We start from the raw sequence: 81,098 nt of genomic DNA, 5'->3' as shown, positions 1-81,098 counted from the left end.
GCTGGAATATGGGCTGGGGATATCCTTGGGGCGGCTGGTACGGCGCTTATAACCCATACTGGGGCTGGGGTTCTCCATACGGATGGGGTTATGGCGGCGGATACTGGGGCGGTGGCTACTATGCACCCAACTACAGAAGAAGCGGCGTCAACGGAAGAGGATTCAACAGCTACAACGGAAGTTTTGGCAATAAATATGGCGTAACATCCGGAGCAATGAGAAGAAGCAATACCAATACGGGAGGTTTCAGAAATTCAGGTTCCAATATGAATTACGGAGGATACCGGAGCAACAGCGGCGGTTTCAGACAAGGAAATACGGGTGGTGGTTTCAGAAACAGCCAGAACGGGATGAGACCGCAGGGTGGTTTCCGTAATCAGGGACAGCCAAGACCAAACTACAATTACCAGCAGCAATCCCAGCCGAGATATGAAGGCGGATTCAGAAATAACGGCGGCGGGTTCAATAATTCCAACAGCGGCGGCGGCTTCAGATCAGGAGGCGGTGGCTTCGGTGGAGGAAGCGGTGGCGGTGGCGGCTTCAGATCCGGCGGCGGCGGAGGCGGAGGCTTCCGAGGTGGCAGATAATTAAAAAGTAATAACTATTCAAAAAAATAATGTTAAAAAAATCTTTAGCAATAATGAGCATCTCTGCCGCATTTTTTGCGCAGGCTCAGGATGTTTCCATAATCAGGAATACTGCAGATGTTTATTCTAACACACCGAATATAGGTTCTGCTAAGTTTAATGCAATGGGCGGTTCCAACGGAGCCTTAGGAGGAGATGCCAATTCACTGCTTACTAACCCGGCAGGATTGGGAGTAGCTATTTCAGGAGAAATTTCAGGAACATTATCGGTTACCAATAACAAGAATACTTCCTCTTATGCAGGTTCCTCTTACGGATACAGCATCAACAAAGGTGATCTTGGGAATCTTGGAGCGGTAATGACTTTCCAGCTGATGACTGAAAGTGCATGGAAATTTATCAACATCGGGGTTAACTATTCCAACCAATCGGTTGAGAATTATGTAGAAACGCCGGGCAATAGCAATCTGGTATATGATTTTCCTGCCGGTGGCAGTTCATCATTAGGAAGGCATGCTTATGACCGTTACGGTTATCTATCTAAAACAAGCTTTGGGGTAGGAGCGAACTACAACAACAGCTTGTATCTGGGAGCCGGATTGAATTTCCTGAATTCTTCCATTGACCAGTCGGATACGGCAATTTTTAATTCCCTGGCAGACGGAAGTTCGGAATACTTCAGCAAGCAGAATACACCTTTTACTGAAAAAGCGAACGGTTTTTCCGCTTCATTAGGGGTAATCGGTAAACTTAACCCGAACTTTAGATTGGGAGCATCTTTGGAAACACCGACGTTCTGGAATATGGACCGGGGATATAATTATTACAACGATCCCATTACAGGAGACGATTTTGCCACTGAAAACAGAAAGCTCACTACTCCGATGAAAGCAACGGTAAGTGCTGCATTTATTGCGAATAAAAGTTTCGCCTTAAACGTTGATTATACATTAGGTCTGACAAAGCCTAAATATAAAGTGTATGGAGATGCCGAAACCGAAATGAACGATTTCTTTAAGGATAATTATAAAAATTTATCTGAATTGAAGATCGGTGCGGAATACAGGATTAAGCAATTCAGACTAAGGGGAGGGTATTCGTATGCTTCCAGTCCGTTTGATGCACTTACGGTCAGCAGATATAACAATGACGGAAGCATTACCGATAACCAATCGTACAACAATCTGATCTTAAATGACCGGAATGCTTTGTCATTCGGCTTAGGCTATGATTTCAGGTCTTTCTATATCGATGCATCGTTCCAGAACATCTCTTCAAAGTACAACAACCCGTTTTTATACGGGGTGGTGGACAGCAATTACGAGGCAGGGTATTATTCCCCGACCCGTCTGATTTCCAGTGATGCCTATGCGGTATCAGATGTAAAAAATATCAGAAATAACTTCTTCCTTACCTTCGGATGGAAATTCTGATCCAGAGATGTCATTAAAAAGTAAAATAAAAGGCTGTGAGCAATTTGCTTACAGCCTTTTTTATATTTTATAATTTACTCAATTAATAATACTTGATTATTCTCAATGATTTATCAAAGTAAAAAATTAGTCTGATATGCCAGACCCCTGATGATATAAACAATGAAAATATGCATTATCCAGCTTTCCCATTCCAGCGTTATCAAATTAAATTAATGATGATGTCCGGATGGATGACTGTGAAACAGATGCATCACCAATGCCAGGGAAACCCCTAAAATAACAAGTCCGATTTTCATCCAGTCAATATTGTGGTTTTTATTGCTTTCAAAAATAATTACTGACGAAATATGAAGGAAAATACCGCCGACAATCGCCAGGAAATAAGGCTGCAGGTCGGGATTGAAATAGTTTCCCAACAGCATTCCCATTGGTGAAGCCAACGCAAATAAGGCAACAATCAGCATTGAAGGATAAGAAGGAGCTGATTTTGCTTCGTGTTTTCTGTTAAATAAAAAAGCACCCAGAATAAATGAAATCGGAAGGTTATGAAAAACAATTCCCAAAAGATAAGGTGAAAAATCATGCTCTTCGTTTGCCAAAGGGATCCCTTCAATAAAAGCATGGACGAAAAGTCCTACCATTAAAGCAACCGGCAGAATATTATGTTCGCTGTGATGATGAAAGTGGCCGTGCTCAAAACCTTTGGTCAGCGCCTCAAGAACCATCTGCAACAGGACACCACCAATTACAAAAATTCCGAGGCTTCGGCCTGCTTCGGCAGTGTAGACCTGGGGAAAGACTTCGTTCAGGCAGATCGTAATCAGAAAGCCGGCACTCAGGATGAGTAAATTTTTTGCCAGTTTTTCTTTTTTACCGAAATGCTTTCCCAAAAATACCCCTGCCATTACACTGGCGATCAGTAAAGTTACGGTAATCATGATTTTTTTCTGAATAGATTAATGCAACGGGTTGATGTTTCTTTATTAAATTCATTGAGCTGATAATCGCCCCAGATTTTTATTCTCTCAAAACCGCATTCCGTAGCATAAGAGTTAATGGCTTCCAGCGTATGCAGCTTTACCTTTTCAAAAAAATGGAAAGGCTTTCCGTCCGCTTCGAACCGGATATCCTTTACAATATGCCGTCCTTCGATCTTTTTCAGGATCTTAAATTCGATATCGCTGCGGGTAACGGTAGATTCCGGGATCATGCTTTTCCGTACATACTCTTCATTCAGATAATCGAGTACAAAGTAACCGCCGGGCTTCAGTACATTGTATACCGACCGGAAAACTTTTTTATCGTCGTTTTCATTATCAAAATATCCGAAACTGGTGAAAAGATTGAAGACCGCATCCATCGGATCGGCATTGATTGGGTTCCTCATGTCATGAACATCAAACAGCAGCGTCTGGTTTTCAAACTGCTTGTCGAATTCAATGCTTTGCCTTGAAAGATCAAGTCCCAAAACATCATAGCCGAGCTTATTAAGGAAAACGGAATGCCGCCCTTTACCGCATGCCAGATCGATAATCCTGGAATCCGGGGGAAGCTGAAGATCTTCCGTAAGTTTCGTAATGAAGTTTTCCGCTTCCGTATAGTCTCTGTTGCTGTACAGCAAATGATAATAAGGGGTATCAAACCAAGATTCAAACCATTCCATGCTGCAAAAATAGTGTTTTTTGGCCGACTGTCCATAGCGGTTAACCTATGGTTTTTACAGCCTGCAGTGATTTCTCTTACCGGTAAGCTGATAACCAACAACTAAAATCGTATTTTTGCATCATGAATACAGAAAATATACAGATCCAGATAAAAACATTCTTCGGATTGGAACAGATTCTTGCGGAAGAGATTAAAAAACTGGGCGGGCGAAAGGTTGAGGTGAAAAACCGTGCCGTGAACTGTGAGGGCGATTTAGGCTTTTTATATAAAATCAATTATTCTGCCCGTACGGCACTGAAAATCCTGGTGCCTATCCATGAGTTTAAAGCTTTCAATCAGCATCAGTTTTACGACCGTCTTTTCAAATTCAACTGGGAAGAATTTATGGATGTGGACCAGTCGTTTGCCATTGATTCGACGGTGAATTCCGAAACGTTCAATCACTCGCAATTTGTGACCTTAAAGATGAAAGATGCGATTGTGGATTATTTTCAGGACAAATTCAAAAGACGCCCGAATGTAGAAACCCGGAACCCGGATATTAAGTTCCACCTTCACATCGATCGTGAACTGGTTACCATTTCCCTGGATTCCTCTGGTGATCCTTTGTTTAAAAGGGGATACCGAAGGGAGCAGGGTGAGGCACCGATCAACGAAGTACTGGCAAGCGGAATGCTGCAGCTCGCCGGTTGGGACGGGAAAGGAAACTTCCTGGACCCGATGTGCGGCTCCGGAACCCTTCTTATCGAAGCGGCGATGATTGCCCTGGACCTGCCGTCACAGATTTTCAGAACAGGGTTTGCGTTCCAGAACTGGAAAAATTATGATGCCGACCTTTTTAAAAAAATTAAGGAATTCAGGATCAACCGGGTGAAAGAATTTACCGGAAAGATCGTCGGTTATGATATCGACGCCAGAATGCTGAATGCCGCAAGAATAAATATTGAAGCCGCTGAAATGGAAGATGTGATCGAAGTGAAAAAGCAAAACTTCTTCGATTCCAAAAAAGAACTCTTTCCTCTGCTGATGGTCTTCAATCCGCCTTACGACGAGCGGATTTCCATTAATGACGATGATTTCTACAAAAAAATAGGGGATACCTTCAAAACCCATTATCCGAATACTTTGGCCTGGCTGATTTCTTCCGATCTGGAAGCCGTCAAAAAGATCGGTCTCCGCCCGTCAAGAAAGATTAAGCTTTTCAACGGGAAGCTGGAAACCCGGTTTTTACAGTATGAAATGTATGAAGGCACGAAGAAAGTGCATAAGCTTGAAAATTAATTGATATATAACCTTTCGCATTGCGGAAGGTTTTTTATTTTTGTGAAAACTTACATCATGAATTGGAATTTTCTTGATATTTTTGATATTCTTATAGATCTTTTGGACCTGCTGGGAAATGCATCAGCCTCTTCAAAGAAAAAAGACCATCCCAAAACATCGGTAAAAGAAAAAACAAAATATCCTATTGAAAAATAATTGTCGTGTTGTTACTTTCTTCGTTTTTGGAGTTCCCATTGACTGCTGGATTATAATATTAATGCTATGTCATCCTGAAGCTCTCGAAGGATTTTGATACGTCGCCAGTAAAGGCTTCGAAAGCTTCAGCCTGACAGTACTCATGTACATTTTGATTGAATTAAAATGGTTGTTTTTGTTCATTCAACAGAACATATTTCAAGTTAGTATTAACGTTGTGTCATCCTGAGGCTCTCGAAGGATTTTTTCAGACCCTATCATTATGTATTTGGTTTTCTTCTTTTTGATAAGTTAGGAAGTTTTTCCCATTCCTCATTTATGATGGCCTCTTTCTTCTTTCTGCTCCATCCTTTTACCTGCTTTTAAAAGGCAATGGCCTGGTTTACGTCATTAAATTCTGTATGAAAACCAATTCAACAGGTCTTTTTGAATAAGTGTATGAATCAGGATTGATACTTTCTGTATGATATTGCATTCTCTTTTCAAATCATTGGTAACACCGGTATAATAGGAATTATCAGAACATTTGAGAATGTAGACAAAGTATTTTTTCATATTGTATTTTAGTTAAAGATATAAATTTTGCTTAAAGGCTTCGAGAACTTCAGCCTGACAGTACGTATGTGTATTCTTGTTTGAGTTGAAATGATAGTTTCTTTCAACAGATATAATTCGGATAGTATTAGCGTTGTGTCATCCTGAGGGTTCTCGAAGGATTTTCATACACCGTTAGTAAAGGCTTCTAGAGCCTCAGCCTGACAGTGCGCATATTCATTTGGTTTGAAGTATGTTTAGCCTAAATCAGGATAACAGGTATTAGTTCACAATTTGATTAACAGCTGTGGCATAAATTTCACTAATTTACGTGCTGAATACGATCTGAAGAAATTTTCAGTTTATAAATTATCATAAATGCTTTGCGCATTCCTCCGTGAATAAGTAATTTTGAAAAATTTTCAGATTTGAATCCTACCATTTCCATCGTTGTTGCTATTTTTAACCGCCGAGACGAACTTTTTGAACTCCTGAATTCCCTTACAGCACAGACTGATAAAGCCTTTGAAATCATTATTGTAGACGATGGTTCGATGATTGATCTGAAACCGACAATTGAAAATTTTGCAGGTTTTTTAAAAATTAAATATTTTAGGAAAGACAATTCCGGACCGGGATTGTCAAGGAATTACGGTGCCCGGAGAGCCGAAAACGAATGGCTGGTTTTTGTGGACAGCGATGTGATCGTGGAAAAGGATTATGTTGAAAATATTAAAAAGGATATTCTGGAAATTCCCTGTGATGCCTTTGGCGGTGCCGATAAAGCACATAAGGGATTCAACCTGATGCAGAAAGCGATTTCCTATTCCATGACCTCAGTTTTTACAACCGGCGGAATCCGTGGCAGTAAAAAAGCCGTTTCAAAATTTCAGCCGAGAAGCTTCAATATGGGTGTGAATAAGGAAGTATTTGAAAAAGTAGGCGGCTTTTCGGAAATGCGCATCGGCGAGGATCCGGATTTATCCATGACGCTTTGGGAAAACGGTTTTAAGACGGCATTCTTCGATAATATTGCTGTGTATCACAAACGCAGGGTAGATTTCGGAAAATTTTCAAAGCAGGTGTATCAGTTCGGCTGTGCCCGGCCGATCCTCAACCAGCGCCATCCGGATTATGTGAAAATTTCTTTTGCCTTTCCTACTTTGTTTCTGATTGGCTACATCATGGGGTTTATGGAGTATTTCATTCTGGGAAAAGGCGTTATCCTGGCTTTTTACGGATTATATACTTTTATGGTGCTGTTCCATGCTTTATGGGTTACCAAAAACATTAGCATTACTGGCATGGCTGTCATTGCTACTTACATTCAGATGTTTTCCTACGGTTACGGCTTTCTTAAATCCTGGGTATTGTTAAATATTTTCAGGATGAAACCCGAAGAAGCCTTCCCCAGCCACTTTCATAAAAATTAACTGGTCATTTCTTAGATAAACTTAATAGGCTTCTATGAGTGAATGGCTGTGTGATCCTCAAAGGCTTTTAATAGTAAAAAAAATTTAGTGCTATACGTGTTCAAAAAGTAAAAGCTGTTGGATTAACAACAGCTTTCTACAATAATTAGGATATGGAGATGGTCTCATGGTTGAGAACGCCTGTTTTCAGCATGCATTCCCTCATCTTTTCGTAAGTTCGTTCGATGTCATGATCCAGCCCGATTGAAAACCGGATCAGCCCATCGGAAATTCCCATCGCTGCCCGTTCTTCTTCAGGGATTTCTGAAGAAGTAGAGCTTCCGGAGCAGGAGAATAAAGTTTTATAAAAGCCCAGGCTTACAGCAAGGTAGCCCAGGTTTTCCTGCTGCATCAGTTCCATCAGTTCGTTGGCCTTATCAGTGGTTCCTGCATCTAAAGTGAGTAAACCGCCGAATCCGTACTCTTCGTGCATCATACTTTTCATCAGTTCATGGTTTTTATGGGATTTCAGGCCTGGATAAACCACCCGTAAACCATCTTCTTCAAATCTTTTGGCCAGGTACATCGCATTGTAGCTGTGTTGCTTCATCCTGATATGAAGCGTTCTAAGGTTTTTCAGGATGCTTGCTGAGCGGAAACTGTCCATCGTAGGCCCCAGCAGCATACAGGCACCGCTGTTAACGTTTTTGGTATCATTAATAAATTCCTGGGTCCCGCAATAAACACCGCCGACTGTATCGCTGCTGCCGTTAATGAATTTTGTGAGTGAATGAATAACGATATCTGCACCCAATAGGGTAGGAGAAACCGAAAGCGGTGAGAACGTATTGTCTACAATCAGCTTCAAACCGTACTTTTTACAGATCTCGGAAAGCCTTTTCAGGTCAGCAACTTCCAGAAGTGGATTGCTTACGCTTTCGCAATATATAATTTTTGTCTTTTCGTTGATGGAATTTTCGACAGATTCAAAATTGCTGATGTCTACAAAGGTTGTGCTGATATTGAAAGATGGCAGAAAATTTTTCAGGAACGCGTAGGTTCCACCGTAAATTGTCCTGCTCGAAATAATATGATCGCCGCTTTTGCAGACCTGCATCAGTACGGAGGTGATGGCGCCCATCCCTGAAGCCGTTACATTGGCTGCTTCGGTATTTTCAAGCTTTGCCAATGCCTGGGAAAGGTACAGGTTCATCGGAGACGAATGCCGGGAGTACAGATAACATCCTTCTGCATTTCCTTCAAACGTGTCAAACATGGTTTTGGCAGACAGGAAAGTATACGTTGAGCTATCTGAAATCGAAGGATTTACTCCTCCGAACTCACCAAAATACTGTAAATCCTGAATTTCGTTAGCCGCATTAAAGTCTTTCATATCGTCCTATATTTTATGCTGTAAATATGATCAACCTCGCTACGAATTACAACATAATTTTAAAATAATGGAATATAAATCTATTAATATTTAAATTAGCAGACAAAAAGTTTGTTATATTTGAATAAAGTAAACTTTTAACAAAAATTTATCTATGAATTTTGACGAGACGGATAAAAAACTGATGCTTTTTTTACAGGAAGATGCCAAGCAGACCACTAAAGAACTGGCTTACAAGCTTGGATTATCGGTTACGGCAGTTTATGAACGCATCCGGAAAATGGAAAACACCGGGGTAATTTCCAAATATGTAGCGCTGCTGAGCCGTCAGAAGATTAACCGGAATTTTATTGTCCTCTGCCACATTAAACTGGCACAGCATAAAAAAGAATATGTTCTCCAGTTTGAAAAGGAAGTCATGAACCTGCAGGAAGTCACCGAATGTTTCCACGTAAGCGGAGACTATGATTACATTTTGAAAATAGGGGTGAAAGATATGGAAGATTACCGGAATTTCATGCTCTCAAAACTTACGGCGTTACAGCATATTGCGAGTACCCACAGTTCATTTATGATTTCTGAAATAAAAAATACAACGGCAATTGTCCTGTGATTTTAATTTTCCAGGGATTTACACAGATTTTTACGGATGTTTGCTCATATTCTGTATGGGCTAAAACTTTTATTTAATTAAACTTCATTTGTCCATGCCTTAGGCATCCAAACACAGTATTGGAGAATTGTCTGAAGATTTACATCAGATTCTTTAGTTTTAAACCAAGACCCCATTCTTGGACGCAATGGGATCCGGCAGGTCGGTTTCCCCGGTCATTTGCAGAAGGTCGATCTCAATGGTCCGGCAGATCGAAAGCATCGGAATATCGAACATCAGTCCTTCAAAGGGGTTTTCGGAATAATCACCCACCAATTCCATAATGATATAGATCCAGCCGATGGTAATACAAAATGGGATGGATACCCAGATTCCCCAATCTCCCAACTTGGCAAATTCACTTACCAGACCTAAAGGAAGCAGCATGATGAAAATGATATTAAAGACAAAAGCCGTACTGGCAAACTGTCTTGGTAAAGGAAATTTTTTAATTCTTTCGGCCTGTCCCTGCAGGGTGTAAAATTCATTAAGACAATCCTGAAGCTGCTTCTGATTGAAATCTGAAATAACGTTCATATTTTTAAGTTCATTCACATCTTTAGACTGCTGCGCAATCAGGTAAGTCGCAAAATTCTTGTAATGGGACTGTAGGTTTACTTCTTCTTCAGATAAATATTTGTTAAGAAAAATGGGGGTTCTGCCGTAATCAGGAAATCCTGCTTTAATAAGCCTGTTTCGTTTGTGGTCGATATTTTTAAACTGATCCTCTTCTACTTTAATATGTTCCCACTCGGTAGGAATAAGAAGCTGTTCGCGCAGTTGATATAACCATGCGATATGTCGGCAGATAATTTTTTTCCTTCGGTCTTCCAGATCAAATTTCCCTATTTCTTCATTATCGGTATGAAATGCATAGACCATTGATCCGAGCATTCTGCTGGAATTAACAATTCCGCCCCATATTTTTCTTGCTTCCCACAATCGGTCATAGGCCTGGTTGTTTTTAAAACCTACTAAAAAAGCTTCCGCTGTACCGATCAGTGCTACGGGAACCCACGGGATGATCATCCAGTCCCAATGGAAAAAGTGGAAAAGGACAGCAATCAATGTACACCAAATGGAAATCAGAATGACATGAAATCCGGATAAATTGAAAATCTGCTTGTAGTTGACGTATTTGGTTGTAATCATAAGCGGTGCAAACTAATTGAAGTCAGCGAAACAATAAGCAAAATAGATACCATATTTTTGTGGTAGATGCAAAGTTATAGATTGATTTTGTATCTAATGTGAACCCGAAATGGAAATCGGATTAATAGGCTGGAAGAAGGAAGCTGGAAGCTGGAAGTTTTTTGCAGCAGTACTATCTAAAGTATTAATTAACTCATTTGTTGCTTATACGTTATATTACTGATCCCAAAATAGAAATCATATCAACGGGCCGGAAGTTTTCCTGTGAACATTGTGACCAAGGATCCTTTTAAATATAATTAAGCAGGATACAAAAAAACCTCCGGATTTCCGGAGGTTGATTATTTTTGATCTGAATTAATAGTTCAGCATTTCTTCTATTTTTGCGCTTAGTTTTTCTGCATTCGGCAGCATTTCCTTTTCCAGCACCAGGTTGATAGGTACTGCCGGAACATCCAGCGATCCCATAGTTTCCACCGGAGCGTCCAGGTAGCGGAAGCAGTTCTTTGAAATCCGGTGTGCAAAAGCTTCCGCAAAGGAATTGTTCAGCTGTTCTTCCGTTAGGACGATGCATTTCCCGTGAGCTTTTACTCTTTCAAAAACCAGCTCTTCATCAAGAGGAATTAAAGTTCTCAGGTCAATTACCTCAACTCTTCCATTGAAGTTTTTCACCGCTTCTTTTGCCCAGTATACTCCCATTCCGTATGTTACGACCAATAAAGTTCTTCCTTTTTCGGTTTCATCTTTATCTGCTTCGACGATTACTTTTCCTTTTCCGAAAGGCAAAATATAATCTTCTGCCGGCTCAATGGTTTTGGCATCTTCAGTTCCCGGAACTTTGCTCCAATATAAGCCTTTATGTTCCAGCATAATCACCGGGTTCGGGTCATAATAAGCCGCTTTCAGTAAGCCCTTGAAATCTGCTGCATTGCTCGGATAGGCAATTTTAATCCCTTTGATGTTGGCTAAGATACTTTCCACACTTCCGCTGTGGTAAGGTCCGCCGCCGCCGTAAGCTCCAATCGGAACACGGATGATATTGCTCACCGGGAATTTCCCCTGACTTAAATAACTTGATTTTGAAATTTCCGTAATCAGCTGGTTGATGCCCGGATAAATATAATCGGCAAACTGTACTTCTACGATAGGTTTTAATCCAACGGCACTCATTCCCGTAGTTGAACCAATGATATAAGCTTCCTGGATCGCGGTATTGAATACCCTCTTGCTTCCGAATTTCTTTCCTAAGGTTACCGTTTCCCGGAAAACCCCGCCGATTCTTTCTCCGACATCCTGTCCGTACAGCAACGCTTCCGGATGCTTCCACATCAGTTCCTGGATAGCATGAATGGCTGCATCCACCATTACGATCTTTTCTCCGCCTTGAGGTTCGCGGGTACCTGTTTCTTCAGTAACCGGTGTCGGTGCGAAAACGTGCTGCATTACCGTTTCAGGCTTCGGATCTTCTGCTCTTTGTGCCCTTTCAAAAGCTTCTTCCGCTTGCAGGCGGGCTTTTTTCGTAATCTGCTTTAATAATTCTTCGTCAACACCCGATTCAATCAGGTGGTTTCTGAGGATTTCTCCCGGATCTTTCGCCCTGTGTTTGGTCAGGTCTTCTTCATCCCTATAGAACTCCCGTCTTACCCCTGAAGTATGGTGACCGATCAATACGGTCTTGGCACATACGACCAGTGGTTTTCTTTCAGTCCGTACAAAATCCACCGCTTTTTTCATCACCTCGAAACTTTCAATAAAGTCGGTTCCATCCACTCTCATTCTGCTTAATCCCGTAAAGCCGGCTACAAATTCATAGGCGTCGCAGGTTCTCGCCTCATCTTTGGTTACGGAAATTCCCCATTCATTATCCTGTACCAGGAAAATAATCGGAAGCTGGTGCAGAGCCGAAAACTGAAGTGCTTCACTCACTTCGCCTTCCGTTACCGAATTATCACCCAGGCTGCAGACCACTACCGGATTGTTCTCAAACTGTTGCAGATTGAAATCCTGGATATATTTGATTCCCTGGGCAACACCCGCAGTAGGAATCGTCTGCATTCCCGTTGCGGAACTCTGATGGATGATTTTCGGCTTATCTTCATCCCGGCTGGATGGGTGGGAATAATACGATCTCCCTCCCGAAAAAGGGTCATCCGCTTTGGCCAATAGCTGCAGCATCAGTTGGTAAGGCTCAAAACCGATTCCCAAAAGAATGCTTTCGTCTCTGTAATAAGGAGATACCCAGTCTTCTTTTTTCAATTGGTAGGCGGTTGCCAACTGAATGGCTTCATGCCCCCTTGAGGTACTGTGCACATATTTGGTAACATTTCTGTTTTCTTCATAAATGTCTGCCATGGCCCTGGCAAGCATCATGTGGTTGTAAGCCTTTAGCAGAATATCCTGAGAAACTTTTTCGTGAAGTGTATTTTCCATAGAAGGCAAAGATAAACAAAAAAATAAAACACTAACAACTGTTAGTGTTTTATGAATTATAATACTGTAAAAGCTTAATTTTCTACTCTTTAATCACTTTTTTAGAAATGATATCGTTGCCGGTTCTTACTTCGACAATGTATACTCCTTTAACGTAAGAAGACAAATCAATGCTTTCTTCATTTCCTTTTACCGTACCGGCCTGAAGCTTTTTACCGGACAGGTCATAAACACTAAATGCAGATCGGGCAGGAGCCTTCAATACCTTTACATAATCTTTGGTAACGGTCGGGGCAATGATCATTCCGTTGTCTTTCACTACATCGCCGGTTCCTAAAACTGATTGCTGCGTTAAGCCCGTTACCATGATCGAATAATTCTGAGGCGCAGGGTTTCCTGAGTCATCCACCAGGGTTCCTTTATTGCCGATTTCAATCCGGTATACTCTTCCCGCCACTGGAGTATCAAGCACCACCTGCTCTACATTATCTACGGTATTGTCGGCTTTTGTCGCTGGAGTCATCGGGCTTGTCGCATTAAGCTTCCATGGATAGTATATCGTATTATTGGTGGTATCGATAATCCTTACATCCAGATCGTTGATTAGTTTTGATGTTCTGTTGTTATAAACATCAGAAACAAACTGGTAATTAGGCGTGTATTGAGGATCGGTCCAGCTTACGGTCACCTTTAAAGGCTCACTTCCGGTAGCGGTAATGATTTTGTTGTTTTTAACTCCACTGATGAGTGTATCATTGATATTAAAAAGCACGGTATTATTCGCTTTACCAACCAATAATTCCGCTCCTTTTTTCGCATTGATGAATCCCCATCCGAACCATGGATCCGGACCTACATTCCCTGCTTCGGATGCCGAATGAACGGTGAGTACTTTTGCAGAAGCGGCATTGAGTAAAGCGTTATTAAAGAGTTGCTTGTAAATCTGAGTCCAAAGTCCGATGATTCCTGTAACTACCGGTGCTGAAAAGGAAGTTCCGCTTCCCTGTGCCCAGGCATTGCTTCCCGTAGCGGAACTGGCAGCATAAAGGACATTGGTTCCTACCGTAGAGATATCAGGTTTTATACCGCCGTCATCTCTTGGTCCCGCACTGCTGTAATCTGAATGTACGGCATCAGCAGCATTTGTATAGCGAAAATTATTTGAAGTAATGATATCGGTAGCTCCTACTACAATAATGTTTTTTGCCAAAGATCCGGGGCCGATACAGTCGTAGCCAAGTGAGCAGTTATTGGCCGGAAGCGTATCGCTGGAGCTGAATGGTACCTGTCCGCTTGAAGTCTTATAATATTTGGGAACCGTGGAACTGCTTCCATTAGGACCCATTCCGAAAGAATTCCCGGCAGATTTTACAATAATGAAAGAAGGATTGGTGTAGACCAACGCATCGTAATTGTAGTCATTGGCATCATAGGTTCCCTGAAAATCATAAAATGAGCCGCCGCTTTTGGAACCGTTGTAGGTATAGGAGGAAATATTTCCGCCAGTATCGTAATTTTCATCCCATCCCGCATTAATTCCGTAAGAATGGTTTGAAATATTGGGCTGGGCCGCCTGTATTTTCTGATAAACATTACTGGCAGAATTATCTCCCGGTAGGGTAGTGGTATCGAACATATAACTGTCCATCGTAGCATTTATGGTAACACCTTTAGCATTTCCTACTGAAGCACCGCTGCCATTGGATAAAGTGACACTTTTGCCCCCGACAAAACTTCCGACTCCCGTGGAGTGATCGGAATAGCTTTGCGAACTGTCTTCCTTGTTCGTAACCCTTCCTGGGGTGTTGCTGAATGCCGTATGGGATTCGTAGATCCGCCCGCCGTCAAAGATAGTAAACTTAATGTTTTCTCCGTTGAATGACCCTGCAAGACCCGAAACATTGCCTGCCGTATTCAGCTGGTCCGAGTTGGAATTCATCAGCTGGCGGGTATCCTGTTCCTGAAGGAAATAAGGAACATCGAAATGAAAGCCGCCCAGTCTTGATTTTAATGAATCTATTTTTTGCTTTGTTGTACTATCCGGATTTTTACCGTACACCCTTTCAGCATAAGCGTCAAACTTTTTTTCATTTTCTACTTTCTGCTTTTCAAATTCCCTTTTTAGGTAATCATTGCCTTTTTGTGCATAGATGGAGAGGCAGAACAAAGTACCTGCCAGGATTAGATGTTTTTTCATACCGTTAGCGATTTTGTAAATATCTGATAACAAATTTAGGTAAGAATCAGAATTATCGATAATAAATGGGGTTTTTGACCACTGATCTTAATTAAATTTTAATTAATCTTAATAATTTCTTTATTAGTTTAAACGCAATTTTCCAACACGTTCTGATTATTTTAACTTATCCTTAAAATGAAGATAATGAGACTTCTAAAAACAAATGAATTTTTGGCTAACCTCAAAAAATGAAGTAACTTTACATTCTCTTTTTAAATAAAAGCTGAAATAGTACATGTATTTAGTTTTTGACACAGAAACCACAGGGTTACCAAAGAATTTCAACGCTCCGCTTTCAGATTCAGACAACTGGCCAAGAATGGTCCAGATCGCTTGGCAGTTGCATGATGATAACGGAACATTAATTGAGAATCAGGATTATATTATAAAACCGGAAGGGTATGATATTCCCTTTAACGCGGCAAGAATCCACGGGATCACAACCAAAATTGCCAACGAAGAAGGACGTGACCTGGAAGAAATCCTGCACGAGTTTTCCAAAGTGCTGGAAAGGGTAAGGGTCGTTTCCGGACACAATGTCGAGTTTGATTACAACATCGTTGGTGCTGAATTTTACAGGAAAAATATAAAAGACAACCTTCAGGAAAAAGCCAAGGCTGACACGATGGTTTTGGGAACTGATTTCTGCCAGTTGGGCGGCGGAAGAGGTGGAAGATATAAATCTCCGAAATTGGAGGAGCTTTATGAAAAGCTGTACGGGCATAAATTTGATGAAGCCCATAACGCGGCAGCCGATGTAAATGCTACGGCGCAGGTCTTCTTTGAAATGATGAGGATCGGGATTATTCCTGCTGAAGTCCTTAAGGTTTCCGAAGACCAGCTTGCCTATTTCAAAACGCTGCATCCGGATCCGATTAAGCCGTTCAATATCGTTATCAGAAGGCAGGTTGCGGATTTCAACAATAAGAAGAAACAGCAGGATTTCGGAAATATTGATGAGATTGATCTCGGAAAATATTTCAATTTCAACAACCACAGCGTTTTTTCTACGCTTACAGCCACGTCGAGCATTAATGATTTAATTAAAAAAGCAACAGAAGACAATTTCCCGGCCGTCGGTATGGTGGACCTGGGAAATATGATGGGGGCTTTCAAATTTGTTTCGGCGGTGGAAGGTGCAAACAGTGACCGTTCAAAAAAACATAAGGAATATTTAGCCAAAAAGCAGGAAGCGGAAGAAAGCGGAACAGAATTCAACGAGCCGGAGCCGGTTTTGGAACCACTGATTCCTGTCGTTGGCTGTGAATTCTATATTTCAGACCGGTACGAGCAGAAGCAGTTTACCAAAGATGATCCCGACCGAAGGACCCAGGTTGTCCTGCTGGCAAAGGATTTTAACGGATATAAAAATTTAGCGAAGCTTTCCAGTATCGGTTTCCTGAAAGGATTCTACTTTGGTGTGCCGAGGATAAGCCGTGACCTGATCGCGCAATATAAGGAAGGGGTGATTGCCCTGACTTCCGGGATTCACGGGGATATTCCTGATGCTATTCTGAATACCGGTGAGCAGAAAGGGGAGGAACTTTTCAGGTGGTGGAAAGATACCTTCGGGGATGATTTCTACGTGCAGCTCCAAAACCACAAACTTCCCGAGGAAGAGCATTTGAATGATGTATTGCTGCATTTTGCCGATAAATACAACGTAAAGATTTTAGCCCAGAACGAAACATTTTATACCAATAAAGACGATTCGAATATTCAGGACATCGTCAGTTGCATTAAAGACGGTGAAAAGCTGTCGACTCCTGTGGGTAAAGGCTTCGGGAAGAGAAGAGGTCTTGCGACGGAAGAATATTACATTAAAAATTCGGATGAGATCAAGGAAGCTTTTCTTGCTTATCCCGATGCCTTCGATACATACGAAGAATTTTTTGCAAAGTTCAAGCCTTATACCTTAAAGCGTGACGTTCTGCTTCCGAAATTCGATATTCCGCAGGAATTTATTCATCCCGAAGATGATGTTGACGGTGGGAAACGCGGAGAGATGGCATATCTTACGTACCTGACATACGAAGGGGCAAAGCGAAGATATGAAAATACAGGAGGAATTACCGATGAAATCAGGGAGCGTCTCGACTTTGAGCTGGAAGTTATTGCCAACACGGGATATCCCGGCTACTTCCTGATCGTACAGGATTTCTGTAACGAAGCCCGGAAGATGGGGGTTTGGGTAGGACCCGGACGTGGTTCCGCAGCAGGTTCTGCCGTAGCTTACTGCATCGGGATTACCAATGTAGATCCGATTAAATACGATCTCCTTTTTGAGCGATTCCTGAACCCGGAAAGGGTTTCCATGCCGGATATCGATATCGATTTCGATGATGAAGGACGTGATAAGATTATCAAATGGGTAATCGACAAATACGGACAGAATCAGGTAGCGCAGATCATTACCTATTCTGTTCTCGGTGGTAAATCGGCCATTAAGGATGCCGGAAGGGTATTGGACCTTCCGATTCCCGATACCAACAATATTGCCAAGCTGATTCCTTCCGTTCCCGGGATGAATATTGCAAAGGCTTTGTCCAAATACGATAAATTAAGACCGGAGGACCAGATGCTCGTGGATGAGATGCGGCTGGTACTGGACAGTTCTTCAGATCCGCGGCACAGTGTGCTTGCCAGCGCGAAAAAGATGGAAGGGTGTATCCGGAATACCGGGATCCACGCCTGCGGGGTAATCATCACGCCTGAAGATGTGAGTAATCTGGTACCGGTAACCATTGCGGCGAAAGACGCCGATATTTTGGTTTCACAGTTCGACAACTCGGTAGCGGAAAGTGCCGGGCTCCTGAAAATGGACTTTCTGGGGCTGAGGACACTTACGATTATTAAAGATGCTTTGAAGCTGGTAAAAGAAAGGCACGGCGTAGATATCGATCCGGATGAAATTCCTCTGGATGATACCAGAACCTATCAGCTGTTTAAGGAAGGAAGAACCATCGGAATTTTCCAATATGAAAGTCCGGGAATGCAAAAATACATGAGGGAGCTGAAGCCTACGGTTTTTGCCGACCTTATTGCCATGAACGCTTTGTACCGTCCGGGTCCGATTAAATACATTCCGAATTTCATCAACAGGAAACACGGCATTGAAGAAATTGTCTACGATTTACCGGAAACCGAAGAATATTTAAAAGAAACTTACGGAATTACAGTATACCAGGAGCAGGTAATGCTGCTTTCCCAGAAACTGGCCAACTTTACAAAGGGTGAAGCCGATACGCTGAGAAAAGCGATGGGTAAAAAACAGATCGACGTTCTGAATAAAATGTATCCCAAATTTATAGAGGGCGGAAGAAAGAACAATCTGGATGAAACGCGTTTGGAAAAAATCTGGAATGACTGGAAAGCCTTTGCCGAATATGCGTTCAATAAATCCCACTCGACCTGTTATGCGTTCGTTGCTTATCAGACGGCTTTCCTGAAAGCCAATTACCCGGCAGAATACATGGCCAGTGTGATGAGCAATAACATCAACAATACCGAATCGATTACCATGTTCATGGAAGACTGTAAAAGTATGGGGGTGGATGTTTTGGGACCCGATGTGAACGAATCGCAGTATAAATTTTCGGTAAACGAAAAAGGGCAGATCCGTTTTGGGCTCGGGGCTATCAAAGGAATCGGGGAGGGGCCGAGTGAAGCCATTACGAGGGAAAGAAAGAATGGGAGATTCAAAAATATTTATGATTTCTTCGAAAGGATTTTACCTTCGCAGATGAACAAGAGGGTAGCGGAAAGTTTGGTACTGGCCGGCGCTTTTGATGAACTGGATGTTTTCCACCGCGGTCAGTATTTTGATATTGATATGGCCGGAAAGACTAATCTGGAACGTCTGATCCGTTACGGGCAGAGTTTTCAGGAAAGCAAAAACGAAATGGAATTTTCCCTTTTTGCCGATTTTGCTGATGAAGTCCAGATCGAACAGCCTAAACTTGCGCCATGTCCGGAATGGCCGAATATGCACAAGCTGAACAAAGAAAAAGAAACCATTGGCTTCTACCTGTCTGCGCATCCGCTGGATGAATTTAAATTTCAGTTCCAGTTTATGCAGGGGCAGCTTTCCAAAAAGGCAGTCCTGGAAAAAGAGGAAGAGGTAAAGCTGGTGGTGGATGAGGTGCCGGTTCTTGAACAGGAAGCTCCTGAAAACGTTGCCGATCTGGTCGAGATCGTTTCCGATGAGCTGCTTACGGGCGAGGAGGAAATCATAGAAGAAGTGACCAAAAAAGCTGAACCGAAAGGGGTTTTCCATTTCCTGAATCTTGACGAGGTAGATGCCTATAAAGAGCAGGCTTTCGCCAACAAGCAGGAAGAGCTGTTTGAGGAAAAGAAAAAAGACTGGAAAACTTTACAGAAGGAAAGGGAAAACGGCGGTGCCGGAAAAGAATATACAGTGGCCGGACTTATTACAGAATATCGCGTGCAGGACGGTTTCAGGAGCGGTGAAAAAGTCGCTTTTGTAACGCTGGAAGATTATTCGGGATCCTATTCTTTCCGTTTGGGCGACCGTGATTATATGAAGCTGAAAGAAAAGCTGGAAGTTCAGCGCTTTGTGATCTTTAAGATCAAATTTGCCCAGGTGAAGGATGGCCGGGTTTTCGTGAATGTAAATGAAGTCATCGAGCTTCAGGAAGCTTTTGAGCGTTTTGCAAAAAGTATCTCGCTCGTAATGGATGTGATGGATTTCCGTCCGGAAGACCTCCAGTTTTTCAGAAAGGTGCTGGAAAAAAACCAGGGAAGCCAGAAGCTGAAATTTTACATTAAAAACGTAGAGGAAGATTCTGCGGCTGAGCATCTCGAAGTGCAGTCGATGAAACACTCGGTCAATCTGAGCGGTGAACTGATTAAGGAAATTCAGCTGCTGAATAAGTACGAATTTTATCTGAACTAAAATTGATCAATACTTTTTAAAAAGCTGTCTCAACCCTGAGGCAGCTTTTTTAATTCGTTTACTTAAAAAATTGCAGATATAATTTTGCTGTAGGTTTTCACACTAGTTCTTCTGTTTCATTTAAAATTTAACGAATTTATTATAAAAACATTATTATGTTAAACTTATAGCATTATTTATTTCATTAAAAATGTAATTTTTTATAAAATATTAATAATGAATAATTTATGTATTCGTTTTCAATTGAAGCTTACATAATAGAAATAAATATTTGTTTGATTTTATTAATTTTTTTAACGTATTATTTGATAATGTAATATTTTTTTATAATATTTTAACTTTAATCGTAAGTTTATTTATATATTAGCAACCCTAATTTAATTTGCTTATTAATGAAAAAACTTTTACTGGCGTGCGTGCTTGCCTTCGGTGTGTCGACATCCGCTCAGGTAGGGCCACCACAAGCTACAAATCCCAATACCAATAACGGGTACGGATTTACACAGACAAGCGGAACCTATATGCCGCTGTCCTCCAACAGAACGGTCTGGCAGGCCGGAGCAACTCTTGGAACCGATGCGGTTTCCGCAGCTATTAATTTACCGTCGGTTTTTAAATTCAACGGCAGATCGTATAACAGTGTATATCTCAGCAACAATGGTTTTGTAACGTTTGGATCTCCGCCACTGGCGGCTACATACACTGGGCTTTCCACGGATACCACAGCGCCTTACGAAGGAGCATTTGCCGGTTTTGCCGCGAATTTGAAAAATGCAAATACAACGACTTCGGAGATTGCTTATGAGACGATAGGTTCCAAGTTTATTGTACAGTTTACGGATCTGCAGGGAAGTTCTGCATCCGCTGCACAACTTCTTAATTTCCAGATTCAGTTTGATATGGTTTCCAACAGCGTTAGTATCGTCTATGGAAACTGTGTTTCCGGTTCGGCCACACTGGACGGACAGGTAGGAATCAGGGGAGCTGAAAGTTCCGATACCAACAACAGGACAGGTATTGACTGGACAGCTACGGCTATAGGAACAGGTTCATCATCTGCCGTTACATTGGGAATTACCAATGCGGCTACGGTTCCGGCGTCCGGCCTTACTTTTAATTATTTTCCAGGCACCTGGATCACGCCGCCTACGAGTTATGCATCTCTTCCTTTTACGGAAACTTTCAGCAGCTGGGTAAACGGAAATTCAACAGGTGACCTTCCGGGTATAGCCTACTGGAGAACCTGGCCTTCAAGAGGAGATAACTCATGGAGGGCGAGTGATATCAATGCTGGTGGTTTTTCAAGTTCGTCAGGATGGACCGGTGTACTTGGAACTGCTACTGTTGCTGCGCCGGGTATAGCACCTACTGCAAGATTCCATTCCTATAATACAATTAATGCTTCCGGATATATGGACCTATATATCAATCTTTCTACAGGTACGGGAACGAGGCAGCTAAGCTATGATTACCAGAATACATCAGGAACAGATGTCCTTAAAATCATGGTTTCTACCGATGGTGGAATTACTTTTAATCAGGTAGGAACCACTCAGGGGATTTCTGCATCATGGACTACAAAATATGTTGATCTTAATGCCAGCAGTCCGACAGCTATCGTAAGATTTATGGCAACAGGGGATAACGGGAGTAATGATATTTATGTAGATAACGTAAATATTACAAATGTAAGCTGTATGCTTCCGGATACCGTGACTGCCGGAACAACCACGGCTACAACTGTGCCTGTCAGCTGGACAATGACCAATCCTGCTCCGGCATTCGATATTTATTACAGCACAACCAATACTGCTCCTACAGGTACAACAATACCAAATGTGATAGGTACAACAGGTTTAAGCTATACCTTAACGAATCTGACGCCGAACACCACTTATTATCTTTGGGTGAGATCGCGTTGTTCGTCTTCCGATCAGAGTCTGTGGGTTCCAGGATCTTCTTTTGTGACAAAGACATTCTGCCCGACGGTCTCTGCTCCTGCTTCTTCGGCTACAGGAGTTTCCTTGACACCTACCTTTACCTGGGCTGCCAATTCTGATGCTACAGGTTACAGAGTGACAGTCGGTACTACCAGCGGAGGAACGGATGTTCTAAATAGTTTTGATGTAGGTAATGTACTTACTTATACATTGCCGAATGCGCTGGCTTATAATACAAAATACTATTATACCGTAAATTCCTATAATGCTACTCAGGCTTCTACAGGATGTTCGGAAAGAACTTTTACAACACTTTCCATCTGCCCTGTTTTATCTGCGCCGGCCGCATCTGCTGTAGAAGTATCCTTAAACCCAACCTTTACATGGACGGCTTCTGCATCTACTGCCGTTACCGGCTACAAACTGAGAATAGGAACAACTCCCGGTGGAAATGATGTACTGAACAATATTGATGTGGGTAACGTTACTACATATACTTTACCTGTTGCTCTTACAAATAGTACTCTGTATTATTGGTCAGTAGGTGCTTATACGGCTACCCAAAATTCTTTAAACTGTACCGAGAGAAGCTTTACAACAGTTTGTTCGGCAATATCTGCATTCTCAGAAAATTTCGACGGTGTTGCTACAAGCAGCTGGCCGCCTTGTTGGGGGAAAGTAGGAACAGCCGGTACAGTAAGTATAATGGCAAGTACAGCAATATCCGGCCCGAACGCATTAAGTATGCTTTCTTCATCCGCTACCTCTCTTGCAGTTGTGAAAATGCGTCCGGTAAGTACGCTCTCTACAGGAAACTACAGATTAAGATTCAAAGCAAGATCATCCTCTACGGTTGGTGGAAAAATTGAAGTAGGATATCTTACCGACCCTGCAACGGCTTCCACTTTTGTGAGTCTTGCCACTTATACTACAACAAGTATTACGGTTCCGGATACCTTTATTCTGAGTAATATAAATGTCCCTGCAGGAAATCAGGTATTGGCCTTCAGACATACCGGTTCTCCTTCAAATGCTGTATTGATTGATGACGTAAATTATGAAGTAATACCAACCTGTCTTGAGGCCAGTGGCTTAACGGCTTCATCACCTACGCCTTCAGGAGCCAGTCTTGCATGGACTGCTCCATCATCTGCTCCGGCAAATGGATATGAGATTTATTACAGTACATCAAGTACCGATCCTGCTGCAAACGTTGTTCTGAACTCAACCAATTCCACTACTTCTGCTGCGACATCAAAAGTTTTAGCGGGTCTGTTACCCTCAACGACTTATTATGTATGGGTAAGATCCGTATGTATTGGTACGGACAGAAGTTTATGGTCAGCCAGCGCTTCATTTGCGACACTTTGTCAGCCACCTGCAATTCTTTCAACAAACGGAGCTACCGTTTGTCCGGGAAGCACGGCTACCCTTAATGCTACAGCTTCTTCCGGAGCTGCCATCAACTGGTACGACAGCGCGACAGGTGGAAATCTTCTGGCAACAGGAGGTTCTTATACCACTCCGGCTCTTACAGCAACAACCACTTATTATGTTGGTGCAAGAACAGATGCGGATTCTAGTGTCGGTCCTGTTTCTCCTGCTGCTCATGGAGGAACTATCGGAGCTCAGACTATTGCGTGGGGAGTGTATTATACCACTACGGCAACTGCTACATTAAAGTCGGTAGATATCTTCCCTGTTACAAGCGGCCAGACCGGTTCCATTAAAATTGTAAGCGGATCTCAGTCGGGCGGTGCGGGTACTGCAATAGCCACTATCCCGTTCACAACCAATGTAAGTGGCGGCGCAACCGCACAAACCATTGCTATTGATGTGGAATTGCCTGCGGGAAGCTATACCTTATATCCTACACTTCCTTCTTCAGGCTTGTCCAGAAATATTTCAGGAGCAACGTATCCTTATATTTCTTCGGTTGCCAATATTACAGGTAATGGGTTTGATCCTGCTTATTATATGTGCTTTTACAACTTTAAATTCAATACAGGTTGTCAATCAGCAAGGCAGGCAGTTGTGGCCACGGCAGATGGGTCAGCTTGTCTGGGAACTTCCGATGTTACCAAAAGCAGCGAGAATATTAAGGTGTATCCAAACCCATTCTCCGACATTCTGAACATTTCCGATATTATCAACGTGAAAAATGTCCTGGTAACGGATGTTGCGGGAAGACTGGTAAAAACCATAGCCAATCCTTCTTCAGTGCTTCATCTGGGAGAATTGAAACAGGGAATGTATCTGATAACCCTGGAAATGAAAGACGGTTCCAAACAAACGATTAAAACCATCAAAAAATAATTTTCCAATAGATTATTTTAATAATCGAAATAGCGGCAATTTTGCCGCTATTTTTTTTGACTTAATTTTTCACCATATAGTTATTATACTCTGTAAATCAATAATTTGTGACAAATATATAACTGTTTAATTCACAATATATTACAATATAAATTTAATTATTATATATTCATTAATATGTGACAAATATTGAATTATATTTAAAATAAAAGCTTAATAAATAATTAAAATTCACTTTTATATATTTATTTATGATTTTTGTTTAAAAAATTATTACTAGCTTTATCTTACTAATTTAATTTACTCAGAATGAAAAAAATTTTACTAACGTGTTTGATGGCTTTGGGAACAGGGCTGTCCGCGCAAACCAACATTGCCGGCTATTCTTTTACTAAGAGTACAGGTACTGCGTATACCCCTCTAACGGGGGGGAGTGTTTTTGCTTCAGGAAGTTATGATGATTCCGTTTCTTCCGCAATTACCCTGAGTTCGCCTTTTCCGTTTGGCGGAACTACAGTTACAACATGCTACATTAGTACCAATGGATTTATAACTTTTGGTGCAGCACCTTTAACTTATACCTATACACCATTGTCAACTCTGGATACGGGTACTTTAGGTGCGGTTTCTGCTTTTGCGCAAGATGCAGGGCCGGATACGGCATCAAATGCAACGGCTGCGCCTGAAATCCGCTATCAGGATCTGGGAACAGAGTTTGTGGTGCAGTATAAAGATCATGCTAATTATTATAACAGATCTTCTGAAAAATTAAATTTTCAGATTCACTTGGTATATGCAACGGGTGAGATCAATGTTGTTTACGGTAACAATACCAATCCCGGCACTACATCCACTTCCGGAACAATACCCCAGGTAGGGATCAGAGGAAATTCTGTTACTTATGCTTCCAATGTTAACAACCTGATGATTAGTAATGTACCCGCCGGAACCACATGTGATTGGTCGAAAGCGGTAACAGGTACTGCCTCTGGTACCATGCTTTTTTCCGGGACTACAAATGTTAATGTTAAAATCCCTACAGGATTAAAGTATACCTGGATGCCGGGAACCCAGCTGCCGGTAAGAACTTTTACTGCTACGACAGGGGTTACAAACAGTGGGGCAACACTTACCTGGGCAGCCCCTGCCGGCGCTGCTGCTTATAATGTACAGTACAGGGTTTTGGGAAGTTGTGACTGGACAAACTTCAGCGGGAATCCTGTTTCAGCGCCTACGGTTACACTTGCGGGGCTGACGCAAAATACAACCTATCAGGTTCAGGTACAGGCTCTGAACGGTACTGTCCAGTCCATATATTCTCATATTCCTAATGCAGCAGGTACAGGAAACGGATATACAACAAGCGGGTCTTTTACAACATTAGCCAACTGTGCCAGTACAGTTACCGGACTTACATCATCTGCAGTTACTCCGGAAACAGCAACGATCAGCTGGACTGCTTCAACAACGCCTCCGGGCAGCGGATACGAGTACTACTACAGTACCTCTTCCGCTGCCCCTGCCAGTAACGCTACCCCTTCAGGTTCAACAGCTGCCGGTATCGTTACAGCTAATATAGCCGGACTTACTCCGGGTACTACTTATTATTACTGGATAAGAGGTAATTGTAATGCCACGGACAAGGGCGTGTGGTCCGGTTCCGCTAATTTTGCTACGCTTTCGTTATGCCCTACGGTGTCGGTTCCTGCAGCAGGTGCTCTGGATGTAAGTGTTACCCCTACAATAACCTGGACAGCAGTTAATGGTGCAACCAGTTATAAATTGCGGGTAGGTACTACTGCAGGAGGAACGGATGTTTTTAACAACATAGACCTTGGAAATGTTACTTCCTATACTTTTTCTTCTCCTCTGAATTTATCAACCAAATATTATTATTCGGTTAGCGGCTATACCGCAACGACGCCTTCAGTAACTTGCAGTGAGAGGGCTTTCACCACTGTATGTGGTGCAGAAAATGCGCCGACAGCTAATCAGGCTTTCTCTTCTTTTGTACCTTCATGCTGGAACTTGGCTAAAGGAGATGTGGCGGCAAATTCTACGCTGACTTATGTTACCAATAAATGGCTCTCTGAGGCAGGTTTCGGAAACACAGGGAGCAACACCGCGGTTAGAATTAATCTATACGGGACCAATACAGGTGACTGGCTGATTTCCCAACCGATCAATTTAGGCACCACCGCAGGTGCTTACAGAGTGAAATACAAAATGGCTGTTACCAATTATCTGGGCACAACTTCACAGACTACCCTTGGAACACATCTGGTACGGGTGATTATTTCTACTGATGGTGGAGCCACATGGAGCAACGCCAATGTTTTAAAAACATATACCGGTGCAGGATCTTATTCAAGCGCGGGCCAGACTGAAACAGTAAATCTTACCGGCTATAGCGGAACGGTTAAAATTGCCTTCGTAGCAAGTACGAGTTCCACTTCACCGGATATCGATTTCCATATTGATGATTTTGTGGTGGAAGCAGTTCCTGCTTGTGCGGAACCTACATCATTGATGGCGAACAGTATTACTTCCAGCGGAGCTACAATCTCTTGGACTGCTCCGGCAAATGCACCCGGCAATGGATATCAGTTGTACTACAGCACTTCAAGTACAGCACTCACAAGTACAGCTACTCCGAATATATCGGGTATCACGGGGAATTCACAGGCGATAAGCGGACTGGCTCCTGCTACGATGTATTATGCTTGGGTAAGGTCTAACTGCGGTGCGTCAACAACAAGTCCGTGGTCAAGTGCTGTTAGTTTCACTACATCATGCATTGCCACAACTACATTAAATGAGAACTTCGATACTGCCGCTACGGGAAGCCTTCCTGTATGTTGGACCAGTATAGGATCCACTGCAAGCTATGCTGCCGTTACTGCCAGCAGTGCAGTAAGTGCTCCGAACGCCTTATATATTTATACCACAGGAACTTCCACCGGTATGGCTGCTACCCCTGAGCTTTCCAATTTACAATCGGGTAACTATACGCTTAAATTTAAAGGAAGGGCTAACCTTACTGCCGGAGGAATCGTCCAGATCGGGTATTTAACAAATCCTGCCGATACTTCTACTTTTGTAATGTTGGGAAGTTATACTGCCAGCAGTACTGCCGTTGTAGACAATTATTCACTGGATATTACAGGAGTGCCTGCAGGTGTTAACAGACTTGTATTCAAGCATACAGGAGTACCTTCAAATAGTGTGCTTATAGATGATATTACCTATCAGCTGAATCCCAATCTGGCAACTTCCGAAACTTCTGTAAAAAGCAACAGCATCAAAGCATATCCAAATCCATTCTCGGATGTGCTGAATATCTCAGATATTTCCAATGTGAAAAACATTCTGGTAACGGATGTTGCGGGAAGGCTGGTAAAAACCATAGCCAATCCTTCTTCCGAGCTTCATCTGGGAGAATTGAAACAGGGAATGTATCTGGTGATTCTTGAAATGAAAGACGGCTCCAAGCAAACCATAAAAACCATTAAAAGATAAATTTTAAGACAGACCAATTAAATATATAGCGGCTAGAAATTAGCCGCTTTTTTTTATATAATAAAATGAAAATTCGTTTTCATATTGATTTATTATTGCTAAATTAGTATCCATCACACATATACTATATAATTTATGACAAAATTTCTACTTTCATGCTTATTATTTTTAAGTATGAGTCTTCCGGCACAGATCAGTCTTGGGGCAGGAAGCACCGATGTCGGAGTTGCTCCGATAAGTACTTATTACGGCTATTCTTACGTGCAGCAGATCTTTACCAGGCAGGAAATCAATGCCAATGCGGCGGGGAATATTACCGGGCTTAAGTTTTATCTTAGTCCGTCAGCCGTTATTACGAATTCTTCGCAATGGGTAGTCTATCTGGGCACGACAACGAAATCTTCTTTCACAACAGATTCGGATTGGATTCCGTCTTCCCAGCTTACTCAGGTATTTTCAGGGGCTGTAACGAATGTAAACGGGGTGATCAGCATTACTTTGCCGACACCATTTGCGTATAACAATACTTCCAATCTTGTGGTAGCGGCAAAAGAAAATTCGCCGGGATTTAATTCGAATAACAGCCAGGAGGCGATGTATGTATATCCGGGTTATCCGGATTCAACGCTTTTGTACAGGAATGATTATACAAACCCGGATCCTGCTTCTCCGCCGGCGACGGCTTCAAGAGCAGATTATAAGTCCGTTATTACTCTTGAGGGATTATCTGTAAATTCTGTTCCAGTATGTCCTTTTGTAATCTATCCTGCTGCCGATGCCAACTACATTCCTGTGAGTTCAACAATAACATGGGTTAATGTGTCGGGGGCTACCGGTTATAAAGTTTCCATCGGAACAACACCCGGAGGAACCAATATAGCCAATCAGTTACCGGTAACCACCAACAGTTACACACCTTCTGCAGCATTGGCATTATCCACCAATTATTACCTTAAAGTAACGGCAGTAGGCTCAGGAGGAGAATCTTTGGGATGCAGTGAGAGAATGTTTACCACAGTACCGCCGGCACCGGCTAATGACGAATGTGCTGCAGCCACTACGCTTACGGTAAACCCGGATCTCAATTGCGGAACGGTAACGGCCGGTTATACGCTGGGCGCAACGGATTCCAATGTTGATCCGGCTCCTTGTTACGGTACGGCGGATGATGACGTATGGTACAAATTTACAGCAACTGATACCCGACATAAAATATCCCTTCTTAATATTGTTTCCGCCGGAACCATTAATGATACGGATACGTACTTCCAGGTATTTAGCGGAGGATGCGGGGCATTGTCGAATGTGTTTTGTTCCGATCCGGCTTCGGGCATGGTGACAGGCCTTACCGTCGGGCAGACGTATTGGGTAAGGGTGTATAGCTATTCAGGGGCAGGCACCAACCAGGGCTTCAACATCTGTGTGGGCACTTTTCCTCCTCCTCCGGCAAATGATAACTGCTCAGGAGCCATTACAGCCACAGCTTTGCCTTATACCTATGTGCAGAATGACGGGGCAGGGGCTACCAATAACGGAGGCTTTGTTGCAGCATGCACCTATCCGATGAATGACGGAACATGGTTTAAGTTCACAGGAGACGGAGATACATTCAATATTGCCGTGACGATGCCTGCCGGAAGCGAGTTTGATGCTGCACTAGGCGTATTCAGCGGAAGCTGCTCATCGCTGGTCTGCGAAGGCTATGTGGATAATGGCGGATCAGGGGGAACTGAAATCATTTCCGTTCCTACATTATCAGGAAATACCTATTATGTAAATGTCGGGAATTACAACAATTCTGAAGATGAGGCTGAAGGTCCTTTTACCATTAGCATAACCAAAGGAACATTGGGGGCGTCGGACGTAAAATCCAGTCCTAAAAATACGGTGAAGCTGTATCCGAATCCTTTCAGCAAAGTCCTGAACATCTCGGATATTTCCAATGTAAAGTCAGTATGGGTTTCTGATCTTTCGGGAAGATTGCTGAAGACCATCGATAATCCTTCTTCGGAGCTTCATCTTGGGGAACTGAAACAGGGCGTATATTTGGTAACGCTTTCAATGAAGGGCGGTTCCAGACAAACCATTAAAGCGATTAAGAAATAAAATTGATTTTATCATAAGTAAGGCGGCCTCTGTCAGGGGCCGCCTTTTTTATGTTTAATGTATTCTGATTGAAAAAAAAATTAACCCGGTTTTAGTTTGCATGAATACAAAAGTTCCGGTTCGGTTTTTTCAAAATTAAGTCTTATCCTTAAATCTGAAATTTCGTTCAGATTCAGAAAAAATCACTCTGTGATCAGCCGATGGGTTTACTTATCATTAACAGGCTGGATATCACCGGTACTGAGCCCCGAGAAAACAGCAGGGAAGAAGGTGACAAGGATAAAGTAGATAACGACCATTAATACAATTGCCGAAAACAGTACAACGACCAGCATATTCGGCTTATTTTTCTTTTTAGGTTCCATGATTCCGTAGTATTTTAATTAATAGATTACTGATGTTTTGTACTAAGCTAATTTCTTGCCACACTGCTTGCAATACCGCGCATCATCATCAATATCTTCATTTCCGCACCGTTCGCATACTTTTTCAAGATTCTGTCTCTTATTCCGCATTTCTGCCGTTACGATTCCCGTAGGTACGGCAATGATCGAATAACCGGCCAGCATCAGGACTACGGCAAAGAATTTTCCCAATGGTGTAATGGGAGAGACGTCACCGTATCCTACCGTTGTTACCGTAACCACAGCCCAGTAAATCGATTGCGGAATAGTTTCAAAACCCGGTCTTCCGCCCTCTACCATAAACATCAGCGAACCCACAATTACTGAGAAGATGATCAGAAACAGGAGAAAGATGTATATTTTCCTGGAACTGTTTTTTAAAGCCCTTACAATAACGGATCCGTCGTTCATGAAATCCAGGAGGTTGAAAACCCGGAATACCCTCAGCATTCTCAGCATTCTGAAAATCAGGAAATATTTGGTTACCGGAAACAGGAAGCTAAGGTAAAAGGGCACTAAAGCCAGAAAATCGATAATTCCGAAAAAACTGAAAATATAACAGTTTTTATTTTTGACGACGGCAATCCGAGAAAAATATTCCGCCGAGAAAAATATGGAAATAATCCATTCCAGGATAATAAAAGTATAATGAAATCTTTTATCCAGCTTCGGAATGCTTTCCATCATAATGATGAATGTGCTGATAAGGATCAGTATAAGCAGTGTGATATCAAAAAGTTTCCCGAGCTTCGTGTCGGATCTGTAGATAATCCTGTACAGGTGTCTTTTCCAGAGCTGATCTCCGGGAATCAGCTGATGTTCCCTTTCCATTTAATTATTGTTTATCATAACGAAGTTAATCATTTTTCATGTGGAACTTTATGAACCTGCCGGTATTAATTTTTAAAGCCGGTCCCTGTGGTGTTTACAAACTTTTTCTTCATATATAAATCAGTTATCTTTATCTTTCCCGATCTGAAATAACCGCTATAAGGATTATTTCTCCCATAAAAATTTAATATCTTCGCCTTACTACAAATTTTAAATCATGAAACTGAAAACGGTAATTTCAAAAATTGAGGAACGGATTAAAATAAGCCAGGCGGAAGATTTCGATAACGTAGGATTGCTGTGCGGATCCTGGGACCGTGATGTAAGCGGAATCCTGGTCTGCCACGATGCACTGGAACAGGTGGTGGAAGAGGCTCTCCTAAAGAACTGTAACCTGATCGTATGTTTTCACCCGATTATTTTTTCGGGACTGAAATCGCTTACCGGAAAAAATTATGTGGAAAGAGCTGTTATTAAGGCTATTGAAAATAAAATCGCTATTTACGCGGTACACACGGCTTTTGATAATGATTTCTTCGGCGTCAACCGGGGGATCTGTGATCAGCTGGGATTAAAAAACCTGAAAATCTTACAGCCTAAAAAAAATAACCTCAGACAGCTTACGGTTTTCGTTCCGAAGGAATATTCGGATAAAGTAAGAGAAGCACTTTTCAACGCCGGAGCAGGAAGCATAGGCTTCTATGACGAATGCAGTTTTACCATTAACGGAAACGGTACTTTCAGGCCTGTGGAAGGCTCAAATCCTTTTTCGGGACAGCAAAATGTAAGGGAAAACGCTGATGAAGACATGGTTTCCGTTATTTTTGAAGATTATAAACAAGGGCAGATTGTCAATGCCATGAAAACCGCTCATCCTTATGAAGAAGTAGCACATCAGATCTACAGCCTGGACAATACCAATCAGTATTCCGGACTTGGGATGTACGGCGATTTTGAAGAACCGATGGAAGAGAAGGATTTCCTGAAATTCGTTAAAGAAAAATTCGGATTGGAAATGATCCGGCATTCCGATTTCAATCACAAGAAAATAAAGCGGGTCGGCGTATTGGGCGGCTCGGGGGCTAGCGGCATCCGCTCTGCAATTTCCAAAAAATGTGATGCTTATCTTACAGGGGATGTCAAATACCATGATTTTTTCCTTGCAGAATCTAAAATGCTGATCTGCGATATCGGGCATTTTGAATCAGAACAATTTGTAACTCAACAATTATTTGAAATTTTATCACAAAAATTTAGTACATTTGCAATCTCAAAATCTATTGAGAGAACAAACCCGGTAAATTATTTCATTTAGAATATGGCAAAAACCAACGATATTTCAGTTGAAGAGAAATTAAGAGCTTTATACGATTTGCAGATCATTGATTCCAGATTGGACGAAATCCGAAATACCAGAGGAGAATTGCCAATCGAAGTAGAGGATCTTGAGATTGAAATCGAAGGTCTTGAAAAAAGAGCTGAAAAGTTTCATGCAGATATTAAAGATCAGGACGACCAGATCAAGACGAAGCATGAAGTGATCAACCATGCAAAGACTTTAATTGAAAAATACAAATCTCAGCAGGACAGCGTAAGAAACAATAAAGAATTTGAAGCTTTAAGCAAAGAGATGGAATATCAGGAACTTGAGATCCAGCTTGCTGAAAAAAGAATCAAAGAATTCGGGGCTAAAATTGCTCACAAAAACGAAACTTTGGATGAATTGAATTCCAAGATCGATGATCTGAAGAATCACCTGAAGTTCAAAAAAGAAGAGCTTGAAGGCCTTATCGCTGAAACCCAGAAAGAAGAAGAATACCTGATCGAGCAGTCTAAAGAATACGCTGGTAAAATCGACGAAAGATTACTGGCTTCTTACAACAGAATCAGAACCAACTCTCCAAACGGTCTTGCCGTGGTAGGTCTTGAAAGGGGGGCTCCGAAAGGGTCTTTCTTCACCATTCCGCCTCAGAAGCAGATGGAAATTGCACAGAGAAAGAAAATCATTATCGATGAACATTCCGGTAAAATCCTTGTGGACGATGAACTTGTAATGGAAGAAAACGAAAGAATGAATGCTGTAATTAAGTTCTAATTTAATTACGATTTAAAAATACAAAGCTGCTTCAATTGAAGCAGCTTTTTGTTTTTAGGATATATTCTTATTGTCATTCCGTAAGAATCTAGGCCTGAATCTTTCTATAAGATATTCCGATACTACGGTTGGATCCCTACAGGATAGCAACCCGGATGTTATCATAATATTACAAAGCTTAGCATAAAAAAAGCTTAAGGTATAAATATTCTTCAATCACAAGAAAACCGCTTCAAAAGAAGCGGCTGTATCTTATTCGTGATGTTCGTACATCTTATTGTAAAGACTCATGAATCTTTCTTTGATGGCTTTTCTCTTCAGCTTCAGCGTAGGCGTTAAGAGTCCGGTATCAACTGCCCAGATTTCCGGGGTCAGCTCGATTTTTTTAATCTGCTCCCAGTTTCCGAGGTGCTCATTGATGCCGTCGATCTCTTTCTTGATCCGGTTTTTCAGTTCGGCACTTTTTGCAATTTCCTGCGGGGTAGTACCGATGTTCAGGTTGTTTCTTGAAGCCCAGCTCTTGGCAAACTCAAAATCGGGCTGGATAAGTGCGCAGGGCATTTTCTCGCCGTCACCCACCACCATGATCTGTTCGATAAATTTGGAAGCTTTTGCCTGGTTTTCAATGGTCTGCGGAGCGATATATTTTCCTCCTGATGTTTTGAACATTTCCTTTTTACGGTCGGTAATCTGTAAAAAACCGTCGCTGTCGAGGTGTCCGATGTCTCCGGTCCTGAAATAGCCTTCTTCGGTAAATGCTTCTTTGGACATTTCTTCATTTTTAAAATACCCTTTGAAAACAGAAGGGCCCTTTACCGTAATTTCACCGTCTGCCTGAATCTTAACGTCAAGATTATCAAGTGGTAAACCTACCGTTCCGATTTTTATTTTTTCAAAGCTGTTCACAGAGATTACCGGTGAAGTTTCCGTAAGCCCGTAACCTTCAAGAATCGGAATCCCGGCGTTCTGGAACATCAGGTTTAGTCTTGTCGATAAGGCTGCTGATCCTGAAACCAGGGTAACGATTTCACCGCCAAGGCCTTCTCTCCATTTTTTAAATACCAGTTTATCGGCAATAATTTCCTTCAATCCCGATGGCTTGGAAATGGTTTTCTTTTTGGAAATCAGATCCAGTGCCCAGAAGAATATTTTCTGCTTCAGACCTCCGGCAGAAGAACCGGTAGCATAGATCTTATCATACACTTTTTCCACCAGCCTCGGTACGACACTCATATAGTGAGGTTTTACTTCTTTTACATTTTCACCCATCTTTTCAATACTTTCTGCGAAATAGATCGAAAAACCGTTGTACTGGAAAAGATAGAAAAGCATTCTCTCGAAAATATGGCAGATCGGCAGAAAACTCAGTACCCTTGTATCTTTATAGTCCAGGCTTTTTTTCTTCGGAATTCTCGGTACGGAACCCAGCACGTTGGAAACGATATTGTGATGGGTAAGCATTACCCCTTTCGGTTTTCCGGTAGTTCCGGATGTATAGATGATGGTGGCCAGATCTTCGGAATTGATGGCTTTGGCCAGATCTTCCACTTCAATCTGGGTAGAATCGTCTTCACCAAGGTCTACAATTTCTTTCCAGTTAGCTGCTCCGGTAATGCTGTCGAAGGTAAAAATTCCCTGTAATGATGGAATATTGTGCTTTACTTTCACCACTTTACTCAGAAGTTCCTTATCGGAAACGAAGCAGTATTTTATTTCTGCATTATTAAAGATAAATTCATAATCTTCAGGCGAAATATTCGGATATACAGGAACCGAAACCACGCCGATCTGTGATAATCCCAAATCCATGATTGCCCATTCGGTACGCGAATTCGTAGTAATTAAAGCGATTTTATCACCGGGTTTTATCCCAAGCTTCAAAAGTCCTCTTGAAATTTTGTTGGCCTGATTAATGAATTCCTGCGTAGACGTTTTTTTCCACTCTCCATGATCCTTCGTCACAAACATATCCTGCTTGGGATATTTCTCTAAAGCATAGTGTGGTATATCGAATAATCTTTTGATTGCCATGACTCTTATTATATAATTTTAATAATTTTAATAATTTTAAATATAAGAATTTTTTTTAATTGAGGAAATTATAAATGTTAATTAGAAATTAATAAAATGTATGTCGTAATATATTTAATAATTCAAACTTAACTTATATATGATGAATATTTAAAAATGAATGTTTTTAATTGCCATACTCTAATTTATCATTCTGTTTTCAGATTTGGCCAAAAAGTGTAAATTAGCGACCATCTAATTATTATTTTTTTATGGACTTTAATTTATCAGAAGAACAGCTGATGATTCAGCAGGCAGCAAGGGATTTTGCTCAGAACGAACTATTACCGGAGGTAATCGAGAGAGACCGCGACCAGAAGTTTCCTGCCGAACAGGTAAAGAAAATGGGGGAAATGGGTCTTTTGGGAATGATGGTGGATCCTAAATACGGAGGTGCCGGAATGGACAGTGTTTCTTACGTTTTGGCCATGGAGGAGATCGCTAAGATCGATGCTTCTGCCGCTGTGGTAATGTCCGTAAATAATTCATTGGTTTGTGCTGGTCTTGAAAAATTTGCTTCCGAAGAGCAGAAGGTGAAATACCTTACGCCACTGGCAAGCGGACAGGTAATCGGAGCATTTGCATTATCGGAGCCTGAAGCGGGTTCGGATGCAACTTCACAGAAAACAACCGCTGAAGACAGAGGAGATTATTATTTGTTAAACGGAATCAAGAACTGGATCACGAATGGTGGAACGGCTACGTACTATATCGTGATCGCCCAGACGGATCCTGAGAAAAAGCATAAAGGAATCAACGCGTTTATCGTGGAAAGAGGCTGGGAAGGTTTTGAGATCGGACTCAAAGAAGACAAACTGGGAATCAGAGGAAGCGATACGCATTCTTTGATCTTCAATAACGTAAAGGTACCGAAAGAAAACAGAATCGGGGAAGACGGGTTCGGATTCAATTTTGCCATGGCCGTATTGAACGGCGGAAGAATCGGGATTGCCTCCCAGGCATTGGGAATTGCTTCAGGAGCATACGAGCTGGCATTGAAATATGCAAAAACGAGAAAAGCCTTCAGAACGGAAATCATCAACCACCAGGCAATTGCTTTCAAGCTGGCAGATATGGCAACCCAGATTACGGCGGCAAGAATGCTTTGCTACAAAGCGGCCGTAGAAAAAGATGCCGGAAAAGATATTTCTGAAAGCGGTGCGATGGCTAAGCTTTACGCTTCTCAGGTAGCTATGGATACCACAATTGAAGCTGTACAGATCCACGGAGGATACGGGTATGTGAAAGAATACCATGTGGAAAGAATGATGAGGGATGCGAAAATCACCCAGATCTATGAAGGAACTTCCGAGATCCAGAAGATCGTTATCTCAAGAAGCATTGCAAAGTAATTGCTTAATTATACAAAAATAGTAAAAGGCTCTCAGATTTGAGAGCCTTTTTACATTCACACGAACCACAAAATATTAATAATATATATCTTTTATTTTAAAATCAAATTTGATCAGCTTTATCTATTGGATAGTCATTTTCACCGAAGGTTAAATTTTATTTAAAATTATTTTCAGTTTCTATTTCTGATAACGAAGTAAAATTAAGCATAAGAATTTTTCAGAAAACGGATTTTCAATTAAAATATTATTAAAATAATATAAGTTTGATTTAAAAATTAGTATAATATTAATACAAAGGGACACTGTAGTTCTGAACCGGCCGGGAAAACTTATCTGTTTAAGTAAATTCGATAGGCTGTAATGCTAATAAAAACTTCCAGCCTCAGCTTCCCTCTTCCAGCGGATTGACCTGATTTTTTCTTCAGGGTTTAGCCTGATAATCATAAAAAATCCATCACAGGGATGGACTTTCGCAGTTAATGAGAATCATGATGATTTGTGTTTTTAGGTCTCTTTTTATAAAAATAATACCCGATTCCTCCCAGTACGAACAAAGGCCAGAGCGGAAGGATGAACAGGAAGATCGAAGTGATGATATTCCAGCCTGAAAATACGGCGGCGAAAGATTTTTCACCGAAAGTTTCCGGCTCTTTATTCTCCGTATAACTTCCTTCTTTACCATAAAGGGTAATTTCCAGGTCGCACATCGTATTTTCTACGACTTCCTGTCCGGTAACATCAATGCTTTTATTTTCTACATCGCCCAGATTATAGCTCAGGTCATTCATCAGGTAATCAAACTTCTGAAGCGGAACCTTTACTTTCAGATAAGCCGTCTTTTTATCATCATTGCCTACCGAAATATTTTCACTCCGGATGAACCCGTCATATTTGGCAACTTCTTCCTTTACAACCTCTTTCGCTGTTTCAGCATCATTTACATTAATTTCTAATATTCCTGTTTTTACCAGTTTGTTTTTCGAAACATTCAGTTCAGTATTTACCTTTTTAGGCTGGTCTTTATAAACTATTTTTGTTTCCCGGATCACTTTCGGAGCCGGAACATTCACGACGATCTTCTGATCTTTTTTCGTTGAATCTTTCTTTTCGGTTTTGGATTCCAGTGCAACATGGGAAATTTTTTCCGAAAGGGAATCTACCATGTTTGAAGTGTTCTCGATTTTATCCTTCACTTCATTTTTGGTGTTTTCAAAATCTTTGATTCTTACACTGGCAGAATCCAAAGCCGCATCAGCTTTTTCGCTTACCCTGTTTAGTTCTTCAGATGCCTCAGAAACCGTGCTGTCTGCCGAATGAATCGTATGTTCCAGATCTGAAGCTGCAGCTTCTCCTTTTTTACACATAATGAACGTGCCTGATACCGCAACGAGTAAAATGAATTTTTTCATAACATTAATTTTTTCGATGAGGTAAAATTAGGAGCAGAACTGTTGTAAAGATTGTAAAGGAAATGTATTTCGATCGTAAAATTTTATTTAATTAAAAATCAAATCATTGTAAATGTTTTACAAAGTGTTTTACAAGAATTTTTAGGTGCAAATAAAATTTATCTGAAGCTAATGTACTTAAATTCATGTTTTGTAAACTGATAAAATGATTCTTGAAACATAGAGTTAATAAGCTGAATATAGAATGGAAAAATTTTGCGTTTTTACACATACCATTTTATAAGTTGTTGGAAAATTTAAAGACGCAAGATGATCTTTGATGAAATAACCGAGTTCAGTTTACTTGAATTTGTTACCATTATTTTCTGAAAAGCTCCTGCACAGAAATCTGGTTAATCTGCAAAATCTGCGGGATATTTTTGATGCAGAGTTTTAATTCTAATCTTCTTGTTTCAAGAAAGCAAAGAAGGAATCAACAAGCTGATTTGAAGAAGCGTACGTTTTATTCACATTGTTTAAAAACTCGTACGCTAGCTTCGCGCAGCAAATTTATTTGCCTTTGCCTCCTTAAAATAAAACGGCATCCTAAGTAATTCTTTGCGTTAATTTTAAAACGCAGCTGTTTAACAGCACAAAATTTAACGCAGCCAAATTTTCATACTGTTATTTTATTGAAATAAAATAAGCGATGTAGAACTTTATCAGGGATAAGATCCTTACGTCTTTTGCAATAGGAATACAAAAGTTCTCTTGTGGCTTTGTGTATTGCCGAAAACAAAAAATCCGCAGAAGAATTTCCGCGGATCATATTATTTAAAAAAAACTTTTAATTAAGCATTCTGAAACTCACTGATGAAATGCAGTTTCACGTTCGGGAACTTCTCCTGCGTCATGTGAATCGTGAATGAAGAGTCGGCCAGGAAAACCAGTTGGTTGTATTTGTCTCTTGCCAGAAATCTCTGCTTTAATCTCGCAAATTCCTTAAACTCATCAGACTTTTCATCGGCTTCCACCCAGCAGGCTTTGTGCATCGAAAGCGGTTCATACGTACATTTAGCTCCGTATTCATGCTCCAGACGGTACTGGATTACTTCATACTGAAGCGCACCTACTGTCCCGATGATTTTACGGCCGTTCATTTCCAGTGTAAACAACTGGGCCACCCCTTCATCCATCAGCTGGTCAATCCCTTTTGCCAATTGTTTCGCCTTAAGCGGATCATTGTTATTAATATATCTGAAATGTTCCGGAGAGAAGCTTGGAATTCCTTTGAAGCTCAGTTTTTCACCACCGGTTAAGGTATCACCGATCCTGAAGCTTCCGGTATCGTGAAGGCCTACGATATCTCCAGGGAAACTTTCGTCTACCACTTCTTTTTTATCGGCAAAGAAAGCATTCGGCGAAGAAAACTTCATCTTTTTGCCTTCTCTTACCAATAGGTAATTTTCATTTCTTTTAAAAGTTCCTGAAACAATCTTTACGAAAGCCAGGCGGTCCCTGTGCTTCGGATCCATATTCGCATGGATTTTAAAAACAAATCCCGTAAAAGTATCTTCTTCAGGCTTTACCAGGCGGGTGTCGCTTTCTTTAGGCTGTGGCATAGGAGCAATATCGATAAAGGCATCCAGCAATTCGCGCACTCCGAAATTATTCAAAGCCGAACCGAAGAAAACCGGCTGCAGATCCCCTTTCATATAATCTTCCCGGTTGAATTCAGGGTAAACCGATTGTACCAGATCCAGTTCTTCCCTCAGGGTATTGGCCGCCTTTTCCCCGATCACCTCGTCGATTGAAGAATCATTGATGTCGTCAAACTTAATCGCTTCACCTACTTTCTGCTTTTTTTCTTCCAGAAACAATTGGATGTTGTTTTCCCAGATGTTATAAATTCCCTGGAAGTCGCTTCCCATCCCGATCGGTAAAGATAGCGGACAAACCGTCAGTCCCAGTTTCTGTTCCACCTCATCCAGCAAATCGAAGGCATCTTTACCTTCACGGTCCAGCTTATTGATGAAAACCAGCATCGGAATATTCCGCATCCGGCATACCTTCACCAGCTTTTCCGTCTGTTCCTCGACCCCTTTTGCCACATCGATCACCACGATCACGGAATCAACTGCCGTTAACGTCCGGTAAGTATCTTCTGCGAAATCCTTGTGCCCCGGTGTATCCAGGATATTGATCTTATGGTCTCTGTATTCAAAAGCCAGTACGGAAGTCGCTACCGAGATCCCTCTTTGTCTTTCGATTTCCATAAAGTCGGAGGTAGCTCCTTTTTTTATCTTGTTGGATTTTACCGCACCTGCTTCCTGAATCGCGCCCCCGAAAAGCAGCAGCTTCTCCGTAAGCGTGGTCTTCCCGGCATCAGGGTGGGAAATAATCCCGAAGGTTTTCCTTTTCTCTATTTCTTTGATTAAGTCTGACATATCGTATTTTGAAGTTGCAAAAATCGTGAATTTTGTCGAATCCTGAAAATCGATTTTCGTTTAACCGCAAAAGTCGCAAAGAATTAGGTAGATCTAATACAAGTTGATGATCAAGCTTAATAAGGTATGTATAAGATTAAAATCTTTAATTTATTATGGGCTCTAAGATTTTCAGCTCCAAGGGTCAAATCACAACAGGAAAAACTTCCAGCCTCCAGTTTCCCTCTTCCAATTAAACCTGACTTCTGATTAGGATTCACGTTAAATGTGCAAATCCGATTTTCTTTTCAGCAGATACGCCAGTCCCAGCCCGATGAAAACCATCCCGGCACTGAACGGGAAAATATACACCATCCCGTAAATATCCGCCACGCCGCCGATAAGAGGTCCGGCAACGCCCAGCGAAAGATCGATGAAAAGCCCGTATCCTGCTAATGCCGAACCCTGGTTGGAAGCCGGGACGCTGTTAATGGCCACCACACCCAATGCCGGAAAGATCAGTGAAAAGCCAAGGCCTGTAACGCCGGCCCCGACCAACGCAACTTCAGGATTTGTTCCGAAAGCAATAATCAGAAGACCGATGGTTTCAACCAGCAGGCATACAATTGCTACCCTGATTCCACCGTAATTTTTAATTACATTGCTGAATATCAGTCTTCCGATAACAAAAAGCCCACCGAAAACACTCAGGCACAGAGCACCATTATTCCAGTGGAAGTAATTGTAATACAGCGTAATGAAAGTGGATATGCTGGCAAAACCCAGACCGCCTAAAGCAAGGCAGGCACCGAAAGGAGCGACTTTTCTCAATACCTGCCAGAAAGATTGGGATTCCTGTGTATTTGTATTGGTTTCGTTCTTTTTGGTCCGTGCATACAAAAATCCTGCAATTCCCATAATAATGGAAAGGATACCGATACCATACAGGCTGAAATCATGTTCGATGATGATGCCTAAAGAAGCGCCGATAGCCAGCGCCCCGTAAGAAGCCACGCCGTTGTAGGAAATGATTTTTGCCGTATGCTCTTCCCCGACCGCCATAATGGCCCAGTTGATGGGGCTTGCACCGACCAGTCCCTCCGCACAACCGGTAAGCAGGCGGGTAATAATCAGAAATATCAAACTGAGATAAGGTGAAGCTTTAAAGTAATATGCCATGATCAGGAAAATTCCGGTCAGGGAAAACCCCAGCATGCTGTATAGAACAGCCGGCTTCGGGCCCTTTCCATCGATGAGTTTTCCGGAGTATGCCCTCAGAAAAAAAGTTGAAACATACTGCAGGCTGATTACCAGTCCCGCAATTACCAGGCTGTACCCCAGGCTTTTATTGATGAAAATCGGAAGAACAGACAGTGATAATCCTATGGTGAAATATCCCAGGAAAGTAAAACAGACATACGTAAGCAAGGATAGGTTAACATTCTCCGGCCGCTTCATTACTTTATCCATATTGAAAAATTAGAAGGCAAAGTTACTTGATACAAAACAGATCCCGTGAAAAGGGATTATAAAATATATCAGGTTTTACAGGCAATTCCTTTGCCGGAATTCTCTTTTCCCATAATTTGATTTATCTTTGTTTGAATTTAAAATCATCGATACTCTATGGAAAATAAATATCCGAAGTATACTTTTACATGGATCGGAGGCCTGGTATTGTTAGCGGGATTATTTGCAGGAACCATGGCTACTTCTTTCTTTAATGTCTTCTGGATGTTTACTTTCAAAGAAAACCTTCAGTATAAAGACTGGTTTTTCATGCTGGCCAATGCGGCAGGATTCGTAACCGCCATTGCATTCTTTGATTTTTTTATCGTACGCAGAACAACGGGAAAAAAGCTGAACTTTAACTTTTCGCCAACCAACTTTTATACCTACCTACTGATCTTTCCGATGATGACCGGGATGATGTTCATTGCGGAATTCATTACTTCGCAGATCCCAACCTCGGGACCGTTTTTCGGAAAATATTATGAATTTTTCACCCGTCTGATGGAACAGCTTACCGATGATCCGGTAGTTATGATCATTACAGCGGTAATCTGCGCCCCGATTTTTGAAGAAATTATTTTTCGGGGAATTATTCAGAAAGGATTGATGAACAAAGGGGTAGAACCCTGGAAAGCCATTGGAACTGCTTCGGTGATTTTCGGGCTTGTACACGGGAATCCGTGGCAGCTTGTAGGAGCAGTACTGCTGGGCTGTATTCTGGGACTGGTTTATTACAAAACAAAATCCCTGTTGCTGCCGATTCTGCTGCATGGCTTCAACAATTTATGTTCGACTTTACTGATTACGTTTACTAAAAATGAAAGCTTCGCAGATGCTTTTAAAATACCGGAATGGATGATACTGGGAATAGGAGTTATTCTTTTTTCTTTATTCTTTTATCTTTTTATGAAAAAATATAAAGTTCATTATTCCGAAATTTAAATCTGGTACTGTTAAATTTTTGCCGCATATTTCACCAATAACATTTGTGTTATTTGTAAAAATTATTTGTGCATTTTGTGTTTAAATAAAATATAAATTAAAATGAAAACGGAGATGGAATTACTGGTTGCCACACACAACATCCATAAAAAAGAAGAGATTCAGCAGATCTTGGGCGATAAATTTGTCGTTAAAAGTCTTACGGATTATGATATACATGAGGAAATTGTAGAAGACGGCGATTCCTTCAATGCCAATGCACTGATTAAAGCCAGATACTGTTTCGAAAAAACAGGCATTCCTAGCCTTGGAGACGACAGCGGCCTGGTGGTTGAATCGCTGGACGGAAGACCCGGAATCTTTTCTGCGCGGTATGCCGGCGATCACGATTTTGCGAAAAATATCGAAAAAGTATTAAATGAAATGGAAGGGATCGAAAACAGGAAAGCTTATTTCATTACCGTTTTATGCTACTATGATGAAAACGGGGCACAATATTTCGACGGAAGGGTTCACGGTAATCTGCTGGAAGAAAACAAGGGGTTCAAAGGTTTCGGCTACGACCCGATTTTCGTTCCTGATAGATATGATATGACGTTCGCTGAAATGGATCCCCAGGATAAAAATAAGATCAGCCACAGAAAACAGGCACTGGATTTGTTTCTAGAGTTCCTGAAGAATAAAGGTCTGGCTAAGTTTAAGGAGAAAGAATGAAAAACCAACCATAGTCTGTCTCAGCCTTTACCTCAACCTTAATCCGTACCTTTGTGTATATAATAAACTATCGATTTGAGTACTTATTTAACCATATTAGGCTTTAATTCGGCAATTCCTACCGTCAATTCTTCCCCGACCGCCCAGTTCCTGGAAATGGAGGAGCGGTCTTTCCTGATCGATTGCGGGGAAGGAACGCAGGTTCAGCTGAGAAAAGCGAAGGCAAAATTTTCAAAAATCAACCATATTTTCATTTCCCATCTTCACGGAGACCATTGTTTCGGCCTGCCGGGGCTTATTGCGTCTTTCAGATTGTTGGGAAGAGAAACGCCGCTGCATGTGTATGGCCCGAAAGGAATTAAGAATATGCTGGAAACCATTTTTACGATTACGGAAACCCACCGTGGTTTTGAAGTGGTCTACCATGAGCTGGATAAGAATTATTCAGAGAAAATTTATGAAGACAACAGGGTAGAGGTCTATACCATCCCTCTGGACCACAGGATCTACTGCAACGGCTATCTTTTTAGGGAAAAGCCGAAAGACAGGCACCTGAACATGAAGGAGATTGCCAAGTATAGCGAAATAGAAACCTGCGACTATCATAACATTAAGGCAGGAAAAGATTTTGTTCTGAGCGACGGTTATGTCCTTAAAAATGAAATCCTGACTGTTGATCCGGCACCGCCGGTTTCCTACGCCTTCTGCAGTGATACGAGGTATCTGGAAAGCGTAATCCCGATTATCAAAAATGTTACCGTATTATACCACGAATCCACCTTTCTGCATGATCTGAAAGAAATGGCCGATTACACCGGACATACAACCGCTCAGGAAGCTGCAGTTATCGCTCAAAAAGCAGGGGTAGGAAAATTGATATTGGGGCATTTTTCCAACCGGTACGGGGATCTCACGGTGTTTACGGATGAGGCCAGAACAATTTTCCCGAATACTTTTTTACCCAAAGCACTGGAGCCTGTAAAAATTTAGAGATTTGATGATGAAGTTTGAAGAATTAAAAATCTTCCTGGACGAAAAAGCGGACCGGTACAACCAGCCGGAATTTATAGAATATGATCCGATCCAGATTCCGCACCGTTTTTCCTTGCAGCAGGATATCGAAATTGCAGGATTCCTGGCAGCGACTATTTCATGGGGAAACCGGAAAGCAATCATTAAATCTGCTGACAAGATGCTGGATATCATGGGGAATTCACCGTATGATTTTGTACTGAACCATTCTGAAAAAGATTTAAAGGATATTCAGGATAAAAGCATTCACCGGACCTTTAACGGGGAAGATTTTATCTATTTCATCAGGCAGTTCAACCGGATTTATACCGATAATGAAAGCCTGGAAGACCTATTTGCAGTCTATGATACGGAAACCAATTTCGGCCATGCGATCGAACGATTCAGGGCACGTTTTCTCGGAACCGAAAAACACAGAAGCCACAAGCATGTAAGTTCGCCCTATAAAAATTCTTCCACGAAAAGAATCATCATGTTTCTTCGCTGGATGGTCCGTAAGGATAAACGCGGCGTTGATTTCGGGATCTGGGAAAATATTGATCCAAAACGCCTCTCGATTCCGCTGGATGTCCATACAGGAAATATTTCACGGAAGCTTGGGCTGATTTCCAGAAAGCAGAACGATTGGAAAACTGTGGAAGAACTGGATCTGGTGATCAGGACATTTGATGATAAAGATCCTGCAAAATACGATTTTGCCCTTTTCGGCTTGGGAGTGACCAAAGAATTGCTATAAAAAACAAAACACAATGAAAAAGTACGAAGAAAAAACAGAGGCTTTAGAAAAAATTGCAAACGGTATTACCTGGTGGATCGGTTCGATACCTTCCCTGATCGCTCATACCTTGTTTTTTATTATTTCTTTTCTTTTGCCGGTGCTGCATCTGGTGGAGTTTGACAAGATGCTGCTGATCCTTACAACGGTGGTTTCACTGGAAGCCATTTACTTAGCGATCTTTATCCAGATGTCGGTTAACAAGAGTCATGAAAAGATTGAGGACATCCAGGAAGATATCGAGGACATCCAGGAAGACATCGAGGAAATCAGTGAAGATATCGAAGAGATCAGCGAGGACATCGAAGAAATTAATGAGGACATCGAAGACATCCAGGAAGATATTGAAGAGATTAATGAGGAAGAAGACGATGAAGATCACAGTGAAAGGGCTAAAAATGTGATGCTGAAAAGCAACGTAAGCTCTAATAAGAACGAAATAAAAGCATTGAAGGACAAAATTGAGGAACTTCAGAATATGATCGATGAGCTGAAAAAGGAATAAAGCATTCCTTTAAACAAAATAATATAAAAGGCTGATAAAAATTATCAGCCTTTTTCGTTTATACAGATATATTATCTTTTTTCTCCCGAATTTTTAAAGAGATTTACATTTTCAATAAAAATGAGTAGCTTTTTGGGGAAATTTTAATTAAAAAATCATTATTTTTGGACAAACAACATCAAAATGTTAAATTATAGACTAAAGAATTACTATTTTATCTTAGCATTCCTCACTTTTTCAGCACCGTTGCTGGGGCAGCGTAAAGCACCTAAGAATATTGTGACTTCGGTCAACAACAAAGCAGGTGTTTTCATAGATGTAAATGCAGCCGGTTATACACCGTCGACCTTTACTGCGGAGCAGCTGGTAAAAAATATCCTGATCAACGGCGGATCTACCTGCTCGGTTCCCAATGTATCCAATGTGACGGTAACGCCAAATCAGCCGGCTACGGACAATGACCGGTTTTGGGGATATTTTCACAAAGGAACCACTAATTTTCCTTTTACTGATGGAATTGTTTTAACTACCGGTTATGCAAGGCAGGCCGGGAACGTGGCTTCTACTGTAAGCACGGCAGTAACAGGCGCGGGTCAGGATGATCCTGATCTTTTGGCAGCAGTGCCCAATCCAAATCCCAATGATCATTATCGTGACAACGTGATGCTGGAGTTTGATTTTGTGCCGAATTCCAGCCAGGTTAAATTCAATTATATTTTCGCTTCCGAGGAATATACGGGTTCTTTTCCGTGCCAGTATTCAGATGCTTTTGCTTTGCTGATCAAACCTACAGCAGGAGGGCCATACGTAAACGTAGCCGTATTGCCGGGAGGTGCCGGACCGGTATCGATGACGAATATCCACCCGCTTATTTCTGGATCCGGAGGATGCCCTGCTATTAATGAAACGTATTTTGCAGGATATAATTCTGCTTCTAATATTGTAACCAACTACGAAGGGCGGACCATTCCTTTAACGGCTACTGCCACAGTAACCCCAGGAGTATCCTATCATTTCAAAATGATTCTTTCCGATTATAGAGATACCGCATACGATTCTGCCGTGTTTATCGAAGGAGGTTCTTTTGATATAGGAATACAGCTTGTGGATGGAAGCGGAGCGGTTTTGCCAAATTCGCTGAACGTTTGCGACAACGCTCCTCAGACTTTGGTTGCTCAGGTTTCGAATGTTACAGGCCTTACGTACCAATGGTTTAAAGACGGAGTAGCTATCCCCGGCGCTACAAGCGGTACTTACATTGCCACGGCACCGGGAGTGTATGAAGTAAAGGTAATGGTTCCGGGAAATACATGTCCTGCCTCTGCCACAGTCACCATCGTAGGAGGTACGACACCACCGGCACAGGATGCTACCCTGAAACTTTGTACGACACCTACAACACCGAATTTTGATCTTAATAACGCAACGCCTTTAATCACGACTTCTACAACGGCTGTTGTCCGTTATTATGTAAACCAGGCGGATGCTACGGCGGGGAACTCCAATTACCTTTCCGCAGCAGCCATGGGCAGCTACAACGGTACTGACGGGCAGGTACTTTATGTCGTGGTTTCCAACGGGGCATTCTGTAAAAAAATGGTTACCTTAACCTTAAGAAAAGAAGCTACTCCGGTAGCCGAGCTTACGGCGACCAGAACAAAAATTTGTCTGGGAGAATCTACAACCCTGACCGCTGCAAACGGAGCAACCTACCAGTGGACAGGTCTTACCGGAACCGGTTCTACGTATACCGTTTCCCCGACACAGACCACCACGTATACGGTATATCCGATTGGCGCACAGGGATGTAAACCGCAGCAGCCGGCTACGGTCACTGTAGAAGTAGTCCCTGCCATCAAATCCAATCTTTCGGGCGGAATGATTTGCCAGGGAGATGCGATTACCTTAGATGCAGGCGCAGGACCGAATTACGTTTACCTGTGGAATACGGGAGCTACAACACAGACCATCTCTGCCAATACACCGGGAACTTATAAAGTTACCATTACCAACGGGGTCTGTTCAAAAGATTTTACAACGCAGGTCATCCAGGCGATTATTCCGGAAATCATTAACGTAAATTATAATGAAAACGGGACAATGATTATCACGGCAAGCAATCCGAGCAACGGAGCACTGGAATATTCCATCGATAACGGCCTGACCTGGCAGAATTCAAATACCTTTACCAATGTTCCGAGAAATAAAGTGGTTTCCATCAGGGTACGGGTAAAGAAAACAAGCTGTGTAGGCTTCCTGGAATATTTTACTTTCGTGATGCAGAACGTCATTACGCCGAACGGTGATAACATTAATGATATTATCGATTTCAGGGGCGTGAATGATAATAAAGATTTTAAAGCTTCCATCTTCGACCGTTATGGAAAAGAAGTATACCGCGAAAGCAAGCTGCAGCCTTATTGGGACGGATATTTCCAGGGCAAACGCCTTAATACCGCTTCATACTGGTATCAGGTAAGTTTCGAAGATCCTGCCAGTAAAAAGCCGGTGGTGAAAACCGGATGGATTCTGCTGAAGAATTTTGAATAATATTTTAATGATATCTGGAAAAGGCCGACAATTTGTCGGCCTTTTTCTCGTTTTAAAAGAATGAAAATTAATCTTTTTACGATAAATTTAATTGTATTAGTGATAATGCAATTTACCCCGAATTACAATTCAATTAAAAAAAATAGTATTTTTGTTTAAAATAATATAAAATGTTAGATAGGAGGACAAAAAATTTATTTTTGGCTTTGTTTTTAATTTTTGCAGCAGGTTTCCTTTCTGCCCAGAGCAGGGAAGGGAAAGGCGTGGCAAGTAAAAAAACAACGGAAAATATGAAGGCCGGTGCTTTCATTGATGTGAACACCGCCGCATATCCGGAATCCGGCTTCAGCATCAGCCAGCTGGTAAAAGATGTACTGATCAGCGGCGGATCTGCCTGTTCAGCAGCCAACGTGACGAATGTAGCCGTTTCTCCGAATTTAGCAGTTTCCGACCAGAACAGAAGTTGGGGGTATTTTAACAAAGCAGCGACCAACTTTCCTTTTGCAAAAGGAATCGTCCTTACCACAGGGTATGCAAGAAAAGCGGGAAATGATTTTCAGGGAACACTAAGTGATCCTCTGGGCTCAGGCGGAGATGCAGATCTGGCAGCAGCATTGGGGGTTCCGAACAACCAGCTGAATGATGCCACCTACATCGAATTCGATTTCGTTCCGGCCTCTACCAAGGTTACTTTCCGGTATCTTTTCGCCTCCAAAGAATACCAGACCAACTTTCCGTGTACCATCAGTGACGGTTTTGCCCTCCTGTTGAAAAGAGTGGGTGACCCTTATACCAACCTTGCTGTTCTTCCCGGAGGGGCAGGCCCGGTAAGTGTGACGAACATACACCCGGCCACCCAGTATCAGACCGGTGCGCCGTTAGCCTGCGGAGCCGCGAATGTATCGTATTTCGGAGGCTATAATTCTCCCCAGATAGAAACCAATTTTAACGGACGTACAATTCCTCTAACGGCAACGGCGACTGTAATTCCCGGCCAGACCTATCACTTCAAAATGGTTCTGGCAGATTATCAGGATTCCAATTTTGATTCTGCAGTTTTTCTTGAAGCAGGATCTTTCGATATAGGGGTTGAACTATTAAACCCTGCAGGGGTAGCCCTTCCTTCATCAATCAATGTTTGTGATAATGCTCCGCAGACCTTTACGGCTTCCGTACAGGGAGTTGGTGCCACTTACCAGTGGTATTTGGGGGGGAATCTGATTCCCGGGGCCAATCAGCCTTCTTATACGGCTACCCAGCCCGGTACTTACAGTGTTCAGGTATTTTTACCGGGCAATACCTGTCCGGGAACTGCTTCCATAACAGTTGTCGGCGGTACATCGCCCACCGTACAGAATGCTACGCTTACGGCCTGCTATACCCAGGGAAATGCAACATTTAATCTAACCTCAGCGCAAAGTTCCATCAGCACAACACCGGGTGCTGCATTTGCCTATTATATCAATCAGTCCGATGCCTTAGCCGGAAATACAAATACCATCCCGACACCGACTGCTTTTCCAAGTGCGGGACAGACCGTATATGTATTGGTAAAAAACGGCTTCTGCTCGAAAGTTGCCGAATTACAATTGATAAAAGCCGCTCAGATCACCGCGACCATTGCGGCACCGGGAGTTCTGACCTGCGCCAATCCACAAGTTACCCTTAATGCTTCCGCCTCGGTTTATCCTACAGGAGCCACTTTCAGCTGGACAACCGCCAACGGGAATATTGTTTCAGGAGCCAACACCCTGAATCCGGTAGTGAGTACTGCAGGAACTTATACTTTAACCATTTCAAACACCTATCAGCCCGGAAATTTAACCTGTACCAATGCGGCCAGTGTTACGGTAACGGGAGACAGTGCACCGCCAGCAACAGGGGTAACGGCTTCCAAGACGCTGATCTGTTCCGGTGAATCCGTTACTTTAACGGCTTCCGGCGGTACCACTTACAACTGGACGGGACTTACAGGAAACGGAGCCACCCAAACGGTTTCTCCAACAACCACAACGACCTATACCGTAACTGCAGTAGGCGCAAACGGCTGTGTTTCCCAGACTCCGGCAACCATTACCATACAGGTGACCCAGCCGATTACGGTGAATAATGCCACTTTAGTAAAATGCTATCAACAGGGTGGAATCAATTATAATTTAACGGAGGCCCAGCCTCAGATTACAACGGCATCAGGCGTTACATTCTCCTATTACCTCAACCTGGCAGATGCCAATGCAGGAAATGCCAATACCATTGCGAATCCTGCATCTTTTAACAGTGCCGGGGGACAGACGATCTATGTTTTAGTAACCAATGGCGGATGCCGTAATGTGGTAACGCTGCAACTGTCGGCAACGGCACAGACCACTTTAACGATTAATCCTCCGCAGCAGATTACCTGCACGACACCCCAGATCACGCTGAATGCGGGCTCGTCGGTAATTCCTTCGGGATATTCAATTGCATGGACGGCTTCAGGAGGAGGAAATATCGTTTCGGGAGGGAATACCTTAACGCCGGTGGTAAATGCCGGTGGAGTATATACGTTAACAGTAACCAGTGTGAATCTTCCAAATAATCTGAATTGTCCTTACACAGCAAGCGTAACGGTAACCCAGAATACAACGGCTCCGATAGCTGCTTTAACTTCTACTGCTTTACAGATCTGTCCGGGAGAATCGGTTACTTTAACCGCTTCGGGAGGGGCTGCCTATAACTGGGGCGGAGGTCTTCCCGGAAACGGAAATACCCAGGTTGTTTCTCCTGCAAATACAACCACCTACACTGTATCTGCAGTAGGAGCGAACGGTTGTGTCTCAACAACCCCTGCAACCATTACCGTTGTTGTAGGGCCTCCGGTAGCGGTGCTTGCCGCTTCAAAATCCAAAATATGCGTAGGGGAATCCGTTACTTTAACGGCCACCGGTGGAGTAACTTACGAATGGATAGGCCTTCCGGGCAACGGAAGTACACAGATCGTATCACCAACCGTGACGACAACATATTCCGTCTTTGCTTTAGGTGGAAACGGCTGTAAAGTAGCTAACCCGACTTCTATTACCATCGAAGTGGTACCGGCAATTGTTTCTACCTTACAGGATGTTTATGCGTGTGCTGGAGACAGTGCGGTCTTAGATGCAGGAGCAGGACCGAATTATACCTATTTATGGAATACGGGAGCAACAACGCAGACTATTTCCGTAAATACTCCGGGAACCTATTCGGTGACCATAAGCAACGGAACATGTTCCAAAGTATATTCGGCCCAGCTGATCAATCCGGCACTGCCGCAGTTTACGAATGTTACTTATGAAAAGAACGTCCTTACCCTTACCGCTACGAATCCTTCCAACGGAACACTGGAGTATTCCATCAACGGAGGAGTAAACTGGCAGGCATCCAATATTTTCTATAATGTATTGGACAACACCAATTATACATTGCTTGTAAGAGTGAAAGATGCCAAATGCTTTACGTCTCTCTCATTCTTCACTTTTGTCATAACCAATGCTATTACGCCGAATTTAGACGGTAAAAACGATACGGTAGACTTTACCGGCATCAGTACCTATAACAATTTTGCGGCTTCTATTTTCGACAGGTACGGACAGGAAGTATTTAAAGCCGGTAAAAACAATACCGTCTGGAACGGAATGCTGAGAGGAAGCCTTGTCCTTCCTACGGCAACTTACTGGTATCGGGTACAGTGGGAAAACCCGGCAAGCAAGAAACTGGAGCTTCGAAGCGGATGGATTTTACTGAAAAACAGGAATTAAAAGATAATTAAATTATAACCTCTCATTTTGGGAGGTTTTTTTATTATTTATTCATAAAAAAGCTATTTATATATGCGATTTCCGCAGAAAAAATTTAAATTTGTTAAAACGAAATATTATGAAGAGATGCTTACTGATTTTTTCTTTAATTTTAGCCTCGTCGTCGAGTCTCTTTTATTCACAATCCAATATTCCCCGAAAACTTAAAAAAGAAGGTAATTCCGCAACTGCGAAAGCCGGTGCTTTTATAGACGTAAATGTTCCGACTTATCCGGCTTCTGCCTATACCGCCGAGCAGCTGGTAAAGGATGTATTGATCTCATCCGGAACCAACAGCTGCGTAACACCCAATGTTTCCAATGTTACTGTAAGCCCGAATCAGGGACCTGCCGTTGCAGACCGGGCCTGGGGATATTTCAACAGAGGGACTACCAATTTCCCGTTTAAGGACGGAATTGTATTATCCACCGGATTTGCCAGAAAGGCAGGAAATGCACTGGAGCCTTTTACTCTTGGTGATAATCTTTCCACAGGAAGTGACCCGGATCTTGCCGCTGCCATAGGGTCTACCGGATTTCTAACCAACGCTGCGATCCTTGAATTCGATTTTGTACCCACCTCTTCCCAGGTAAAATTTAATTACCTGATGGCTTCGGAAGAATATACCGGAAGTTTTCCCTGTAGTTTTGCCGATGCCTTTGCCTTATTGCTGAAGCCCACTGCAGGCGGACCTTACGTAAATATGGCAGTATTGCCGGCACCGGGAACCGGACCGGTAAGCGTAACGAATATCCACCCGCAGAACAGTGATGCCGGTTTTGATATGGGATGCGGAGCTCCTAACGTCGCTTTCTTCGGAGGATATAATACTGCGAATATCGAAACCAATTTCAATGGAAGAACCGTTCCTTTGCAGGCTACCGCTACAGTAGTTCCAGGCCAGTCTTACCACTTTAAAATGGTGGTGGCCGACTACGGACAGTTCGGCACTGACAGTATTTATGATACGGCCGTTTTTCTTGAAGGAGGATCTTTCAATATTAATGTTGAATTACAGGACTCAACAGGAGCTACCTTGCCGGAAGAAATCAATGTATGTGATGCTGTTCCTCAGGTAATTACTGCTTCCATAAGCGATCCCAACATGAATTACCAGTGGTATCTGAACGGTGTAGCCATTCCGGGAGCAACATCCCCGACCATTACCGCTACACAACCGGGAAACTACGAAATCCAGGTAACATTTCCGGGAAGCCCTTGTCCGGGCAAAGCCAACATCAAAATCAACGGAGGAACAACTCCGGCGGCTGTTGATGCTACTTTACTGCTGTGTACAACGCCGGACATTACGTGGTTTGATTTAACGGATGCCATGCCATCCATAAGCACGACCCCCGGAGCGGTGTTCCGTTTTTATGTAAATCAGGCGGATGCGATTGCGCAGAACAATAATTTTATTACCGACATTCTTCATTATAACGGTACCGATGGCCAGACCCTATATGTCGTGGTTTCAAACGGAGGCTTCTGTAGCAAGAGGGTTGAACTTAAATTATTAAAGGAAGCCAGACCTACTATAAACCTTGCGGTTTCGGATATTAAAGTTTGTCCGGGAGCAACGGTAGATCTTACAGCAACCGGAGGAGTAACCTACGAATGGGCAAATTTCCCAGGAACCGGGAATACCCAATCGGCCACCATTTATAATACCACGACCTTCCAGGTGTATGCAATCGGAGCAAAAGGTTGTAAATCTTTACTGCCGGCCAAAATTACCGTTGAGGTAGTGCCTGAGATTGTTTCTTCCCTGCGTGACGTAGAGATTTGTGCGGGAGACCGGGTAACGCTTGATGCCGGAGACGGCCCTAACTATACGTACCTTTGGAGTACAGGTGCCGTTACCAGAACAATCGACGTAGACCAGTGGGGTATTTACTCGGTGAAAATCAAAAACGGATTCTGCGAAAGGACATTTACGGCTAAAGTAATGGCTGCAGCATCCCCTTATGTAACGAACCTTGAATACAGCAACAATACCTTGACAATTAGTGCGGAAGTACCGATGATCAACAATATCCCTCAGACGGCCGAATACTCCGTTGACGGCGGGATCACCTGGCAGCCGTCGAATGTATTTACAGGGCTGACCAATAATGCCAATTATAACATTCAGGTAAGAACGGTAGGAACACATTGTGTAGGCGCACTGGAATTCTTCACTTTCAATATTGCCAACATCATTACACCGAATCAGGATGGTGTTAACGATACCTTAGACCTTACGGCTCTCGGGTCATTCAATAATTTCACAGGATCGGTTTACGACCGGTACGGATCGGAGTTGTTCAAATTCTCAAAACAGACACCTGTCTGGGATGGAACACTGGGAGGAAAAAGATTGCCGACAGCGACGTACTGGTATAAATTTAATTTTCAGTATCCGAAATCCAAAGCCAACATGAACCATTCCGGCTGGATTCTTCTGAAAAACAGGGAATAAATAATCAATTAATCGATAATGCAGATACTAAAGGCTGTCCGAAAAGGGCAGTCTTTTTTTATGTATAGGTATCAGTAGTAAAAAGGAAGAAGCTGCCTGGAATTTCAGACAGCCTCTTTTATTATAAGTAAATATTACCGGTTTTCTTTCCAGAGCCGTGTAAAGGAAATGAAGTCCGTTACGCTGAGTTCTTCGGCTCTTTTGTCCATAAATTCATGGGTTTTCAGAGCTTCCGGAATATCGAGTATTTTCAGGGCATTGGAAAGTTTTTTTCTTCTTTGGTTAAAACCGGCCTTTACAATCTGCTTGAAAAGGATTTCATTTCCGGCCAGTCCTTCCTTCGGGTTTCTCGTAATCCGGATTACGCCCGACTTTACTTTCGGAGGCGGGTTGAATACATTTTCGTGAACGGTAAACAGATACGTTGTATCATAATACGCCTGAATAAGGACGGACAGGATGCCGTAATCTTTGGTTCTCGGAACGGCAGCCGTTCTTTCGGCCACTTCCTTCTGGAACATGCCTACCATTTCTGGGATCAGTTCATAATAATCGATAATCTTAAATAAAATCTGTGAAGAAATATTATACGGGAAATTTCCGATAATCGCAATCTGTTCATCTTTCATAAACTGAAAATCCTGTTTCAGGAAATCACCCACAAAAGTCTCTTCCGTAATTTTGGGATAGTTGTCTTTCAGGTACTCTATTGATTCCTTATCAATTTCCGCAAGATAGATCTGCTGATCTTTTTCCAAGAGGTATTTCGTAAGGACCCCCATTCCCGGACCCACTTCCATAACGTTCCGGTAGCCTTCAAAACTGAGACCATCCACGATTTTTTTTGCGATGTTTTCATCCGTCAGAAAGTGCTGACCAAGATGCTTTTTTGCTTTTACACTCAATGTTTTTTATGATTTTATTAACAGTGATTTTCTCTTTTTCGTTCCCAAATTTCGGAAGATTTTTTCTATTTTAGCCAAAAATTTTAATATTAATGGCTAAATCGGTAGATGAGTTTAATAAGAAAAGGCTTAGGTCCAGCAATATTACAGTAGTAATAAGTATTGCCTTAGTGTTATTTTTGTTGGGATTAATGGGACTTATCCTGATTAATGCCCAGAAATATTCAGATTACATCAAAGAACAGCTGGTAGTAAATGCTTATTTTGATGAAAACTATGATGCTAAGGATTCTGTAAAGATTGCGAAAATGGAAGCTGAGGTTTTCAAAGAAATTCAGACACTGGCACCTGTAAAAAAAGCCACTTATATTACAAGGGAGATGGCTTCCAAAGAAGCTAAAAAAGCAATGGGAATTGATGCGGATGCGCTCTTTGAAGAAAATATTTTCCCTTCATCTGTAGAAATTGCATTGAAGCCGGAATATGTGGATCCTACCAAAATCGATCAGGCCATCAAAGTTATTAAAGGCGTTCCGGGAATTATCGATGTGAAGAATGACAGTACATTGATGGTGGATGTATACAACAACCTCAGCCGGATTTTGAAATGGATTTTAGGATTTTCCGTACTGTTTTTAATCCTGGCAGTAGTCCTGATCAACAACTCCATCCGCCTGAAAATATTCTCCAAGCGATTTATCATTAAAACCATGCAGCTGGTAGGAGCGAAAAGAAGATTTATCTTGAAGCCTTTCATTATAGAAGCAGTTGTTCTGGGAGCCATAGGTTCAGTAATCGGGCTTCTGGCGCTTTTCGGGGTTTGGTATTACTTCACAAGCCAGATCGGGTCTGCTTTCGTACAGGACAACAACCAGTACTTCTGGCTTGTTTTCCTGGTATTGGGCGTAGGGATTTTCATTACGGTTTTAAGTACGGTGATTGCGACCTGGAGATTCCTGAGATCAAGTGTTGATGACTTATATTACTCTTAACAATGAGCAAAAAAACAAATAAATTTTCCGCTGAAAGCTTCGGTAAAGAAACAGCCGAAGCGCCGCAGGAAAACACGTTCTACTTCGGAAAACAGAACTTTAAGTGGATGCTGATCGGCTTTGCGTGTATCGTGGTAGGTTTCCTTCTGATGATGGGCCCCGATGCCAATACCGTAGACGGAAAATACGATCCTAATTCCTGGAACGAAGGTATTTTTTCCATCCGCAGGATCCGTATTGCCCCGTTGTTTGTGGTAATCGGTTTTGCGATAGAAGTGTATGCAATTCTGAAAAGAAAATAAATCAATTTTTATTAGAGATTAAGAAGTTGGGAAATTCGGATAGATCCGGGTTTCTCAGTTTTTTAGTCTTTTAATTTTTAAATACGTTATGGATTTAATCAAAGCAATCATCATTGCTATCGTAGAAGGGCTAACGGAATACCTTCCGATTTCTTCTACCGCCCACATGGGGTTTACTGCGAATTTGCTGGGCCTGGAAGAGACTGAATTTTTAAAAATGTTTCAGGTTTCCATTCAGTTTGGGGCCATTCTTTCCGTAGTAGTGGCTTACTGGAAGAAATTTTTCGACCTGAAAAACCTGCAGTTTTATTTCAAGCTTGCCTTTGCGGTCATTCCGGCGTTGGTGTTGGGTTATCTGTTTGATGACAAAATCGAGGCGGTGTTAGGAAACCAGATTGCCATTTCTTCAGTATTGGTTTTGGGTGGGGTTGTGCTGCTGTTTGCCGACCAATGGTTTAAAAATCCGACGATAGACGACGAAAAAGGGATTACCATTAAAAAAGCGGTTACGATCGGATTCTGGCAGTGTCTGGCTATGATGCCGGGAACCAGCCGGAGTGCAGCTTCCATCATCGGTGGAATGACGCAGGGCTTAACAAGAAAAGCGGCGGCTGAGTTTTCATTCTTCCTGGCTGTGCCAACAATGCTTGCCGTAACGGTATATTCGGTATTTGTAAAAACGTGGGGCAAGGAAACCCCGAATCCGCAGAAAGGCTATGAGATGATCATAGAATCTCAGGAACATATTACAGTTTTCATTGTCGGAAACGTCGTGGCGTTTATCGTAGCTCTGATTGCTATTAAAGCTTTTATCGGATTTTTAAATAAGTATGGTTTCAGGCCATGGGGCTGGTACCGTATTTTTGTCGGGATCGCTTTACTGATTTATTTTTATTGGTTCCAATAAATTCAATTCTTCCCTTACTCATTACCTATTATTCATTACCCATATACAATGACTGCAGAAGATTTACAGGAAGGACATCTGTTTTTACTCGACAAACCTTTGGATTGGACGTCTTTTCAGGCGGTCAACAAAATGAAATACAAACTCAAAAGAGAGTTTGATCTTCCCAAGAAATTCAAGATCGGCCATGCCGGAACTTTGGATCCCAGGGCGACGGGCCTTCTGATTGTATGCTGCGGTAAATTTACCAAGAAAATCCCGCAGATACAGGACGCTCCGAAAGAATACTGGACGGAGATCAAAATCGGGGTACAGACCGAATCTTATGATACCGAAAAACCTGAGATTCTTCATCAGGATATTTCGCAAATTACCGGAGCGCAGGTGAGAACCGCCCTGGAAAAATTTATAGGGGAGATCGATCAGACACCGCCTGTATTTTCGGCAATTAAAATCGATGGAAAGCGGGCCTATGATTTGGCACGGGCAGGAACAGAAGTAGAAATGAAATCCAGGAAAACCACCATATTCTACATCACTGATGTTAAAATTGATTTTCCACTGGTAAGCTTTACGGTTGGCTGTTCAAAAGGTACCTACATCCGGAGCCTCGCCCATGACATCGGCCAGGAACTGGGTGTCGGAGCTTATCTTACACAATTGAGAAGGACGAAAATCGGTGATTACAAGATTGAAAATGCAACCTCTGATTTTCTGGATAATGATTTTAAATTCGATCATGATTAAAAGAATATTCCTGATGCTGGCTTCAGTTTCTTTCTCTTTGATTTTTTCACAGGAAACGAAACCTTCAAAACCGGTAATGGGATTTTATATCAATCCCACGGTTAATTTGGGATATAATCTGGCCAACAGAATCAAAGATAACCAGAATAAAGATTCCCAGGATTACCAGCAGAATGTTTCACCTTATTTGCCGAATGATTTTACCTACGGAATTACGGCTGTGGCAGGTTATAATTTTATACCGAATCTAGCTTTGGGTTCAGGTCTGAAATACAGTTTTATCGCGGATAATTTTCATTTGCTGTACTGGGTTTTCCAGCCAAAGATTATGTTTAATTCAGGAGACGAACCGATCTTTGTCGATCTTAATTACGGAAAACAGATAAACCGGTCGGCAGTTTCCGATTCCCAATTCTACGGGTTGAAACTGGGTATCCAGATCTCCTATTTAAAAAGACTGAGCCAGGAGGGAGGCATTATTCTGGAAAGTCATAAATTTGCAAACTCAAGCGCCGTTTTTGTCGGACTGAGTTATGGGGTTACCATTTTCAGCAATAAAAATTATACCGGCTACGGAGAAGACTAATGGAAAAGACAAGGATCAATAAATATTTATCGGAAGTAGGATATTGCTCAAGAAGGGCAGCTGACAAATTATTGGAGGAGGGAAGGATCACCATCAACGGAAAAGTTCCGGAAATGGGGACCAAGGTTTCCGACGAAGATGTGATTTTGGTAGACGGTAAGCCGATCCGCGAGCCCGAAGAAGATCATGTATATATTGCCTTCAACAAACCCGTGGGAATTGTCTGCACAACGGACACCAGGCGTGAACAGAACAACATCATCGATTACATCAACCATCCCAAAAGAATCTTTCCAATCGGCAGGCTGGATAAGCCTAGCGAAGGGCTGATTCTTTTAACCAGTGACGGCGATATCGTGAATAAGATCCTGCGGTCAAGGAACAACCATGGAAAAGAATACATCGTAAGGGTCGATAAACCGATTACACCTAAATTCCTGGACAAGATGCGTAACGGGGTTCCGATTCTGGATACCGTTACCAAGAAATGCGAAGTTGAAAAAATCGATGAAATGAATTTCAGAATCGTATTGACGCAGGGCCTGAACCGCCAGATCCGCAGAATGTGCGAATACCTCGGCTATGAGGTAAAAAAGCTGAAAAGGATCCGGGTTCTGAATATCAAACTGGATTTACCCATCGGAAAATGGAGGGACCTTACGAAGGAAGAACTTTCCGCTTTGCTGAAAATGGTGGAAGGCTCCAGCAAAACCTTCGATTAAAAATAAAATTGAGATGCTCCTTAATTGGGCATCTCAATACAATATGTATGGTATCATTTCAGATACATTTTCATTCGCGCTTCATATTCCGGTTTTACCTTCAGGAGTTTCCAGATTTTCCGCTCGTCTTTTTCACTCAGTCGGTAGAATATAATTTTGTCAGCAGAATATTTAAAATAAGGATGGTTTTTCAGCCATTCTTCCGGAGCATCCAGCAGCGTATATTTCTGTACGTTTGACGTATTCAGCGGAGCGGCCGAAAGTAATTTCTGAGTCAGTTCCTTATCAATATTATAGGTAGTCAGGATCTGTTCTTTAGTCACAAACCCACCCAGCTTTTTCCGGAAACCGATCAGTGATCCGGCCGCTCGTTCATCAAAGCCGAATTCGATAAGCTGCCTGAAGGTAATTGAATTTAAATCCACTTTGGAAAAGTCCGTTTCCTGCTGATTCAGTTCAGGGTTTTTATTTGACGGATTCGCTGTGATGAATGTGGTATTTAAGTGGATAAAAGGCTTTAGCTTTGCAAACTTTTCCGGTGAAATCACAAAACATCTCTGGATTTCTTCCAGGCTTTTAAAGCTTCCTTTTAAATTCCGGTTACGGTAATTGATAATGGTCTGCGCCTGTTTCTCTGAAAAACCTAAAGATTTCCAGCCTTCCAGATCCAGGGTATTCGGATCGAAAGCATAATACCGGATTTTAGTTTTTCCCTGATTTGGATTTTTTGCATAACGACCGGGACTGGCCGGAGCTTTTTCAGGCAGTAGCAGGTAAGGGCTGATCTTTTGAAAATTTTCTTCACTGATGATAAAGCATTCCCTGAATTTTTCTTTGCTGACAAAACTTCCGCCCAGGTAGTGTTTGTATTTCAAGATAGCGGCAGCCTGTTTTTCGCTGAAGCCCATCTTCTGCCAGTCGGCCGCTGAATAATGGTCGGGATTAAAGCTTCCGGAAATGGTGATGCCTCTTTTTTCGTAATGATTAAAGCGGTTTGATTTCGCTTCCTTACCGGTTTCGGGCAGAAGAACATAAGGATCAAGTGCGGAAAATTGGTTTTCGGAAATGGCAAAGCATTTCTTCAGCTGTTCTTTTGAAATAAATTTCCCGCCGACGATTTTTTTATAATTGAGAATGGTCTTTACCTGTTTTTCGGTAAATCCCAGATTCTGCCACTGCTTGGCATCCAGCTCGTTCGGGTCGAATTCCGTCAGGTTGATTGCTGCCGGATGTTCCGTTACGAATTTTACCTCAGAAAAGTCTTCCTTATCCTTACTGGTGTATTCCTGAAAGGTAAATAAAATAACCAGCAATAATCCCATGCCGGCCAGTCTCTGGTAGTAGGTTTTTCTCATCACTGTAAACTTAATCATTTTATTAAGTATTCGCAATGAGGGTGTTGCGATTGGATTATTTTATAATAGAAGTTTTTGGTTTTGTTTTAAAATATAAATTAAAAATGAAATAAATATAAATTATTTTAACTATTCACTATCCCGCTCCGTCAGCGAGTCCTTCAGTTTCAGCAGTTCGGCCTTCACGAATTCAAGCCGGTCGATGAGGGTGACGGTTTCTGAGATTTTGCTGTTGGTGGTTAGGGCGATCTTGGCACCGTCGAGAGTGTAGCCTTTTTCTTTCACGAGGTGGTAGATGATCTGAAGGTTTTTGATGTCCTCAGGAGTAAAATAGCGGTTGCCTTTTTTGTTCTTTTTGGGCTTGATGATCGGAAATTCCTGTTCCCAATACCGTATCAGCGAAGTGTTTACATCAAAAGCTTTGGCGACTTCTCCTATGGAATAATACAGTTTATCGGGTAAGTTGATTTTCATTTTCTGGAATCGTAATTTTCAAAGATAAATATTTTTTAAATTTCATCAAAAATACAGAGGCTAAAAGTCGGTGTTTAGTTTGTGGTTCAGAGATGAAAATCATTTTAATCCGGGAAAATAGTTTTGGTTTTATTATTTTTGGTTTAAAATTAGAAGCCTGATGAAATCCATTTCCGTACTCCATATCGATCTTTTTCAGCAGGGAAAAAATACGCCGGATTTTTACTTCAATACGTTACGGGATCATTTGGTTACCAGCCATCGGCATATCGAAAAAGCCCATCGCCACGACTTTTATGCCACCATTCTTTTTACCCATGGAAGCGGGGTTCATGAGATCGATTTCCAGAAATATGAGGTTTCGGCGGGAAGCTTATTTTTTATGTCTCCCGGACAGGTTCACAGCTGGGAACTTTCGGATGATATCGACGGGTATATTTTCTTCTGCCTGCAGGATTTTTACGAAATGCACTATGTCAGCCAGAAGCTGAGGAATTTCCCTTTCTTCGGATCAGTCAGTTTTCCAAGGAAATTACAGCTGGATCCGGCTGAATTAAGCCATACCGTTAATCTGATGGTTGCCTTACAGAAAGAATATCATTCTCAAAATATGATGAAAAGCAGCCTGATGCTGTCTCTGATGTCACAGATTTTTATCTATTCAGCAAGGCAGTTTTCCAGGGATTTTCATCATCCTGCTTCGTCGGCAAGCCTTTCTTATTTCAAGCATTACCAGGACTTTGAAAGACTTATGGAAGAGTATTTTACAAAGGAGAAATCCATCTCTTTTTATGCAGATTTATTGAATATTTCCCCAAAACATTTAAACCGGATCACCCAGACGGTCGTCCGGAAGACAGCTACGGACATTATTACGGAAAGGGTGATCCTGGAAGCCAGAAGAATGCTGATGTACCTGGATGAAAACCTGGGCGAAATTGCTTTCCGGTTGGGCTATGAGGAATATTCCTATTTTGTGAGGGTCTTCCGGAAAACTTCCGGAATGACGCCTACGCAATTCATTAAAATATATAAATCCTAGCTTAAAAAGCCAGCTGGAAAGGTCCTTCAAAAATGGTATCGAATGAATCCGTCATATTTCCTTTTTCATCAAAGACCCCGATCGTCATATTCTGCTTCGATAAACGGATCTCTTTTTCAGGAAAGGTAATATTGATGTTTCCCCTCAGGATCTGGTCTCCTTTTAAGATAATCTCATCCGGGCCGAAGAAGTCGATTTCTGCATTTTGGGGAGCAATAACTTTTATGGTTAATTTTTTCTGCTCATTCGATTTGTTTAAAAGCGTGTAGATGAAAGTATTGGTTATTTTTCCGTCTTTAATGAAAAATGTCGATCCCGCAGGCTTGATAAACTTGGCTTCCATGGAACCCCGGTCATACATCAGAAACCCCAGGAATCCGATCAGCAATGCTAACATGACGGTTGTCGCCTTCATTCGTGAAGTAAATCTGAACTGATCCTGATTTTCAATTTCGGCTTCTGTAGCATAACGGATCAGCCCTTTCGGGAGACCGACTTTCTCCATCACCTCATCGCAGGCATCGATGCAGGCCGTACAGTTCACGCATTCCAGCTGCTGGCCGTTTCTGATGTCGATACCCGTCGGGCAGACCACCACACATTGGTGGCAATCGATACAATCACCTTTACCGACAGCTTTCCGGTCTTCGTTATTTCTCCATTTCGAACGGCCTTCCCCTCTTTTGAAATCGTAATAGACATTGATGGTCTGTTTGTCGATCAAAACACCCTGAAGTCTTCCATACGGACATACCAGCGTACAAACCTGCTCGCGGAGCCAGGCAAAAACAAAATAAAAAGTGACAGCGAAAGCAATCATCCCTAAAAATTTCAGAGAATGATCGGCCGGCCCCTCCATGATGATCCTAAAAACCTCTTCGTAACCAGCGATGTACATAAACATAAAGTTAGTGATGATCACTGACAACAGGGCAAAAACCGACCATTTAATGACTCTTTTTCGTATTTTTTCTGAGTTCCATTCCTGCCGGTCAAGCTTCATCTGCTTGTTCCGGTCGCCTTCGATCAGGTATTCTATTTTCCTGAAAACACTTTCCATAAAGATGGTCTGCGGGCACAGCCATCCGCAGAAGATTCTTCCGAACACGACCGTGAAAAGCATGACAAAAATAACTGAAGTAACGGCCCCCAAAGCTAAAATGAAAAAGTCCTGCAGATAAAAGGGCTGTCCAAAAATGAAAAATTTCCTGTCGATCACGTTAAACAACAGGAAAGGGTTACCGTTGATTTTCACGAAAGGAAGGCTGAAGAATAGCGCCAGTAAGAGGTAGCTGACATAATTTCTGTAATTGGTATATTTTCCTTTCGGTTTTCGGGGATAGACCCATTTCCGTTCTCCGGTTTCATGCATGGTTCCTACTGAATTTCTGAAGTCTTCGTAGGCAGTTTCCTGAGCCTGAAAATTGTTGGATGTTGTATTCATCGTATTAGGATTTATTTAAAATTTCATGAGAACTTTAACTGATGGAAGCCAATTCTCATTTTTATATCCGGACTAAGTATTTCTTTTTATTTATTCCATGCAAAGGTCCGGATTAAACAAACCTGTTACTAACAGGATTTACTTCTGAAATAGGACAATCAGGACATTTTTAATTCTTGATCTTAATTGATCAAACCGGGAAATAAACTTTGAATCTCCTCCCGCATGTCGTAAATTGTACCCCATAAAAATAACGTGGTATGAAAAATATCTTGAAAGCCGGCTCTGTTGGTTTGGTTTTAGTATTAGTGAACTGCAAATCAGTAAATACGAATAATATGTTTTATGAGGATAAAAAGCCGGAAAAAATTTCGGACCAGTTTAAATTTACGGAAGGGCCTGCAGCGGATGAGGAAGGAAACGTCTATTTTACCGATCAGCCGAATGATAAGATTTATTATTGGGACTGGAAAACCAACAAGGTTACCGAGTTTATGGACAAAGCGGGAAGGGCCAACGGAACGCATTTCGATAAGGATGGCAACCTGATTACCTGTTCTGATCATAAAGGCGAAATCTGGAAGATCTCCAAAGACAGGAAGGTAGAAGTGTTGCTGAATCATTTTGAAGGCAAAAGGCTCAACGGTCCGAATGACCTCTGGAACGATAAATTCGGAGGGATGTATTTCACCGATCCTTTGTACGAAAGGGATTATTGGGTAGACTTCAAGCATGAAACCCCGCACAAAAGTTTATATTACCGAAGTAAAGAAGGGAAAGTTACCAAAATCGAGACCTTTACCCAGCCGAACGGAATCATCGGAAGCCATAAATTCAGCAAATTATATGTTTCCGATATCGATGCCGGGAAAACCTATGTTTATGAAATTTTAGGAGAAGGAAAGCTATCGGAAAAAAAGCTGTTCTGCGAAATGGGATCGGACGGGATGACGATGGACAAGCACGGAAATGTATACCTTACCGGCGAAGGCGTGCATGTTTTTAATAAAGAAGGACAGAAAATTCATCATATTCCTATTGATGAAGATTGGACCGGTAATGTAACTTTCGGAGGAAAAGATCATGATATATTATTTATTACGGCCAGTAAATCCGTTTATATCTTACCTACTAAAGTAAAAGGAGTGAAATAAATTTAGGTTGGGGCAAAGGCTAAGAATAAATTCAATACTGATCTTAGCCTTAACCTCACTCTTAATAAGCCACTTCCATTTTTACTTTCTTGCCTTTCAGCTTTTCCTGAGAAAGCTTTTTCAGAAGGGAACTCACTTTATTTCTTGAAACTGCAACGTACGATGTCGTGTCTTTTACTTCAATCAATCCGAGGTCTTCTTTCTGCAGTTCCCCTTTTTTCAGCAGGTAGCCTACAATATCCACTTTATTCACTTTATCTTTTTTTCCGGCACTGATGTAAACCGTCTGGAAATACGGTTTTTCAGGAATTTTATTGTATCCAGCAACACTTTCTTCCGGAGTATCATTTTTAATGAAAGGGAAGTTTTCTTCTGCAGTCATGATGAGATAGACAAAACCTTTGGCATTCATCCTGGCGGTACGGCCGTTCCGGTGAATAAAAGCATCTTCTTTATATGGCAGCTGATAGTGGACGATCGATTCAACCTCCGGAACATCCAGGCCTCTTGAAGCAAGGTCGGTGGTAATTAAAATCCTCGATGAATCGTTTTTGAATTTCAGCAGAGCACGTTCTCTTTCGTCCTGTTCCATTCCGCCGTGGAAAGTTTCCCTGTCGATTCCTTTTTCACGCAAAAGTTCAGAAATGCGGTCAACCGCTTCCCGGTGGTTGCAGAAAATCAATGTTCTTTTATTCCCGATTTTACAGATAAGGTTAAATAAAGTATCCAGTTTCTCTTCAGAGATCGTCATTACTTTTTTTAACTGGATATCAGGTCTTGCTTCGGCTAATTTTAAAAAATCAACCACTTTTTCATTTTTCAATCCGGTAAACTCAGGAATTTCGTCCATCGCTGTTGCAGAAGTAAGGATTCTTTGTGAAATACTTTTTAAAGAACTGGAAATAAATTCCATATCCTTATGAAAGCCCAATTCGAGCGCCTTATCGAATTCATCCAGTACCAGCGTCTGAATCGTGTCAGGGTCAAAATTGTTATTTCTTAAATGGTATACAATTCTTCCCGGTGTTCCGATTAAAACTGCCGGAGCCTGAATTAAATTATTCACTTCAATCTTTTTATCGTGTCCACCGTAACAAACCGAAACTTTAAAATCGGTTCCCATCGATTTGAAAACCTGCTCGATCTGTAATCCCAATTCTCTTGAAGGGATTAAGATCAAAGTCTGGATTCCGGGCGTATTCTTCTTAAGGTTTCTGAGAACAGGAAATAAAAAAGCAAGTGTTTTCCCTGAACCTGTAGGAGAAAGCAGCACGACATCCTGATTATTTTCCGTTGTTTTATAGGTAGATTTCTGCATCTGATTCATCTCCTGAATCCGCAGTTTCTCATAAATTGATTCTAATTCCATGGTGCAAAGGTAGTGAATTGACTGTTTGGGTAGAAAGGGGTAGCAGATTTTAAGGTTTATATTCTAGAGGTTATTTTAATTATGATTTTATATTTCTGCAGAACTTGTAAATAAAAAATCTGGAGATCAATGATTTACAGTTGAGATTTACCTATTTTCAATTGTTGTTTATTTTAAATAAATTCACTATCTTTGCACCCACTTTTGGGGTAGCCAGGTTTGAAAAGTAAACAACTTATAATTAATTACTTCCGTATTTTTTAACCCACATTTATTCAAACCGTTAAAAGAGAAGGAATACAAATTTTATTAGAAAATGTCAAAAGAGACAAATTCAGCAGAGGTTTTATTAAACCAAAACGTAACACCGGAACAATTTGACTGGGATTCTTTCGAATCAGGTCTTGATGCGGATGCGAGAAAAGAAAAAAGCGATCTTGAGGAAATCTACAACGGATCTTTAAACAACCTTGACGATAACGACGTGTTGGTTGGTAAAGTAGTAAGATTAACTGACAAAGAAGCAATCGTAGACATCAACTTCAAATCTGAAGGTGTTATTTCTCTTAACGAATTCCGTTACAACCAAGGTCTTAAAGTAGGAGACGAGGTAGAAGTAATGGTAGACAGAAGAGAAGACAAAACCGGACAGTTACAGTTATCTCACAGAAAAGCAAGAACGCTTAAAGCTTGGGATAAAGTAAACGAGCTTCACGAAACAGGTGAAATCGTAAACGGTTTTGTAAAATCAAGAACCAAAGGAGGTATGATCGTGGACGTACACGGAATCGAAGCATTCTTACCAGGTTCTCAGATCGACGTTAAGCCAATCAAAGATTACGATCAGTTCGTAGGTAAAACTATGGAGTTCAAAGTGGTGAAAATCAACCCTGAGTTCAAAAACGTAGTAGTATCTCACAAAGCATTGATCGAAGCAGATATCGAAGGTCAGAAAAAAGAAATCATCGCACAGCTTGAAAAAGGGCAGGTTCTTGAAGGTACTGTTAAGAATATTACTTCTTACGGGGTATTCATCGACTTAGGAGGTGTTGACGGATTGATCCACATCACAGACCTTTCTTGGTCTAGAGTGAACCACCCGTCTGAAATCCTTGAGGACGGACAGACTGTAAAAGTGGTTATCCTTGATTTCGATGATGAGAAAACAAGAATCCAGTTGGGTATGAAGCAATTGGAAGCTCATCCTTGGGATGCTCTTTCTGCTGATATGAAAGTAGGTGACCGAGTAAAAGGAAAAGTAGTGGTTCTTGCTGACTATGGTGCATTCGTAGAAATTGCTCCGGGTGTTGAAGGTCTGATCCACGTTTCTGAAATGTCTTGGTCTACACACTTAAGATCGGCAGGTGACTTTGTAAAAGTAGGTGATGAAGTGGAAGCTGAAGTACTTACTTTAGACAGAGAAGACAGAAAAATTTCTTTGGGTATCAAGCAATTGAGCAAAGATCCATGGGAAAATATCGAAGCGAAATATCCGGTAGGATCTAAGCACGTAGGAACTGTAAGAAACTTCACTAATTTTGGTGTATTCGTAGAATTGGAAGAAGGAATCGACGGATTAATCTATATCTCTGATCTTTCCTGGACTAAGAAAATCAAGCACCCGTCTGAGTTCTGTGCAGTTGGTGATAAATTAGATGTTATCGTTCTTGAACTTGATATCCAGGCAAGAAGATTATCTTTAGGTCACAAACAATTGACTGACAATCCTTGGGATGCATTCGAAACGAAATATGCTGAAGGAACGATCCACGCTGGTAAAGCAGTAGAAGTACACGATAAAGGTGCTTCTGTACAGTTCGAAGATGCTGAGGTTGAAGCATTCTGCCCTTCAAGATTATTAGAGAAAGAAGACGGATCCAAAATCAAGAAAGGAGAAGAAGCTGACTTCAAAGTAATCGAGTTCAACAAAGAATTCAAAAGAGTAGTTGTTTCTCACACTGGAATCTTCAGAGATGAAGAGAAGAAAAACATGAGAGAATCTTCTAATAACAGATCTAACAACAATATGTCGTCTTCTTCAAACAATGAAGAGAGATCAACTCTTGGAGATATCGATGCATTGGCAGAATTGAAAAGAAAAATGGAAGAAGGTAAATAATCCTTATTCTTATTTTGTAATATAAGGGCTGTCCAAATTTTGGACAGCCTTTTTTATTCTTCTCACACCCTCTGCCCGTTTTCAGAATAAATTGTACCTTTGCAGGCTGTTAAGAAAAATGAATTATGCAGAAGAAAAATATACTGAAAGGGGTTTTGTTTGTAGGAATCGGAGCCAGCATCTACGGGATGCTCGCAACTTTTGTGAAACTGGCTTATCAGGAAGGCTATACCACTTCGGAAGTTACCACCTCACAGTTTTTACTGGGACTGATCGGACTTCTGGTCCTGAATTTTTTTCAGACCATCACTTCTAAAAAAGCTTTACCGTCGCCAACCTCCAAAGAAGTGAGAAACCTGATGTTGGCAGGAACTTCTTTAGGATGTACCAGCTTGTTTTATTACATTGCCGTTCAGTACATTAATGTGTCCATTGCCATTGTATTACTGATGCAGTCGGTTTGGTTCAGTGTGGTGGTGGAAAGTATCCTGACAAAAAAATGGCCCCATACAAGAAAGATCGTATCGGTAATTATTGTTTTGCTGGGAACGGTGCTGGCAACCAACTTAGTCAATGAAAGCCTGGATCTCGATTGGAAAGGAATTTTCTGGGGATTGATGGCGGCAGCTTCCTATACGCTTACGATGTTTACCTCCAATACATTGGCAACCCACCTGCCGGTTTTCAGAAAAAGTATTATTATGCTTTGTGGCGGTTCCGTTATTGTTTTCGGATTTCTGTTTTTTGCCCAGATCGGTCCTCTGCATTTTGAGGGTTTAAAATCTTTATATCTTAATTTTACCGAAAATACAGAGCACATCCACGCTTTTAATTATTCCATTTTTTGGACTTATGGACTTATTCTGTCATTATTCGGAACCGTTATTCCGCCTATCCTGTTCAATATCGGATTTCCGAATGCGGGCCTTGGATTAGGGAGTATTGTCTCCTCTCTGGAACTTCCCGTTTCGGTAACGATGGCCTTTGCCCTGTTGGGTGAGAAAGTCATTTTTATTCAATGGGTAGGTATTGTCCTGATCCTTTTCGCCATTGTTCTCATGAACCTTCCCAAAAAGGAAAGAATATCATACGCTGGCAATTAATATAACTAAACCGTTTCTTTTGGAACGGTTTTTTAATTTCAACACTTTAAAAATAAATTCATGAAATATTGTAAAAATACACTTCTTGTTATGTTTTCCTTAATGTCGGGTCTCATGTTTTCACAAATCAAACCTTTGGATGCAGAACTAACGGATTATCGGTATCCTTTCGAAGTCCGTTTTTTAAACCTGAAATCCCAGAACAATAATCTGAAAATGGCTTATATGGATGTGAAACCTAAAACTGCAAACGGAAAGACCATCATGTTGCTTCATGGTAAAAATTTTAACGGGGCTTACTGGGAAAGAACGGCAAAAGACCTGTCTGTTCAGGGCTTCAGGGTAATTATACCGGATCAGATCGGTTTTGGCAAATCTTCAAAACCCCAAAGCTACCAGTTCTCATTTTCACAACTGGCCGATAATACGAAAGCCATTCTCGATGAACTGAAAATCGATAAAACTATTGTTCTCGGGCATTCAATGGGAGGGATGGTAGCGACCCGGTTTACTTTGCTGTATCCTGAAAGAGTGGAGAAATTAATATTGGAGAATCCGATAGGGCTGGAAGATTATAAAACTTTTGCATCTTATCAGACCATCGACCAGGCTTATCAGTCGGAGCTGAAAAACACGGCAGAATCGTATAAAAGCTATCAGCTGAAATTCTATTATGATAACAAATGGAAGGCAGCATATCAGCCGTGGCTGGATCTGATCGCAGGCTGGACTTTGCATCCCGATTACCCTAAAGTGGCCTGGAATGCTGCCTTAACGTCCGATATGATTTATAATCAGCCGGTCTGTTATGAATTCAAAAATATCAAAGTCCCGACTTTACTCATTATTGGAACAAGAGACAGAACGGCAATAGGAAAAGACCGCGCGCCAAAAGAACTGCAGCCGAAAATGGGACAGTACCAGGAATTGGGAAAAAAGACACAGCAGCAGATTGCCGGTTCAAAATTGGCAGAGCTTGAAAATGTGGGGCACCTTCCGCATATTGAAGTATATCACCAATTCTGGAAAACTTTGTATGATTTTATAAAATAAATCCCCACTCACATTTAGCCAAAAAGAAAAAAATCACCATTCACCATAGACCTTCACCAAATAAAAAGAGACCGCTTAAAATAAACGGTCTCTTTTCGTATGTATTGTTGTCTGAATTATTTCTTCTTGTAAGCAGCGTCTTTAATTCTCGCTTTTTTACCTCTAAGGTCTCTGAAGTAGTAGATTCTTGATCTTCTAACTCTACCTCTTCTGTCAACTTCGATTTTCTGAAGAGCAGGCATGTTGATCGGGAATACTCTTTCTACACCTACATCACCGGACATTTTTCTGATGGTGAACGTTTTTGTAGAACCGGTACCTCTCAATTGGATAACTGTTCCTTTGAAGAACTGGGTTCTTGTTTTCTGTCCTTCTTTAATCTCGTAATACACAGTGATGGTATCACCGGCTTTGAATTCAGGGAATTCTTTTTTTGTAATGTACTTGTCTTGTACGTACTTTAATAAATCCATTATTAAATAAATAAAATGTTAAGGCTAAGCAACTTACACGGACTTCGTCAGAGGTTGAATAACAGGTTGCAAATATACAAAACATTTTTCTAATTTCCCAAATAATTTATTACTAAAATCTTTATAAAATCAGACAATTCCAGCTGTGACAGATCTGAAATTTAAGACAGTAGAGTAGAGTTTATTTCTGTTAAGTATAAAAAAAGCAGAAAGATTTAAATCTTTCCGCTTTTAATATTTTTATTCTATTCTATTCTATTCTATTCTATTCTATTCTATTCTATTCTATTCTTCATCCGTCGATTTCAATGCCCAGGCAATCAGTGGAGCCTGCATAAACAGCCTGCCGAGCCTTGCATTATCGGTATTCAGGCCGAAAGAATCCCTTCTGTTTTTGTACTGGGCAATATTTCCCGGGAACACGGCCGCAAAAAATCCGGCAACTACTCGTCCCATGGTCTTTCTATATTTCTTAGGCGTGGCAATCATTGCAGTTCCCAAAGCAATCTCTGCATAGCCGGAATATACAACTGTGTCATCCTTGTCCAGCGGTACCCATTCCGGAACCTGTGCCTGGAAAGCTTTTCTTGCAAAAGTAAGGTGCCCGATACCGGCCGTAATCAGAAAAGCGCCCAGCGCAAGTCTTGAAATCTCTTTCGTTTCCATATAATGTAATTTAATTGGTGTAGCATACCACAACCAAAATTCAGACCACGTTTCTTATTGGCTCCTCACGGTACCAAATGATGGTAGCGGCGGGCCAGTCGAAATTCTTTTTCTCGGGAGCTTAATCCGGCTCTCCGCTTATACTCCTCGCGCCGCTGCTTTCCAGGCTCTCCATTGTCAAACCCAGCCGCTCCCAAACTTCCAACCCCGCTGTGGGGTAACCGCTGCGATCCGGGCTAGGGCAGTAGATCTCATTTCTTACATCAGGCCTTCAATAAGATTATTGTCTCCATCAGGGTATAGATGGTATGCCGTCTATATTCAGGCACAGTTAAATTCAATATTCCACAAGCCTTAAAAAGGTTTGATACATCGGAGTTTATTGTTGATATTGACTGGAAAACTTCCAGTTTCCAACCCTTTGAGTCAAATTTTACTTCGGGTTATCTTAAGGTCTGTTTATACTTTAACACAATCCCGTAGAATTACCATTCTCCAATGAAATGATTTCCCATTCGTCCGGATATAAGAAAAAGTATTAAATTTAGCCAACAGAAAATCTGATAGTTCATGATAGATAAAAGAGTAAAAAATGCAAAGGAAGCCATTGAAGGGATACAGGACGGAATGACCCTGATGCTGGGAGGCTTCGGCCTTTGCGGAATCCCGGAGAATTCAATCAATGCGTTGGTGGAAAGCGATGTAAAAGACCTTACCTGCATCTCAAACAATGCCGGAGTGGATGATTTCGGACTGGGCCTGCTGCTTCACAAAAGGCAGATCAAAAAAATGATTTCGTCTTACGTGGGAGAAAATGCCGAGTTCGAAAGACAGATGCTCTCCGGAGAACTGGAAGTGGAACTGACGCCTCAGGGAACACTTGCTGAAAAATGCAGGGCGGCACAGGCGGGAATTCCTGCTTTCTATACCCCTGCCGGCTTCGGGACTGAAATAGCGGAAGGCAAGGAAGTAAAAGATTTCAAAGGAAAACCCCACATCCTCGAATTTGCCTATGAAGCCGATTTTGCGATCGTAAAAGCTTGGAAAGGAGATCATGCCGGAAACCTTGTCTTTAAAGGATCCGCCAGGAACTTCAATCATCCGATGGCGGGAGCCGGGAAAATTACCATTGCCGAAGTAGAGGAGCTGGTAGAGCCGGGCGAACTGGATCCGAACCAGGTCCATATTCCCGGAATCATGATCCAGAGGATTTTCCAGGGCGAAAAATTCGAAAAAAGAATCGAACAACGAACTGTAAGAAAAAGAGATTAAAGATAAAAACCGTGAGCACTTCACGGTTTTATTTTTGTATTTGTTGAAAAAGACAAAGTGCACAACAATAAATAATTCTTTAAACTTTTACTGTTCTGCGTTGCCCGTCCTGAATATCCTCAATATTTTAAACTTCCATTATTCATCACCATCATCCATCAGATTCCCATCGTCTTCCTTTCCCCGATCTGCTGCCTCCACATCGCATAATACAGGCCTTTCTCTTCAATGAGTTTTAGGTGCGATCCGGTCTCTACGATCTGTCCGCGTTCCAGGACATAAATCCGGTCGGCATGCATGATGGTGCTCAGACGGTGAGCAATCAGGACGGTAATCTGTTCTTTTTCTTTAGAAATTTCTTTAATGGTCGTCGTAATTTCTTCTTCGGTAATGCTGTCCAGGGCAGAAGTAGCCTCATCAAAAATCAGAAGGTGCGGTTTCCGCAACAAAGCCCTGGCAATTGCAATCCGTTGCTTTTCACCGCCGCTCAGCTTCAGTCCGCCTTCACCGATCACCGTTTCAATTCCATTTTCAGCACGCTCCAGAAGACCGGTACAGCTGGATTTTTTCAAAGCTGATTGCAGGTCTTCTTCGGTAGCAGCCGGGTTCACAAACAAAAGATTCTCCCGGATAGTTCCTGCAAAAAGCTGGGTATCCTGTGTAACGAAGCCGATCTGGTTTCTCAGCTCATCAAAATCAAACTCTTTTCCGTCCACATGATTATAAAAAATAGAACCTTCCTGCGGCCGGTATAAACCGACAAGCAATTTCACCAACGTACTTTTCCCCGAACCGCTCGGTCCTACAAAAGCAACAGTTTCCCCGTTTTTTACATCAAATGAAATCGAATTGAGCGCTTTATACTGAGCCGTCTGATGCTGGAAAGAAACCTTCTGGAATTCCAGTTCTTCAATCGCCCCGATCTTTTTAGGCATTAACGGTTTAGGTTCCACTTGTTTTTTCATCACCCGGTCAAAATTATTAAGCGATGCCTGCGCTTCACGGTAAGAAATAATGATATTTCCGATTTCCTGCATCGGTCCGAATATAAAGAACCCGTAAAACATCAGCGACAGGTATTGTCCCGGGGTAACGATATTTTTGAAAATTAATAAAAGCAAAGTAAAAGTAATCATCTGCTGTAAAAAGTTCACCAGCGTTCCCTGCACAAAGCTCAGGGAACGGATGCTTTTTACCTTTCTAAGCTCAAGGTTTAATATTTTGTAGGTATTGTTGTTCAGCCGCTCCACTTCCTGATTGGTAAGGCCTAAACTTTTAACGATCTCAATATTCCGTAAACTTTCCGTTGTGCTTCCCGCCAGATCAGTAGTTTCCTTTACAATGCTTTTCTGGATGGTTTTAATTCTCCTGCTCAGCAGGTTCGTAACAACGGCAATAAAAATGATTCCTATAATATACACCGGCATGATCGACCAGTGCAGGCGTATTGCATATACTGAAACGAAAATGATACTTACCAGAATCCCAAAGAAGATGTTGATGAAATTATTGATGAACTTCACCGTATCTTCACGCACCTTCGTCAGGATCGAAAGCGTTTCACCGCTCCTTTGGTCCTCAAATTCATGATACGGCAGCCGCATCGAATGCCTCAGTCCGTCGGTAAAAATCTTTGCCCCGAACTTCTGGATGATTACGTTCACCACATAATCCTGGAAAGCTTTCGCAATACGGCTGATCATGGCAGTTCCGATTAAAAGCCCCAGAAAATAGAAAACACCGTGGTATATATCATTTCCATACAGGTATTCGTTCAGGTTTCTCGGGATGGTTTTCTCCTTATCAAAGAAATTGGGATGGGTAACCAGCCGGTCCAGGATATTTCCTGTAATAGCAGGTGAAAACAGCGAAAAAACCTGGTTTACAGAGGCTAAGAGCAGGGAAATGAAAATCAGGAGACGGTAGGGTTTCAGGTAATGCAGTAAAACTTTCATAAGTTTACAAATTTACAACAAATTGAGTGCTAAAATTTACCATAGGATAAGAAAGAAAATATTTCATAATTCTGAAAAAATGGCTAATTTGGCAGGATAAGATTAAGCTATGCTGACTAAAGAACAAATTGCACAGAGAATTTCCAGAGAAGTGAAAGACGGATATTATGTAAACCTGGGAATCGGGATCCCGACACTGGTGGCTAATTATGTGCCGGACAATCTTTCCGTGGAGTTCCAGAGTGAAAACGGGGTATTGGGAATGGGGCCGTTTCCTTTCGAAGGGGAAGAAGATGCAGACATCATTAATGCCGGAAAACAGACGATTACCATTCTGGACGGTGGATCTTTCTTTGATTCCGCCTTCAGTTTCGGAATGATCCGTGCGCAGAAAGTGGATCTCACCATTCTCGGAGCCATGGAAGTCGCCGAAAACGGGGATATCGCCAACTGGAAGATTCCGGGAAAGATGGTGAAAGGAATGGGCGGTGCGATGGATCTCGTGGCTTCTGCGGAAAATATCATTGTGGCGATGATGCACGTGAACAAAGCCGGAGAAAGCAAAATCCTTAAAAAATGTACACTTCCTTTAACGGGGGTAAATTGTGTAAAAAGAGTCGTTACCGAGTTAGCGGTTTTGGATGTTACCCCTGCCGGATTCAAGCTTGTTGAAAGAGCACCGGGCATTTCCGTAGAACATATTATCCAATCAACGGAAGCCGACCTGATCATTGAAGGTGAAATCCCTGAAATGCAGTTTTAATAAGCGGCTGGCTGCAGGCTTTTGGCTTCTGGCATAACATACAACTTATTAGATAAGGGCCGTTTCTTTTGAGGCATTCTTGGTCATACGGTTTGCCGGTAAATGAATTGAAAGGCTGTAGTTAGCTTTTTAGCCTCACTATTTATGAATAACAACTGACAATATTAGAAAAAGCTGTTTCAACGGAGACAGCTTTTTGTTATTTAATTGACCCAGGAAATCGGAGCATTAAGGAAATAAAACCTGATTCCGTTAAGCAATTCCTACTTTCCGGAGCGCGGGGCAAAACTAAAAACGGAGAATGAATAAGGAAATCGCGCAAGTGTGGGAATTTCAGGCTTCAGGTTTTATTTTTAGCGGAGAGTTCCGGGTCTTGATTTTTTGTTTCTTTTTTCATCAAGGAAAAAGGATATCAACGCCCGTCCTGTGCCCCGAATACCTTTTTCAGGATACTCGTTGTCCGCATCGCCGGAGTATTGCGGATGCCGCTTTCTTTTTCCGCAACCATTTTGAAGACCCCGTTGATGGTCTCGGTCGTTACGTAGGCATTCAGGTCGGTGGTTACCGATTGCCCCGTGAAAGTGTTGTATTTCGAGATCAGGTTAGACCACACCTTGTCGGCCCCTACTTTACCCAGTGAAGCTTTCACTTTCGGCTGGAAGGCGGTAAACAGTTGGCTTTGGGTTTTCCCTTGCAGGTAACTGGTCGCTGCATTATCGCTTCCCAACAGAATGTTTTTGGCATCGGTAATCGTCATTGAAGTAATGGCATTGGTGAAAATCGGTGCGGCTTCCGTTACGGCATCTTCTGCGGCGCGGTTCAGTAGTTTGACACCCTGATCAGCCAGGCTTCCCAGTCCGATTGAACGCAGAGTAGCATCAATTTTTCTCAGCTTTTCAGGCATTAAAATTTTTACGGCTTCGTTTCTGAAAAATCCGTCGGTGACGCCCAGTTTTTTTACGCCTTCATTGACTCCCAGGCTCAGCGCTTCCTTCAGTCCTGATGAAATCTGTAAGGAGCTGAGGCTTCCAAGATTTGCAGAAGCGCCTGCAGAACCTGAAGTTGCAGGGTAGGGGTTGGTGGTGGTTGGTTTAGGCTGGTTCAGGTCAATGCCTGTTTTGTCTTTCACCACTGTTTTAATGGCATCAAAGATCTGTGCCTGTGAAGAAACAGAGAATAAAAGTCCGCCAACCAATAGAAATGTTTTTCTCATCATTTATTTTTTTACAAAATTAGATCTTTTCTGTTTTAATAAGTTAAATGCCTCTGTAAATTTTCAGAAAATAAGTATATTCGCCTAAATCTTAAACCCATCAGATGCAGCGTTTTTTACTGGTATTTTCGGTCCTGATTTCAAGCTTGTTTTTTACTCAGAACCGGTTAAATTTAATTCCATATCCTCAGAAACTGGAATTTTCAAAAGGAGAGTTTATCATCCCGGAAAATTTTAAGCTCGATCACGATCTTCCTCAGCAGGAAACCGGTTATTTTAAAAAACAGACTCAGGGAATACTGAAATTCGGTATGGGTAAAAGAAATGTCGCTCATCTGGTAAATGTTCTTTTTCCGTCCCAATCCAAAGAAGACCGGGAAAAAAGGGAGAAATATGCCATCGACATTTCCCCGCGTCGGATTGTGATCAGTTCCAATACCAAACAAGGCTATTTTCTGGCACTTCAGACTTTGACTCAGCTCCTGAGACAATATAAGGGTTCTGGAAAGATTCCCGCGATGAAGATTGAAGATGAGCCGAAATTTGCGTGGCGCGGAATGCACCTTGACGTCTGCCGCCATTTTTTCACCGTAGAAGAAGTAAAGCAGTATATCGATTATCTGGCCATGTACAAACTGAATACCTTTCACTGGCATTTAACCGATGACCAGGGCTGGAGAATCGAAATCAAAAAATATCCTAAACTGACGCAGACCGGTTCCAAAAGAAAAGAATCCATGATCGGAGCCTATGTCGATAATACCTTCGACGGGAAACCGTACGGGCCGTATTTTTATACCCAGGAACAGATCAAAGAAGTTGTAGAATATGCAGCCGAACGGCATATTACCGTAGTTCCGGAAATTGAAATGCCGGGGCATGCCTTAGCGGCCTTATCCGCTTATCCCGAACTGGCCTGTACCAAAGGGCCTTTTGAACCGGCGACCAAATGGGGCGTATTCGATGATGTTTTCTGCCCGAAAGAAGAAACCTTTACCTTTTTGGAAAATGTATTGAACGAAGTCATCCAGCTTTTTCCTTCGCAGTACATCCATATCGGAGGCGATGAATGCCCGAAAACAAGATGGAAAGAATGTGCGCACTGTCAGGAACTGATCAGAAAAAATAACCTGAAGGACGAACACGGGCTCCAAAGCTACTTCATCCATCGGATTGAAAAATATGTCAATTCAAAAGGCAGAAAAATCATCGGCTGGGATGAAATCCTGGAAGGCGGACTGGCCCCGAATGCAGCGGTAATGAGCTGGACCGGGATTAAAGGCGGCGTGGAAGCGGCCAAGTCCGGGCATTTCGCCGTTATGACACCGGGAGCGTATTGTTATTTCGACCATTACCAGGGAGATCCGGCTACGGAACCGAATGCTTTCGGAGGATTTACCCCTTTGGATAAAGTCTATTCCTATCAGCCAGTTCCTGAAGAATTGAATGCGGAGCAGTCAAAATATATCTCAGGGGTGCAGGCTAACCTCTGGACCGAATACATTCTGGATTTCAAACAGGTTCAGTATATGATCTTTCCGAGATTGCTGGCCCTTTCTGAAGTTGCCTGGGGAACTTCGGACCCGAAAAATTACAAAGAATTTGAAGGCCGCGTGATCAATGAATTCGGAACGCTGGATAAAATAGGGGTTAATTATGCAAGAAGTATTTACAACATCAACGGAAAGGTAATCCCGGTCAGCAATGGAGTAGCTTATGAACTTTCCACCTCACAGAAAACGGCGGGAATCAGATACACAACAGATGGTACAGAGCCGCAGACAGACTCACCAACCTACACCAACCCGATTCCCGTTTCAAAATCCATGACCATGAAATCAGCGTATTTTGAAAGCGGACAACTGAAAAGTGCGGTTTCTACGCAGGACTTTAAGATTTCAAAAACCACAGGCAAAAAAATTACACTGGAACAGGAGCCTAGCGAAAACTATTCTTTCGGAGGGGCTTTCACTTTGGTCGACGGGATTATCGGAAACCAACGTCAGCTGGGAAAAACCTGGCTGGGCTTCCAGGGAAAAGACGTGGTGGCCACCATCGATTTCGGACAGGCAACACCGTTTTCGGAAGTTTATTTCAATACCCTGGACAATAAAGGAAGCTGGATCCATTTTGCCAGATCCGCCCGGATTCTTATCTCGGATAACGAAACCGACTTTAAAATGGTCAAAGAAATCGGAAAAGAGGAAATTCTTGCAGCCAAAGGAAAAATCAGGCTGCAGGTCGGCAATCAGAAAACGAAATATTTAAAAATCGAAATAGAAAATGCAGGAATCATTCCTGCCGGAAATCCGGGTGCCGATTCCAAAGCCTGGCTGTTCGTAGACGAAATCGGAGCGAACTGATAAATTCAAAGTTCAAAATTATCTGACGGAAAATCTCAACCCTGAACTTTTAACTTGAATCTGAACCTTAAACTTTAAACCACCATGTCTTCACGCAGAAAATTTATAAAAAACACCGCCATTGCATCATCCGCTTTGTTATTGAATCCGCTCGATCTGATAGCAAAGAATACGACTGCAATTAATGATAGAACCATCAATAAACCCATCGTCCTGTCTACCTGGGATTTTGGATTGAGAGCCAATGAGGAAGCCTGGAAAACCCTTGGCAAAGGTGGGAGAGCTTTGGATTCTGTGGAGAGAGGAGTGCGTTTGGTGGAAGATGATCCTACCGAGAGAAGCGTAGGCTATGGCGGCCGGCCGGACAGGGACGGAAGGGTAACGCTGGATGCCTGCATTATGGATGAAAACTACAACATCGGTTCGGTAGCCTGCCTCGAAAATATTAAAAACCCGATTTCAGTAGCCCGGGCGGTCATGGAAAAAACGCCGCACGTGATGCTGGTGGGCGACGGCGCCTTGCAGTTCGCTGTATCGCAGGGGTTTAAAAAAGAAAGTCTGCTCACTCCCGAATCCGAAAAGGAATGGAAAGAGTGGCTGAAAGACAGCAAATACATGCCGGTCGTCAATATCGAAAACCACGATACCATCGGAATGATCGCTCTGGATGCCCAGGGAAACCTTTCCGGGGCATGTACCACGAGTGGAATGGCCTTCAAAATGCACGGCAGGGTTGGCGATTCCCCGATTATCGGGGCCGGATTATTTGTGGACAATGAAGTAGGGGCAGCCACGGCAACCGGCCATGGCGAGGAAGTGATCAGGATGGTGGGAACCCATCTGGTAGTGGAACTGATGCGTCAGGGAAAAACACCGCAACAGGCCTGCAGAGAAGCAGTAGAACGCATCGTACAGATTACCAGAAGAAGAAATAAAAATCTGAAAGACATTCAGGTTGGTTTTATCGCTCTTAATAAAAAAGGAGAGTACGGCTCTTACTGCATTCAGGACGGGTTCAGCTTTGCTGTACACGACCAAAAGGGAAACCGTCTGGAAAAACCCGGATTTGCTTTGAAATAAACCCTGAATCTTGAACATTAACTTTGAACCCTCAGATGTCAAAAATAGAAATAGCCTGCTTCAACCCGGAATCTGCCATCATCGCTTTTGAAAATGGAGCCGACCGGATCGAATTGTGTGACGGATTAAGCGAAGGCGGAACCACACCGAACTTTGAAACCGTAAAACAGTTGCGTGAAAAAATCAGCATTCCGATATTTGTGATGATCCGTCCGCGCGGAGGAGATTTTACCTATTCCGATGAAGAATTCGAACAGATGAAATCCGATCTGATTCTTTTAAAATCATTGTCGGTGGACGGCTTTGTATTTGGAATTTTAGATGAAAATGATGAGGTAAATACTTTACAGAATAAAGAATTAGTGGAACTGGCTCAACCCTGTCCGTGT

Annotated in this window: 56 protein-coding genes and 3 pseudogenes (1 of these 59 cut by a window edge); 37 read left to right on the top strand and 22 right to left on the bottom strand. The window is 42.0% G+C overall.

Translation table 11 applies throughout. From position 1 onward, the window contains the following. Positions 1-587 (top strand): annotated as a pseudogene (locus tag FY557_RS01065) (prolyl-tRNA synthetase); the annotation flags it as partial. A gap of 53 nt (positions 588-640) precedes the next feature. After that, positions 641-2,020, top strand: a complete 1,380-nt coding sequence (locus FY557_RS01060; protein WP_149245440.1) for an OmpP1/FadL family transporter — start codon at positions 641-643, stop codon at positions 2,018-2,020. 212 nt (positions 2,021-2,232) lie between these two features. Here FY557_RS01060 and FY557_RS01055 read toward each other — a convergent pair whose 3' ends face one another. Further along, the gene (locus FY557_RS01055) at positions 2,233-2,958 is read right to left on the bottom strand and encodes a ZIP family metal transporter (protein WP_149245449.1); all 726 of its coding nucleotides are present in this window, start codon (positions 2,956-2,958) and stop codon (positions 2,233-2,235) included. Beyond that, positions 2,958-3,704, bottom strand: a pseudogene (locus tag FY557_RS01050) (SAM-dependent methyltransferase); the annotation flags it as partial. The pseudogene FY557_RS01050 and the gene FY557_RS01055, both read right to left, overlap by 1 nt. Positions 3,705-3,808: 104 nt before the next feature. On the opposite strand from FY557_RS01050, the gene FY557_RS01045 reads away from it, so the two are divergent. Together FY557_RS01045 and FY557_RS19995 are read left to right on the top strand one after the other, a co-directional pair. After that, entirely contained in the window at positions 3,809-4,969 is a 1,161-nt protein-coding gene (locus FY557_RS01045; protein ID WP_149245438.1) for a class I SAM-dependent RNA methyltransferase, read from the top strand. A 57-nt stretch (positions 4,970-5,026) separates the two neighbouring features. After that, positions 5,027-5,167, top strand: coding sequence for a hypothetical protein (locus FY557_RS19995; protein WP_185151621.1), 141 nt, complete (start codon positions 5,027-5,029; stop codon positions 5,165-5,167). Positions 5,168-5,427: 260 nt separating this feature from the next. Here FY557_RS19995 and FY557_RS20265 read toward each other — a convergent pair. Then, a pseudogene (locus tag FY557_RS20265) lies at positions 5,428-5,722 on the bottom strand (GIY-YIG nuclease family protein). A gap of 407 nt (positions 5,723-6,129) precedes the next feature. Here FY557_RS20265 and FY557_RS01035 point away from each other — a divergent pair. Then, entirely contained in the window at positions 6,130-7,134 is a 1,005-nt protein-coding gene (locus FY557_RS01035; protein WP_149245437.1) for a glycosyltransferase, read from the top strand. Between the two features lie 145 nt (positions 7,135-7,279). Here the strand turns inward: FY557_RS01035 and FY557_RS01030 are convergent, their stop codons facing one another. Next, complete coding sequence (locus FY557_RS01030) at positions 7,280-8,506, bottom strand: aminotransferase class I/II-fold pyridoxal phosphate-dependent enzyme (RefSeq protein ID WP_149245436.1); 1,227 nt, start codon at positions 8,504-8,506, stop codon at positions 7,280-7,282. Positions 8,507-8,660: 154 nt separating this feature from the next. Here FY557_RS01030 and FY557_RS01025 point away from each other — a divergent pair, with 154 nt between their 5' ends. Next, positions 8,661-9,119, top strand: coding sequence for an Lrp/AsnC family transcriptional regulator (locus FY557_RS01025; protein ID WP_149245435.1), 459 nt, complete (start codon positions 8,661-8,663; stop codon positions 9,117-9,119). A 159-nt stretch (positions 9,120-9,278) separates the two neighbouring features. Here FY557_RS01025 and FY557_RS01020 read toward each other — a convergent pair whose 3' ends face one another. The 3 genes from FY557_RS01020 to FY557_RS01010 form a co-directional block, all read right to left on the bottom strand. Beyond that, positions 9,279-10,310 (bottom strand): bestrophin family protein, encoded by a 1,032-nt coding sequence (locus tag FY557_RS01020; protein WP_149245434.1) that lies wholly within the window; start codon positions 10,308-10,310, stop codon positions 9,279-9,281. A 357-nt stretch (positions 10,311-10,667) separates the two neighbouring features. After that, entirely contained in the window at positions 10,668-12,740 is a 2,073-nt protein-coding gene (locus tag FY557_RS01015; protein WP_149245433.1) for a thiamine pyrophosphate-dependent enzyme, read from the bottom strand. 82 nt (positions 12,741-12,822) lie between these two features. Continuing rightward, a complete protein-coding gene (locus FY557_RS01010; RefSeq protein WP_149245432.1) occupies positions 12,823-14,937 on the bottom strand; it encodes a S8 family peptidase in 2,115 nt (704 codons plus the stop codon). A 277-nt stretch (positions 14,938-15,214) separates the two neighbouring features. On the opposite strand from FY557_RS01010, the gene dnaE reads away from it, so the two are divergent. The 4 genes from dnaE (at position 15,215) to FY557_RS00990 (ending at position 29,775) form a co-directional block, all read left to right on the top strand. Next, positions 15,215-19,894 carry a DNA polymerase III subunit alpha gene (gene dnaE, locus FY557_RS01005; protein WP_149245431.1) on the top strand — a complete coding sequence of 1,560 codons (4,680 nt, stop codon included), beginning with the start codon at positions 15,215-15,217 and terminating at the stop codon, positions 19,892-19,894. Positions 19,895-20,286: 392 nt separating this feature from the next. Next, positions 20,287-24,150 (top strand): fibronectin type III domain-containing protein, encoded by a 3,864-nt coding sequence (locus tag FY557_RS01000; RefSeq protein ID WP_149245430.1) that lies wholly within the window; start codon positions 20,287-20,289, stop codon positions 24,148-24,150. Positions 24,151-24,459: 309 nt separating this feature from the next. Beyond that, positions 24,460-27,669 carry a fibronectin type III domain-containing protein gene (locus FY557_RS00995; protein ID WP_149245429.1) on the top strand — a complete coding sequence of 1,070 codons (3,210 nt, stop codon included), beginning with the start codon at positions 24,460-24,462 and terminating at the stop codon, positions 27,667-27,669. Positions 27,670-27,804: 135 nt separating this feature from the next. Further along, positions 27,805-29,775 carry a T9SS type A sorting domain-containing protein gene (locus tag FY557_RS00990; protein WP_149245428.1) on the top strand — a complete coding sequence of 657 codons (1,971 nt, stop codon included), beginning with the start codon at positions 27,805-27,807 and terminating at the stop codon, positions 29,773-29,775. Positions 29,776-29,981: 206 nt separating this feature from the next. Here FY557_RS00990 and FY557_RS19990 read toward each other — a convergent pair whose 3' ends face one another. After that, positions 29,982-30,140 carry a hypothetical protein gene (locus FY557_RS19990; protein ID WP_185151620.1) on the bottom strand — a complete coding sequence of 53 codons (159 nt, stop codon included), beginning with the start codon at positions 30,138-30,140 and terminating at the stop codon, positions 29,982-29,984. Between the two features lie 42 nt (positions 30,141-30,182). Next, entirely contained in the window at positions 30,183-31,010 is an 828-nt protein-coding gene (locus FY557_RS00985; RefSeq protein WP_149245427.1) for an ion transporter, read from the bottom strand. Between the two features lie 217 nt (positions 31,011-31,227). Here FY557_RS00985 and FY557_RS00980 point away from each other — a divergent pair, with 217 nt between their 5' ends. Both FY557_RS00980 and FY557_RS00975 read left to right on the top strand, forming a co-directional pair. Further along, on the top strand, positions 31,228-32,325 hold the full coding sequence (locus FY557_RS00980; RefSeq protein ID WP_149245426.1) for a Nif3-like dinuclear metal center hexameric protein: 1,098 nt from the start codon (positions 31,228-31,230) through the stop codon (positions 32,323-32,325). 3 nt (positions 32,326-32,328) lie between these two features. Continuing rightward, a complete protein-coding gene (locus FY557_RS00975) occupies positions 32,329-33,105 on the top strand; it encodes a zinc ribbon domain-containing protein (RefSeq protein ID WP_149245425.1) in 777 nt (258 codons plus the stop codon). Between the two features lie 252 nt (positions 33,106-33,357). Here FY557_RS00975 and FY557_RS00970 read toward each other — a convergent pair whose 3' ends face one another. Beyond that, positions 33,358-35,136, bottom strand: a complete 1,779-nt coding sequence (locus FY557_RS00970; RefSeq protein WP_149245424.1) for an AMP-dependent synthetase/ligase — start codon at positions 35,134-35,136, stop codon at positions 33,358-33,360. Between the two features lie 251 nt (positions 35,137-35,387). On the opposite strand from FY557_RS00970, the gene FY557_RS00965 reads away from it, so the two are divergent. Then, positions 35,388-36,527: an acyl-CoA dehydrogenase gene (locus tag FY557_RS00965; RefSeq protein ID WP_149245423.1), complete on the top strand. Its 1,140-nt coding sequence runs from the start codon at positions 35,388-35,390 to the stop codon at positions 36,525-36,527. Between the two features lie 479 nt (positions 36,528-37,006). Here the strand turns inward: FY557_RS00965 and FY557_RS00960 are convergent, their stop codons facing one another. The 3 genes from FY557_RS00960 to FY557_RS00950 form a co-directional block, all read right to left on the bottom strand. Then, entirely contained in the window at positions 37,007-37,939 is a 933-nt protein-coding gene (locus FY557_RS00960; RefSeq protein WP_149245422.1) for a DUF4349 domain-containing protein, read from the bottom strand. 830 nt (positions 37,940-38,769) lie between these two features. Then, positions 38,770-40,365, bottom strand: a complete 1,596-nt coding sequence (locus tag FY557_RS00955) for a peptide chain release factor 3 (RefSeq protein WP_149245421.1) — start codon at positions 40,363-40,365, stop codon at positions 38,770-38,772. Positions 40,366-40,626: 261 nt separating this feature from the next. Then, complete coding sequence (locus FY557_RS00950; protein WP_149245420.1) at positions 40,627-41,814, bottom strand: MFS transporter; 1,188 nt, start codon at positions 41,812-41,814, stop codon at positions 40,627-40,629. A gap of 156 nt (positions 41,815-41,970) precedes the next feature. Here FY557_RS00950 and FY557_RS00945 point away from each other — a divergent pair, with 156 nt between their 5' ends. The 8 genes from FY557_RS00945 to FY557_RS00910 all read left to right on the top strand — a co-directional run bounded on the left by FY557_RS00945 (position 41,971) and on the right by FY557_RS00910 (position 54,650). Further along, on the top strand, positions 41,971-42,798 hold the full coding sequence (locus FY557_RS00945) for a CPBP family intramembrane glutamic endopeptidase (protein WP_149245419.1): 828 nt from the start codon (positions 41,971-41,973) through the stop codon (positions 42,796-42,798). A 102-nt stretch (positions 42,799-42,900) separates the two neighbouring features. Next, positions 42,901-43,512 carry an RdgB/HAM1 family non-canonical purine NTP pyrophosphatase gene (rdgB, locus tag FY557_RS00940; RefSeq protein ID WP_185151619.1) on the top strand — a complete coding sequence of 204 codons (612 nt, stop codon included), beginning with the start codon at positions 42,901-42,903 and terminating at the stop codon, positions 43,510-43,512. A 75-nt stretch (positions 43,513-43,587) separates the two neighbouring features. Continuing rightward, a complete protein-coding gene (locus FY557_RS00935) occupies positions 43,588-44,502 on the top strand; it encodes a ribonuclease Z (protein WP_149245418.1) in 915 nt (304 codons plus the stop codon). Between the two features lie 10 nt (positions 44,503-44,512). Next, a complete protein-coding gene (locus FY557_RS00930) occupies positions 44,513-45,280 on the top strand; it encodes a TIGR02757 family protein (protein ID WP_149245447.1) in 768 nt (255 codons plus the stop codon). A gap of 13 nt (positions 45,281-45,293) precedes the next feature. Then, positions 45,294-45,824, top strand: a complete 531-nt coding sequence (locus FY557_RS00925; RefSeq protein WP_149245417.1) for a DUF1003 domain-containing protein — start codon at positions 45,294-45,296, stop codon at positions 45,822-45,824. A 183-nt stretch (positions 45,825-46,007) separates the two neighbouring features. Continuing rightward, on the top strand, positions 46,008-48,374 hold the full coding sequence (locus FY557_RS00920) for a choice-of-anchor L domain-containing protein (RefSeq protein ID WP_149245416.1): 2,367 nt from the start codon (positions 46,008-46,010) through the stop codon (positions 48,372-48,374). Positions 48,375-48,574: 200 nt separating this feature from the next. Then, complete coding sequence (locus FY557_RS00915; RefSeq protein WP_228451662.1) at positions 48,575-52,150, top strand: choice-of-anchor L domain-containing protein; 3,576 nt, start codon at positions 48,575-48,577, stop codon at positions 52,148-52,150. A gap of 118 nt (positions 52,151-52,268) precedes the next feature. After that, entirely contained in the window at positions 52,269-54,650 is a 2,382-nt protein-coding gene (locus FY557_RS00910) for a choice-of-anchor L domain-containing protein (RefSeq protein ID WP_149245414.1), read from the top strand. 134 nt (positions 54,651-54,784) lie between these two features. On the opposite strand, the gene rsmA is transcribed toward FY557_RS00910, so the two are convergent. After that, positions 54,785-55,555 carry a 16S rRNA (adenine(1518)-N(6)/adenine(1519)-N(6))-dimethyltransferase RsmA gene (gene rsmA / locus FY557_RS00905; RefSeq protein ID WP_149245413.1) on the bottom strand — a complete coding sequence of 257 codons (771 nt, stop codon included), beginning with the start codon at positions 55,553-55,555 and terminating at the stop codon, positions 54,785-54,787. 92 nt (positions 55,556-55,647) lie between these two features. On the opposite strand from rsmA, the gene FY557_RS00900 reads away from it, so the two are divergent. The 6 genes from FY557_RS00900 (at position 55,648) to rluF (ending at position 59,811) form a co-directional block, all read left to right on the top strand. Continuing rightward, positions 55,648-56,547 carry a cell division protein FtsX gene (locus FY557_RS00900; RefSeq protein WP_149245412.1) on the top strand — a complete coding sequence of 300 codons (900 nt, stop codon included), beginning with the start codon at positions 55,648-55,650 and terminating at the stop codon, positions 56,545-56,547. 2 nt (positions 56,548-56,549) lie between these two features. After that, positions 56,550-56,849 carry a DUF3098 domain-containing protein gene (locus FY557_RS00895; RefSeq protein ID WP_149245411.1) on the top strand — a complete coding sequence of 100 codons (300 nt, stop codon included), beginning with the start codon at positions 56,550-56,552 and terminating at the stop codon, positions 56,847-56,849. An 88-nt stretch (positions 56,850-56,937) separates the two neighbouring features. Beyond that, on the top strand, positions 56,938-57,756 hold the full coding sequence (locus FY557_RS00890; RefSeq protein ID WP_149245410.1) for an undecaprenyl-diphosphate phosphatase: 819 nt from the start codon (positions 56,938-56,940) through the stop codon (positions 57,754-57,756). 48 nt (positions 57,757-57,804) lie between these two features. Further along, on the top strand, positions 57,805-58,503 hold the full coding sequence (truB, locus tag FY557_RS00885; protein WP_149245409.1) for a tRNA pseudouridine(55) synthase TruB: 699 nt from the start codon (positions 57,805-57,807) through the stop codon (positions 58,501-58,503). Continuing rightward, positions 58,496-59,089, top strand: a complete 594-nt coding sequence (locus FY557_RS00880) for a hypothetical protein (RefSeq protein WP_149245408.1) — start codon at positions 58,496-58,498, stop codon at positions 59,087-59,089. Before truB ends, FY557_RS00880 begins: the two co-directional genes overlap by 8 nt. Next, positions 59,089-59,811, top strand: a complete 723-nt coding sequence (gene rluF, locus FY557_RS00875) for a 23S rRNA pseudouridine(2604) synthase RluF (protein WP_149245407.1) — start codon at positions 59,089-59,091, stop codon at positions 59,809-59,811. The genes FY557_RS00880 and rluF overlap by 1 nt, the downstream gene beginning before the upstream one ends. 53 nt (positions 59,812-59,864) lie before the next feature. Here rluF and FY557_RS00870 read toward each other — a convergent pair whose 3' ends face one another. After that, positions 59,865-61,184 (bottom strand): helix-hairpin-helix domain-containing protein, encoded by a 1,320-nt coding sequence (locus tag FY557_RS00870; RefSeq protein WP_228451661.1) that lies wholly within the window; start codon positions 61,182-61,184, stop codon positions 59,865-59,867. A gap of 111 nt (positions 61,185-61,295) precedes the next feature. Then, positions 61,296-61,640, bottom strand: a complete 345-nt coding sequence (locus FY557_RS00865) for a MerR family transcriptional regulator (RefSeq protein WP_056078312.1) — start codon at positions 61,638-61,640, stop codon at positions 61,296-61,298. Between the two features lie 160 nt (positions 61,641-61,800). On the opposite strand from FY557_RS00865, the gene FY557_RS00860 reads away from it, so the two are divergent. Beyond that, positions 61,801-62,682 carry an AraC family transcriptional regulator gene (locus FY557_RS00860; RefSeq protein WP_149245406.1) on the top strand — a complete coding sequence of 294 codons (882 nt, stop codon included), beginning with the start codon at positions 61,801-61,803 and terminating at the stop codon, positions 62,680-62,682. 1 nt (position 62,683) lies between these two features. On the opposite strand, the gene ccoG is transcribed toward FY557_RS00860, so the two are convergent. Then, on the bottom strand, positions 62,684-64,126 hold the full coding sequence (gene ccoG / locus FY557_RS00855) for a cytochrome c oxidase accessory protein CcoG (RefSeq protein WP_149245405.1): 1,443 nt from the start codon (positions 64,124-64,126) through the stop codon (positions 62,684-62,686). Between the two features lie 260 nt (positions 64,127-64,386). Between ccoG and FY557_RS00850 the strand changes: the two genes are divergently transcribed. Continuing rightward, positions 64,387-65,280, top strand: a complete 894-nt coding sequence (locus FY557_RS00850; RefSeq protein ID WP_149245404.1) for an SMP-30/gluconolactonase/LRE family protein — start codon at positions 64,387-64,389, stop codon at positions 65,278-65,280. 61 nt (positions 65,281-65,341) lie between these two features. On the opposite strand, the gene FY557_RS00845 is transcribed toward FY557_RS00850, so the two are convergent. Next, positions 65,342-66,649 carry a DEAD/DEAH box helicase gene (locus FY557_RS00845; RefSeq protein WP_149245403.1) on the bottom strand — a complete coding sequence of 436 codons (1,308 nt, stop codon included), beginning with the start codon at positions 66,647-66,649 and terminating at the stop codon, positions 65,342-65,344. Between the two features lie 316 nt (positions 66,650-66,965). On the opposite strand from FY557_RS00845, the gene rpsA reads away from it, so the two are divergent. The 3 genes from rpsA to FY557_RS00830 all read left to right on the top strand — a co-directional run bounded on the left by rpsA (position 66,966) and on the right by FY557_RS00830 (position 70,924). Further along, complete coding sequence (rpsA, locus tag FY557_RS00840; protein ID WP_149245402.1) at positions 66,966-68,768, top strand: 30S ribosomal protein S1; 1,803 nt, start codon at positions 66,966-66,968, stop codon at positions 68,766-68,768. Between the two features lie 125 nt (positions 68,769-68,893). Continuing rightward, positions 68,894-69,871 (top strand): EamA family transporter, encoded by a 978-nt coding sequence (locus tag FY557_RS00835; protein WP_149245401.1) that lies wholly within the window; start codon positions 68,894-68,896, stop codon positions 69,869-69,871. Between the two features lie 114 nt (positions 69,872-69,985). After that, complete coding sequence (locus FY557_RS00830) at positions 69,986-70,924, top strand: alpha/beta fold hydrolase (protein WP_228451660.1); 939 nt, start codon at positions 69,986-69,988, stop codon at positions 70,922-70,924. Positions 70,925-71,040: 116 nt separating this feature from the next. Here the strand turns inward: FY557_RS00830 and rplS are convergent, their stop codons facing one another. Both rplS and FY557_RS00820 read right to left on the bottom strand, forming a co-directional pair. Beyond that, on the bottom strand, positions 71,041-71,397 hold the full coding sequence (gene rplS, locus FY557_RS00825) for a 50S ribosomal protein L19 (RefSeq protein WP_034709455.1): 357 nt from the start codon (positions 71,395-71,397) through the stop codon (positions 71,041-71,043). Between the two features lie 285 nt (positions 71,398-71,682). Continuing rightward, positions 71,683-72,063: a hypothetical protein gene (locus FY557_RS00820; protein ID WP_149245399.1), complete on the bottom strand. Its 381-nt coding sequence runs from the start codon at positions 72,061-72,063 to the stop codon at positions 71,683-71,685. Between the two features lie 570 nt (positions 72,064-72,633). On the opposite strand from FY557_RS00820, the gene FY557_RS00815 reads away from it, so the two are divergent. Beyond that, entirely contained in the window at positions 72,634-73,335 is a 702-nt protein-coding gene (locus FY557_RS00815; RefSeq protein WP_149245398.1) for a CoA transferase subunit A, read from the top strand. Between the two features lie 158 nt (positions 73,336-73,493). Here the strand turns inward: FY557_RS00815 and FY557_RS00810 are convergent, their stop codons facing one another. Next, complete coding sequence (locus tag FY557_RS00810; protein WP_149245397.1) at positions 73,494-75,290, bottom strand: ABC transporter ATP-binding protein; 1,797 nt, start codon at positions 75,288-75,290, stop codon at positions 73,494-73,496. 109 nt (positions 75,291-75,399) lie between these two features. Here FY557_RS00810 and FY557_RS00805 point away from each other — a divergent pair, with 109 nt between their 5' ends. Then, a complete protein-coding gene (locus FY557_RS00805) occupies positions 75,400-76,053 on the top strand; it encodes a CoA transferase subunit B (protein WP_149245396.1) in 654 nt (217 codons plus the stop codon). A gap of 412 nt (positions 76,054-76,465) precedes the next feature. Here FY557_RS00805 and FY557_RS00800 read toward each other — a convergent pair whose 3' ends face one another. Next, complete coding sequence (locus FY557_RS00800; RefSeq protein ID WP_228451659.1) at positions 76,466-77,266, bottom strand: DUF4197 domain-containing protein; 801 nt, start codon at positions 77,264-77,266, stop codon at positions 76,466-76,468. Positions 77,267-77,370: 104 nt separating this feature from the next. Between FY557_RS00800 and FY557_RS00795 the strand changes: the two genes are divergently transcribed. The 3 genes from FY557_RS00795 to FY557_RS00785 form a co-directional block, all read left to right on the top strand. Further along, positions 77,371-79,629 carry a beta-N-acetylhexosaminidase gene (locus FY557_RS00795; RefSeq protein ID WP_149245394.1) on the top strand — a complete coding sequence of 753 codons (2,259 nt, stop codon included), beginning with the start codon at positions 77,371-77,373 and terminating at the stop codon, positions 79,627-79,629. Positions 79,630-79,713: 84 nt separating this feature from the next. After that, complete coding sequence (locus tag FY557_RS00790) at positions 79,714-80,709, top strand: isoaspartyl peptidase/L-asparaginase family protein (RefSeq protein ID WP_149245393.1); 996 nt, start codon at positions 79,714-79,716, stop codon at positions 80,707-80,709. 35 nt (positions 80,710-80,744) lie between these two features. Next, on the top strand, positions 80,745-81,098 hold the 5' portion of the coding sequence (locus FY557_RS00785) for a copper homeostasis protein CutC (protein WP_149245392.1). Its footprint extends 309 nt past the window's final position; only the first 354 of its 663 coding nucleotides appear in the window; its start codon is at positions 80,745-80,747; its stop codon lies off the right edge, out of view.

This window comes from Chryseobacterium sp. SN22, assembly GCF_008329705.1.
GTDB lineage: Bacteria > Bacteroidota > Bacteroidia > Flavobacteriales > Weeksellaceae > Chryseobacterium.
The sequence above is the reverse complement of the archived record's forward strand: the minus strand, read 5'-3'. Positions and strand labels throughout refer to the sequence as shown.

What these genes read in the sequence shown, in the direction of transcription:
- FY557_RS01060 (WP_149245440.1), top strand. Translation starts at nt 641, where the DNA reads ATGAGCATCTCTGCCGCATTTTTTGCGCAGGCTCAGGATGTTTCCATA.
- FY557_RS01045 (WP_149245438.1), top strand. Translation starts at nt 3,809, where the DNA reads ATGAATACAGAAAATATACAGATCCAGATAAAAACATTCTTCGGATTG.
- FY557_RS19995 (WP_185151621.1), top strand. Translation starts at nt 5,027, where the DNA reads ATGAATTGGAATTTTCTTGATATTTTTGATATTCTTATAGATCTTTTG.
- FY557_RS01030 (WP_149245436.1), bottom strand. Translation starts at nt 8,506, where the DNA reads ATGAAAGACTTTAATGCGGCTAACGAAATTCAGGATTTACAGTATTTT.
- FY557_RS01025 (WP_149245435.1), top strand. Translation starts at nt 8,661, where the DNA reads ATGAATTTTGACGAGACGGATAAAAAACTGATGCTTTTTTTACAGGAA.
- FY557_RS01020 (WP_149245434.1), bottom strand. Translation starts at nt 10,310, where the DNA reads ATGATTACAACCAAATACGTCAACTACAAGCAGATTTTCAATTTATCC.
- FY557_RS01015 (WP_149245433.1), bottom strand. Translation starts at nt 12,740, where the DNA reads ATGGAAAATACACTTCACGAAAAAGTTTCTCAGGATATTCTGCTAAAG.
- FY557_RS01010 (WP_149245432.1), bottom strand. Translation starts at nt 14,937, where the DNA reads ATGAAAAAACATCTAATCCTGGCAGGTACTTTGTTCTGCCTCTCCATC.
- dnaE (WP_149245431.1), top strand. Translation starts at nt 15,215, where the DNA reads ATGTATTTAGTTTTTGACACAGAAACCACAGGGTTACCAAAGAATTTC.
- FY557_RS01000 (WP_149245430.1), top strand. Translation starts at nt 20,287, where the DNA reads ATGAAAAAACTTTTACTGGCGTGCGTGCTTGCCTTCGGTGTGTCGACA.
- FY557_RS00995 (WP_149245429.1), top strand. Translation starts at nt 24,460, where the DNA reads ATGAAAAAAATTTTACTAACGTGTTTGATGGCTTTGGGAACAGGGCTG.
- FY557_RS00990 (WP_149245428.1), top strand. Translation starts at nt 27,805, where the DNA reads ATGACAAAATTTCTACTTTCATGCTTATTATTTTTAAGTATGAGTCTT.
- FY557_RS19990 (WP_185151620.1), bottom strand. Translation starts at nt 30,140, where the DNA reads ATGGAACCTAAAAAGAAAAATAAGCCGAATATGCTGGTCGTTGTACTG.
- FY557_RS00985 (WP_149245427.1), bottom strand. Translation starts at nt 31,010, where the DNA reads ATGGAAAGGGAACATCAGCTGATTCCCGGAGATCAGCTCTGGAAAAGA.
- FY557_RS00980 (WP_149245426.1), top strand. Translation starts at nt 31,228, where the DNA reads ATGAAACTGAAAACGGTAATTTCAAAAATTGAGGAACGGATTAAAATA.
- FY557_RS00975 (WP_149245425.1), top strand. Translation starts at nt 32,329, where the DNA reads ATGGCAAAAACCAACGATATTTCAGTTGAAGAGAAATTAAGAGCTTTA.
- FY557_RS00970 (WP_149245424.1), bottom strand. Translation starts at nt 35,136, where the DNA reads ATGGCAATCAAAAGATTATTCGATATACCACACTATGCTTTAGAGAAA.
- FY557_RS00965 (WP_149245423.1), top strand. Translation starts at nt 35,388, where the DNA reads ATGGACTTTAATTTATCAGAAGAACAGCTGATGATTCAGCAGGCAGCA.
- FY557_RS00960 (WP_149245422.1), bottom strand. Translation starts at nt 37,939, where the DNA reads ATGAAAAAATTCATTTTACTCGTTGCGGTATCAGGCACGTTCATTATG.
- FY557_RS00955 (WP_149245421.1), bottom strand. Translation starts at nt 40,365, where the DNA reads ATGTCAGACTTAATCAAAGAAATAGAGAAAAGGAAAACCTTCGGGATT.
- FY557_RS00950 (WP_149245420.1), bottom strand. Translation starts at nt 41,814, where the DNA reads ATGGATAAAGTAATGAAGCGGCCGGAGAATGTTAACCTATCCTTGCTT.
- FY557_RS00945 (WP_149245419.1), top strand. Translation starts at nt 41,971, where the DNA reads ATGGAAAATAAATATCCGAAGTATACTTTTACATGGATCGGAGGCCTG.
- rdgB (WP_185151619.1), top strand. Translation starts at nt 42,901, where the DNA reads ATGAAAACGGAGATGGAATTACTGGTTGCCACACACAACATCCATAAA.
- FY557_RS00930 (WP_149245447.1), top strand. Translation starts at nt 44,513, where the DNA reads ATGAAGTTTGAAGAATTAAAAATCTTCCTGGACGAAAAAGCGGACCGG.
- FY557_RS00925 (WP_149245417.1), top strand. Translation starts at nt 45,294, where the DNA reads ATGAAAAAGTACGAAGAAAAAACAGAGGCTTTAGAAAAAATTGCAAAC.
- FY557_RS00920 (WP_149245416.1), top strand. Translation starts at nt 46,008, where the DNA reads ATGTTAAATTATAGACTAAAGAATTACTATTTTATCTTAGCATTCCTC.
- FY557_RS00910 (WP_149245414.1), top strand. Translation starts at nt 52,269, where the DNA reads ATGAAGAGATGCTTACTGATTTTTTCTTTAATTTTAGCCTCGTCGTCG.
- FY557_RS00900 (WP_149245412.1), top strand. Translation starts at nt 55,648, where the DNA reads ATGGCTAAATCGGTAGATGAGTTTAATAAGAAAAGGCTTAGGTCCAGC.
- FY557_RS00895 (WP_149245411.1), top strand. Translation starts at nt 56,550, where the DNA reads ATGAGCAAAAAAACAAATAAATTTTCCGCTGAAAGCTTCGGTAAAGAA.
- FY557_RS00890 (WP_149245410.1), top strand. Translation starts at nt 56,938, where the DNA reads ATGGATTTAATCAAAGCAATCATCATTGCTATCGTAGAAGGGCTAACG.
- truB (WP_149245409.1), top strand. Translation starts at nt 57,805, where the DNA reads ATGACTGCAGAAGATTTACAGGAAGGACATCTGTTTTTACTCGACAAA.
- FY557_RS00880 (WP_149245408.1), top strand. Translation starts at nt 58,496, where the DNA reads ATGATTAAAAGAATATTCCTGATGCTGGCTTCAGTTTCTTTCTCTTTG.
- rluF (WP_149245407.1), top strand. Translation starts at nt 59,089, where the DNA reads ATGGAAAAGACAAGGATCAATAAATATTTATCGGAAGTAGGATATTGC.
- FY557_RS00870 (WP_228451661.1), bottom strand. Translation starts at nt 61,184, where the DNA reads ATGATTAAGTTTACAGTGATGAGAAAAACCTACTACCAGAGACTGGCC.
- FY557_RS00865 (WP_056078312.1), bottom strand. Translation starts at nt 61,640, where the DNA reads ATGAAAATCAACTTACCCGATAAACTGTATTATTCCATAGGAGAAGTC.
- FY557_RS00860 (WP_149245406.1), top strand. Translation starts at nt 61,801, where the DNA reads ATGAAATCCATTTCCGTACTCCATATCGATCTTTTTCAGCAGGGAAAA.
- ccoG (WP_149245405.1), bottom strand. Translation starts at nt 64,126, where the DNA reads ATGAATACAACATCCAACAATTTTCAGGCTCAGGAAACTGCCTACGAA.
- FY557_RS00850 (WP_149245404.1), top strand. Translation starts at nt 64,387, where the DNA reads ATGAAAAATATCTTGAAAGCCGGCTCTGTTGGTTTGGTTTTAGTATTA.
- FY557_RS00845 (WP_149245403.1), bottom strand. Translation starts at nt 66,649, where the DNA reads ATGGAATTAGAATCAATTTATGAGAAACTGCGGATTCAGGAGATGAAT.
- rpsA (WP_149245402.1), top strand. Translation starts at nt 66,966, where the DNA reads ATGTCAAAAGAGACAAATTCAGCAGAGGTTTTATTAAACCAAAACGTA.
- FY557_RS00835 (WP_149245401.1), top strand. Translation starts at nt 68,894, where the DNA reads ATGCAGAAGAAAAATATACTGAAAGGGGTTTTGTTTGTAGGAATCGGA.
- FY557_RS00830 (WP_228451660.1), top strand. Translation starts at nt 69,986, where the DNA reads ATGTTTTCACAAATCAAACCTTTGGATGCAGAACTAACGGATTATCGG.
- rplS (WP_034709455.1), bottom strand. Translation starts at nt 71,397, where the DNA reads ATGGATTTATTAAAGTACGTACAAGACAAGTACATTACAAAAAAAGAA.
- FY557_RS00820 (WP_149245399.1), bottom strand. Translation starts at nt 72,063, where the DNA reads ATGGAAACGAAAGAGATTTCAAGACTTGCGCTGGGCGCTTTTCTGATT.
- FY557_RS00815 (WP_149245398.1), top strand. Translation starts at nt 72,634, where the DNA reads ATGATAGATAAAAGAGTAAAAAATGCAAAGGAAGCCATTGAAGGGATA.
- FY557_RS00810 (WP_149245397.1), bottom strand. Translation starts at nt 75,290, where the DNA reads ATGAAAGTTTTACTGCATTACCTGAAACCCTACCGTCTCCTGATTTTC.
- FY557_RS00805 (WP_149245396.1), top strand. Translation starts at nt 75,400, where the DNA reads ATGCTGACTAAAGAACAAATTGCACAGAGAATTTCCAGAGAAGTGAAA.
- FY557_RS00800 (WP_228451659.1), bottom strand. Translation starts at nt 77,266, where the DNA reads ATGAGAAAAACATTTCTATTGGTTGGCGGACTTTTATTCTCTGTTTCT.
- FY557_RS00795 (WP_149245394.1), top strand. Translation starts at nt 77,371, where the DNA reads ATGCAGCGTTTTTTACTGGTATTTTCGGTCCTGATTTCAAGCTTGTTT.
- FY557_RS00790 (WP_149245393.1), top strand. Translation starts at nt 79,714, where the DNA reads ATGTCTTCACGCAGAAAATTTATAAAAAACACCGCCATTGCATCATCC.